114 protein-coding genes and 1 pseudogene (1 of these 115 running past the window's edge) are annotated in these 108,986 nt (G+C 64.7%); 43 read left to right on the top strand and 72 right to left on the bottom strand.

Going from position 1 to position 108,986, the window contains the following annotated elements; translation table 11 throughout:
- The 3 genes in view from CAG44_RS21445 to CAG44_RS21435 are tightly spaced (at most 11 nt apart) and all read left to right on the top strand, a layout consistent with a single transcriptional unit that may run on beyond the window.
- Positions 1 to 803: the 3' portion of a nitrogen regulation protein NR(II) gene (locus CAG44_RS21445; protein ID WP_025339677.1), read on the top strand. The gene continues 355 nt to the left of window position 1, outside the view; only the last 803 of its 1,158 coding nucleotides appear in the window; its start codon lies off the left edge, out of view; the stop codon is at positions 801 to 803.
- A 6-nt stretch (positions 804 to 809) separates the two neighbouring features.
- On the top strand, positions 810 to 2,255 hold the full coding sequence (locus tag CAG44_RS21440) for an ATPase domain-containing protein (protein ID WP_025339676.1): 1,446 nt from the start codon (positions 810 to 812) through the stop codon (positions 2,253 to 2,255).
- Between the two features lie 11 nt (positions 2,256 to 2,266).
- Positions 2,267 to 2,620, top strand: a complete 354-nt coding sequence (locus tag CAG44_RS21435) for a response regulator (RefSeq protein WP_013973192.1) — start codon at positions 2,267 to 2,269, stop codon at positions 2,618 to 2,620.
- 45 nt (positions 2,621 to 2,665) lie between these two features.
- Here CAG44_RS21435 and csrA read toward each other — a convergent pair whose 3' ends face one another.
- The 8 genes from csrA to CAG44_RS21400 form a co-directional block, all read right to left on the bottom strand.
- On the bottom strand, positions 2,666 to 2,863 hold the full coding sequence (gene csrA, locus CAG44_RS21430; protein WP_004375914.1) for a carbon storage regulator CsrA: 198 nt from the start codon (positions 2,861 to 2,863) through the stop codon (positions 2,666 to 2,668).
- A gap of 253 nt (positions 2,864 to 3,116) precedes the next feature.
- A complete protein-coding gene (locus CAG44_RS21425) occupies positions 3,117 to 4,139 on the bottom strand; it encodes a DNA topoisomerase IB (RefSeq protein WP_085692945.1) in 1,023 nt (340 codons plus the stop codon).
- 57 nt (positions 4,140 to 4,196) lie between these two features.
- Positions 4,197 to 5,288 carry a molybdenum ABC transporter ATP-binding protein gene (gene modC / locus CAG44_RS21420; RefSeq protein WP_085692944.1) on the bottom strand — a complete coding sequence of 364 codons (1,092 nt, stop codon included), beginning with the start codon at positions 5,286 to 5,288 and terminating at the stop codon, positions 4,197 to 4,199.
- Position 5,289: 1 nt separating this feature from the next.
- On the bottom strand, positions 5,290 to 5,970 hold the full coding sequence (gene modB / locus CAG44_RS21415) for a molybdate ABC transporter permease subunit (RefSeq protein ID WP_085692943.1): 681 nt from the start codon (positions 5,968 to 5,970) through the stop codon (positions 5,290 to 5,292).
- Positions 5,970 to 6,728, bottom strand: coding sequence for a molybdate ABC transporter substrate-binding protein (gene modA / locus CAG44_RS21410; protein WP_085590927.1), 759 nt, complete (start codon positions 6,726 to 6,728; stop codon positions 5,970 to 5,972). Before modA ends, modB begins: the two co-directional genes overlap by 1 nt.
- A gap of 194 nt (positions 6,729 to 6,922) precedes the next feature.
- Positions 6,923 to 8,011, bottom strand: coding sequence for a nitronate monooxygenase family protein (locus CAG44_RS21405; protein WP_085692942.1), 1,089 nt, complete (start codon positions 8,009 to 8,011; stop codon positions 6,923 to 6,925).
- 38 nt (positions 8,012 to 8,049) lie between these two features.
- The gene (locus CAG44_RS28985) at positions 8,050 to 8,220 is read right to left on the bottom strand and encodes a hypothetical protein (RefSeq protein ID WP_013973186.1); all 171 of its coding nucleotides are present in this window, start codon (positions 8,218 to 8,220) and stop codon (positions 8,050 to 8,052) included.
- A 7-nt stretch (positions 8,221 to 8,227) separates the two neighbouring features.
- Positions 8,228 to 8,530 (bottom strand): DUF1883 domain-containing protein, encoded by a 303-nt coding sequence (locus CAG44_RS21400; RefSeq protein ID WP_004375922.1) that lies wholly within the window; start codon positions 8,528 to 8,530, stop codon positions 8,228 to 8,230.
- Positions 8,531 to 8,690: 160 nt separating this feature from the next.
- On the opposite strand from CAG44_RS21400, the gene CAG44_RS21395 reads away from it, so the two are divergent.
- From CAG44_RS21395 to CAG44_RS21360, 8 genes are all read left to right on the top strand, one after another.
- Positions 8,691 to 9,050, top strand: a complete 360-nt coding sequence (locus CAG44_RS21395) for a hypothetical protein (protein WP_085590931.1) — start codon at positions 8,691 to 8,693, stop codon at positions 9,048 to 9,050.
- Positions 9,051 to 9,127: 77 nt separating this feature from the next.
- On the top strand, positions 9,128 to 9,778 hold the full coding sequence (locus CAG44_RS21390) for a cytochrome c (RefSeq protein WP_085692941.1): 651 nt from the start codon (positions 9,128 to 9,130) through the stop codon (positions 9,776 to 9,778).
- Complete coding sequence (locus CAG44_RS21385) at positions 9,775 to 10,689, top strand: c-type cytochrome (RefSeq protein WP_085692940.1); 915 nt, start codon at positions 9,775 to 9,777, stop codon at positions 10,687 to 10,689. Before CAG44_RS21390 ends, CAG44_RS21385 begins: the two co-directional genes overlap by 4 nt.
- Positions 10,690 to 10,987: 298 nt before the next feature.
- On the top strand, positions 10,988 to 11,827 hold the full coding sequence (gene galU, locus CAG44_RS21380; RefSeq protein WP_085590936.1) for a UTP--glucose-1-phosphate uridylyltransferase GalU: 840 nt from the start codon (positions 10,988 to 10,990) through the stop codon (positions 11,825 to 11,827).
- A gap of 188 nt (positions 11,828 to 12,015) precedes the next feature.
- The gene (gene gorA / locus CAG44_RS21375) at positions 12,016 to 13,371 is read left to right on the top strand and encodes a glutathione-disulfide reductase (RefSeq protein WP_085692939.1); all 1,356 of its coding nucleotides are present in this window, start codon (positions 12,016 to 12,018) and stop codon (positions 13,369 to 13,371) included.
- Between the two features lie 268 nt (positions 13,372 to 13,639).
- Positions 13,640 to 14,203 carry an alkyl hydroperoxide reductase subunit C gene (ahpC, locus tag CAG44_RS21370; protein ID WP_004375926.1) on the top strand — a complete coding sequence of 188 codons (564 nt, stop codon included), beginning with the start codon at positions 13,640 to 13,642 and terminating at the stop codon, positions 14,201 to 14,203.
- 125 nt (positions 14,204 to 14,328) lie between these two features.
- The gene (ahpF, locus tag CAG44_RS21365; protein WP_085692938.1) at positions 14,329 to 15,891 is read left to right on the top strand and encodes an alkyl hydroperoxide reductase subunit F; all 1,563 of its coding nucleotides are present in this window, start codon (positions 14,329 to 14,331) and stop codon (positions 15,889 to 15,891) included.
- Between the two features lie 169 nt (positions 15,892 to 16,060).
- Positions 16,061 to 16,249, top strand: a complete 189-nt coding sequence (locus CAG44_RS21360) for a hypothetical protein (RefSeq protein ID WP_013973178.1) — start codon at positions 16,061 to 16,063, stop codon at positions 16,247 to 16,249.
- Between the two features lie 4 nt (positions 16,250 to 16,253).
- Here the strand turns inward: CAG44_RS21360 and CAG44_RS21355 are convergent, their stop codons facing one another.
- The 6 genes from CAG44_RS21355 to CAG44_RS21330 form a co-directional block, all read right to left on the bottom strand.
- The gene (locus CAG44_RS21355; RefSeq protein ID WP_085590938.1) at positions 16,254 to 16,901 is read right to left on the bottom strand and encodes a YceH family protein; all 648 of its coding nucleotides are present in this window, start codon (positions 16,899 to 16,901) and stop codon (positions 16,254 to 16,256) included.
- A gap of 179 nt (positions 16,902 to 17,080) precedes the next feature.
- A complete protein-coding gene (sstT, locus tag CAG44_RS21350; protein ID WP_085692937.1) occupies positions 17,081 to 18,292 on the bottom strand; it encodes a serine/threonine transporter SstT in 1,212 nt (403 codons plus the stop codon).
- Between the two features lie 78 nt (positions 18,293 to 18,370).
- Positions 18,371 to 18,940: a GNAT family N-acetyltransferase gene (locus CAG44_RS21345; RefSeq protein WP_085692936.1), complete on the bottom strand. Its 570-nt coding sequence runs from the start codon at positions 18,938 to 18,940 to the stop codon at positions 18,371 to 18,373.
- Positions 18,941 to 19,018: 78 nt separating this feature from the next.
- Positions 19,019 to 19,363, bottom strand: coding sequence for a carboxymuconolactone decarboxylase family protein (locus CAG44_RS21340; protein WP_013973174.1), 345 nt, complete (start codon positions 19,361 to 19,363; stop codon positions 19,019 to 19,021).
- Positions 19,364 to 19,482: 119 nt separating this feature from the next.
- Complete coding sequence (gene lpxO, locus CAG44_RS21335; protein WP_013973173.1) at positions 19,483 to 20,382, bottom strand: lipid A hydroxylase LpxO; 900 nt, start codon at positions 20,380 to 20,382, stop codon at positions 19,483 to 19,485.
- A 148-nt stretch (positions 20,383 to 20,530) separates the two neighbouring features.
- Entirely contained in the window at positions 20,531 to 21,331 is an 801-nt protein-coding gene (locus CAG44_RS21330) for a hypothetical protein (protein ID WP_085692953.1), read from the bottom strand.
- A gap of 124 nt (positions 21,332 to 21,455) precedes the next feature.
- Here CAG44_RS21330 and thpR point away from each other — a divergent pair, with 124 nt between their 5' ends.
- Positions 21,456 to 22,001: an RNA 2',3'-cyclic phosphodiesterase gene (gene thpR / locus CAG44_RS21325; RefSeq protein ID WP_085590945.1), complete on the top strand. Its 546-nt coding sequence runs from the start codon at positions 21,456 to 21,458 to the stop codon at positions 21,999 to 22,001.
- Between the two features lie 796 nt (positions 22,002 to 22,797).
- On the opposite strand, the pseudogene CAG44_RS21315 reads toward thpR, so the two are convergent.
- Positions 22,798 to 23,670, bottom strand: a pseudogene (locus CAG44_RS21315) (AraC family transcriptional regulator N-terminal domain-containing protein); the annotation flags it as partial.
- Between the two features lie 180 nt (positions 23,671 to 23,850).
- Here CAG44_RS21315 and calA point away from each other — a divergent pair.
- Entirely contained in the window at positions 23,851 to 24,903 is a 1,053-nt protein-coding gene (gene calA, locus CAG44_RS21310) for a vanillin reductase (protein WP_085615128.1), read from the top strand.
- 136 nt (positions 24,904 to 25,039) lie between these two features.
- On the opposite strand, the gene CAG44_RS21305 is transcribed toward calA, so the two are convergent.
- On the bottom strand, positions 25,040 to 26,359 hold the full coding sequence (locus CAG44_RS21305; RefSeq protein ID WP_085591075.1) for a hypothetical protein: 1,320 nt from the start codon (positions 26,357 to 26,359) through the stop codon (positions 25,040 to 25,042).
- Between the two features lie 204 nt (positions 26,360 to 26,563).
- On the opposite strand from CAG44_RS21305, the gene CAG44_RS21300 reads away from it, so the two are divergent.
- A complete protein-coding gene (locus CAG44_RS21300; RefSeq protein ID WP_085590947.1) occupies positions 26,564 to 27,778 on the top strand; it encodes a sugar transporter in 1,215 nt (404 codons plus the stop codon).
- Positions 27,779 to 27,902: 124 nt separating this feature from the next.
- Here CAG44_RS21300 and CAG44_RS21295 read toward each other — a convergent pair whose 3' ends face one another.
- Genes CAG44_RS21295 through CAG44_RS21285 form a run of 3 tightly spaced genes read right to left on the bottom strand, consistent with a single transcriptional unit; the run spans position 27,903 to position 30,338 of the window.
- Positions 27,903 to 28,487: a LysE family translocator gene (locus CAG44_RS21295; protein WP_025339653.1), complete on the bottom strand. Its 585-nt coding sequence runs from the start codon at positions 28,485 to 28,487 to the stop codon at positions 27,903 to 27,905.
- Positions 28,488 to 28,537: 50 nt separating this feature from the next.
- Complete coding sequence (locus CAG44_RS21290; protein WP_085692934.1) at positions 28,538 to 29,368, bottom strand: AraC family transcriptional regulator; 831 nt, start codon at positions 29,366 to 29,368, stop codon at positions 28,538 to 28,540.
- Between the two features lie 46 nt (positions 29,369 to 29,414).
- Positions 29,415 to 30,338, bottom strand: a complete 924-nt coding sequence (locus CAG44_RS21285) for a LysR family transcriptional regulator (RefSeq protein ID WP_085590951.1) — start codon at positions 30,336 to 30,338, stop codon at positions 29,415 to 29,417.
- 104 nt (positions 30,339 to 30,442) lie between these two features.
- On the opposite strand from CAG44_RS21285, the gene nfsB reads away from it, so the two are divergent.
- The 3 genes from nfsB (at position 30,443) to CAG44_RS21270 (ending at position 32,130) form a co-directional block, all read left to right on the top strand.
- Positions 30,443 to 31,096 carry an oxygen-insensitive NAD(P)H nitroreductase gene (nfsB, locus tag CAG44_RS21280; protein ID WP_085692933.1) on the top strand — a complete coding sequence of 218 codons (654 nt, stop codon included), beginning with the start codon at positions 30,443 to 30,445 and terminating at the stop codon, positions 31,094 to 31,096.
- A 150-nt stretch (positions 31,097 to 31,246) separates the two neighbouring features.
- A complete protein-coding gene (locus CAG44_RS21275; protein ID WP_013973163.1) occupies positions 31,247 to 31,696 on the top strand; it encodes an antitoxin Xre/MbcA/ParS toxin-binding domain-containing protein in 450 nt (149 codons plus the stop codon).
- On the top strand, positions 31,693 to 32,130 hold the full coding sequence (locus CAG44_RS21270; RefSeq protein WP_015270851.1) for an RES family NAD+ phosphorylase: 438 nt from the start codon (positions 31,693 to 31,695) through the stop codon (positions 32,128 to 32,130). The genes CAG44_RS21275 and CAG44_RS21270 overlap by 4 nt, the downstream gene beginning before the upstream one ends.
- A 7-nt stretch (positions 32,131 to 32,137) precedes the next feature.
- Here the strand turns inward: CAG44_RS21270 and CAG44_RS21265 are convergent, their stop codons facing one another.
- Positions 32,138 to 33,292 carry a cysteine desulfurase family protein gene (locus CAG44_RS21265; RefSeq protein ID WP_085692932.1) on the bottom strand — a complete coding sequence of 385 codons (1,155 nt, stop codon included), beginning with the start codon at positions 33,290 to 33,292 and terminating at the stop codon, positions 32,138 to 32,140.
- 194 nt (positions 33,293 to 33,486) lie between these two features.
- Complete coding sequence (locus CAG44_RS21260) at positions 33,487 to 34,413, bottom strand: LysR family transcriptional regulator (RefSeq protein WP_025339647.1); 927 nt, start codon at positions 34,411 to 34,413, stop codon at positions 33,487 to 33,489.
- Positions 34,414 to 34,553: 140 nt separating this feature from the next.
- Here CAG44_RS21260 and CAG44_RS21255 point away from each other — a divergent pair, with 140 nt between their 5' ends.
- Positions 34,554 to 35,783 carry an acyl-CoA dehydrogenase gene (locus tag CAG44_RS21255; protein WP_013973159.1) on the top strand — a complete coding sequence of 410 codons (1,230 nt, stop codon included), beginning with the start codon at positions 34,554 to 34,556 and terminating at the stop codon, positions 35,781 to 35,783.
- Between the two features lie 141 nt (positions 35,784 to 35,924).
- Here CAG44_RS21255 and CAG44_RS21245 read toward each other — a convergent pair whose 3' ends face one another.
- The 7 genes from CAG44_RS21245 to ribBA all read right to left on the bottom strand — a co-directional run bounded on the left by CAG44_RS21245 (position 35,925) and on the right by ribBA (position 44,140).
- Positions 35,925 to 36,989 carry a TerC family protein gene (locus CAG44_RS21245; protein ID WP_085590957.1) on the bottom strand — a complete coding sequence of 355 codons (1,065 nt, stop codon included), beginning with the start codon at positions 36,987 to 36,989 and terminating at the stop codon, positions 35,925 to 35,927.
- Between the two features lie 189 nt (positions 36,990 to 37,178).
- Positions 37,179 to 38,486 carry a substrate-binding domain-containing protein gene (locus CAG44_RS21240; RefSeq protein ID WP_085692931.1) on the bottom strand — a complete coding sequence of 436 codons (1,308 nt, stop codon included), beginning with the start codon at positions 38,484 to 38,486 and terminating at the stop codon, positions 37,179 to 37,181.
- A gap of 239 nt (positions 38,487 to 38,725) precedes the next feature.
- Complete coding sequence (locus CAG44_RS21235; protein ID WP_085590961.1) at positions 38,726 to 39,874, bottom strand: ABC transporter ATP-binding protein; 1,149 nt, start codon at positions 39,872 to 39,874, stop codon at positions 38,726 to 38,728.
- A 19-nt stretch (positions 39,875 to 39,893) separates the two neighbouring features.
- Positions 39,894 to 40,703 (bottom strand): ABC transporter permease, encoded by an 810-nt coding sequence (locus tag CAG44_RS21230; RefSeq protein WP_015270845.1) that lies wholly within the window; start codon positions 40,701 to 40,703, stop codon positions 39,894 to 39,896.
- 6 nt (positions 40,704 to 40,709) lie between these two features.
- Complete coding sequence (locus CAG44_RS21225; RefSeq protein WP_015270844.1) at positions 40,710 to 41,627, bottom strand: ABC transporter permease; 918 nt, start codon at positions 41,625 to 41,627, stop codon at positions 40,710 to 40,712.
- A complete protein-coding gene (locus CAG44_RS21220; protein WP_025339643.1) occupies positions 41,624 to 42,649 on the bottom strand; it encodes an ABC transporter substrate-binding protein in 1,026 nt (341 codons plus the stop codon). The genes CAG44_RS21225 and CAG44_RS21220 overlap by 4 nt, the downstream gene beginning before the upstream one ends.
- Before the next feature lie 369 nt (positions 42,650 to 43,018).
- The gene (gene ribBA / locus CAG44_RS21215) at positions 43,019 to 44,140 is read right to left on the bottom strand and encodes a bifunctional 3,4-dihydroxy-2-butanone-4-phosphate synthase/GTP cyclohydrolase II (RefSeq protein ID WP_085692930.1); all 1,122 of its coding nucleotides are present in this window, start codon (positions 44,138 to 44,140) and stop codon (positions 43,019 to 43,021) included.
- A 78-nt stretch (positions 44,141 to 44,218) separates the two neighbouring features.
- On the opposite strand from ribBA, the gene CAG44_RS21210 reads away from it, so the two are divergent.
- A complete protein-coding gene (locus CAG44_RS21210; RefSeq protein ID WP_025339641.1) occupies positions 44,219 to 44,512 on the top strand; it encodes a DUF1330 domain-containing protein in 294 nt (97 codons plus the stop codon).
- A gap of 222 nt (positions 44,513 to 44,734) precedes the next feature.
- Here the strand turns inward: CAG44_RS21210 and CAG44_RS21205 are convergent, their stop codons facing one another.
- Positions 44,735 to 45,457 (bottom strand): pirin family protein, encoded by a 723-nt coding sequence (locus tag CAG44_RS21205; RefSeq protein WP_085692929.1) that lies wholly within the window; start codon positions 45,455 to 45,457, stop codon positions 44,735 to 44,737.
- Positions 45,458 to 45,511: 54 nt separating this feature from the next.
- On the bottom strand, positions 45,512 to 46,531 hold the full coding sequence (locus CAG44_RS21200; RefSeq protein ID WP_024087356.1) for an alpha/beta hydrolase: 1,020 nt from the start codon (positions 46,529 to 46,531) through the stop codon (positions 45,512 to 45,514).
- A gap of 145 nt (positions 46,532 to 46,676) precedes the next feature.
- Between CAG44_RS21200 and CAG44_RS21195 the strand changes: the two genes are divergently transcribed.
- Positions 46,677 to 47,561, top strand: coding sequence for a LysR family transcriptional regulator (locus tag CAG44_RS21195; RefSeq protein ID WP_085615154.1), 885 nt, complete (start codon positions 46,677 to 46,679; stop codon positions 47,559 to 47,561).
- A 355-nt stretch (positions 47,562 to 47,916) separates the two neighbouring features.
- Here the strand turns inward: CAG44_RS21195 and CAG44_RS21185 are convergent, their stop codons facing one another.
- From CAG44_RS21185 to purU, 6 genes are read right to left on the bottom strand one after another with little or no spacing between them, the layout of a single operon-like run.
- Positions 47,917 to 48,522: a sarcosine oxidase gene (locus tag CAG44_RS21185; RefSeq protein ID WP_085590969.1), complete on the bottom strand. Its 606-nt coding sequence runs from the start codon at positions 48,520 to 48,522 to the stop codon at positions 47,917 to 47,919.
- 3 nt (positions 48,523 to 48,525) lie between these two features.
- Positions 48,526 to 51,429: a 2Fe-2S iron-sulfur cluster-binding protein gene (locus CAG44_RS21180; protein WP_085692928.1), complete on the bottom strand. Its 2,904-nt coding sequence runs from the start codon at positions 51,427 to 51,429 to the stop codon at positions 48,526 to 48,528.
- Positions 51,426 to 51,731 (bottom strand): sarcosine oxidase subunit delta, encoded by a 306-nt coding sequence (locus tag CAG44_RS21175; RefSeq protein ID WP_075044863.1) that lies wholly within the window; start codon positions 51,729 to 51,731, stop codon positions 51,426 to 51,428. The genes CAG44_RS21180 and CAG44_RS21175 overlap by 4 nt, the downstream gene beginning before the upstream one ends.
- Positions 51,732 to 51,743: 12 nt before the next feature.
- A complete protein-coding gene (locus CAG44_RS21170; RefSeq protein WP_085590973.1) occupies positions 51,744 to 52,985 on the bottom strand; it encodes an FAD-dependent oxidoreductase in 1,242 nt (413 codons plus the stop codon).
- Positions 52,967 to 53,878, bottom strand: a complete 912-nt coding sequence (gene folD, locus CAG44_RS21165) for a bifunctional methylenetetrahydrofolate dehydrogenase/methenyltetrahydrofolate cyclohydrolase FolD (protein ID WP_085692927.1) — start codon at positions 53,876 to 53,878, stop codon at positions 52,967 to 52,969. The genes CAG44_RS21170 and folD overlap by 19 nt, the downstream gene beginning before the upstream one ends.
- Positions 53,875 to 54,741 (bottom strand): formyltetrahydrofolate deformylase, encoded by an 867-nt coding sequence (gene purU / locus CAG44_RS21160; RefSeq protein ID WP_013973142.1) that lies wholly within the window; start codon positions 54,739 to 54,741, stop codon positions 53,875 to 53,877. The genes folD and purU overlap by 4 nt, the downstream gene beginning before the upstream one ends.
- A 263-nt stretch (positions 54,742 to 55,004) precedes the next feature.
- Between purU and CAG44_RS21155 the strand changes: the two genes are divergently transcribed.
- The 5 genes from CAG44_RS21155 (at position 55,005) to CAG44_RS21135 (ending at position 58,290) form a co-directional block, all read left to right on the top strand.
- Positions 55,005 to 55,406 (top strand): hypothetical protein, encoded by a 402-nt coding sequence (locus CAG44_RS21155; protein ID WP_025338667.1) that lies wholly within the window; start codon positions 55,005 to 55,007, stop codon positions 55,404 to 55,406.
- A gap of 258 nt (positions 55,407 to 55,664) precedes the next feature.
- Positions 55,665 to 55,886: an MbtH family protein gene (locus tag CAG44_RS21150; RefSeq protein WP_016711157.1), complete on the top strand. Its 222-nt coding sequence runs from the start codon at positions 55,665 to 55,667 to the stop codon at positions 55,884 to 55,886.
- A complete protein-coding gene (locus CAG44_RS21145; protein ID WP_085590977.1) occupies positions 55,883 to 56,602 on the top strand; it encodes a thioesterase II family protein in 720 nt (239 codons plus the stop codon). Before CAG44_RS21150 ends, CAG44_RS21145 begins: the two co-directional genes overlap by 4 nt.
- Positions 56,603 to 56,659: 57 nt before the next feature.
- Positions 56,660 to 57,211, top strand: a complete 552-nt coding sequence (locus CAG44_RS21140; RefSeq protein ID WP_025338669.1) for a hydrolase — start codon at positions 56,660 to 56,662, stop codon at positions 57,209 to 57,211.
- A gap of 26 nt (positions 57,212 to 57,237) precedes the next feature.
- On the top strand, positions 57,238 to 58,290 hold the full coding sequence (locus CAG44_RS21135; RefSeq protein ID WP_085692926.1) for a DUF1615 domain-containing protein: 1,053 nt from the start codon (positions 57,238 to 57,240) through the stop codon (positions 58,288 to 58,290).
- A gap of 125 nt (positions 58,291 to 58,415) precedes the next feature.
- Here the strand turns inward: CAG44_RS21135 and CAG44_RS21130 are convergent, their stop codons facing one another.
- The 9 genes from CAG44_RS21130 to CAG44_RS21090 all read right to left on the bottom strand — a co-directional run bounded on the left by CAG44_RS21130 (position 58,416) and on the right by CAG44_RS21090 (position 66,101).
- Positions 58,416 to 59,279, bottom strand: a complete 864-nt coding sequence (locus tag CAG44_RS21130) for a metal ABC transporter solute-binding protein, Zn/Mn family (RefSeq protein WP_085692925.1) — start codon at positions 59,277 to 59,279, stop codon at positions 58,416 to 58,418.
- On the bottom strand, positions 59,276 to 60,175 hold the full coding sequence (locus CAG44_RS21125) for a metal ABC transporter permease (protein ID WP_013973136.1): 900 nt from the start codon (positions 60,173 to 60,175) through the stop codon (positions 59,276 to 59,278). The genes CAG44_RS21130 and CAG44_RS21125 overlap by 4 nt, the downstream gene beginning before the upstream one ends.
- Positions 60,175 to 60,921 (bottom strand): metal ABC transporter ATP-binding protein, encoded by a 747-nt coding sequence (locus tag CAG44_RS21120; RefSeq protein WP_085590986.1) that lies wholly within the window; start codon positions 60,919 to 60,921, stop codon positions 60,175 to 60,177. Before CAG44_RS21120 ends, CAG44_RS21125 begins: the two co-directional genes overlap by 1 nt.
- The gene (locus CAG44_RS21115) at positions 60,918 to 61,820 is read right to left on the bottom strand and encodes a metal ABC transporter substrate-binding protein (protein WP_025338673.1); all 903 of its coding nucleotides are present in this window, start codon (positions 61,818 to 61,820) and stop codon (positions 60,918 to 60,920) included. The genes CAG44_RS21120 and CAG44_RS21115 overlap by 4 nt, the downstream gene beginning before the upstream one ends.
- A gap of 17 nt (positions 61,821 to 61,837) precedes the next feature.
- Positions 61,838 to 62,407, bottom strand: a complete 570-nt coding sequence (locus CAG44_RS21110) for a DUF6162 family protein (RefSeq protein WP_085590988.1) — start codon at positions 62,405 to 62,407, stop codon at positions 61,838 to 61,840.
- Positions 62,404 to 62,724 carry a hypothetical protein gene (locus CAG44_RS21105; protein WP_085692924.1) on the bottom strand — a complete coding sequence of 107 codons (321 nt, stop codon included), beginning with the start codon at positions 62,722 to 62,724 and terminating at the stop codon, positions 62,404 to 62,406. Before CAG44_RS21105 ends, CAG44_RS21110 begins: the two co-directional genes overlap by 4 nt.
- Positions 62,721 to 63,260, bottom strand: coding sequence for a thiamine pyrophosphate-binding protein (locus tag CAG44_RS21100; protein ID WP_085692923.1), 540 nt, complete (start codon positions 63,258 to 63,260; stop codon positions 62,721 to 62,723). Before CAG44_RS21100 ends, CAG44_RS21105 begins: the two co-directional genes overlap by 4 nt.
- Complete coding sequence (locus tag CAG44_RS21095; protein ID WP_085692922.1) at positions 63,257 to 64,450, bottom strand: PepSY domain-containing protein; 1,194 nt, start codon at positions 64,448 to 64,450, stop codon at positions 63,257 to 63,259. The genes CAG44_RS21100 and CAG44_RS21095 overlap by 4 nt, the downstream gene beginning before the upstream one ends.
- A gap of 316 nt (positions 64,451 to 64,766) precedes the next feature.
- Positions 64,767 to 66,101, bottom strand: a complete 1,335-nt coding sequence (locus CAG44_RS21090) for a lysine N(6)-hydroxylase/L-ornithine N(5)-oxygenase family protein (RefSeq protein ID WP_085692921.1) — start codon at positions 66,099 to 66,101, stop codon at positions 64,767 to 64,769.
- A 202-nt stretch (positions 66,102 to 66,303) separates the two neighbouring features.
- Here CAG44_RS21090 and CAG44_RS21085 point away from each other — a divergent pair, with 202 nt between their 5' ends.
- A complete protein-coding gene (locus CAG44_RS21085; RefSeq protein ID WP_085692920.1) occupies positions 66,304 to 66,738 on the top strand; it encodes a hypothetical protein in 435 nt (144 codons plus the stop codon).
- Positions 66,739 to 66,889: 151 nt separating this feature from the next.
- Here CAG44_RS21085 and pbpG read toward each other — a convergent pair whose 3' ends face one another.
- The 3 genes from pbpG to CAG44_RS21070 form a co-directional block, all read right to left on the bottom strand.
- Positions 66,890 to 67,816 carry a D-alanyl-D-alanine endopeptidase gene (gene pbpG, locus CAG44_RS21080; protein WP_025338679.1) on the bottom strand — a complete coding sequence of 309 codons (927 nt, stop codon included), beginning with the start codon at positions 67,814 to 67,816 and terminating at the stop codon, positions 66,890 to 66,892.
- Positions 67,817 to 67,975: 159 nt separating this feature from the next.
- The gene (locus CAG44_RS21075; RefSeq protein WP_085692919.1) at positions 67,976 to 69,106 is read right to left on the bottom strand and encodes a sensor histidine kinase KdpD; all 1,131 of its coding nucleotides are present in this window, start codon (positions 69,104 to 69,106) and stop codon (positions 67,976 to 67,978) included.
- A gap of 172 nt (positions 69,107 to 69,278) precedes the next feature.
- Positions 69,279 to 69,953 (bottom strand): polysaccharide lyase family 7 protein, encoded by a 675-nt coding sequence (locus CAG44_RS21070; protein WP_085692918.1) that lies wholly within the window; start codon positions 69,951 to 69,953, stop codon positions 69,279 to 69,281.
- A gap of 237 nt (positions 69,954 to 70,190) precedes the next feature.
- Between CAG44_RS21070 and CAG44_RS21065 the strand changes: the two genes are divergently transcribed.
- On the top strand, positions 70,191 to 70,514 hold the full coding sequence (locus CAG44_RS21065; RefSeq protein ID WP_085692917.1) for a DUF1654 domain-containing protein: 324 nt from the start codon (positions 70,191 to 70,193) through the stop codon (positions 70,512 to 70,514).
- A gap of 225 nt (positions 70,515 to 70,739) precedes the next feature.
- On the opposite strand, the gene CAG44_RS21060 is transcribed toward CAG44_RS21065, so the two are convergent.
- On the bottom strand, positions 70,740 to 71,564 hold the full coding sequence (locus CAG44_RS21060; protein WP_085692916.1) for a S24 family peptidase: 825 nt from the start codon (positions 71,562 to 71,564) through the stop codon (positions 70,740 to 70,742).
- Positions 71,565 to 71,726: 162 nt separating this feature from the next.
- Between CAG44_RS21060 and CAG44_RS21055 the strand changes: the two genes are divergently transcribed.
- Positions 71,727 to 72,092, top strand: coding sequence for a chemotaxis protein (locus CAG44_RS21055; RefSeq protein ID WP_075044881.1), 366 nt, complete (start codon positions 71,727 to 71,729; stop codon positions 72,090 to 72,092).
- Between the two features lie 65 nt (positions 72,093 to 72,157).
- Positions 72,158 to 72,643, top strand: coding sequence for a glycoside hydrolase family protein (locus CAG44_RS21050; RefSeq protein WP_085591005.1), 486 nt, complete (start codon positions 72,158 to 72,160; stop codon positions 72,641 to 72,643).
- 73 nt (positions 72,644 to 72,716) lie between these two features.
- Here CAG44_RS21050 and CAG44_RS21045 read toward each other — a convergent pair whose 3' ends face one another.
- A complete protein-coding gene (locus tag CAG44_RS21045) occupies positions 72,717 to 72,899 on the bottom strand; it encodes a hypothetical protein (protein WP_025338686.1) in 183 nt (60 codons plus the stop codon).
- Positions 72,900 to 72,993: 94 nt separating this feature from the next.
- Positions 72,994 to 73,338: a hypothetical protein gene (locus tag CAG44_RS21040; protein ID WP_025338687.1), complete on the bottom strand. Its 345-nt coding sequence runs from the start codon at positions 73,336 to 73,338 to the stop codon at positions 72,994 to 72,996.
- A 162-nt stretch (positions 73,339 to 73,500) separates the two neighbouring features.
- Here CAG44_RS21040 and CAG44_RS21035 point away from each other — a divergent pair, with 162 nt between their 5' ends.
- The gene (locus CAG44_RS21035; protein ID WP_085692915.1) at positions 73,501 to 74,322 is read left to right on the top strand and encodes a shikimate 5-dehydrogenase; all 822 of its coding nucleotides are present in this window, start codon (positions 73,501 to 73,503) and stop codon (positions 74,320 to 74,322) included.
- 126 nt (positions 74,323 to 74,448) lie between these two features.
- Here CAG44_RS21035 and CAG44_RS21030 read toward each other — a convergent pair whose 3' ends face one another.
- The 3 genes from CAG44_RS21030 to CAG44_RS21020 form a co-directional block, all read right to left on the bottom strand.
- Complete coding sequence (locus CAG44_RS21030; RefSeq protein WP_013973119.1) at positions 74,449 to 74,691, bottom strand: hypothetical protein; 243 nt, start codon at positions 74,689 to 74,691, stop codon at positions 74,449 to 74,451.
- A 97-nt stretch (positions 74,692 to 74,788) separates the two neighbouring features.
- A complete protein-coding gene (gene gloA / locus CAG44_RS21025; RefSeq protein ID WP_025338689.1) occupies positions 74,789 to 75,316 on the bottom strand; it encodes a lactoylglutathione lyase in 528 nt (175 codons plus the stop codon).
- A 225-nt stretch (positions 75,317 to 75,541) separates the two neighbouring features.
- Positions 75,542 to 75,901, bottom strand: coding sequence for a histone-like nucleoid-structuring protein, MvaT/MvaU family (locus CAG44_RS21020; RefSeq protein WP_015270810.1), 360 nt, complete (start codon positions 75,899 to 75,901; stop codon positions 75,542 to 75,544).
- A 361-nt stretch (positions 75,902 to 76,262) separates the two neighbouring features.
- On the opposite strand from CAG44_RS21020, the gene CAG44_RS21015 reads away from it, so the two are divergent.
- Positions 76,263 to 77,552, top strand: coding sequence for an OprD family porin (locus CAG44_RS21015; protein ID WP_085692914.1), 1,290 nt, complete (start codon positions 76,263 to 76,265; stop codon positions 77,550 to 77,552).
- 67 nt (positions 77,553 to 77,619) lie between these two features.
- On the top strand, positions 77,620 to 78,369 hold the full coding sequence (cobF, locus tag CAG44_RS21010) for a precorrin-6A synthase (deacetylating) (protein WP_085591014.1): 750 nt from the start codon (positions 77,620 to 77,622) through the stop codon (positions 78,367 to 78,369).
- A 121-nt stretch (positions 78,370 to 78,490) separates the two neighbouring features.
- On the opposite strand, the gene CAG44_RS21005 is transcribed toward cobF, so the two are convergent.
- The gene (locus tag CAG44_RS21005; RefSeq protein ID WP_085692913.1) at positions 78,491 to 78,841 is read right to left on the bottom strand and encodes a response regulator; all 351 of its coding nucleotides are present in this window, start codon (positions 78,839 to 78,841) and stop codon (positions 78,491 to 78,493) included.
- Between the two features lie 249 nt (positions 78,842 to 79,090).
- On the opposite strand from CAG44_RS21005, the gene CAG44_RS20995 reads away from it, so the two are divergent.
- Genes CAG44_RS20995 through CAG44_RS20975 form a run of 5 tightly spaced genes read left to right on the top strand, consistent with a single transcriptional unit; the run spans position 79,091 to position 85,590 of the window.
- Positions 79,091 to 82,558, top strand: coding sequence for a response regulator (locus tag CAG44_RS20995; protein ID WP_085591019.1), 3,468 nt, complete (start codon positions 79,091 to 79,093; stop codon positions 82,556 to 82,558).
- Positions 82,555 to 83,376, top strand: a complete 822-nt coding sequence (locus CAG44_RS20990) for a protein-glutamate O-methyltransferase CheR (protein ID WP_003259474.1) — start codon at positions 82,555 to 82,557, stop codon at positions 83,374 to 83,376. The genes CAG44_RS20995 and CAG44_RS20990 overlap by 4 nt, the downstream gene beginning before the upstream one ends.
- Complete coding sequence (locus tag CAG44_RS20985; protein WP_085591023.1) at positions 83,373 to 83,948, top strand: chemotaxis protein CheB; 576 nt, start codon at positions 83,373 to 83,375, stop codon at positions 83,946 to 83,948. The genes CAG44_RS20990 and CAG44_RS20985 overlap by 4 nt, the downstream gene beginning before the upstream one ends.
- Positions 83,942 to 85,168: a hybrid sensor histidine kinase/response regulator gene (locus CAG44_RS20980; RefSeq protein WP_025338695.1), complete on the top strand. Its 1,227-nt coding sequence runs from the start codon at positions 83,942 to 83,944 to the stop codon at positions 85,166 to 85,168. Before CAG44_RS20985 ends, CAG44_RS20980 begins: the two co-directional genes overlap by 7 nt.
- A 44-nt stretch (positions 85,169 to 85,212) precedes the next feature.
- Entirely contained in the window at positions 85,213 to 85,590 is a 378-nt protein-coding gene (locus tag CAG44_RS20975) for a response regulator (RefSeq protein WP_085591025.1), read from the top strand.
- Between the two features lie 109 nt (positions 85,591 to 85,699).
- On the opposite strand, the gene CAG44_RS20970 is transcribed toward CAG44_RS20975, so the two are convergent.
- Genes CAG44_RS20970 through CAG44_RS20960 form a run of 3 tightly spaced genes read right to left on the bottom strand, consistent with a single transcriptional unit; the run spans position 85,700 to position 88,340 of the window.
- Positions 85,700 to 86,281, bottom strand: a complete 582-nt coding sequence (locus tag CAG44_RS20970) for a TetR/AcrR family transcriptional regulator (RefSeq protein ID WP_085591027.1) — start codon at positions 86,279 to 86,281, stop codon at positions 85,700 to 85,702.
- A 12-nt stretch (positions 86,282 to 86,293) separates the two neighbouring features.
- Positions 86,294 to 87,142, bottom strand: coding sequence for a 3-hydroxybutyryl-CoA dehydrogenase (locus CAG44_RS20965; protein WP_025338697.1), 849 nt, complete (start codon positions 87,140 to 87,142; stop codon positions 86,294 to 86,296).
- 13 nt (positions 87,143 to 87,155) lie between these two features.
- Positions 87,156 to 88,340 carry an acetyl-CoA C-acyltransferase family protein gene (locus CAG44_RS20960; protein WP_085692912.1) on the bottom strand — a complete coding sequence of 395 codons (1,185 nt, stop codon included), beginning with the start codon at positions 88,338 to 88,340 and terminating at the stop codon, positions 87,156 to 87,158.
- Positions 88,341 to 88,508: 168 nt separating this feature from the next.
- On the opposite strand from CAG44_RS20960, the gene CAG44_RS20955 reads away from it, so the two are divergent.
- Positions 88,509 to 89,519 carry an AraC family transcriptional regulator gene (locus CAG44_RS20955; RefSeq protein ID WP_085692911.1) on the top strand — a complete coding sequence of 337 codons (1,011 nt, stop codon included), beginning with the start codon at positions 88,509 to 88,511 and terminating at the stop codon, positions 89,517 to 89,519.
- Between the two features lie 131 nt (positions 89,520 to 89,650).
- Here the strand turns inward: CAG44_RS20955 and CAG44_RS20950 are convergent, their stop codons facing one another.
- Positions 89,651 to 90,088 (bottom strand): carboxymuconolactone decarboxylase family protein, encoded by a 438-nt coding sequence (locus CAG44_RS20950; RefSeq protein ID WP_025338700.1) that lies wholly within the window; start codon positions 90,086 to 90,088, stop codon positions 89,651 to 89,653.
- Between the two features lie 198 nt (positions 90,089 to 90,286).
- Between CAG44_RS20950 and CAG44_RS20945 the strand changes: the two genes are divergently transcribed.
- Entirely contained in the window at positions 90,287 to 90,745 is a 459-nt protein-coding gene (locus CAG44_RS20945; protein ID WP_025338701.1) for a nucleoside deaminase, read from the top strand.
- Entirely contained in the window at positions 90,742 to 91,938 is a 1,197-nt protein-coding gene (locus CAG44_RS20940) for a CynX/NimT family MFS transporter (RefSeq protein WP_085692910.1), read from the top strand. The genes CAG44_RS20945 and CAG44_RS20940 overlap by 4 nt, the downstream gene beginning before the upstream one ends.
- Here the strand turns inward: CAG44_RS20940 and CAG44_RS20935 are convergent.
- Positions 91,931 to 93,364, bottom strand: coding sequence for a PLP-dependent aminotransferase family protein (locus tag CAG44_RS20935; protein WP_085692909.1), 1,434 nt, complete (start codon positions 93,362 to 93,364; stop codon positions 91,931 to 91,933). The two genes, CAG44_RS20940 and CAG44_RS20935, sit on opposite strands and share 8 nt — an antisense overlap.
- Before the next feature lie 264 nt (positions 93,365 to 93,628).
- Entirely contained in the window at positions 93,629 to 93,967 is a 339-nt protein-coding gene (locus tag CAG44_RS20930; RefSeq protein ID WP_085591035.1) for a hypothetical protein, read from the bottom strand.
- Positions 93,968 to 94,164: 197 nt separating this feature from the next.
- Between CAG44_RS20930 and CAG44_RS20925 the strand changes: the two genes are divergently transcribed.
- The gene (locus CAG44_RS20925) at positions 94,165 to 94,746 is read left to right on the top strand and encodes a flavin reductase family protein (protein WP_085591037.1); all 582 of its coding nucleotides are present in this window, start codon (positions 94,165 to 94,167) and stop codon (positions 94,744 to 94,746) included.
- A gap of 128 nt (positions 94,747 to 94,874) precedes the next feature.
- Here CAG44_RS20925 and CAG44_RS20920 read toward each other — a convergent pair whose 3' ends face one another.
- The 5 genes from CAG44_RS20920 to glcD form a co-directional block, all read right to left on the bottom strand.
- The gene (locus tag CAG44_RS20920) at positions 94,875 to 97,046 is read right to left on the bottom strand and encodes a malate synthase G (protein ID WP_085692908.1); all 2,172 of its coding nucleotides are present in this window, start codon (positions 97,044 to 97,046) and stop codon (positions 94,875 to 94,877) included.
- 152 nt (positions 97,047 to 97,198) lie between these two features.
- Positions 97,199 to 97,597, bottom strand: a complete 399-nt coding sequence (locus tag CAG44_RS20910; RefSeq protein ID WP_085591042.1) for a heme-binding protein — start codon at positions 97,595 to 97,597, stop codon at positions 97,199 to 97,201.
- Positions 97,590 to 98,825, bottom strand: coding sequence for a glycolate oxidase subunit GlcF (glcF, locus tag CAG44_RS20905; protein WP_085692907.1), 1,236 nt, complete (start codon positions 98,823 to 98,825; stop codon positions 97,590 to 97,592). Before glcF ends, CAG44_RS20910 begins: the two co-directional genes overlap by 8 nt.
- Before the next feature lie 9 nt (positions 98,826 to 98,834).
- Complete coding sequence (glcE, locus tag CAG44_RS20900) at positions 98,835 to 99,887, bottom strand: glycolate oxidase subunit GlcE (protein ID WP_085692906.1); 1,053 nt, start codon at positions 99,885 to 99,887, stop codon at positions 98,835 to 98,837.
- Positions 99,887 to 101,386 carry a glycolate oxidase subunit GlcD gene (gene glcD, locus CAG44_RS20895; RefSeq protein WP_085692905.1) on the bottom strand — a complete coding sequence of 500 codons (1,500 nt, stop codon included), beginning with the start codon at positions 101,384 to 101,386 and terminating at the stop codon, positions 99,887 to 99,889. Before glcD ends, glcE begins: the two co-directional genes overlap by 1 nt.
- Positions 101,387 to 101,581: 195 nt before the next feature.
- Here glcD and glcC point away from each other — a divergent pair, with 195 nt between their 5' ends.
- Positions 101,582 to 102,346, top strand: a complete 765-nt coding sequence (gene glcC, locus CAG44_RS20890) for a transcriptional regulator GlcC (RefSeq protein WP_084785154.1) — start codon at positions 101,582 to 101,584, stop codon at positions 102,344 to 102,346.
- A 127-nt stretch (positions 102,347 to 102,473) separates the two neighbouring features.
- On the opposite strand, the gene CAG44_RS20885 is transcribed toward glcC, so the two are convergent.
- From CAG44_RS20885 to CAG44_RS20870, 4 genes are all read right to left on the bottom strand, one after another.
- Positions 102,474 to 102,791, bottom strand: a complete 318-nt coding sequence (locus CAG44_RS20885) for a DUF2388 domain-containing protein (protein WP_003260922.1) — start codon at positions 102,789 to 102,791, stop codon at positions 102,474 to 102,476.
- 210 nt (positions 102,792 to 103,001) lie between these two features.
- A complete protein-coding gene (locus tag CAG44_RS20880) occupies positions 103,002 to 104,453 on the bottom strand; it encodes an aldehyde dehydrogenase family protein (protein ID WP_085692904.1) in 1,452 nt (483 codons plus the stop codon).
- Positions 104,450 to 105,418, bottom strand: a complete 969-nt coding sequence (locus CAG44_RS20875) for an NAD(P)-dependent oxidoreductase (protein ID WP_025338713.1) — start codon at positions 105,416 to 105,418, stop codon at positions 104,450 to 104,452. The genes CAG44_RS20880 and CAG44_RS20875 overlap by 4 nt, the downstream gene beginning before the upstream one ends.
- A 10-nt stretch (positions 105,419 to 105,428) precedes the next feature.
- The gene (locus CAG44_RS20870) at positions 105,429 to 106,820 is read right to left on the bottom strand and encodes an FAD-binding oxidoreductase (RefSeq protein WP_085591055.1); all 1,392 of its coding nucleotides are present in this window, start codon (positions 106,818 to 106,820) and stop codon (positions 105,429 to 105,431) included.
- Positions 106,821 to 107,020: 200 nt separating this feature from the next.
- Between CAG44_RS20870 and CAG44_RS20865 the strand changes: the two genes are divergently transcribed.
- Complete coding sequence (locus tag CAG44_RS20865) at positions 107,021 to 108,094, top strand: GlxA family transcriptional regulator (protein ID WP_025338715.1); 1,074 nt, start codon at positions 107,021 to 107,023, stop codon at positions 108,092 to 108,094.
- A gap of 223 nt (positions 108,095 to 108,317) precedes the next feature.
- Here the strand turns inward: CAG44_RS20865 and CAG44_RS20860 are convergent, their stop codons facing one another.
- The gene (locus CAG44_RS20860) at positions 108,318 to 108,656 is read right to left on the bottom strand and encodes a RidA family protein (protein WP_085692903.1); all 339 of its coding nucleotides are present in this window, start codon (positions 108,654 to 108,656) and stop codon (positions 108,318 to 108,320) included.
- A gap of 11 nt (positions 108,657 to 108,667) precedes the next feature.
- On the bottom strand, positions 108,668 to 108,986 hold a 319-nt coding region (locus tag CAG44_RS20855; protein ID WP_371919243.1), incomplete at its 5' end, for a cupin domain-containing protein.

Genomic DNA, 108,986 nt, shown 5'->3' with positions numbered 1-108,986 from the left:
TCGGCCTGGCCAAGGTGACCCGGGACATCACCGACCGTCGCGAGTCGGCGCTGCAACTGGACGCGGTGCGCGCCCAGCTGTTCCAGGCACAGAAGCTGGAGGCCCTCGGCCAGTTGACCGGTGGCCTGGCGCATGACTTCAACAACATGCTTACCATCATCATCAGCTCGGCGCGCCTGGCACTGGCCACACAGGACCCGGCACGCGCCCAGCGCATGCTGCAGCATATTCTGGATGCCGGGCAGCGGGGCACCGAACTGACCCAGCAACTGCTCAGCTTTGCCCGCCACCGCAAGCTTGATGTGGCTTGTGTCGCCCCGGCGAACCTTATTGCCGCCACCCGTGGTCTACTGGAGCATGCGCTGCCCGGTTCGATTGACCTGGAGGTGGTGTTGCAACCGGACCTGCCCCTGATCGAGGTGGATGCCGGGCAATTGCAGATGGTGCTGCTCAATCTGTTGTTCAATGCCCGCGATGCCATCACGGGGCAGGGCCGGATCGGCTTGACCGTCGATGTGGTCGAACTGGCCGGCGAGGTGGAAGGCCTGCACGGCGGGTTTGTGCGTTTCGAGGTGGAAGACAGCGGCGAGGGCATAGCGCCAGCGGTACTGCCGCGGATTTTCGAACCGTTTTTCACTACCAAGCCCTTTGGCAAGGGGACTGGCCTGGGCCTTAGCCAGGTGTATGGTTTTGCCAGGCAAAGCGGTGGTGCCATTTGCGTGGACAGCGAGCCCGGCCGGGGAACTTGCATGCAGCTCTACTTGCCAATCTATCAGCAGGCGGACAGCCAACTCGACAGGTAGAACACCATGGCACAGGCACTCAGGCGGCTGGTGACGGGGATCGATGGGCTCGATGCGTTGCTCCAGGGTGGCCTGGTGGCTGGCGCGTCCTACATCATTCAGGGCCCGCCGGGCGCGGGCAAGACCATCCTCGCCAACCAGCTGGCCTGCGGGCATGTGCGCGGCGGTGGCAGGGTGCTGGTGGCTACCTTGCTGAGCGAGTCGCACGAGCGGCTGTTCCAGTACCTGGCGACCTTGGAGTTCTTTGACCCGGCGCTGGTCGGCGACCCGATCCAGTTCGTCAGTGCTTTCGACACCCTGGAGCAGGAAGGCCTGGACGCCGTGGTACGGCTGCTGCGCCAGGAAATCGCCCGCCAGCAGGCCAGCCTGCTGATCGTCGATGGTGTGCTCAATGCCCGGGTGCGTGCGGAAACAGCGCTGGACACCAAGAAATTCGTCTCCGAACTACAGGGCCATGCGGCCTTTGCCGGTTGCACCGTGCTGCTGCTGACCAGCGCCCGGCTGGAAGAAGGCAGCCCGGAGCACACCATGGTCGACGGCGTGATCGAACTGGGCGAGCAACTGTTCGGCAGCCGCGCCGTGCGCCATATCCAGCTGCGCAAGACACGGGGCAGTGCGGCGTTGTCGGGGCGCCATGAATGCCTCATCGATGGAGCCGGCATGCATGTATACCCGCGCCTGGAGTCGCTGTTCAGCCACCCCAGCCAGGCGGGCAGCGCCACCTTGGAGCGCGTCAGCAGCGGGGTGGCGACCTTGGATGAAATGCTCGGTGGCGGCCTGGCCACCGGCTCGGTCAGCCTGCTGATCGGGCCCTCGGGTATTGGCAAGACGTCATTGGGCCTGGCTTTTCTCGGTGCCAGCAGCCCGCAGGCGCCGGGGCTGCATTTCGGCTTCTACGAAACGCCGGAGCGCCTGCGAATCAAGGCCGCGTCGCTGGGTTACGATTTTGCAGCCATGGAGCAGGGCGGCAGCCTGCAGCTGTGCTGGCAGCCGACCACCGAGGGCCTGCTGGACCAGGTCGGTGCGCGCCTGCTCGAGCGAGTCGAAGCGCAAGGCAGCAAGCGCGTGCTGATCGACAGCCTGGGGGCGTTCAGCCGCCTGGCCATCGACCCGGCGCGGCTCAATGCGTTTTTCCGCGCCCTGGCCGGCGAGCTGCGCGCGCGCGATGTCAGCGTGATGCTCACCTGGGAAATGCGCGACATTTTCGGCGCGGAAATCAGCGCCCCGGCCCCGGACCTGTCGAGTATCGTCGACAACCTGATGCTGATGCGCTTCGTCGAGCTGGATTCGCAGTTGCGGCGCATGCTGTCGATCCTCAAGGTGCGTGACAGCCACCATGACCCTGCCTTGCACGAGCTGCTGATCGGGCCGCAAGGCATTACCCTGCGCAAGGCGTTCGAAGGCGCCTGCGGTGTGCTCTCGGGAACGCCGGTGCCGCAGGGGAGCGGGTGACGGGGCGGGCGATGAATACCATCCTGATCGTCGATGACGAGTACCTGATTGCCGACATCCTCGGTTTTGCCCTGGAGGACGAAGGTTTTCTGGTGGAAAAGGCGAGCAACGGCTGCAAGGCGCTGGAGGCACTGAAGGAAAAGCGCGTTCAGCTCGTTATCACCGACTACATGATGCCACTGCTCAACGGTGAGGAGCTGGTGCGCTCGATGCGTGAAGACCCGGCCTTGAGCGAGTTGCCGGTCATCCTCATGAGTGGCGCGCAGGCCAACCAGGGATGCCCGGAACTGTTCGCCGCGGTGTTCGACAAACCGTTCGACATGGACTGTATGATCGCCAAGGTGCACGAACTGCTGGGCACCTGAGGCGCGGGGCGATCAAGCGCGTCCGTGCGGCTTGAGGCAGGTCGCTCAGTGCGAGTCGTCGTGCTTTTCCGGGGCTGGGCTGCCAGCCTGGATACGCTTGAAGATCTCTTCGCGATGGACCTGGACGTCTTTCGGTGCATCGATACCGATCCTCACCTGCATCCCTTTGACGCCCAGAATGGTGACTTTGATGTCATCGTTGATGACGATGCTTTCGCCAACCTTGCGGGTGAGTATCAGCATGTAGTTCTCCTTGGTGATGTAAAAGTCCGTCGGGCTAGTTGCCACGGCGGCGGGAGCTTGTCCCTCTTCCTTCTCATTAAAGACGCTTTCGGCGGATAGTAATTCCCCGACAGACAAATTCTGTTGCGTGTCTTCAGTTGCAGGTGCCGAAGCAAACCGCCAGCGGTTTGTCGGCCAAGGTGCTCGGTGGCAAGAATAGGGTGCTTGGCGGCCAATGGGAAATTTCTTCGTATCATGGTCTGAATAGACCGGGTTAATGGTCATCCTGTTCCTCGAGTGCCTGAAGAAATAACAGCAAGGCTACTTCTTCACGGTCCAGGCCTTTGCGCACACGGTTCTTCGGCAAGTTGGCCAGGCGCCCCAAGGCATAGTGTTCAAGTACAGCCGGGTGAATGTAGCAGCGCCTGCACACTGCCGGTGTATTACCCAGGCGTGATGCTACCTGGCGGACGATGGCGGCGACCTGGCGCTTGGCTTCGCTCTCGGGTTCCCAGGCCAAGGGCCTGAGCAGGTCCAGGGCCAGGCTGCTGCCGGCCCATGTGCGGTAGTCCTTGGCGGTGAAGTCGGCGCCGGTCAGCTGCTGCAGAAACTGGTTGACCTCGCTGGAGCCGACACTGTGGCGCTGGCCGTCGTCGTCCAGGTACTGGAACAGCGCTTGCCCGGGCAGCTCCATGCAGCGCTTGAGCAGGTTGGCCAGGCGCCGATCGTTGAGGCTGACGTTATGCTCGACGCCACGCTTGCCGCGGAACTGGAAGCGGATGCTGCTGCCCTTCACCTCGACATGGCGGTTGCGCAGGGTGGTCAGTCCATAGGACTGGTTTTCACGCAGGTAGCGCTGGTTGCCGATGCGGATCAGGGTGTGGTCCAGCAGGCTGACCACCAGCGCCATTACCTTTTCCCGGTCCAGGCCTGGCCGGGCAAGGTGGGCGTGCAGTTGTGCACGCAGTTTCGGCAGGGCCTGGGCAAACGCCAGCATGCGCCCGTACTTGTGCTGGTCGCGTACTTCGCGCCACTGCGCATGGTAGCGGTATTGCTTGCGGCCACGGGCATCGCGACCTGTCGCCTGCAGGTGGCCTTGCGGGTCGGCGCAGATCCACACCTCGGTATAGGCCGGGGGGATTACCAGTGCAGCGATGCGGGCGAGGGTATCGCTGTCGCGCACCCGCTGGCCGTCGGCATCCAGGTAGATGAAGCGCCCCCGCCAGCGCCGCCGGGTCAGGCCCGGCTGGCTGTCGTCGACGTAGTGCAGGGTGCGCGGCAGGGGGCAGTCAAGCATGGCTGGCAGGCCTCGATCAGGTCACTGATCAATGGACACCAGCCATGGGGCCGATGCTCAGCCCAGCAACGCCACCGACTTGATTTGGGCGAACAGCACCTGGCCCGGGTGCAGGCCGAGCTGGTCTGCCGAGAAGCGGGTGATGCGTGCGAGCAAGGCGTTGCCGCCGGCATCCAGGCTGACCAGCACATGGGCCGGGTTGGAGGCCGGGCGGCTTTCGCGCACGCGCACCGGCAGGCGGTTGAGGATGCTGGAAGTACTGTCGGCTGCCAGGGCCAGGCTGACGTCACGGGCCTGCACCTTGACCCGCAAGGTGCTGCCCATCGCCTGGGCCGGGTGGGCGATACGCAACAGTGGCCCATTGTTGCCGGGCAGGCGCAGTTCGAGCAGGTCGTAGTGCGGATCGTGCCCCACCACCAGGCCCTCGAACACCACGCCGGCATCCTCGCCCTCGGCCAGCGACAGGTCGAGACGGGCCAAGGTTTCGCCGATCGGGCCGCTGGCCACTACCTGGCCTTGCTCCAGCAACACCAGGTGGTCGGCCAGCCGCGCCACTTCCTCCTGGGCATGGCTGACATACACCAGCGGGATGTCCAGTTCGTCGTGCAGGCGTTCCAGGTAGGGCAGGATTTCGCGCTTGCGCGGCCCGTCGAGGGCAGCCAGCGGCTCGTCCATCAACAGCAGGCGCGGGCTGCTGAGCAGGGCGCGGGCAATGCCCACCCGCTGCGCCTCGCCACCGGACAAGGTTGCCGGCCGGCGTGCCAGCAAGTGGCCGATACCCAGCAGCTGGCAGGCCTGGTCGAGGCTGACCTTGCGCTCGGCAGCGGCCACCCGGCGCCAGCCGAACTCCAGGTTGCCGCGTACCGACAGGTGCGGGAACAGGCTGGCCTCCTGGAACACGTAGCCCACCGGGCGCAGGTGTGGTGCCTGGAAGTAGCCACGGGCGCTGTCTTCCCAGACTTCGCCGTTGACCTCGATGTAGGCGCTGGCGGCCCGTTCCAGCCCGGTCAGGCAACGCAGGCAGCTGGTCTTGCCAGAGCCGGAGTGGCCGAACAGCGCGCTGATGCCGCGCCCGGGCAGGTGCAGGTCGACGTCCAGAGTGAAGTCGTCGCGCGCCAGTTTCAGGCGCGCCACAATCGATGCGCTCATATCAGCTCCAGCCAGCCTTGCCGCGGCGCCCAGCGTACAGCAGGAGCAGCACCAGGAACGAAAACACCAGCATGGCACCTGCCAGCCAGTGTGCTTGCGAATAGGCCATGGCCTCGACATGGTCGAAAATCTGCACCGAGACCACGCGTGTCTTGTCGGGGATGTTGCCGCCAATCATCAACACCACGCCGAACTCGCCCACGGTGTGGGCGAAACCGAGGATGCTGGCGGTGATGAAGCCCGGGCGGGCCAACGGCAGCACCACGTGGACGAAGGTGTCCCAGGGGCTGGCGCGCAGTGTGGCGGCCACTTCCAACGGGCGCTGGCCAATGGAGCCGAAGGCATTCTGCAGCGGCTGGACCACGAACGGCATGGAGTAGATCACCGAGCCGATCACCAGGCCGGTGAAGCTGAACACCACGCTGCCCAGGCCCAGCGCCTGGGTCGCCTGGCCCAACCAGCCATGCGGGCCGAGGGCAATCAGCAGGTAGAAGCCGATCACCGTGGGTGGCAGCACCAGCGGCAAGGCCACTACCGCGCCCACCGGCCCGCGCAGCCACGAGCGCGTGCGCGCCAGCCACCAGGCGATGGGCGTGCCGACGATCAGCAGGATCAGGGTGGTCAGGCTGGCCAGTTTCACGGTCAGCCAGATGGCACCCAGGTCACTGGCGTCCAGTGGCATCAGATTTCATAACCGTAGGATTTGATCACAGCCGCGGCTTTCGGGCCTTTCAGGTAATCGACCAGGGCCTTGGCGGCGGGGTTGTCCTTGCCTTTTTCGAGGATTACCGCGTCCTGGCGGATGGGCTCGTGCAGGGAAGAGGGAACGATCCAGGCCGAACCGCTTTCGACCTTGCCGTCCTTGTAGATTTGCGACAGGGCAACAAAGCCCAGCTCGGCGTTGCCGGTGGAGACGAACTGGAACGCCTGGGTGATGTTCTGCCCTTCGACCAGCTTGGGCTTGGTGGCTTCGGTCAGCTTCAGCTTGCCCAGCACCTGGGTGGCGGCCAGGCCGTAGGGAGCGGTTTTCGGGTTGGCGATGGACAGGTGCTTGAACTGGTTCTTCTTCAGCACTTCGCCGTTGGCGTCGACATAGCCGGGCGTGGCCGACCACAGGGCCAGGGTGCCGATGGCGTAGGTGAAGCGCGAGCCCGGGACAATGGCCTTTTCCTGCTCGAGCTTGGCCGGGGTGCTGTCGTCGGCCGCCAGGAATACCTCGAACGGCGCCCCGTTCTTGATTTGCGTGTAGAACTGGCCGGTGGCGCCATAGGCGGCGACCAGCTTGTGGCCGGTGTCTTTTTCGAAGTCTTTGGCAATGGCCTGGATGGGGGCTGTGAAGTTCGCTGCGACCGCGACCTGGACTTCATCGGCCCAGGCAGTGTTGAAGGCGAGCAGGCTGGCCAGGGCGGTGGCAGCCAGGTGGAACGGGCGGATACGCATGAAGACAGTTCCTTGGGGGTTATCGTTATAGCCTGAACTATATAGCGATAGGCCATGGGCCGGGAAGGGGCAGGATGATGCATGGGCAGGTCCGGCCCCTTCGCGGGCTTGCCCGCTCCCACAGTACTGCGCGGCATTCAAAACCAGTGGTGAACCTGTGGGAGCGGGCAAGCCCGCGAAGAGGCCGAGCCTGCTTATGCAGAAGCCTTGCAGCCGACCAAGGCCAGCGCCTTTTCGGCAATCTCCCGGGTCAGCTCGCCCGCCGGCATATGCCTGCACAGCCGCAGCGCCTGCCCCGACCACAGGTTGCTGAAATCGCTATTGCCCTGCGGATCCGTAATCGCCCGCAAAGGCATCAGCGCTCCGCCGGCCAGTGGGAAGCGCGGCGCAAGGTCGCTCATCGGCCCCAGCTCGCGCATGATGCGGTTGTTGATGCCGCGCGCCGGTCGGCCGGTGAACAGGTTGGTCAGCGCCGTGTCGCTGGCGGGCGCGCTGTCCAGGGCCTGGCGATGCGCCGGCGAGACCTTGGCTTCGGGGCAGAACAGGTACGCTGTTCCGATCTGCACTGCCGAAGCACCCAAGGCCAGTGCCGCCAACAGGCCGCGGTGGTCAGCAATGCCGCCGGCGGCAATCACCGGCACGCTGACCGCATCGGCCACCTGTGGCACCAGGGCGAAGGTGCCGATCTGGCTGGTGATATCGTCGCTGAGGAACATGCCGCGATGGCCGCCTGCTTCATAGCCCATGGCAATGATCGCATCACAGCCGTGGTGCTCCAGCCACACGGCTTCCTCTACGGTGGTGGCGCTGGACAGCACCTTGGCACCGCTGGCCTTTACCCGTTGCAGCAGGTCGGGCTGGGTCAGGCCGAAGTGGAAACTCACCACCTCCGGGCGCAGTTGCTCGACCAGCTGGCAGCTCTGTTCGTCGAAAGGCGCGCGGTTGGACACCGGCGTGGGCGCCGCGAAGTCTGCGCCCACTTCGCTGTAATAGGGCTCGAGCGCCTGCTTCCAGCGTGCATCGCGCTCGGCATCGGGCGCTGGCGGCTGGTGGCAGAAGAAGTTCAGGTTCAACGGGCGGCCCGGGCAGCCGGCGCGGAAGGCGGCGATCTCGGCGCGCACCTGGTCGCCCGTAAGCATGGCGCAGGGCAGGGCGCCCAAACCGCCCGCCAGGCCCACGGCAATGGCCATGCCCGAGCCCGTCGCACCGGCCATGGGGGCCTGCAGAATGGGCAACTCGATGCCCAGCAGGTCGAGGATGCGGCGGTCGGGCCAGTGGCTCATGCGGTTCTCCTTGCGCGGGCGAGCGGTGCGGCGGGGGCTTACAAGGCTTTGCTGACCTGGATGTCGCTGATCTTCTCGGCGTCTTCGCCGTGAATCTTGCGCAGGGCTTCCAGGGCTTGTTCGAGGGAGGCGTCGGGCATCAGTGCGAAGTCCCAGCGGCGCTGGCCGTCGAGCTTGTACTTGATGACGTACTTGGTGGTCTGGGTCATGGTGGCCTTATCTGAGTTTCGACGATGAACGACGGACGATCTTGATCTTGTGGGTCAAGGTTGGCTTGCGGGTGACCGAGATCGGGCGGGTTGTCACGGTATCGATGGTGATGTTCCAGAAACCGGTGCTGGGCACGGTGATCTTCGCCGGGAACTTGTCGAAATGGCCACCGTGGTAGGTGTGACGGCCGCCGTTCTTGAAGCTGCGGAAGTTGGCGTCGTTCATCAGGCGGATGTTGCAGCGCTGGGAGCACTCGATGACGACGATGTCGTCCTCGTTCAGGTGCTCGCGCTGGTGTACGAATTTCATGTGATGCTCCGCAAGGATTGGTTCTGCAAAGGCGAAAGATACCACGATGTCGGGTTACACTGCCGCGCTGTTCCGCCAGGCGTAGATAAATCTGCCAAAGCAGGGAGCAAAACGGCCTGGCTGTGGTCGAAGCGGATTCTTGAAGGCAGAGGTGCTGCAAATGAAGTGGATGGTGGCGGCGGTGGCGGTGACGCTGGGTGGCTGTGTGAGTGTTACGGAACTGGAACAGTCGCGCGAAACGCTTGATGTAATCTCGGGCAAGTCCCCACGCGCGTATGCCGATTGCGTCAAGCAGAAGCTGGCCGATACCCGCGACCCGCTGGTGGAAGAGCAGCGCGGCGATGGCCTGCGGCTGATCGTGCCGCAGAAGATCAGCTCGGGCGTGGGCCCGGCGGCGCTGGTGGATATCGACAAGCGTGGCAGCGGCAGCAGCATCAAGCTGCACGAACGGCTGAACAACTTCCCGCTGCGCCTGGGCGACGTGCGCACCGCAGCCACCCAATGCATCTCCGGTAGTTGATCCAGGGCAACTGATCACGCTCCTTTTGCTTATATGTTTTAGGCCTAAGCATATAACAATAGAAAAGGAGATTCGTGATGACACCGCTGAGTCGCGTCGTGATCGGCAGCCTGCTGATCCTGGCCTGGCCCGCGGCGCATGCCGCCGATGGCCAGAAAGTCTTCACCCAGGGCGGGGCCAACCCCGCCGCCATGGCTTGCCTGGGTTGCCATGGCCCGGACGGCAAGGGCATTGCCGCTGCCGGCTTCCCACGCCTGGCCGGGCTGCCGGCCGCTTACCTCAGCAAGCAATTGCATGATTGGCGCAACGGCAGCCGCAAGCAGCCGGTGATGGAGCCGCTTGCCAATGCCCTGAGCGAGGATGAGATCAAGGCTGTCAGCACCTATCTGGCCAGCCTGCCGGCAGACCCTGCAGGCGACCTGCGTCGCCAGCAGATTGCCGATGACCCCACCACCCGCATGGCCCTGTACGGTGACTGGAGCCGGCAGATTCCTGGTTGCGTGCAATGCCATGGCCCGGGCGGTGGCGGGGTTGGCGAACACTTCCCGCCCTTGGCCGGCCAGCCCGCCAGTTACCTGGTGGCGCAGCTCAATGCCTGGCGGGACGGCACCCGCAGCAGTGACCCCAACCAGCTGATGGTCGGTGTGGCCAAGGCCATGACCGATGACGAGATCAAGGCCGTTGCCGAGTTCTTCGCCCGCCCCGCCAGCCAGGAGGTCAAGCCATGAAACCGATGATTCCAGCCCTGCTGCTGCTGGCCATGGGCAGCGCCCAGGCCGCCCAGATCGCCATGGAAGACCAGTCGCAGTTGAAAGTGCCGGGTGTGCAGGCCGCGCCGCAGTTCGTGCCGCCAGCGGAAAGCGAGTTGCCTGACAATGCCTTTGGCAAGATGGTGCGCGAGGGGCATGCCTTGTTCGTCGACACCCGCAGGTTGATGCCTGAGGCCGTGGGCAATGGCATGAACTGCAGCAACTGCCACCTTGACCAGGGGCGGCTGGCGCATTCCGCGCCGATGTGGGGGGCGTACCCGATGTACCCCGCGTACCGCAAGAAAAACGACAAGGTCAACACCTACGCCGAGCGTATCCAGGGCTGCTTCCAGTTCAGCATGAACGGCAAGCCGCCTGCGGCCGACAGCCCGCAGATGACGGCGCTGGCGGTGTATTCGTACTGGCTGTCGACCAAGGCGCCGACTGGCGTGGAGATCGCCGGGCGAGGTTACCCGGAGGTACCGCAACCCAAGGGCGGTTACGACTTCAAGCGCGGCCAGCAGGTTTATCGCGAGCAGTGTGCGATCTGCCACGGCGACAACGGCGAGGGGCAGAAGGTGGCGGGCGAGTATGTGATGCCGCCGCTGTGGGGCAAGGACTCCTACAACTGGGGCGCCGGCATGCACCGCATCAACACCGCGGCGTCGTTCATCAAGTACAACATGCCGCTGGGCAAGCCGGGCAGCCTGAGTGACCAGCAGGCCTGGGATGTGGCGGCCTGGGTCAACCGCCATGAACGGCCGCAGGACCCGCGGCTGGTGGAAGGCTCCATCGAGAAGACGCGGGTGACGTTCCATGCCAATGACGGGGTGAACCTGTATGGGCAGAAGGTCGATGGGGTGTTGATCGGGCAGGGCACGGGTAGCTGATTGCCTGCCAGGGCCCTATCGCCGGCAAACCAGCTCCCACAGGTCTCTGCGTAGCTTTTGAAAACTGTGCAGTCCTTGTGGGAGCTGGTTTGCCGGCGATAGGGCCAGTACAGGCAACCCCGATTTCCTGTCATCCAACGGTCATGGATGACAGCAATATTTACGATCCCTCGGAACTATCTACACTGGGTTATCTCTATCTTCCCATCGATCGGCCACAGGTAGGGCATTGTAAGGTGACTGCCGCCTGATTAGACTGCGCCGAATTCCACAGGCCTAGCCTTTTGTAAGGACGTATATGATCAAAAAATGCTTGTTCCCGGCAGCCGGTTACGGCACCCGCTTCCTGCCCGCTACCAAAGCCATGCCCAAGGAAATGCTGCCGGTGGTCAACAAGCCACTGATCCAGTATGGCGTTGAAGAGGCACTGGATGCCGGTCTGAGCGAGATATCCATCGTCACCGGGCGCGGCAAGCGTGCTCTGGAAGACCACTTCGACATCAGCTACGAGCTGGAAAACCAGATCAAGGGCACCGACAAGGAAAAATACCTGGTTGGTATCCGTCGTCTGCTCGACGAGTGCTCGTTCTCCTACACCCGCCAGACCGAAATGAAAGGCCTGGGCCACGCCATCCTGACTGGCCGCCCGCTGATCGGCGACGAGCCGTTCGCCGTGGTGCTGGCGGACGACCTGTGCGTGAACCCGGAAGGTGACGGCGTACTGACCCAGATGGTCAAGCTGTACAACCAGTTCCGTTGCTCGATCGTCGCCATCCAGGAAGTCGATCCGCAGGAAACCAACAAGTACGGCGTGATCGCCGGCGACATGATCCGTGACGACATTTTCCGCGTCACCAACATGGTCGAGAAGCCAAAGCCGGAAGATGCCCCGTCGAACCTGGCGATCATCGGTCGCTACATCCTGACCCCGGACATCTTCGACATCATCGCCAACACCGAGCCGGGCAAAGGTGGCGAGATCCAGATCACCGACGCCCTGATGCAACAGGCGCAGAACGGCTGCGTGATCGCCTACAAGTTCAAAGGCAAGCGTTTCGACTGCGGTGGCGCCGAGGGCTACATCGACGCGACCAACTTCTGCTTCGAGAACTACTACAAGACTGGCAAGGCTTACTGATAAGCCGCTACTTGTATCAAAGCTGATAACTGGGGCTGCTTTGCAGCCCTTCGCGGGCACGCCCGCTCCTACAGGTACTGTGCAGGCCTTCAAGGTTGTGCCGGTACTGTGGGAGCGGGCGGGCCCGCGAAGGGGCGCAAAGCGGCCCCAGTGCGTTATGCTGGGCGCCTGCCTAGGAGAGTGAATACATGGCCTACGATTTTGATCTGTTCGTGATTGGTGCCGGGTCCGGCGGTGTGCGCGCGGCGCGGTTTGCCGCCGGCTTCGGCGCAAAGGTGGCAGTGGCCGAGAGCCGCTACCTGGGCGGTACCTGCGTCAACGTGGGTTGCGTGCCGAAAAAACTGCTGGTGTACGGCGCACACGTCGCCGACGAACTGGAGCAGGCCGCAGGCTTCGGCTGGACCCTGGAAGAAGGGCATTTCGACTGGGGCACCCTGATTGCCAACAAGAACCGGGAAATCGAGCGCCTCAACGGCATCTACCGCAACCTGTTGGTCAACAGCGGGGTCACCCTGCTGCAGGGGCATGCGCGCCTGACCGGTGCCAACGAAGTGGAAGTGGATGGCCAGCGCTACACCGCCGAGCACATCCTCATCGCCACCGGTGGCTGGCCACAGGTGCCGGACATTCCGGGCAAGGAACTTGCCATCACCTCCAACGAAGCCTTCTACCTCAAGGACCTGCCACGCCGGGTGCTGGTGGTGGGCGGTGGCTACATCGCCGTCGAGTTCGCCGGCATCTTCCAGGGCCTGGGGGCGGCTACCACGCTGCTGTACCGTGGCGACCTGTTCCTGCGTGGCTTCGACGGTTCGGTGCGCACGCACCTGAAGGAAGAACTGGAAAAGCGCGGCCTCGACCTGCAGTTCAACGCCGACATCCAGCGCATCGACAAGCTCGAGGACGGCAGCCTGAAGGCCACCCTCAAGGATGGTCGCGAATTGGTCATCGATTGCGTGTTCTATGCCACCGGCCGGCGCCCGATGCTGGACAACCTGGGCCTGGAAAACACCGGCGTCGAGCTGGATGCACGCGGTTACATTCGGGTTGACCAGCAGTACCAGACCACCGCGCCGTCGATCCTGGCCATTGGCGACGTGATTGGCCGCGTGCAATTGACTCCGGTGGCTCTGGCAGAGGGCATGGCCGTGGCCCGGCGCCTGTTCAAGCCCGAGCAATACCGCCCTGTGGACTACCAGAACATCCCCACCGCGGTATTCAGCCAGCCGCCCATCGGCACCGTGGGCCTGACCGAGGAGCAGGCGCTGGAGGCCGGGCACAAGGTGCAGGTATACGAGAGCCGCTTCCGTGCGATGAAACTGACCCTGACCGACATCCAGGAAAAGACCCTGATGAAGCTGGTGGTCGATGCCGAGACCGACAAGGTGCTGGGCTGCCACATGGTTGGCCCCGACGCCGGCGAGATCATCCAGGGCCTGGGCGTTGCCCTGAAGGCCGGTGCGACCAAGCAGCAGTTCGACGAAACCATTGGCGTGCACCCGACCGCTGCCGAAGAGTTCGTGACCATGCGCACGGTCACTCGCTGATGCCACTGGCCTCATCGCCGGCAAGCCAGCTCCCACAGGGATTGCACAAGTGCAGAGACCTGCGCAGTACCTGTGGGAGCTGGCTTGCCGGCGATGGGGCCCTTGAATGCCCCGCAATCCTTTGCTCAGCCCATTCCCTTCTATTAATTATCCTCGGTTATAGCCAAAACCAATCACAAGCATGAGCTTTGCCAATGAGCCTTTATCGGGACCAGCGGTTAGGATTCTCTCCATCAACTGATTCCAACCCCATGAAGGAGCGTCTCTCATGCCAATCATCAACAGCCAGGTCAAACCGTTCAACGCCACCGCCTACCACAAGGGCGAGTTCGTCCAGGTCAGCGAAGCCGACCTGAAAGGCAAGTGGTCTGTCGTGTTCTTCTACCCGGCCGACTTCACCTTCGTCTGCCCGACCGAGCTGGGTGACCTTGCTGACAACTACGCCGAGTTCCAGAAGCTGGGCGTGGAAATCTACGGCGTGTCCACCGACACCCACTTCACCCACAAAGCCTGGCACGACACTTCGGACACCATCGGCAAGATCCAGTACCCGCTGATCGGTGACCCGACCCACGTCATCTCGCGCAACTTCGACGTGCTGATCGAAGAAGCCGGCCTGGCCGATCGCGGTACCTTCGTGATCAACCCGGAAGGCCAGATCAAGATCGTCGAACTGAACGACGGTGGTGTAGGCCGCGATGCTGCCGAACTGCTGCGCAAGGTGAAGGCTGCCCAGTACGTTGCCGCTCACCCAGGCGAAGTTTGCCCGGCCAAGTGGAAAGAAGGCGAAGCCACCCTGGCGCCGTCGCTGGACCTGGTCGGCAAGATCTAAGCCGATGCGCATGTCGCGGGCGGTAGCCAGCCGCCAAAGCTGAAGTACATACCGCCCCGTAAAAGCGCCCGGGCGACCTCGCCTGGGCGTTTTTGTATCCGAGTTTTGAAAAAGGAATCGCCCGTATGTTGGACGCCACGCTTAAATCGCAACTGAAAACCTACCTGGAGCGGGTCACCCAGCCGATCGAGATCGTTGCCTCCCTCGACGACGGCGCGAAATCCCGCGAATTGCACGACCTGCTGGTGGAAATTGCCAGCCTGTCGAACCTTATTACCTTCAGCGCGGACGGCAGCGATGCCCGTCGTCCATCGTTCTCGCTGAACCGCCCGGGGGCCGACATAAGCCTGCGCTTCGCCGGCATCCCCATGGGCCACGAATTCACCTCGCTGGTGCTGGCACTGCTGCAAGTCGGTGGGCACCCGTCCAAGGCCAGTGCCGAAGTGATCGAACAGATCCAGGCGCTGGAAGGCGAATTCACCTTCGAAACCTACTTCTCGCTGTCGTGCCAGAACTGCCCGGATGTGGTCCAGGCGTTGAACCTGATGGCGGTGCTCAACCCCAACGTGCGCCACGTGGCCATCGACGGCGCGCTGTTCCAGGCGGAAGTGGAATCGCGCAAGATCATGGCGGTGCCGAGCATCTACCTGAACGGCGAAGTGTTCGGCCAGGGCCGCATGGGCCTGGAAGAAATCCTCGGCAAGATCGACACCAACGCAGCCGGTCGCCAAGCCGAGAAGATCAACGCCAAGGACGCCTTCGACGTGCTGGTGGTCGGTGGTGGCCCAGCCGGCGCTTCGGCAGCCATCTATGCCGCGCGTAAAGGCATCCGCACCGGTATTGCGGCCGAGCGTTTCGGCGGCCAGGTGCTCGATACCCTGGCCATCGAGAACTTCATCTCGGTACAGGAAACCGAAGGGCCGAAGCTGGCCACGGCGCTGGAAGAGCACGTCAAGCAGTACGACGTGGACATCATGAACCTGCAGCGCGGAGAAGCGCTGATCCCGGCCACCGATGGCGGCCTGCACGAAGTACGCCTGGCTGGCGGCGCCTCGCTCAAGGCCAATACCGTGATCCTGGCAACCGGTGCCCGCTGGCGTGAAATGAACGTGCCGGGCGAGCAGGAATACCGCGCCCGTGGCGTGGCTTACTGCCCGCACTGCGACGGCCCGCTGTTCAAGGGCAAGCGCGTGGCGGTGATCGGTGGTGGCAACTCGGGCGTGGAAGCGGCCATCGACCTGGCGGGTATCGTCGCCCAGGTAACGTTGATCGAGTTCGACAGCCAGCTGCGTGCCGATGCGGTACTGCAGCGCAAGTTGCACAGCCTGCCGAACGTGAAGGTGATCACCAGTGCGCTGACCACCGAAGTGCTGGGCAATGGCGAAAAGGTGACCGGCCTGCGTTACAAGGACCGCACCACCGACCAGCAGCATGAAGTGGCGCTGGAAGGCATCTTCGTGCAGATCGGCCTGCTGCCGAACACCGACTGGCTGAAAGGCACCGTCGAGCTGTCGCCGCGTGGCGAGATCATCGTCGATGCCAAGGGTCAGACCAGCATCCCGGGTGTGTTTGCGGCGGGTGACGTGACGACTGTGCCGTACAAGCAGATCGTGATTGCGGTGGGTGAGGGGGCCAAGGCATCGCTGGCGGCCTTTGACCACCTGATCCGCACTTCGGCACCGGCGTAAGCCCGTACCGGCCCTTTCGCGGGCATGCCCGCTCCCACAGGTACTGCACAGGTCTTGAGATTTGTGATGAGTCCTGTAGGAGCGGGCATGCCCGCGAATGCGTCAGAACTGACAAAGCTGAATCTGAGGATGTCTATGATTACTGCAGACACCCTCAGGAACCACACCCATGACCCTGATCAGCCGCGAACCCTGGTGGCTAGTCCCCCCAAAACCCGGGCAGCAAGAGCAGGACCTGCACTGGGGCTACCTGGAAATCTACGCCGACGGCCGCACCGTGTTCGTCGACCAGCGCCCCAGTGACCGGGAGCTGGCCGAGCGCAAGAGCTGCCGCAACTTCCCCGACCCCGAGCCGTGACGGCTCAGCCTTCCAGTTCGGCCAGGCGTGCCTCCAGCGCCGCGATGCGCGCTTCGAGGGCTTCGATGCGCTCTTCCGACACATTGCCACCGCTGCTGCGTGCCCCGCCTTCCTGCTGCCGTGCAGCAAGGATCGCCTCGATTTCCGCCGGGTCGCCCAAGGCATGGGTGTAACGGTCTTCGCGCTGGCCGGCCTGGCGTGGCAGGTGCAAGGCCAGGCCGCGCGAGATCAGGCGCTCCAGCTGGTGCTGGATCTGCTCGGTGTCGTCGAAGTCGTGCAGGCGGTTGCTGCGGGTCAGCAGTTCGTTGAGGGTTTGCGGCCCGCGCAGGAACATCAGGCCCATCAGCACCAGTTGCGCCGGCACCAGCTCCAGCGCCTTGTCCACCCGTTGTTCCCAGCGGTCGGCGCGGCTGCCCATCTGCAGGCGGGTCATGTCTTGCCCTTCGAGGGCGCGCAGGGCCTGGCCGACCTGGCCTTGGGTGAGGTTCATCACCGGCTCGCGACTGGTCTTCTGGTTGCAGGCCAGGACCAGGGCGTTGAGGGTCAGCGGGTAGCTTTCCGGGCTGGTGGCCTGCTTCTCGATCAGCGAGCCGAGAATACGGATCTCGATGCTGTTGAAGCGGCCTTCGCCGACGGTTTCGTGTTCTGACATGGCCCTGTCTCATTGCTGGGGAAAGGCCACTAGCCTAGGTAAAGCGCCAGGCTTAAGCAATCACTGGGATCATCGCCGGCAAGCCAGCTCCCACAGGTACAGCACAAGCCGTAAGGCCGGCACTATCCCTGTGGGAGCTGGCTTGCCTGCGAAAGGGCCGCAAAGCGGCCCCGGCAAACTCAAGCGTTGCGCCGCTCTTCAGCCTGGCACGCCGCCGCGGTAAACAGCACATCGGTCGAAGAGTTCAGCGCCGTCTCGGCCGAATCCTGCAGCACGCCGATGATGAAGCCCACCGCCACCACCTGCATGGCAATTTCGCTAGGGATGCCAAACAGGCCGCACGCCAGCGGAATCAGCAGCAGCGAGCCACCGGCCACACCCGAGGCGCCGCAGGCACAGACCGCCGCCACCACGCTAAGCAGCACGGCGGTCGGCAGGTCCACCGGAATACCCAGAGTATGCACCGCCGCCAGGGTCAGCACGGTAATGGTGATGGCGGCACCGGCCATGTTGATGGTCGCACCCAGCGGGATCGATACCGAGTAGGTGTCTTCATGCAGGCCAAGGCGCTCCGACAGGGCCAGGTTGACCGGGATGTTGGCCGCCGAGCTACGGGTGAAGAACGCGGTGATACCGCTTTCGCGCAGGCACAGCAGGGTCAGCGGGTAGGGGTTGCGGCGGATTTTCCAATACACGATCAGCGGGTTCATCACCAGCGCCACGAACAGCATGCAGCCGATCAGCACCGCCAGCAGGTGCAGGTAGCCGAGCAGGGCGTCCAGGCCCGACTGGGCCAGCGTGGCGCTGACCAGGCCGAAGATGCCCAGCGGGGCGAAGCGGATGACCACGCGCACGATCAGGGTCACGCCATTGGACAGGTCCTCGACCACGGTGCGGGTGGTTTCGCCGGCATGGCGCAGGGCCACGCCCAGGCCGATGGCCCAGGTCAGCACACCGATGAAGTTGGCGTTGAGCAGGGCGTTGATCGGGTTGTCGACCGCACTCAGCAGCAGGTTCTGCAGCACCTCGGTGATGCCGCCCGGCGCGCTCAGCGTAGCGTCGCCGGTGCTCAGCACCAGGTTCGACGGGAACAGCATGCTGGCGACCACCGCGACTACCGCGGCGCCGAAGGTACCCAGCAGGTACAGCCAGAGGATCGGGCGGATATGGGTTTCCTGGCCGTGGCGGTGGTTGGCGATCGAGGCCATGACCAGGATGAACACCAGCACGGGTGCCACCGCCTTGAGGGCGCTGACGAACACCTTCCCGAGGAACGCCATGTCGCGGGCGATGGCGGGCGCGAGCAGGGCCAGGGCGATGCCGGCGATCAGGCCGATGACGATCTGCGTCACCAGGCTGGTGCGGTTGAGGAAGCGGAAGACGGGGGTCATGTGCAGCGATATCCCAGCATGTTCAAAAAGGGCGCGACTTTACCATAGACCTTCGTCGAGCAGGGCGGCCTGAAAAAGTCAGCGCCCGCGCCGCCGCGACACCCGCGCCTCGATGTTCTTGCGCCCGATCAGCAGTGGCGGCTTTTCCACTACCGGCTCGTCCGCCAGCCACTTGTACATCACCAGGCAGTCCACCAGCCCCAGGCGGGCATGGCGGTAGGCCTTGGGCAGGTGTCCAACGGTTTCGAAGCCCAGCTTGTGCCACAGCGCCACCGCTACCTCGTTGGTGGCCACCACCGAGTTGAACTGCAGGGCCAGAAAGCCCTCCTGGCGTGCCTGTTTCTGTGAGTGCTCGCACATCAACCGCGCAACGCCGCGGCCGCGTGCTGTTTCACAGACCATGTAGCCGCAATTGCCCACGTGCCCACCAGGCCCGGCGGCATTGGCCTTGAGGTAATACGAACCCAGCAGCTCGCCGTCTTCCTCGGCCACGAATGTGCGCACGGGCAGTTCCAGCCACAGCTGGCGGGCCTGATCGAAGCTAAGGGCCGGGTCGAATGCGTAGGTTTCACGGGCCTGTACGACGGCCTGGAAGGTGGGCCAGAAGCGTTCGAAGTCTTCCGGTGTCATGGGGCGGATGTGGATCATGCGGGTTCCTGCAAGGGCTGGGCCGCCCAGTCTGGGTGGCGCGGCGCCGTCGCGCAAGGGCGGCGACGCCAATTGCGCTCAGCCGTTGGCCTTGCCCACCGCATCCATGGCACGTGCCGAGTAGACCAGCGCGGCACCGGCGTTCATCGCCACGGCCACGCCAAGGGCCTCGGCGATTTCCTCGCGGCTGGCGCCGTGCTTGACGGCCTGCTGCGAATGCACCGCGATGCAGCCATCGCAGCGTGTGGTCACGGCCACGGCGAGGGAGATCAGCTCGCGGGTCTTGGCGTCCAGGTGGTTGGTCTTGGCCCCTGCGCCGCTGGCGGTCATGTAGCCGGCCACGGTGTCAGGGGAAAGCTGCTTGAGATCGCCGATGCCGGCCATCAACTGCTTACGGTAGGCGTCCCAGTCCATCATGCTCATCGTCTTCACCTTGGGGAGGTTGCGAGTGGAGCTTTCAGGCTAGTCGAAGAGTGGAAAGTGTGAGGCTTGTACTTTGGTTGGTTGCGCGCAGGCCTTTTGGCTGCGCGCAACCACACCGATCAGATGTAGATGAACACCAGCACCAACGCCGCGACGAACGCCCACTTCTCCAGGTAGTAACGCGTGCGGTTGCGCTTCTTCATCGCCTTGCCACGTTCGCGGATCTTGTAGATGCGGGTGAACAGACGGTTGATGCCACCGGTCTTGTCGCCGGCATCATTGGGTGCGGCGGCAGCGGCCATGACGTTGCGGCTGAACCAGCGGTTGAACGCGGTCGCCCAGCGGTACTTGAGCGGGCGTTCAACGTCGCAGAACAGGATGATGCGGTTGTGCTCGGTGGTATTGGCCGCGTAGTGGATGTAGGTCTCGTCGAAGACCACGCCTTCGCCATCGCGCCAGGAATACTTCTCACCGTCCACGTCGATGTAGCAACCGTCGTCGTTCGGCGTGTCCAGGCCCAGGTGGTAGCGGTACGAACCGGCATACGGGTCACGGTGGCGCACCAGCTTGGCGCCCGGCGGCAGGGTGGCGAACATGGCGGCCTTGACCGTGCCGATGCCTTTGAGCAACTCGGTGGTGCGTGGGCACAGGGTCATCGCCGACGGGTGGCTTTCGCCGTACCACTTCAGGTAGAAGCGCTTCCAGCCGGTCTTGAAGAATGAGTTGAAACCGACATCATCGTAATTGTCGGACTTCTTGATTTCGCCTACATGCAGCAGCTGTTGGGCTTCTTCGCGGATCTCCTGCCAGTGGTCCTGCAGCGTCTGCAGTTCAGGGAAGGCCTCTACCGGCAGGTAAGGCTTGGCCGGGTGCCTGGAAAACAGGTACAGGAAGCTGTTGACCGGGGCCAGGAAGCTGGAGTGGTCGCCCAACTGACGGGTCAGCTTGTGGCGAACGCGACCGCGCAGGTGAACATAGGCGATCGAGAGGACGAAGATGAGGACTAAGGCGATTTTCATGGGCGGATACGTCAAGTAATGGCCATGCGTGATGGCTAAGCCCGCCAGCATAAACAATCGAGCCGATGCTTTGTAGGAGAATGTTACGCAGCGATGGCAGACCTTGGTACAAGCGTCACCGCTGTACCAAGGTCTGCATGGCGATGCATCAGGCCAGAGTGACCTCGATGCGGCCATCCGTGATGCGATGGTCCTTGCCTTGGTAGCCGATTACATAGTCAGTAAAATCGGCGGTCAGGGTCTTTTTATCCCCGTTCCACTCATGCTTCAGGCGGCCCCCGCTCAGGGGATAGTGCATACCGCCAATCGAGAAGAACAGGCGTGCATATTGTTCACTGAACAGCATCATGATGCCTTGGATAGCGTTGTCCACTTGCTGTCTGGCAATGAGTTGGATGCGCCCGTCCTGAAGTACCTTGGTTTCGATGGTTCGAGCGTCAAGGTTACCCATCGAAGGGAAAATAGCGGGGTCGAGGTTGGCGGTGACCCGGCCGGTGCCGTTGGTCCTTGCATCGTCGGCCAGTGACAAGGACAACGAGCCATCCACGATCTCGACCATGCCCATGGTGTGTTCAATGGTGTAGTGGAACGTTGCGGCAAATGCCTTGGAAGTCTCATCCATCTCGGTAATATCGATTGAGCCCCCGGTCGCCCAACCTGAGCGACCAATCGAAGTCGAACCGAAATAGGCGTTGATCTCGGCTTTCTCGCCTTCACCGATCTTGAGGGATGCGCCCGCCACCAGGTAACGTTCCGGGATATTCAGGAATATATAGCTATAAGCGGTATCTGATCCCTCCGTGTACTGAATGGCGAAAAATGAGCGGTTGCCATTACTGACATCTGTATCTATGACATCAGTCGTGAACTCGCGCTCACGCTGGTTGCCCCACTTCAGTTGCGCTTGCATGGCAGGCTGGGTATTCCGTGTTTGCTGGTGCTGTTTCATGACCGTATCTATGTGATTGAATTGAGGCCTCAGCGTATGGTTTGGGGCCTTGCCCGCGAAACTGACAGACCTGCGGGTTTCCCAACGCATCAGTACGTGCTTTGCCATCTCGAGGAGCGGCACGATGACACCGGTCAGCGGACGAATCGAAAAACCATTCAAGCGCCTGTTCTTCGCCTTGCCGGTGAGCGATGCCCAGCGCCGTGTGCTGGCCCAGTGGCGACGTGGCCTGGGCCTGCGCAGCGGCAAGCCAGTGCCGGCCGCCAACTTCCATGTGACACTGCTGTTTCTCGGCGATGTGGATACCGCCCATGTGCCTGCGATTTGCGCGGCGGTCGACCAGCTGGCACTACCGGCCACGGCACCACGACTGATACTGGACCGCTTGCAGGTGTGGCAGCGGGCCAGCGCCCTGGTGCTGGAGGCGCAACAGACCCCACCGGCCCTGTTGCAACTGGTGTACAGCTTGCAGCAGGCGCTGCTGCCGTTGGGGGTGGAAGCGGCCGACCGCGAGTATCGCCCGCACCTGACGCTGGCCAGGGATTACCGCGGCCAGCCGCCAGAAGCCAGCAGCGCGCCGGATTTCTACCTCGCCGCCCGCCATTTCACACTGTACGAGTCGCGCAAGGGCGCTTACTGGCCATTGGCGCAATGGCCGCTTTCAAGCTGATTCAGGCCATGGCCTCGCAGTCTGCGAACATCTGCTCGCCCAGCGTGCGTGCAGTGTGCAGATGCGCTGCCGGGGCTGCTCTGCAGCCCATCGCCGGCAAGCCGGCTCCCACATCGACCGCATCGGTTTCAAGCCATGTGCAGTCCCTGTGGGAGCCGGCTTGCCGGCGATGAGGCCAGGGCAGGCCATGCAAGACAGTTGCAGCTATCTCGACCGCATTGACCTCAAGAGCTTTGCAGTCCCTGTGGGAGCCGGCTTGCCGGCAATGGGGCCCTGACAGGCCATGCAGGACAGTTGCAGCTATCTCGACCGCGTTGACCTCAAGGGCTTTGCTATCCCTGTGGGAGCCGGCTTGCCGGCGATGAGGCCAGGGCAGGCCATGCAAGACAGTTGCAGCTATCTCGACCGCGTTGACCTCAAGGGCTTTGCTATCCCTGTGGGAGCCGGCTTGCCGGCGATGAGGCCAGGGCAGGCCATGCAAGACAGTTGCAGCTATCTCGACCGCGTTGACCTCAAGGGCTTTGCTATCCCTGTGGGAGCCGGCTTGCCGGCGATGAGGCCAGGGCAGGCCATGCAAGACAGTTGCAGCTATCTCGACCGCGTTGACCTCAAGGGCTTTGCTATCCCTGTGGGAGCCGGCTTGCCGGCGATGAGGCCAGGGCAGGCCATGCAAGACAGTTGCAGCTATCTCGACCGCATTGACCTCAAGAGCTTTGCTGTCCCTGTGGGAGCCGGCTTGCCGGCGATGGGGCCAGGGCAGGCGATTACACTGGCAGGCTCTGGTACGGCAATTCATCCCCGGGCTGCGGTCGAACTGGCGCTTGTACTCGCGGCTGAACTGCGAGGTGCTCTGGTACCCCACCCGGTGCGCGGTCTGCGCCACTCCCAGGCCTTCGCCGATCAGCATCTGCTGCGCCTTTAGTAGCCGCAGGCGCTTGAGGTACTGCATCGGTGCCATGTCGGTGCAGCGCTTGAAGTGCTCGTGGAAGGTCGAAACGCTCATGTTGGCGCGCGCGGCCAGTGCTTCGACGCTCAGCGGCTCGGTGTAGTGTTCGCGCAGGTGGGCAAGGGCGGCGCCGATGCGGGCGAAGTGCCCTTGTTGCTCCACCAGCGCCCGCAACACCCCCGCCTGTGGGCCGCGCAAGGCGGTGTACAGCACCTCGCGCACCCGCGCCGGCCCCAGCACCTTGGCGTCCACTGGGTCCTGCAGGCAGCGCAGCAGCCGTTCCACGCATTCGCGCATCGGCGCATCGAGTGCCGCTGAGGTCATCGACTGCGGGGTTTGCGCCTGCACCGCGGCATCCGGCGCCAGGGCCATGCTTTGCACCAGTTCACCCAGCACGCCGCGGTCGATGTCCACCGCCACGCCCAGCAACGGTGCTTCGGGGGTGGCGAAGGTTTCGCACATGAACGGCACCGACAGTGCCTGCACCAGGTAATGCCCGGCGCCGTACTCCAGGGTACGCGGCCCCAGGCGTGCCAGCTTGCTGCCCTGGGCCAGGATCATCAGGCTGGGTTCGTAGATCTGCGGGCTGCTGGCCACATAGTGGTCCCAGCTCAGCACCTGCACCTGGGGCAGGTGCGTGGGCACGAAGCCCGGGCGCGTGGCGAGGCTGCGGATCAGTGTGCAAAGCGGCGCATTGGCGTCGACGTGGCGGGTCAGTTGCATGATGGACCTGGGCAGAGGATCAGACAGTCTGATCATCGCAGAATGAACGCTCGGCGCCAGGTGCTGCATGGCATCTTCGGAGAATCAGGCATCGATGCCGGAGAATCAGCCGTGGGCGAGGCGGCGCATGGCGCGCAGAATGCGCCGCCTGAATCGTTTCACTTCATAGCGAGGCCCTGCATGTACACCGCCATCGGTTACGCCGCCCAGACCCCCACCAGCCCTCTGGCTCCCATGACCTTCGAGCGTCGCAGCCCGCGCCCTGACGACGTCGCCATCGATATCCTGTACTGCGGCGTGTGCCACTCCGACATTCACCAGGCGCGCAACGAATGGGGCATTGCCGTGTACCCGCTGATGCCTGGCCACGAGATCATCGGCCGCGTCACCGCGGTGGGCGACAAAGTGACCGCGCACAAGGTCGGCGACCTGGTCGGCGTTGGCTGCATGGTCGACTCGTGCCGCCACTGCGAAGCCTGTGCCAAGGACCTGGAGCAGTACTGCCTGGAAGGCCCGACCATGACCTACGCCACCCCGGACCGGGTCGACGGTAGCAACACCATGGGCGGTTATTCCAGCAGCATCGTGGTCAGCGAGCACTTCGTGGTGCGCATCCCGGCCGGCATGGACCTGCCAAGTGCCGCGCCAATCCTCTGCGCTGGCATCACCACCTATTCGCCGCTCAAGCACCACGGTGTCGGCCCCGGTCACAAGATCGGCATCCTCGGCATGGGCGGCCTGGGCCACATGGCCATCAAGCTGGCCAAGGCCCTGGGCGCCGAAGTGACCCTGTTCACCCGTTCCCAGGCCAAGGCCGAGGAAGCCCGTCGCCAGGGTGCCGACCATGTGATCGTGTCCACCGATGCCGAGCAGATGCACGCCGCGGCGGGCCGTTTCGACTTCCTGCTCGACACCATTCCGGTGCAGCACGACCTCAACCCGTACCTGGAAACCCTGAAATTCGATGGCGTGCACATCCTGGTCGGCCTGATCGAGCCGATCGACCCGGCGGTACATGCGGCCAATCTGGTGATGAAACGCCGGGTGCTGGCGGGGTCGTTGATCGGTGGTATTGCCGAGACCCAGGAAGTGCTGGATTTCTGTGCCGAGCACGCGATTCGTTGTGATATCGAGTTGCTGGATATCCGCAACATCAACCAGGCGTATGAGCGGATGATTGCCGGGGACGTGAAATACCGGTTCGTGATCGATATGGCTACTTTGCAGGGCTGATGGTTGCCTGCCCCGGCCTCTTCGCGGGCTCGCCCGCTCCCACAGGTACTGCACAGACTTCGTAAGCTGTGATTTACCTGTGGGAGCGGGCGAGCCCGCGAATAGGCCAGTACAGGCAATGAAGATGCTGGATCTGTTACCAGGCCAATGCCCTGTCCCAGCCTTTCCAGAACAACCACCGCCGTACCTCGCCATGCGCCCCGGTACCGATCTGCCAGGCCGGCCGCCCGTTGTCCAGGGCAATCACCGAAACGAACCCGGCATGGCTCGCCGCTACCAGCGTACGCCCGTCCGCACTGATATCCAGCGCACTGATGGTCGACCCCAGGTAATGCTGCCAATGCTCCATGCCATCTTCGCCAAATGCCCGCAGATAACCATAGGCATCCCCCACGATGTACTCGCCGTCGCGCGCCACGCCGGCATACACCCGTGCGCCATCCTGTACCAGCGGGGTACGCGGGTCCTGGCTGTAGTAGTCGGTATCCAGCCCCGGCAAGTCGGCCACCCTGACAGCCAGCGTGGCACCGCTATAGAAATGGCAGGCATTGACTATCAACTGGTCACCCGCGCGATTGAACAGCGCAAAGTGCGGATACTCGCTGGCCGGGCCGATTGCCGCCACGGGCCTGAGCTGGTCGTCCAGTACCAGGTGACGGCTGCCTTGCTCGCCGACCACGATCAACCGGCCATCCGCCGACACCGCACCGTGCTCCATGCTCAGCCCGAGGCTGATGTCGTCGGGGTCGGTGCCTTCGTCCAGCTCGTCGAGCACCCGCGCCTGGTGCGGCAGCAGGCGGGTCGCGCCGTGGCGCGTCAGCAGGAAGATACCTTCGGCACTCACCAGCAGCACCCGCTGGCCATCCGGGAAGGGGATCAGCGCGGTCGGCGTGGGCGGCAGGTCGAATGGCTCGAACGGGTAACCCGGCGGCAACCCCTCCAGCCCCGTGGGCCAGGCCAGGCGCAGCACCTGCGGGCCGCCCCAGCCATCGGTCACGCGTATGCCCTCGGCATTGGCCAGGGCGAAATAGCGGCGGGCCGGGCAGCGGCCGAAGTGATCGACGCCGATCACCGGGGTCACCCCGAGAGGGTCGATGCGCACCACCTGGCCTTTGTCATGCGGCATGCCGATACGTGCCAGCAGGCTGCCATCCTCCAGCAGCAGGACGTTGCCGATGCCTTGCCCGTGCTCCTTGATCAGCGGCAGCAATGGGTGGTGGGCGGGCGGCCAGGCTTCGCGGAAGGCTTGCTGCTCGAAGGTTTCGACGCCAGGCCGGTTGGCTGCTTGCAGGGCTTGCAGCCAGGCGTCGAGCAAATGCTCGGTGGCTTGCGGCAGGGGCTCTTCGAGGTCATCCCAGCCTTGCGCGCGGCCCTGCGCGACATAGTCGTTGACGGCCTGGGCATAGGCAGTGACCGCCTGCTGCCACTGTTGCTGCTGGGAGTGCTGCTGGTCCATGAGCGGATCGGGCTCCTTGTTGCATACGCGTTCGCACAAAGCGCGCATGTTACTCCTTCTGCCCGCCTCGCGGTTGTGAGCCCCCGGCTTGACGCGTACCATGCCGGGCATTCCTTCCAATAACAAAGCGTGCGTCCACACCCCTGCAAGCGGGTGGCTGGCGTGCGTCCTGTTGCCTTGCCTGCGGAGAAGCGGTTTGCACCCATGAACGGACCCACACCCACCAACATGCCACCCACGGCGGGTAGCGGCAGCTGGCTGAGCGTCATTGCCCTGGCCCTGGCGGCCTTCATCTTCAACACCACCGAGTTCGTCCCGGTGGCGCTGCTCAGCGACATTGGCCGCAGCTTCGACATGAGCACCGCGCAGGTCGGCCTGATGCTGACCATCTACGCCTGGGTAGTGGCGCTGGCCTCGCTGCCGATGATGCTGCTGACCCGCAACATCGAGCGGCGGCGCCTGTTGCTGTTCGTGTTCCTGGTGTTCATCGTCAGCCACTTGCTGTCGTGGCTGTCACAGAGCTTTGCCATGTTGCTGGTCAGCCGCATCGGTATTGCCCTGGCGCATGCGGTGTTCTGGGCCATCACCGCCTCCCTGGCGGTGCGCGTGGCGCCGCCAGGGCAGCAGGCCAAGGCGCTGGGCCTTTTGGCCACTGGCACCACCCTGGCCATGGTCCTGGGCATCCCGCTGGGCCGCGTGGTGGGCGAAGCGCTGGGCTGGCGCATCACCTTCCTGAGCATTGCCGGGGTGGCGCTGGCGACCATGCTGTGCCTGATGAAGTCGCTGCCGCTGCTGCCCAGCCAGAACTCGGGCTCGCTGCGCAGCCTGCCGATCCTGTTCAAGCGCCCGGCGCTGGTGATCACCTATGTGCTGGTGACGTTGGTGATTACCGCGCAGTTCACTGCCTACAGCTACATCGAACCGTTCGCCCTGCACGTGGCGCAGATAGGCGGTGAGCGCACCACGTTGTTGCTGCTGCTGTTCGGCGGTGCCGGGGTGTTCGGCTCGTTGCTGTTCAGCCGTTACAGCGACCGCTTCCCGCATGGCTTCCTGGTAGGGTCGATCGGCCTGCTGGCGGCGTGCCTGTTGCTGCTGTTGCCGCTGTCGGGCAACTTCTACGTGTTCGCTGCGTTGAGCATGTTCTGGGGTGTAGCGATCCTCAGCTTCAGCCTGTCGCTGCAGTCCAAGACCCTGAAACTGGCGTCCGATGCCACCGATGTGGCCATGGCGCTGTTCTCGGGTATCTACAACATCGGTATTGGCGGTGGCGCGTTGCTGGGCAGTATCGTCAGCAGCCAGCTGGACGTGGCGGATATCGGCCTGGTGGGCGGTAGCGTGGCGGTGGTCGGGTTGCTGCTGGCTGTGGCCAGCACCCGGCGGTTCCGCGAGGCGCTGGGCGGGGGGGCAGGGCATTCCTGAATGACCGCGCTGTTTTTTTCGCGGGCACGCCCGCTCCCACAGGTACTGCATCAACTTCAGGCGCGATGCAGTACCTGTGGGAGCGGGCGTGCCCGCGAAGAGGCCGGTACTGGCAATAGCGGGCTCAAGCCAGTACGGCAGCCCACGCAGAAATCAACAACACCCCCGCCAACACCTGGTTGAACACCCGCAACCGCCGCGGTGCCTGCAACCATCGCGCGCTGCCCACCCCCAGCAGCGCCCACGCCGCCATGCATGGCAGGGCAATCAGCAAGAACACCAGCGCCAGTTGCCATACCGGCAACGACGGCGCGGCAAACACCCCGACCACCGCCACGGCCATCAACCACACCTTGGGGTTCACCACCTGCAACGAGGCCGCACTGAGTGCACTGAAGCCTTGCGCCGTGGCCGCCTGCAGCGGGGCGGCAGCACTGCGCAGCATCTTCCACGCCAGCCAGCTCAACCACAAAACCCCGGCCCAGCTCATCAACTGCTGGGCCAGCGGGTGGCGCAGCAGCAGTTCACCCAGCCCCAGGCCCACCATCAGCACGATCGCTGCTGCTGCACCGCAGGCCGCCACGATCGGCGCCAGGCTCGCGCGCAGGCCAACGCGGGCGCCATGGGCGAGTATCAACAGGTTGGTCGGCCCCGGGCTGATGCTGGACACCAGGGCAAACAGGATGAAGGGCAACAACGACTGCGACATGATCAAGGGCTCCGGATAAACGAAGCACCATGCTCGCTGCCTGCCGCCTTTCAGTCTGGAAGGTTTGAGCAGCGCCTGCGGTAGTCGGCCGGGGTCAGCTGGTAGGCACGGCGGAACCAGCGCCCCAGGTGGCTCTGGTCGGCAAAGCCCAGGGCCATGGCCACTTCGGTGGGTGTCTGGCCCCGGGCGAGCAGGCGCCGCGCCCGGGCCAGGCGCAGCTGGATCAGATAGGCATGTGGCGCCAGGCCGAATGCGCCCTTGAACGCGCGGGTCAGGCGGAAGCGGTCGATGCCACAGGCCTGGGCCAGGTCTTCCAGGCCGATGTCGCGCTCCAGGTTGGCGTGCAGGTAATCCCGTGCGCGCTGTGCGGTCAGCGGCAGTCGCGGGTCCGGGTTCAGGCGTCGGCGCCAGTGCAGGTGGCGGGTCAGGCAGGCCAGCAGGTCGTCCATGGCCGTCTGCCGGACAATGCGCAAGTCCTGGGTATGCACGGCCTGGAAGGCGAGGGCAGTGGCACGCGCCAGGCGCTCATCGTGGCACAAGGTATCGGCGAAGCTGGGCAGGCTGTCGCTTGGCGCGTGTTCGAACAGTGCCCGCAGTTGGCTGTCCACCCAGGTGGGTTCCAGGTACAGGGTCGAATAGGTGAAGCCGTCCTCGGTGGGCGCATGGCCGTCATGGATTTCACCGGGCTCCAGCAGGAACACGTGCCCCGGCGTGCTGCGATGGCGTACTCGCCGGCAATCGAATTGCTGCACGCCCTGCTCGGTAACGCCAACCAGGAAGCTGTCGTGCCAGTGCGGGTCGTAGGCATGCCCGATGAAATGCGCGCGGACCGACTCGATGCCGGTGTCGGCGTCTTGCTTGAGGTCGATCCAGTTGCTCATGGGGCGTGCCGTGGCAGAAATCGCTACCTTAGCGCAACGGCCAGGCTCAGTCTGGAACGATTGTGCAGCCGTTGGTCAGCGCCCGGTTACGCAAGGCCTCGAAGCGTTCGCGCAGCCACAGGTGCAGTTGCGCCACCGCGGGCGTGAGCTGCTTGCGGTGCGGGCACACCAGGGTGACCGGGGCGGGCTCACCGAGGTGCTCGGGGAGGATGATTTCCAGCTCGCCGGCCGCGATGTTGGCGCTTACGTCCAGCCACGACTTGTAGACGATGCCTTCGCCCTGCAAGGCCAGGCGGCGGATCACATCGGCATCGTCGCTGACCAGTGGCCCGCGCACCTGCACGGTGCGGTTGCCCACTCGCCACTTGTCGTAGACCCGGTTGTGCTGCATGTACAGCAGGCAGGCATGCTGCTGCAGGGCGTCGGGGGTGAGCGGGCGGCCGTGACGAGCCAGGTATTCGGGCGCGGCCACCAGCACCCGGCGGTTCCAGTCGGCCAGCGGCAGGGCAATGTAGTTGGCGTCCTGGTTGAGGCCATAGCGGATCGCCACATCTACCGGGTCGCGGTTGAGGTCGGCGATCTGGTCGGACAGCAGGAAGCGCAGGTGCAGGGCCGGGTGCTCGCGGCGGAAGGCGCTCAGCCACGGCAGCAGCATGTTGCGGCCCAGGTCGGACGGTGCCGACACCTGCAGGGTACCGCGCAGGGTGTTGGCGTTGCCATGCAGGTCTTCACGCCCCTGGCGCAGGCTCTCCAGCACATTCAGGGCCGTCGGCAGGTACAGCTCGCCTTCGGCGGTCAGGCGCAGGCTGCGGGTGGTGCGGGCGAACAGGCGCACGTCCAGATCGCGCTCCAGGCGCTTGATCGCGGCGGCCACCTGCCCCGGCAGCAGTTCGGCCTCGTGGGCGGCGGCGGTGAAGCTGCCCAGCACGCTGCTGCGGACGAACAGTTCGAGGTCGGCGATGCGCAGCATTTTCACTCCTGGGATGAAAGTGTTGCTGCATTGTGCCGGTTTTTCTTTTCTGCAGGAAAGATAAGATGCCCGGCAAATCCCCTGTTCATTCCCGGAGTTGTTGCATGGATACCGTCTCGCTGGCCAAGCGCCGCTACACCACCAAAGCCTACGATGCCTCGCGCCGTATTCCCCAGGCCACTGTCGATGCCTTGCTCGAACAACTGCGCCACAGCCCGTCTTCGGTCAACTCGCAGCCGTGGCATTTCATCGTTGCCGACAGCGCCGAAGGCAAGGCCCGCCTGGCCAAGAGCACCACAGAGCGCTATGCCTACAATTCGCCGAAGATCCTCGATGCCTCGCATGTGATCGTGTTCTGCACCCGCACCGAAATAACCGAAGCGCACCTGAATGCCGTGCTCGACCAGGAAACTGCCGATGGCCGCTTCCGCCATGATCAGGCGCGTGCCGGGCAGAACCAGAGCCGCCGGCATTACGTCGACCTGCACCGCTTTGACCAGAAGGACGTGCAGCACTGGATGGAAAAGCAGACCTACCTGGCGTTGGGTACTGCCTTGCTGGGGGCTGCGGCACATGGGCTGGATGCCACGCCGATCGAGGGCTTCGACAGCAAGATTCTCGATGCCGAGCTGGGCTTGCGCGAGCATGGGTTCACCAGTGTGGTCATTCTCAGCCTGGGCTATCGCAGCGAGACGGACTTCAACGCTGGCTTGAACAAGTCGCGGTTGCCGGCTTCGCAGGTGTTCACCTTCCTGTGAGACTGCCCGGGGCCGCCCTGCGGCCCTTTCGCGACGCAAGGCCGCCCCCACAGGATGGCATCGCCTTCAAGGCTTTCACAGGCCTCATGAACTGGCATATGTCCGGCATATGCCGCATACTTGTCGGCAAACGCCGGAAAGGAGAGCGCCATGCTTGCCGAAGTGCTTCGCGACAACGGTTACCACGAGTACCGGGCGCGCCTGCATGCACTGCTGGAAATCCCCGAACTCGCCAGTGACTTCGAAATCCACACCCGCATCACCCATGGCTTCGCTGCCACCTGGCTGGTGAAACTGACCGAACTCGGCGTATTCACCCCTGTGGAGCGTGACCAGATCATTCCCCTGCGCACGCTGAAAACCCGCATCGAACGTGACCAGCCACTGACCGTGGAAGAAAGCGACCGGCTGTTCCGCTCGGCCCATATCACCGCCATGGCCGAAGCCGTGTTCGGTGAGGCTGGCAAGGCCAAGCGCTGGCTGTCCAAGCCCAAGGAGCGCTTCTCGGGGCTGACGCCGATGCAGATGCTCACCACCCAGCAGGGCACCACCCAGGTCGAAGAGATGTTGCTGCAGATCGCCGAGGGCTTCGGCCTGTGATTCTGTGGCGTATCAGCGCCTATGCAGACTTGAGCGGAACGGGCGGCTTGCGTGTCAGCGGCCGCTGGCACCAGGCGGGCCGGCCAGTGGTGTATGCCGCCACCAGCCCAGCCGGGGCAATGCTGGAGGTGCTTGTGCACCTGGAGATCGACCCTGAGGATTTCCCCACCACCATGCGGCTGCTGCGTATCGAGTTGCCCGACACCGTTTCGCAAGCGCAGTTGCCCGCCTTGCAGCCGGGCTGGTCGAGCCAGACCGAACTGACCCGGGGCCTGGGCAACCGCTTTCTGGATGAGTGCTCGGCATTGCTGTTGCCGGTGCCGAGCGCGATCATGCCCAGCACCACCAATTACCTGTTCAACCCGCGCCATCCGCAGGCAAACAGCGCCAGGCTCGAGGTCGAGGACTTCACCCCGGACAGCCGGCTGTTCTAGGGCCGGTTCACCAAAGTGCCGCTGATGCCGCTGTCAGCACCCGGCCAAACACTTCGAGCGCCTTGTCCACTTCAGCGTCGTTGCTGAAACGCCCGATGCTCAGCCGCACGCTGTTGCGTGCCTGGCGTTCATCCAGCCCCAGCGCGAGCAGCACATGCGAGGCCGCATTGCTCGCCGAGTTGCAGGCCGAGGTGGTCGACAACGCCAGCTCGCTGGCCAGCGCCGCGCTGTTGAAGCCCTTGCTGTCGATACACAGGTTCAGCGTATGGGGAATGCGCTGGTTGGCGCAGCCGTTGAGGGTGACGCCGGGCAGGGCCAGCAGGCCTTCGCGCAAGCGCCTGGCCAGTTGCTCGAGGCGCTGGTGTTCGCTGTCGCCGGGCTGGCCGGCCAGGGCAAAGGCGCTGCCCATGCCGGCAATCTGGTGGGTCGCCAGGGTGCCGGAGCGCAGGCCTTGCTCATGGCCGCCACCGTGCATCTGCGCACGCATCAGCGTGCGGGCGCGTGGCCCCACGTAGAGCGCACCGATGCCCTTGGGCCCATACACCTTGTGCGCCGAGAACGACATCAGGTCCACGGCCATGGCGCTCAGGTCGATGGCCAGTTTGCCCACCGCCTGCGCCGCATCCACGTGCAGCAGGGCACCGTGGGCACGTACCTGTTCGCCAATCGCGGCAAAGTCGGTGATCGTGCCCAGTTCATTGTTCACCGCCATCAGCGATACCAGGCGGGTGTCGGCGCGCAACGCTGCCTGCACCGCCGCAGGCTGAATCAGGCCGGCGGCATCCGGTGCCAGGCGGGTAACGGCCCAGCCCTGGCGCTCCAGTTCGGCCACCGTGTCGAGCACGGCCTTGTGTTCCAGTTGGCTGGTGATGAGGTGCCCGGGTTTGCCGAGGCCCTGGGCAATGCCCTTGAGCGCCAGGTTGTTGGATTCGGTCGCACCTGAGGTCCAGACCAGTGCATCGGCCTGTGCGCCGACGCGTTCGGCCACTTGCTGGCGGGCCTGCTCCACGGCGTGGCGGGCGGCCTGGCCGAAGGCATGGCCACTGGACGCCGGGTTGCCGAAGTTGGCCTGGCTGCCAAGGCAGGCGAGCATGGTTTCGATGACCCGGTCGTCGACCGGAGTGGTGGCGGCGTAATCGAAGTAGAGCGGGGCGCTGGGCATTGGGGCGAGTCCGTTTCTGTCGCCGTGAAATCGGCGATCGTTGGAGCAAGCGTACCCTCTGCTCGAGAGATATTTTTCGCTTCCGCCGGCTCTATTCTCAGGATGCGCAATAAAAATTTCTCTCTATTGATCTTTTCCTGGAAAATTTTTCTCCGCATCGCGAGGGACTCAGCAAAGGCCCCTCGTCAGCCTCTTCAGGCTGGTGCCAAGGCCCTCTCTTCCTCGGCCACCACACGTTCGCACAACTCGGTGATCTGCTCGCGCATCCAGCGGTTGGCCGGGTCCTGATCGGTGCTTTCATGCCAGTACAGGTGTGTTTCCAGCGCAGGCACCTCCACCGGCAGTGGCTGGTAACGCAACTGATGACGGCGGGCGAAGCGCTCGGGGACGGTCATCGCCATGTCGGTCTGCTGCAACACCTGCGAGGCCATCAGGTAATGCTGCGAGCGCAAGGCAACCTTGCGCTGCACGCCCATCTTGCCCAGGGCCAGGTCGACATAGCCCAGGCCGTTGCGGCGGCTGGAGATATGGATGTGGGTCATGCCCAGGTAGTTGTCGAGGGTCAGCTTGCTGTCGGCCAGCGGGTGGCCCTGGCGCAGGGCGCAGACATAGCGGTCTTGCATCAGCTTGACGTGGCGTACCTGCGGGTCGGTGTTCAACGGTGCGTCGATGGCGAAGTCCAGGCGGCCGGCGGCGAGTTCCTTGGTGGTCTCGCGGCGCTTGCACAAAAAGCTTTCGATCAGCACCGCCGGCGCCAGGCGGCGCAAGCGCTGGAACAGCGGCGGCAGGATCACCGCTTCGGTCAGGTCGGTCATGCTGATGCGGAAGGTCTTGTTGGCCTGTTGCGGGTTGAAGATGCGGCTTTCCTGCACCGAGGTGCGCAGCAGTGCCAGGGCGTTGCGCACCGGGCCGATGATGTTCTGCGCCATGGGCGTGGGCACCATGCCTTGCGCGGTACGCACGAACAGCGGGTCGTTGAAGGTTTCGCGCAGCCGCGAAAGGGCGTTGGACACTGCCGGCTGGGTGATGCCAACGATCTGCCCGGCGCGGGTCAGGTTGGCTTCGGTGTAGATCGCATCGAACACGATGAACAGGTTGAGGTCGACCTTGCTGAGGTTCATGGGCGCCGCTCTTTGTTGGAATTATTGGCCGATCATATATCGGTTATGAATGTTTATACACGCGGAAAATAGACTAGGTGGATGGGGTCATGCTGCTCTAGGCTCTGGCCCATGTACTCCGAACCGTGAAGGTAGCCCAGATGGATTTCGCCTATTCGCCCAAGGTCCAGGCACTGCGTGAGCGCGTCAGCGCGTTCATGGACGCCTATGTCTACCCCGCCGAGGCGGTGTTCGAGCGCCAGGTCGCCGAGGGCGACCGCTGGCAGCCCACCGCAATCATGGAAGAACTCAAGGCCAAGGCCCGCGCTGAAGGGCTGTGGAACCTGTTTCTGCCCGAATCGGAATACGGTGCCGGCCTGAGCAACCTGGAATACGCCCCGCTGGCAGAAATCATGGGCCGTTCGTTGCTCGGTCCGGAGCCGTTCAACTGTTCGGCGCCAGACACCGGCAACATGGAAGTGCTGGTGCGCTATGGCAGCGAAGCGCAGAAGCGCCAGTGGCTGGAGCCGCTGCTGCGTGGCGAGATCCGATCGGCGTTCGCCATGACCGAACCGGACGTGGCCTCCTCGGATGCCACCAACATGGCCGCCACCGCAGTGCGTGACGGTGACCAATGGGTAATCAACGGCCGCAAGTGGTGGACCTCCGGCGCTTGCGACCCGCGCTGCAAGGTAATGATCTTCATGGGCCTGTCCGACCCTGAAGGGCCACGCCACCAGCAGCACTCGATGGTGCTGGTGCCCACCGATGCACCTGGGGTGAAGATTGTCCGCCCGCTGCCGGTGTTCGGCTATGACGATGCTCCCCATGGCCACGCCGAGGTGCTCTTCGAGAACGTGCGGGTGCCGTATGAGAACGTGATCCTGGGTGAGGGCCGTGGCTTCGAGATTGCCCAGGGGCGCCTTGGCCCCGGCCGTATCCACCACTGCATGCGCTCGATCGGCATGGCCGAGCGCGCGCTGGAGCTGATGTGCAAGCGCTCGGTGGAGCGTACCGCCTTCGGCCGGCCACTGGCGCGTCTGGGCGGTAACGTCGACAAGATCGCCGACTCGCGCATGGAGATCGACATGGCCCGGCTGCTGACGTTGAAAGCGGCGTACATGATGGACACGGTCGGCAACAAGGTCGCCCGCAGCGAGATTGCGCAGATCAAGGTAGTGGCGCCGAACGTGGCACTAAAGGTGATCGACCGGGCGATCCAGATTCATGGCGGGGCAGGGGTAAGTGGCGATTTCCCGCTGGCTTACATGTACGCCATGCAGCGCACCTTGCGCCTGGCCGACGGGCCGGATGAAGTGCACCGGGCGGCGATTGGCAAGTATGAGATTGGCAAGTATGTGCCGGCGGAGATGATGCGCAGCGGGCGGTGATTTTTGCCCGCCTGTTCCGGCCTCTTCGCGGGCTTGCCCGCTCCCACAGGTACTGTGCCGCCTCCAAGCTGTGCGCAATACCTGTGGGAGCGGGCAAGCCCGCGAAGAGGCCCTTGAAGGCTCACTGGTTTCTCTGGATGGTCAGACCCGCATCTGCGGGTCTTCCTCCTTCTCGCTGACTGTGCGATCGGCATTTGAAGGCTGTCTGGATTGAGCACCCTTGATTTCCGGCTTCTCCCCTCGCGTCTTGACCAGCGAAACCACCACCCCACCCAGCAACAACCCGAACGTCACCCCCAACGACAGCAACGCCGGCACCTTGCCCACCATGCCGTGGTAGAAGATCTTGCAGCCAATGAAGATCAGCACCAGCGCGAGCGCGTACTTGAGGTAAACGAACCGGTGCATCAGCGCCGCCAGCGCAAAATACAGCGAGCGCAAGCCGAGGATGGCGAAGATGTTCGAGGTATAGACGATGAACGGGTCCTGGGTGATGGCGAAGATTGCCGGGACGCTGTCGACGGCAAATACCAGGTCGGCCAGTTCGATCAGCACCAGCGCCATGAACAGCGGGGTGGCATGGCGTAGCGCCTTGTGCTGCCCGGGCGGGGTGTGCTGCACGAAGAAGTGCGAGCCGTGGATCTGCTCGGTGACCCGCATGTGCCGGCGCACGAACTTCAGGATCGGGTTGTTGGCCAGGTCGGGGCGGCTGTCCTCCTTCGACAGCGCCATCTTCACCCCGGTAAACAGCAGGAAGGCACCGAAGATATACAGTACCCAGGCGAAGTTCTGCACCAGCGCCGCGCCCACGCCGATCATGATCGCCCGCAGGAACACCACCCCGAGGATGCCCCAGAACAGCACGCGGTGCTGGTAGCGGCGGGGGATGGCGAAATAGCTGAAGATCATCGCCATGACGAACACGTTGTCCATCGACAGCGACTGCTCGACCAGGAACCCGGTGTAGAACTCCAGCGCCGATTGCGCGCCCAACTGGTACCAGACCCCGGCGCCGAAAAGCACGCCGACGCTGAAATAGCCCGAATACAGCAGCAGGCTCTCGCGCATTTCGATTTCCCGGTCGTGGCGGTGCAGCACGCCCAGGTCGAGTACCAGCAAACCGATGACGATGGCCATGAACACCAGCCACAACCAGGTGCTGGTACCGAGGAATGGAGTGGTGAGGAATGTCTGTAGAGCTGTCATGAGCCCCTCCTTCAATGTCGACGTTGCATGGCAACAGTGATCCGACATGGCGGCCTGGCAGCCGTCAGAGGGGCCCGGTATCACATGGGCTTGAGCCTAGACCCGTTTGCCGGTGATGCCGAATGGGGAGCTGTTACATTTCTTTGCCAGGGCGCTCCTGCACCGGTCAGGCCAGAGCAGGCCTATCGTTCAATAAACCCACACTTCCACCCGGCGATTACGCAGTCGCCCTTGCTCCAGTTCGTTCCCTGCCACTGGCAGTTCATCCCCCATCCCCGTCACCTCCAGCACCTCCACGCCATCGCGCGCCAGCTCGCGGCGCACCGCCTGGGCCCGCAGGCGGGAGAGCAGGGCGGCGCGACCGGGTGTCGCCTTGGGGTCGCCAAAGCCCACCAGCACCGCCTTGCGCCGCAACTTGCCCGCTTGGCGCAGGTAGTCGGCCACCCGCTGCACATCGCGCAGGGCCTTGTTGTCGAGGCTGGCGCTGCCTTCCTGGAAGCGGAAGTTAACGCTCAACCGCTGGGCCTGCTGGGCCAGGGTGCGATAGCGCGGCGGCATATCGGCCTGGGGGGCTACAGGTTGGGCCTCGATCTGCTGCGCAACGAAACCCTGCTGGGCGACGATCGACTGGCCCGCCGGGCTCTGAGCGAAATCGGCCAGGGCCTTGGCCTGGGGCTTGGGGGTGGCCGGCAGGTAGAAGTACAGGCGCCGCGATAGCGGGTAATCCTCGCTGGCCACCAGTGCACGCTCCGGCAGCATGGCCGGCGCGTCACCTTCGGCCACCGCCAGCACCTTGGCCCCATGCACCGCCGCCAGGCTGCTGAAACCGATGGCCTGGCGGTCGGTGCTCACTCGCGCGGCCAGCTCGTCGCTGGACTCGAAGCGTTGGGCCTTGGGCGAAAGCTCGCCGTGCTGAGGTTCCAGCACCAGTGCCTTGAAGGTCTCAAAGGTACCGGAGCGGTCGTCACGGGCGTACAGGTGGATGGCCCCGCCGGCAACACCCAATTGCTCCCAGTGCTGGATCTGCCCGGCAAAGATCTGTGCCAGTTGCCCCGTGGTGAGCTGTGGCAGCGGGTTGTCGGGGTGAACGATGACTGCGACGCCATCCAGGCCAATGACCTGTTCGGCGGCAGCGGCGCGCAGGTCGCCCAAAGCCTGCAGTTGGCTTGCTTCGTTGTCGTTGATCGGCCGCGACGCGGCGGCCAGGTCGGCCTCGCCATGGCCGAGGGCGACGAAGCCGGTGCTGGAACCGTGAGCGGCGATGTCGATGCGCAAAGGCTGGCCGCGCGTATCGCGAGCAGTGATGACAGTCTCGTTGGCCAGCTTGCCCGGGTATTGTTCGATGGCGGTAGCTTGCTGTGCGCGCAGTTGTCCTTGCACCAGCGCTGGCAGCAAGGCCGCGCCGATGGTGTTGGAACCTTGCACGCGCAGGTGAGCGGGCTCGGCCAGGGTCGCCAGCGGCAGCAGAGTGAGCAGCAAGACAAGCAGGCGGGGCATGCCGGAAGGCCTATGGCATAGAGATGGCCGGCAGATTACGACAGTGGCGTGATGATAATGTGACAGTCCATAGGGCAGTGGGCTTTGCCTGATGCTTGTAAGTTCGCGTCAATGGGGCTGCTGTGCAGCCCATCGCCGGCAAGCCAGCTCCCACAGGGGCCGTGCCAATCCTGAAACCTGCGCTGTACCTGTGGGAGCTGGCTTGCCGGCGAAAGGGCCGCAAAGCGGCCCCAGCGGTATCAATGCGCCCCGGCAGACTTGCTCAGGTCACTTTCTGCCCACTCGGTATAGATGCACGCATCCGCCACCGCCCAGCGCACCTTCACGGTATCCCCCGGCTGCATCGGCATGCCCGCCGCCGACAACGCCTTGACCGTCAGCTCGGTACCGCCCGCGGTCACCACATGACAGGTCTGGCTCTCGCCCAGGAACAGCACTTCGCCAACCTTGGCGCTGACCTCGTTCCAGCCCGCCGGCAGCGGCTCGCGCGCGGCCTGTTCGGCGGTCAGGGCCAGGGCCTTTTCCGGGCGCACCATGATCAGCGCATCCTGCGAGACGGCCAGGCCCGGGGTCAGGCGGATGGCCACCGGCTGGCCCTCGAAGCTACCCGCGCCATTGCTGCTGGCCTTGATCCGCAGGAAGTTGGAGTTGCCCAGGAACGACGCGACGAAGGCATTCGGCGGGTTCTGGTACAGGTCGTAACCGGTGCCCAGGCCGACGATCTTGCCATGGCTGAAGATGGCGATGCGCTGGGACAGGCGCATGGCTTCTTCCTGGTCGTGGGTGACGTAGACGATGGTGATGCCCAGGCGACGGTGCAACTGGCGCAGTTCATCCTGCAGGTCTTCGCGCAGCTTCTTGTCCAGCGCGCCGAGCGGTTCGTCCATCAGCAGGATGCGCGGTTCGTACACCAGCGCCCGGGCGATCGCCACGCGCTGCTGCTGGCCACCGGACATCTGCGACGGCTTGCGGTGGGCGAACTTTTCCAGCTGCACCAGCTTGAGCATGGCGTCGACGCGCTTGCTGGTTTCGCTGGCGCCGAGCTTGCGAATGGCCAGCGGAAAGCCGATGTTGTCGCGCACGTTCAGGTGCGGGAACAGCGAATAGCGCTGGAACACCATGCCGATGTCACGCTTGTGCGGCGGCACGTTGACCAGTGACTGGCCCTCGACCAGGATCTCGCCGCTGCTCGGTGTTTCGAAGCCGGCCAGCATCGACAGGGTGGTGGACTTGCCCGAGCCGCTGGAGCCGAGGAAGGTCAGGAACTCGCCGTCCTGGATTTCCAGGTCGAGGTTGTCCACGGCGGTGAAGTCGCCGTAGTGCTTGTTCAGGCCGCGCAGGCTGACCAGGGTCTTGCCGTGCGCGTTGTCTTTGATCACTGCACTCATTGTTGTTTTCTCCGCGCGTTCAGGCGTTGGCTTCGGTGCGCCGGCGCAAGGCGGCGGCAATGAACATGACAAGCAGCGACAGGCCGATCAGCAGGGTCGAGGCCACGGCGATGACCGGGCTGAGGTCCTGGCGCAGGGTGGTCCACATCTTCACCGGCAGGGTCTGCAGGTCGGGGCTGGCCATCATCACGCTCAGCACCACTTCATCCCACGACACCAGGAAGGCAAACAGGCCGCCGGCGATCATCCCCGGGCGAATCGCCGGGAAGGTCACCTTGAAGATCGCCTGCAGGCGCGAGGCGCCGCAGATCACCGCGGCATCCTCGATCGACTGGTCGAACAGCTTCAGCGAGTTGATGATCGAGATGATGGTGAAGGGCAGGGCGACGATCACGTGGCTGACCACGAAGGCGAACAGCGTGCCGGTGTAGCCGAGCTTGAGGAACAGCGCGTACACCGCCACGGCAATGATCACCAGCGGCACGATCATCGGCATGGTGAACAGCCCGTACAGCAGCTCGCGGCCGGGGAAGCGGCCACGCACCAGGGCAAACGCGGTGGGCAGGCCGAGCAGCACGGCGGCGATGGTGGTCAGCACGGCCACCTTCAGGCTGGCCAGCGCGGCGTCCATCCACTCCGGGTTGGAGAAGAACTGGCCGTACCACTTGAAGGTCCAGCCCGGTGGCGGGAACACCAGCCACTGCGACGAGCCGAACGACAGCAACACGATGAACACCACCGGCAGCAGCAGGAAGGCCGCGATGACCCCGGTGGTCAGGTACAGGCCCGTACGCAGCGGGCGGCCCATGGCATTGGGAGACAGGAGCATGGCGGTTTACCTCGCGTTGCCAACCGGGGATTCCGGCTGCAGCTTCAGGTACAGGTAGAAGAGCACCAGGGTAATCACCACCAGCAGTGCGGCGGCGGCGCTGGCCAGGCCCCAGTTGAGGAACGACTGCACCTGCTGAATGATGAATTCGGGCAGCATCATGTTTTGCGCACCACCCAGCAGGGCCGGGGTGACGTAGTAACCGAGCGACATCACGAACACCATCAGTGCCCCGGAGAACAGCCCCGAGCGGCACAGCGGCAGGAACACCTTCCAGAAATTGGTCCATGGGCTGGCGCCGCAGATCGAGCCGGCCTGCAGCACCATCGGATCGATGGCGTGCATGGTCGCCTGCAGTGGCAGCACGATGAACGGGATCATGATGTAGCTCATGCCGATCACCACGCCGGTCAGGTTGTGCACCATTTCCAGCGGGGCATCGATGATACCCATGGCCATCAACGCCTTGTTGATCACGCCCGAGCTCTGCAGCAGCACCAGCCACGAGTAGGTGCGCGCCAGCAGGCTGGTCCACATCGACAGCAGCACGATGTTCAGCAACCAGCGGCCCCAGCCCTTGGGCACCAGGGTAATTGCCCAGGCCAGCGGGAAGCCCAGCAGCACGCTGATCAGGGTGACCACGCCGGCCACCGAGAAGGTGTTGAACAGCACCCGCGCATAAGCCGAGTTGGCAAACAGCTGCTCGTAGTTGCCCAGGCCCGGCGTTGGCTCCAGCACCCCGCGCAGCAACAGGCCGGCCAGCGGGGCAAAGAAGAACAGGCCAAGGAACAGCAGCGCCGGCAGCAGATTGCGGCTGCCTTTCCAGCGCTGGCTCAGGCTGACGCGGCGGGGGGCCGTTCCCGGGGCGCCGGTGCCCGTGGGGGCACCTTGCGCGTTATGCAGGGCGTTGATGGCGACTTTCATTTGACCAACCACTCATTCCAGCGGGCTGCGATGGCCTGGCCGTTCTTGGCCCAGTAGGCGAAGTCGAGGGTGACCTGGTCCTGGGCGTAGGCGGTCGGCAGGTTCTGCGCGAGGTCTTTGTCCAGCTTGGCCACGCTGTCGACGTTCACCGGCGCGTAGGCAGTCTTGTTGGCGAACTCGGCCTGGCCTTCGGCGCTGCTGGCGTTGGCCAGGAACTTCATGGCGGCGTCCTTGTTCTTGGCACCTTTGGGGATGACCAGGAAGTCGGCCATGACCAGGTTCTGCTTCCAGCTCACGCCCACCGGTGCACCGTCTTGCTGCAGGGCATAGACGCGGCCGTTCCAGAACTGGCCGAGCGAGGCTTCACCCGAGGCCAGCAGTTGCTGCGACTGGGCGCCACCGCCCCACCAGACGATGTCTTTCTTGATGGTGTCGAGCTTCTTGAAGGCGCGGTCCAGGTCCAGCGGGTACAGCTTGTCGGGGGCTACGCCGTCGGCCAGCAGGGCCAGTTCCAGTACGCCCGGGCTGGGCCATTTGTACAGGGCGCGCTTGCCGGGGTAGGTCTTGGTGTCGAACAGTGCGGTCCAGTCCACCGGTTTGTTGGCACCGAGCTTGCCTTCGTTGTAGCCGAGCACGAAGGAGAAGAAGAACGAGCCGACGCCATGGTCGGAGACGAAGCGCGGGTCGATCTTGTCGCGCTTGATCTGGGTGAAATCGAGGGGTTCGAGCAGGCCTTCGCTGGCGGCACGCAGGGCGAAGTCGGCTTCGACGTCGACCACGTCCCACTGCACGTTGCCGCTCTCGACCATGGCCTTGAGCTTGCCGTAGTCGGTAGGGCCGTCCTGGACGACCTTGATATCGGTGGCTTTGGTGAAGGGTGCGGCCCACGCTTCTTTCTGGGCGTCCTGGGTGGTACCGCCCCAGCTGACGAAGTTCAGGCTGTCGGCGGCCTGGGCGGCCTGACATGCCAGGGTCAGCAGGCTGGCGGACAGCACTGCGGTTACACGTTTGCTCAACAGCATGGTTACGCCCTCGTTGCTTTTGTTATTCGAGGCGGGGCTTGTGGTGCGCCCGCCAACAGTGTTCGGGGAGCAGCTAAAACAAAGTGTCTTGTGGCCGTTTTTGATTGTAGGTGCCGGCCTGCAGATTCAAGGTCTACGGGATATCATATTATGGTATTCCAAACTTTTGGCAAGAGGTATGAGGCTACCGGCCATCACTCCATCCTCAGGTCTGGGCACATTGCTTATCGGGGCGATCGATTCGAACAGGGGTCTAAAAGCTTGCGCGGTCTGTGTGGGAGCGGGCGAGCCCGCGAACACGGGCGAAGCCCGTGCAATGCACCGCGGTGTCTGCTTCGCGGGCTCGCCCGCTCCCACAGGGTCCGTATATCAACCTGCAATCCCGGGCTCGAAGGGGATGCTTTGCACGACCTCCAGCTCATACCCCGCCAGCCCCGCGTATTTCAGCGGCGGGCCCAGGTGGCGCAGCTTGCCCACGCCCAGGTCCTGCAGGATCTGCGCGCCTGTACCCACCTCCGAGTACACCTTCGATTGCCCACGCTGGTAAGGCCGCACCGGCTGGGTCAGCTGCGGCACGCGCTCCAGCAGCGCCTGCGAGGACTCATGGTTGGCCAGGATCACCACCACGCCGGCGCCTTCCTCGGCCACTTTCTGCAGCGCCGCCCACAGCGTCCAGTTGGCGGGGCCGGCGTATTCGGCGCCGACCAGGTCGCGCAGCGGGTCGATCACGTGCACCCGCACCAGGGTCGGCTGCTCGCGGCGGATATCGCCCATGACCATGGCCATGTGTACGCCACCTTCGATGCGGTCTTCGTAGGTGACCAGGCGGAAGGTGCCGTGCACGGTCGGCAGTTCGCGTTCGCCGATGCGCTTGATGGTCTGCTCGGTGCTCAGGCGGTAGTGGATGAGGTCGGCGATGGTGCCGATCTTGATGCCATGCCGGGCAGCGAACACCTCCAGGTCCGGGCGACGGGCCATGGTGCCGTCGTCGTTGAGCACTTCGACGATCACCGACGCCGGGGTGAAGCCGGCCAAGCGCGCGATGTCGCAGCCGGCTTCGGTGTGGCCGGCGCGTGTCAGCACCCCGCCTTCGCGGGCGCGCAGGGGGAAGATGTGGCCGGGTTGCACCAGGTCTTCGGGGCGGGCGTCGGGGGCCATGGTCGCCGCTACGGTACGCGCCCGGTCGGCAGCGGAAATACCGGTGGTAACGCCCGTGGCCGCCTCGATCGACACGGTGAAGGCAGTGCTGAACACGCTGCCGTTGGCCGGCACCATCTGCTCCAGGCCCAGGCGTTGGCAGTGATCGTCGGTCAGGGTCAGGCAGATCAGCCCGCGCGCTTCACGGGCCATGAAGTTGATGGCCTGGGCGTCGCAACGCTCGGCGGCGATCAGCAGGTCGCCTTCGTTTTCCCGGTCCTCGTCATCCACCAGCAGGACCATCTTGCCTTGCCGGTAGTCCTCGAGAAGTTCTTCGATGGTGTTGAAAGCCATGTTGCACGCTCACTGTGGTGGGGTGATTATTATGGTATACCATCATACACAAATATCGCCGTAACAGGAGAGCAGCGCATGAAGGCCTATTGGATCGCCCATGTGGACGTGACCGACCCCGAGCAATACCAGCAATACACCCAGCGCGCCCCGGCTGCCTTCAAGGCATTCGGCGGCCGTTTCCTCGCCCGTGGCGGGCGTAGCGAGGCAATGGAAGGGCGGCCTACCCCTCAGCGTAGCGTGGTGATCGAGTTCGATTCGTACGAGCAGGCGCTGGCGTGTTACCGGTCCGAGCTGTACCAGGAGGCTTGCAGCCATCGCCAGGGGGTGGCGAAGGCTGAGGTGATCATCGTCGAAGGGTTCGAGCCCTGAGTGATGGCTGTTGGCCCTATCGCCGGCAAGCCAGCTCCCACAGGTACTGCACAGGTTACAGCTACTGTGCAGCACCTGTGGGAGCAACTGTTTTGTGTTGTCTGTCAGTACCTCTTCGCTGGCAAGCCAGGCTCCTACAGGGACTGCGCATGGCTTCGGTCGATGTGGTCGAGGTGGGAGCTGGCTTGCCGGCGATAGGGCCATTGCTGTCGAAGCAGAAACTCAAGGCATGCCCGGCAATTCATGCGGCCGCAGGTCGAACACCAGCACCTCGGCATCCACCCCGTTGCCCAGCTCCAGCACCTGTTCCTGCCTCACCCGCACCCCATCCCCTTCATTCAGCACTTGCCCATTGAGCTCGATGCTGCCCCGGGCCACATGCACATAGGCATGGCGGTTTTCCGGCAAGGTCAGGGTGGCACGCTCGTCACCGTCGAACAGACCGGCATACACCCGCGCATTCTGCCGTACCTGCAACGACCCCTCGGCGCCATCCGGCGAGATGATCAGGCGCAGCTTGCCGCGCTTTTCCTCGGCACTGAAATGCTGTTGCTGGTAACGCGGCGTTGCGCCTTGCACGTTCGGTACGATCCAGATCTGCAGGAAGTGCACCGGCTGCACCTGGCTGTGGTTGAACTCGCTGTGAGCCACGCCGTGGCCAGCGCTCATCAGTTGCACATCGCCCGGGCGGATCACCGAACCGGTGCCCAGCGTGTCTTTGTGCTCCAGCGCGCCTTCCAGCACGTAGGAGAAAATCTCCATGTCGCGGTGCGGGTGCTGGCCAAAGCCCTTGCCGGGGATGACGCGGTCGTCGTTGATCACCAGCAGGTCCGAGAACCCTTGCTCGTCCGGGTTGCGGTAGTGGCCGAAGGAGAAGGTGTGGAACGATTTCAGCCAGCCATGAAAGGCCAGGCCGCGGTCTTTGGCGTTACGTACGGTCAGCATGACGGGTCTCCTGAACCGGCAGGGCACCAGGCCCTGCCGCATGGGTGGATGAGGTTACTGCAGGTGCACTTTCAGCTCGCCGGCGGCCTGGCGCATGGCCGCTTGCACGGCAGGCACCTGATGCAGCGGGTTCAGCAGCCCGTAGTCATGGATCATGCCGTTGTACCGCACCGAGGTAACGGTCACCCCGGCAGCATTCAGCTTGCGGGCATAAGCCTCACCTTCGTCACGCAGCACATCGAACTCGGCTGTCTGCACCAGCGCAGGTGGCAAGCCTTTCAGCTGTTCACTGCTGGCCCGCAGCGGCGAGGCGTAGATCTGTTCCCGCGCCTTGGCGTCGGTGGTGTAGTTGTCCCAGAACCATTTCATCATCCCGGTGGTCAGGAAATGCCCCTCGGCAAACTGCTTGTACGACGCAGTTTCGAAGCTGGCATCGGTCACCGGCCACAGCAGCAGCTGGAAGCGCAGGGCCGGGGTGCCGGCCTCTTTGGCTTTCAAGGCCACTACTGCCGCCATGTTGCCGCCGACGCTGTTGCCGGCCACGGCCAGGCGCTTGCCGTCCACGCCAATTTCCTTGCCATGCTCGGCCACCCAGCGGGTGGCGGCGTAGGCCTGGTTGATCGCGGTCGGGTAGTGCGCTTCCGGCGATGGGGTGTAGTCGACGTAGACCGCCACTGCGCCAGAGCCAACCACCAGGTCGCGGATCAGCCGCTGGTGGGTCGGGAAATCGCCGAGCACCCAGCCGCCACCGTGGAAGAACATGAACACCGGCAGGTCACCCTTCACGTTGGCCGGGCGCACCACTTGCAGTTTGATCGACTCGCCGTTGGCCTGGATGGTGCGTTCCTTCACCTCGATACCCGAGAGATCGACCTTGACCGAGGCCTGGGCACCGGTCAGCACCGCGCGGGCGTCTTTCGGGCTGAGCTGCTCCAGTGGCTTGCCGCCGCCTTGTTCCAGGGCTTCGAGGAAGGCCTGGGTGTGCTGTTCGATACCCGGGCTGCCAGCGGCGAAGGCGCTGGAAACGGACAGGGCCAGAAGGGAAGCGGTAAGGGTTTTGTGGACAATGTTCATGAGCGAATCCTTTTCTGTTGAATGTTGGTAGTGGGCGTCTTGCCTGGCCTTCAGGGCCATCGCTGCGACTTGTGCGTAGATTAGGGAGATGCGCTGATGGGAAAAAGCCGCTATAAAGCGTTTGACTGTCACCAAGAGCGAGACAATGAACCCTTACGAAGACATGCGCATCTTTGCCCAGGTCATGGAGGCCGGCAGTTTCACCGCTGCGGCCGACCGCCTGGGGATGTCCAAGCAATCGGTCAGCCGGCGCCTGATGCAGCTTGAGGAGCGCCTGGGCGTGCGCCTGCTCAATCGCTCCACCCGGCGCCTGGACGCCACGCCGCTGGGCCAGCACTACTACCAGTCGGCGCTGCGCCTGCTCGGCGAAGTGCAGCAGGTGGAGCACGACATCAGCGGCCAGGCCCAGGCCTTGCGTGGCACCTTGCGCCTGAGTGCGCCGCTGTCGTTCGCCATGGCGCACCTGGGCTGCCTGCTGACCGAGTTCCTGCAGCTGCACCCGCAGGTGGATGTGGAAGTGGACTTGAGCGACCGCGCCGTTGACCTGATCGGCGAGGGCTATGACCTGGCGCTACGGATTGGTGCGCTGGAGGACTCCAGCCTGATTGCGCGGCGCATTGCCAGTGTCGAGCGGGTGTATTGCGCGAGCCCGGCGTACCTGGAAGCGCGGGGCGTGCCGGCCAGGCCGGAGCAGTTGGCTGGGCATGATTGTCTGCCATATGGGCATTCGCGGCAGGTGCAGTGGCAGTTCAGCCAGGGCGGCAAGGCACAGGCGATCCAGGTGGCCGGGCGGATGCGGGCGAACAATGGCGAGCTGCTAAGGGATGCGGCGATTGCCGGGATGGGGGTGACTTATCTGCCAACCTTCATCGTGGGCCAGGCACTGGCGGATGGGCGGCTGGTGACGGTGCTGGATGAGTGGCGGCCGCCGGCGCTGCAGCTGTCGGCGGTGTACCCGCAGCACCGGCAGGTGGCGCGGCCGGTGCAGGGTTTTGTGAACTTCCTGCGCGATCGGTTGGTGCAGCTCTGACCTTCGGTACCGAGTGAGCTTCCTCGCGGGCACGCCCGCTCCCACAGGTACTCCACAGCCCCCAAGCCTTGTGATGACCCTGTGGGAGCGGGCATGCCCGCGAACACCGGCGCAGCCGGTGCCAGCCACCGCGCTGGCTTCTTCGCGGGTGAACCCGCTCCCACAGGTACCCCGCAGCCCCCAGCCCAGTGATGGCCCTGTGGGAGCGGGCGTGCCCGCGAACACCGGCGCAGCCGGTGCCAGCCACCGCGTTGGCTTCTTCGCGGGCCTGCCCGCTGCCACAGGTATGCCACAGCACCCAAGCCCTGTGATGACCCTGTGGGAGCGGGTTTACCCGCGAAGAGGCCGGTGCAGGTCAATGCATCAGTTCATCCACCCCGACCCACCCACCATCGAACTCATCCATGGCATCCAGCACCGCTTCACGGAAATACGCCAGCGACGCCCGATCAAACAGCAACTGCAATGCCGGCCTTTCATCGCTCCCCACATTCAGCACGATCACGTTGATCCGCGCCGCCGAGGTCTGCGCCACCGCCCCAACGGGAAACGCCTGGGCGCGCAAGTCCACCCCGCACAACTTGGCCATCACCGCGCTGCAATACTCCCCCGACAGCTGCAGCCAGGCATGGCTATCCTGGCGCGGCAGCAGGTAGTTGCGCCGGGCATCCTGCACCCACCCGGCCTCTTCGGCAGCCACCCGTGCACCGCCGTCCGCCAGGCTGCCCAACAGCAGGTACTCGGTCTGCGACAAGCGCGCTACCCAGCCACCGTCTTGCTGGCGCACGGCCTGGTTGGGTAGCGACGGCAAGCGGTAGCCACGCGCCTGCAGGCAAGCGGCACTGTCGCCCCCACGAAACCCGACCCGTGCCAGATCGGTCAGGTCAGTCAACGCGCAGTTGTGCAACAGCTCGGCCCGCGGGCTGTGTGGAATAAAAGCTTCAGCTTGCAAACTGGTCATGGCTCAGAGCTCCTGGCGCAGGTTGTCGGGATCGTGGAACGGTAGGGGCACCACCTTGGCATTGACCATCACGCCGCCCTCAACGCGGATCGGGATGTGCATGCCAGGCGTGGCCTGATGGGCACCGGCGTAAGCCAGGCCGATGATCTGCCCCAGGGTTTGCGAGTATTCGCAGGATGTGACGTTGCCGCTGATATCCGCCCCGTCCAGCACCAGATGCCCCTCCAGCGGCTGCGGGCTGCCCTTGGGCAGGGTGAAGCCGACCAGTTTGCGCTTGAGCGGCTGCGCTTCGAGGATCTCGATCGAGCGCTTGCCGACGAAGAATGCCTTCTTGCGGCCGATGGCCCACTGCATGTCGATCTCCGCCGGGTGGGTCATGCCGTCGGTGTCCTGGCTGATGATCACGTGGCCTTTTTCCAGGCGCAGCAGGCGCTGGGTCTCGACGCCGAACGGGCGAATGCCCAACCCCGCGCCGGCCTGCATCAAGGCATCCCACAGGCGCTCGGCGTGGCGCGCCGGCACGTGCACTTCGTAGCCCAGTTCACCCACAAAGCCCACCCGCAGGATGCGCGCGGCAATACCGGCCACTGTGCCCTGGCGTACGCCGAGGTAAGGGAAGGCCTCGGCCGACAGGTCCACATCGTCACATACCTTGGCCAGCACCTGGCGTGACAGCGGCCCGGCCAGGTTGACCGCGGCCAGGGCGGCGGTGACGTTGGTGACGTCCACATCCAGGCGCCATTGCGCGTTCCACTTCAGCATCTGCTGGTAGATGCGGTCGACGCCGCTGGTGGTGGCGGTGACGTAGAAGTGCTGCTCGCCCAGCCGGGCGCACACGCCATCATCGATCACCACGCCGTGCTCGTTGGTCATCAGCGCGTAGCGGGTGCGGCCGATGGCCAGCTTGGCGAAGCCGAAGGTGTAGAGGCGCTCCAGCAGTTCGGCGGCGTCGGGGCCGCGCACATCCAGGCCACCGAGGGTGGAAACGTCGATCAGGCCGACCTTCTCGCGCACATGGCGGGCTTCCTCCTGCATGCAGCGTTCGCGTTCCTCGGGCTTGCCATAATAGGCCGGGCGCTGCCAGATGCCGGCCGGCATCATCTTCGCCCCGGCTTCCAGGTGGCGGCGATGCATTGCTGTTTGCCGGTACGGGTCGAAGGCGCGGCCGGCGACGTGGGCCAGCTTTTCCGCCTGGAACGGAGGGCGGGCGGTGGTCACCCCGGTTTCGCTGATGCTGCGCCCGGTGGCGTGGGCCACCAGGCGGGCGGTCGGCAGCGCCGAGTGGCGGCCTTGGGACGGGCCCATGCCGACCGTGGAAAAGCGCTTGACCAGCTGCACGTCGCGGTAGCCGCTGCGGGTGGCGTTGACGATGTCGCGCACTTGCAGGTCTTCGTCGAAGTCGACGAAATCCTTGCCCTTGGGGTGGGGGAAGATCGGCCAGGGGAAGTTGACCTTGGCTTCGGCACTGAACACGGGCTGCACCGGCGCTTCCAGGCCAAGCGCTGCCAGCGCATCGGCAGCCCCGCGAGTGGCGTCGGCCAGCACATTGCCCAGTGCGTGACGGCCGTTCACCGAGCCGGCGATATCCAGCCCGGCCGGCAGGTTGGTGATGGCGAATTCGTCGCGGTTCACATCGTAGGCCAGCTTGCCGCCAGCCTGGCACAGCAACTGGTACACCGGCATGTAGCCTGCCGACATGCACAGCAGGTCGCAGGCCAGGCGCAGGCCGTGCGGGCCGACCTTGCCCTGGCCGGTGATCGGGCGAATATCCACGCCACTCACGTGGCGCATGCCCGCTTCGTGCAGGGCTTCGTACACGGTGCTGCCCAGGTGCACGGGTATATCGCGGCGCTTCAGTTCGGCGGCCAATGCGGCATCGGCTGGCGCGGCGCGCATGTCGACCACCGCGGCCACCGCCACGCCTTGCTCCTGCAGGTCGAGGGCGGCGAGGTAGCCGTCATCGTGGCCGGTGAGGATTACCGCGCGCTGGCCCGGCTTGACCGCGTACAGCTTCATCAGCCGCTGCGCGGCGCTGGTCAGCATGACCCCCGGCAGGTCGTTGTTGCGGAACACCACCGGCTGGTCGAACGCACCGGCTGCCACCAGGCAGCGGCTGGCGCGCACCTTGTACAGGCGTTTGTGCTGGATCACCGGCAGGTAGTTGTCGGTGAACCAGCCGTTGCAGGTGGCTTCCAGCAGTACCTGGATGTTCGGGTGGCCGTCGACGGCAGCCAGCAGTTCCTGGCGCAGGCCGGTGGCGCGGGTGCCGGCAATGTCGAAGCGGGCGTAGGTGAGCGAGCCGCCAAGCACCGGCTGTTGCTCGATCAGCAACACCTTGGCCCCGGCATTGGCCGCGTCCAGTGCCGCACGCAGGCCCGCCGGGCCAGCGCCGATGACGGCCAGATCGACGAACAGATAGGCCTTGTCGTAGTACTGCGGCTTGAATCCGAGGTCGAGCACGCCGAGGCCAGCCTTCTTGCGGATCAGCGGCTCCCACACCTTCCACATGCCCTTGGGCTTGTAGAACGAGCGGTAATAGAAGCCGACCGGCATGAAGCGCGAAAACTTGCCCAGGTAGGCATCGCGATCGTGCGCCAGGCTACCGTTGAAGTTCTGCCCTTCGACCACCTGGCCATCGCGGGCGGCTTCCAGGTCGGCCAGCACATTGGGCTCGTCCGGCAGCTGCACCAGGGTGTTGGCATCCTGCCCGGCCATGCTCAGCGGGCCGCGCGGGCGGTGGTACTTGAACGAGCGCGACAGCAGCCAGCGGCCGCTGCCGAGCAGGGCGCTGGCGATGCTGTCACCGGCAAAGCCCTGGCAGGCCTGGCCGTCGAACTGGAAGTGCAGGGGCCGCTCGCGGTCGATCAGCAGGCCCATGGGCGCGGGGAGGCGAGTGTGGCTGTTCATCCGGCAATCTCCGGGGTGGCGGCGGGGGTGAAGTCGACGCGGCGGTCGAACAGTTCTTTCGGGTCGAAGGTGCGCAGCACCTGGTCGCTCACCGTGTGGCGTTCGGCCAGGAACCAGTAGCTGGAGGCGTTGTGCAGCCACCACTCGGTCACCACCCCGGCCAGGTTGTCGCTGTTGAACACATAGTCGGCCCATTCGGCGTCGCTGCAGCTGGCCGGGTCGGGCATGTGCCTGAATTCGCCGCCGTAGGTGAACTCGCTGATATTGCGCGGGCCGTTCAAGGGGCAGGTCAGGATCTTCATCGTCGTCGCTCCTTAGTGGCTGGCTGCGGTGGCGCCCATTTCGTTGACTTGCTGGAAGCGGCTGAAGCGCTCCAGGGCAAAGGGTGCAATCAGTTCCGGCACCTTGCCGCCACTGGCGACCAGCTCGGCCATGGTCTTGCCGCAGATCGGCGTGGCCTTGAAACCCCAGGTGCCCCAGCCGGCGTCCAGGTAATAGTTGTGCACCGGCGACAGGCCCATGATCGGGCTGTAGTCCGGTGTCATGTCGGTGATCCCGGCCCATTGGCGCATCAGCTTGGCGTTGGCCATGAACGGGAACATCTCGATGGCGTGGGCCAGCAGGCTTTCCTTGAGGTCGAGGGTGGAGCGGGTGTTGTACAGCGGGTAGGGGTCGGAGCCGCCGCCAAAGACGATCTCGCCACGGCTGGTCTGCTGCACGTAGCAGTGCAGCGCCGACGAGCTGACCAGCGGATCGAGGAACGGCTTGAACGGCTGGGTGACCATGGCCTGCAGCGGGTAGGTATGGATCGGCGCACGGATGCCGGCCTTGGCCATCAGCAGCGAACTGGCCCCGGCCACGGCCTGCACCACGCAACCGCACTGCACGGTGCCACGGTTGGTCTTCACCGCCTCGATGCGCCCGTTGCGGATCAGCAGGTCCTGCACTTCGGTCAGCTGGTGGATCTCGACGCCGCGCTTGGCCGCCTGCCTGGCGTAGCCCCAGGCCACTGCGTCGTGGCGCGCGGTGGCGCCGTCGATGTGCCACAGGCCGGCCAGCACCGGCAGGTGGCCCGGGTCCAGGTTCAGGCTGGGCACCAGTTCGCGGATCTGCTGGCGGTCGATCATTTCCGTGCGGCCACCGAAATGCTTGTTGACCTCGGCGCGCTGGCGGAACGCGCGCACGGTGGCGTCGGTATGCGCCAGGGTGAGCTGACCGCGCTCGGAATACATGATGTTGAAGTCGAACTCGTTCGACAGGTTCTGGAACATGCGCACCGATTCTGCGTAAAAGCGCACACCCTCACTGGTGAGGTAGTTGGAGCGGATCACCGCGGTATTGCGCGCGGTGTTGCCGCCACCGAGATAGGCCTTTTCCAGCACGGCGACATTGGTAATGCCGTGGTACTTGGCCAGGTAGTAGGCGATGGCCACGCCGTGGCCGCCGCCGCCGATGATCACCACGTCATAGCGTGGCTTGAGTTCGCACGGTGGTGGCAGGTCGACCTCCACCGGGTAGTCGGCGCTCAGGCCGTATTTCAGCAGGGCGAAAGGCATAGGGTGCGCTCCTGGTGGGCGGCCTGTTGCTGCAGGTCGAGGGCGAGCAGGGTGTTTTTCATCAGGTAGGCGATGGTCATCAGGCCGACCCCGCCGGGCACCGGGGTGATGCCGGCCACCTGGGGCAGGGCGGCGGCGAAGTCGACATCGCCGACCAGGCGGCTGTGGCCGCCTTCGTCGATGCGGTTGATACCGACATCGATCACCACCGCGCCGGGCTTGAGCCAGTCGGCACCGATCAGCCGCGGCTTGCCCACTGCGGCCACCAGGATGTCGGCCTGGCGGCACAACGCCGGCAGGTCGCGGCTGCGCGAGTGCACCACGGTCACCGTGCAGTCGGCCTGCAGCAGCAGGGCGGCCATGGGCTTGCCGACGATGTTCGAGCGGCCGACCACCACCGCATGCTTGCCGCGCAGCTCGCCACAGGCATCGCGCAGCAGGCGCATGCAGCCGCTGGGCGTGCACGGGGTGAGCACATCGCGGCCCTGGGCCAGGCCGCCGACGTTCTCGCTGTGGAAACCGTCCACATCCTTCAGTGGGCTGATCGCCTGGAGAATGCGGTGTTCGTCGATATGGGCCGGCAACGGCAGTTGCACGAGGATGCCGTTGACCTCGGCGTCGCGGTTGAGGCGCTCGATCAGGGCCAGCAGCTCGGCCTGGCTGGTGTCGGCAGGCAGGCGATGCTCCAGCGAGCGGATGCCCACCTCTTCGGCACGCAGCACCTTGTTGCGCACATACACCTGGCTGGCAGCGTCGGCGCCGACCAGCACCACCGCCAGGCCCGGCTGCACGCCGCCCTGGCGCAGTTCCTGCACCTGCTCGCGTACCTCGGCCAGCACCCGCGCCGCGGTGGCCTTGCCGTCGATCAGCTTGATACCGGGAATGGCGTTCATTTGAAGATCACCGTGCGGTCGTGGTTCAGGAACACCCGGTGCTCAAGGTGGTATTTCACGGCGCGGGACAGGGCGATGGTCTCGGTGTCGCGGCCGATGGCCACCAGGTCGTCCGGTGCGTAGGCATGGTCCACGCGCTGCACTTCCTGCTCGATGATCGGGCCTTCGTCGAGGTCGCTGGTGACGTAGTGGGCGGTGGCGCCGATCAGCTTCACCCCGCGCTGGTAGGCCTGGTGGTAGGGCTTGGCGCCTTTGAAACCGGGCAGGAACGAATGGTGGATGTTGATCGCCCGGCCCGACAGCTGGCGGCACAGGTCGTCGGAGAGGATCTGCATGTAGCGCGCCAGCACCACCAGTTCGGTGCCGGTGTCCTCGACGATGCGCAGCAGCGCGGCTTCCTGTTCGGCCTTGGTGTCCTTGCTGACCGGCAGGTAGACGAAACGGATGCCTTGGCGCTCGGCCATCGGGCGCAGGTCCAAGTGGTTGGAGACCACGGCGGTGATCTGCATGTCCAGCTCGCCCTTGGCATGCCGGTAAAGCAAGTCGGACAGACAGTGGTCGAACTTGCTCACCATCAGCAGCACGCGCATTGGCCGGGCACTGCTGTGCAGGCTCCACTGCATGTCGAAGCGCTGGGCGACATCGGCAAAGCCGGCTTCCAGCTGCGGTGTGTCACCCGTGACACCGGTGTTGTAGCGGAACACCGCGCGCATGAAGAAGCGCCCGTTGTCCTCGTCGTCGAACTGCGCCATCTCGCTGATGTAGCAACCGTGCTCGGCCAGGTAGGTGGTCACCGCGGCGACGATGCCGGACACGGCCGGGCAGCTGACGCGCAGGATGAAGTGATCGGGAGCGGGATGCATGTCGGATAGGCCTCGTGATGGAGTGGGGCAGGTCGGGCACAAGGGCAAAAGAGGCTTCGCGAGAGGCGAAGTGATGTTTCTTGGTAGGAATATAAATTTCCTTTTGGCGATTTATAGGCGAAGTGAGGGGTGGCGGTCTAGAGATTTGTGAAATTTTTTATCCTGACAGGAAAGTTTTTTAACGCCATCGTGGCTCCTGTGGGAGCCGGCTTGCCGGCGATAGGGCCCGCACAGGCGACACAAAAACTGGCTATGCTTGCCCCATGACCAGTTCTCCATCCCTGCGCCAACCCTGCCCACCTGGCGCCTGCATTTGTGGCCGCGAACACCTGGCCGACCACCCGCAGACAGCCCAGCGCATCCTCCTGCTGACCCGCCAGGAAGAAAAGCGCCTGCTCGACCGCCTGGAAAACCTCAAGGACCTGGAAGACCTGCAACGCCTGCAGCAGCGGATGTACGAAAACCTCGGCATCCGCGTGCATATCGCCCCTGGCTTCAATGAAGTACGGACCATGCGCGGGATTGTCATCGAACTGGACGACCAGCCCGGGCTGTGCCGCAAGACCCGGCAGTCGATCCCGGCGGCGATCCGCCGTGGGCTGGAGCGCAACCCGCAGGTGGCCTTCCGCTTGCTCGATACCCACGACCTGTTGCGTGATACCTGAAGACCTGCCCGGCGCGGTCTTTGTAGGAGCGGCCTTGTGTCGCGATCGGGCGCGCAGCGGCCGTAATCCAGGCGACCCAGACCTGCCAGGAAGACCGGGGTTGCAGGCTTTACGGCCGCTGCGCGCCCGATCGCGACACAAGGCCGCTCCTACAAGGATCGCGTCAGCCCCACTAATTTTTTCGCCGCACGCTACGTCTACTTGAAAGCCCCCCTGCGCCAGGCGCGCAGCGGCATTCATCACTCAAGGAGACAGGCAATGACTTCCGTTTTCGACCGCGACGATATCCAGTTCCAGGTAGTGGTCAACCACGAAGAGCAATACTCGATCTGGCCCGACTACAAAGCCATCCCCAACGGCTGGCGTGCCGTAGGCAAGAGCGGCCTGAAGAAGGAATGCCTGGCCTATATCGATGAAGTCTGGACCGACATGCGCCCGCTGAGCCTGCGCCAGAAAATGGCCGAAGCCGCCGCCCAGTGACTGCATTGAACCTGCTGTGCCTGCCGTATTCCGGGGCCAGCGCCATGGTCTACAGCCGCTGGCGGCGCAAGCTGCCGACGTGGTTGCAGGTGCGCCCGGTGGAACTGCCCGGGCGTGGTGCGCGCATGGCCGAGCCACTGCACACCGACATGCAGGCCCTGGCCCGGCAACTGGCTGCCGAACAGCGCCTGGCGGCCAGCACCCCCTACGCGCTGCTCGGCCATAGCCTGGGCGCCTTGCTGGCCTTCGAGCTGGCCCATGAGCTGCAAGCGCTGGGCTGCCCGGCGCCACTGACCCTGTTTGCCTGTGGTACCGCAGCGCCGACCCGCCGCGAGGACTACGACGGCAAGAACTGGCGCGAGCCCAAGAGCGACGCCGAGTTGATCGGCGAGTTGCGCGAGCTTCAGGGCACGCCCGAGGAAGTGCTGGCCAACGCCGAGCTGATGAGCCTGACCTTGCCCACCCTGCGCGCGGACTTCCTGCTGTGTGGTACCTACGCCTACCGCCAGCGACCGGCCTTGCAGTGCCCGCTGCACGTGTTGGGCGGCATGCAGGACCGCGCCAGTGACGAGCAGTTGCAGGCCTGGCGCAAGGAAACGCACGGGGCGTTCTCGCTGCAGATGTTCCCTGGCGGCCACTTCTTCATCCATGAGCATGAGGACCGGGTGCTCGCTGCGCTGACCGCGTCGCTGCAACCGCTTCGGCTGTCCGCCTGATTGACGTCACCGCTTGCCTGGGGGAGGCTAGGCCTTTTCCCAGGCAAGAGGCAGACAATGCTGATCGATCCCCACAAGGCCACGCTGCTGGTCGTCGACATCCAGGAAAAACTCATCGGCGCCATGAGCGACCCTGAAGGCACCCGCGCGCGGGCCCGCTGGTTGTTGGCGGCGACGAACGAGCTGGAACTGCCGACGGTGATTTCCGAGCAGTACCCCAAGGGCCTGGGCCATACCCTGGCCGAACTGCTGGCCGCAGCGCCGGCCGCCGAGGTGGTGGAGAAAAGCCATTTTTCCTGCGTGGCCGCCGAGTGCCTGCCAGCGAGTTTGATGGCGCGCGAGCAAGTGATTGTCTGTGGCATGGAAACCCACGTCTGTGTGCTGCAGACCGTGCTCGGCCTGCTGGCGCTGGGCAAGCAGGTGTTCGTGGTCGAGGATGCCTGCGACAGCCGTACCCCGGCGAGCAAGGCCGCAGGGCTGGCGCGCATGCGGGCTGCGGGGGCGCAGGTGGTGACCCGCGAAATGGTTTTGTTCGAGCTCATGGGCAGTGCCGGCCACCCGCTGTTCCGGCACATCAGCAAGACCTACCTGGTCGGTGAACAGCCCTGAACGGCCGGTTACTGGCTGCCGGGTTGATGGCCCTGGCGCTGCTGCAAGGCTGCGCCGGGCGCCGTGAGGAAGCGCCCGAGGCGGACCCGGCCAAGGTTCGCGCCCAACTGCTGCGGCTGTTGCCCGCCCAGGCCAAGGACCGTGAGGGCTGGGCCCGGGACATTCAGGTGGCGTTCGAGGCCCAGCGAATTGCCCCCAGCAAGAGCAACCTGTGTGCGGTGCTGGCGGTGACCGAACAGGAATCGACCTTCAATGCCGACCCGCAGGTGCCCAACCTGGGGCGTATCGCCCGGGAGGAAATCGACCGCCGCGCCGCGCGCCTGCACATCCCCAAGCTGCTGGTCGATGGTGCACTGAAGACGCCGTCGGGTAATGGCAAGAGCTACCAGCAACGTTTGCAGGCCGTGCGCAGCGAGAAGCAGTTGAGCGAACTGTATGACGAAGTCATCGCTCGCGTGCCGCTGGGCAAGACCTTGCTGGGCGGGCTGAACCCGGTGCATACCGGTGGGCCGATGCAGGTCAGCATCGACTTTGCCGAAAAGCATGCGCGGGATTACCCCTACAGCCACGACGGCAGCATTCGCCAGGAAGTGTTCACCCGGCGCGGCGGCATGTATTTCGGTATCGCCCACTTGCTGGGCTATTCGACCAACTACGATCGCCAGCTGTACCGCTTTGCCGATTTCAACGCAGGCTGGTACGCCAGCCGCAATGCGGCATTTCAGGCGGCACTGAGCAAGGCGACGGGGGTGACGCTGGCGCTGGATGGCGACCTAGTGGCGCCGGGCTCGATCATGCCCGGGACCACTGAAAAGGCGGCGCGCAAACTGGGAGGGAAGCTGGGCCTGCGCAACCCGCAGATCCGCAGCCAGCTGGAGGAGGGCGATAGTTTGGCCTTCGAGGACAGCGAGCTGTACAGCGGGGTGTTTGCCCTTGCTGATGCCGCGGCCGGCAAGCCGGTGCCACGGGCGGTGCTGCCGGGGATCCAGCTGACAAGCCCGAAGATCACCCGCAAGCTGACCACGGCGTGGTTTGCCGGGCGGGTGGATGAGCGTTATCAGCGGTGCATGAAGCGCTAGCTGTCCATTGCTTGCACCGGCCTCTTCGCGGGCTTGCCCGCTCCCACAGGTACCTCACTGTTCTCTGGCCCTGTGCTATCCCTGTGGGAGCGGGCAAGCCCGCGAAGAGGCCGGCACAGCCAACATCAGCTTTCGCCCAGTGCTCCAACCACCTGATCCACACTGGCCTTCAATCCCGCAAACGCATCCTCAGGGTCACTTTCCACCACCACCAGCTTCGCCCCGGACGCCTTGATCACCTCGGCTACAGCCGCCTCCGGCTGCCGATGGTCCAGCACCAGCGCCACATCCTGCGCCTTCAGGTTGTCCCCCAGCGCCTTCAGCGCAGCCGCATCCCACTCGGCTGGCAGCGGCTGCTCGACCACGTCCAGGTTCAACCCGCTGGCCAGATAACCCAGCCGCTCCGACAGGCTCACCACCGTCAGGTTGTCGACCTTGGCCAAGCGTGTCTGGCTGTTGGCCGAGAGCTCCAGCAACTGGCGTTTGAGCCCGGCCAGGTTGCCCTGGATCTTCGCCTTGTCGCCCGGCGCCAACCGCTCCAGGTCATTGGCTACCACGTCGGCCATGCGCCCGAAGTTGGTCGGGTTGAGCCAGGGGTAGGCGCCATAGGCCTCGTCACCGCTCACCGCTATACCCGGCAGCGCGCCGTCCACCGGCCGTGCGGCGTCGATCTCGACGATCCGGATATTGCTGCGCCGGGCCATCGGGTACAGCGGGTCGTCACGCCAGATCGAGCGCACGCCGATCACCGCGTCGGCCTGCTGTGCGGCCTTGTGCAGGCTGGCGCCACCGCGCCCGCTGAAATAGGAAGGTTGGCGGCTGGCAGGCAGGTTGGCGGGGGCTGCACGCGTGAGCTGCACCGTGGTGCCGTCGAGCAGGGCGCTGGCCAGGCTGTGGGTGACGGGCAGGGTGGTCAGCACTTGCGTGGCGAAAGACAGCGACGGCAGGCCGGCCAGGGCCAGCGCCAGGGTCAGGCGTTTCAGGTTCATGCCGGGTTTCCTTGCAGGCGGGGGACGAGGGCGCGGGCCAGCGCCGCCAGGGCGAAGCAGATGCCGGCGACCAGAATGATCGCGGCGCCGGACGGCACCGGCAGGTCGAAAACGATCGGCAGCAGGATGCCGAGCAACGTGCTCAGCGTGGCGATCAGCACCGACAGGAAGAAAAAGCCCTTCAGCGACTGGCTGACCAGGCGTGCGGCGGCAGCGGGAATCACCAGCAGCGCCCCGACCAGGATCGCCCCGATCACCTTCACCGAGGCCACGGTGACCAGGGTCACCAGCACCACGAACAGGTAGTCCAGGGTTTTCACCGCCACCCCGCGCACGGCTGCCAGCTGTGGGTTGAAACTGGCCAGCATGATGCGGTTGTACAGCGGCACGGCCAATGCCAGCACCAGCACCGCGACGATGCCCAGCACCACCAGGTCCTGGCCGCTGACGGTCAGCACCGAGCCGAACAGCACGTTCTCGAGGATGTGCACGTTGATCTTGCCCGCCAGCATCAGCAGCAGGCTGGCGCCCAGCGCCAACGACACCGACAGGAACACGCCGATCAGCGTGTCCGGCGACAGCCCGGTGCGGTTGCGCAGGAAGTTGAGCAAGATACCGAACAGCAGGCAGTAGCCGAACAGGCTGCCGTAGGGGCCGGTGTAGGGCTCGCCCAGCAGGATGCCGATGGCCACGCCGGTCAGCGCGGCATGGCCGACCGCCTCGGAGAAGAAGGCAAAACGCTTGACCACCACCAGGGTGCCCAGGCCGCCCAGCACCGGGCCGATCATCAAACCGGCCAGCAAAGCGTTGACCACGAAACCGTAGGCCAGCGCCTCGGGCAGGTAGCCGGCAGTGGCCCAGTCCTGGACCGTTTGCCGAAAGATTTCGAAACTCATCAGGCAAGGCTCTCGCTACGCGGGTGAACGGAGAACAGGCCGAGCAGGCGCTCTGGGGTAAGGGCCTGGGCGGGTGGGGCGTCGAACAGTACCTGGCGGCTCAGGCCGGTAACCCGGTCGGCCAGGCGCAGCACAGCTTCCAGGTCGTGTTCGATCCACAGCACGGTGGTGCCGGCCTGGCGCCAGCCCTGCAGCAGTTGTTCGAACACCTGGATGCCGGCTTCATCCAGGGCCGACATCGGCTCGTCCAGCACCAGCAGTTGCGGCTCGGGGATCAGGCCCTGGGCCAGCAGCACGCGTTGGCGTTCGCCACCGGAAAGCGCGCCCATGCGCCGTTTGCGCTTGTCGAGCATGCCGACCCGCGCCAGGGCCGCGTCGATGGCTGGCTGCACACGGCGCGACAGGCCGAGGAAGGCGGGGCGGCGCTGGCACATGGCAGCCATGAAATCGTCCACGGTCATCGGCAGGCCACGGTCGAACTCCAGCGCCTGCGGCACATAGCCGATCACTTCGCGTTCGCCGGGCCAGTGCAGGGTCAGCTGGCCCTGGTGCGGCATCTGCCCGAGCAGGGTCTTGATCAGCGAACTCTTGCCGCCGCCGTTGGGGCCGACGATGGCATGCACGCTGCCGGCGGCGACGTTGAAGCTGACCTGTTCGAGGATGCGGGTGCGGCCCAGGGTCAGGTCGATGCTGGCAAACTCGATGCGCGGCCCGCAGGCTGTCACCAGGTTGGCGGCGGCGGTCATGCGCGGTTCTCCTGGATGGCGCGGACCACGGTGTCGAGGTTGCGCTTCATCTCCACTTCGTACTTGTCCTTGGTGTATTCGCCGTAGGAGATGTGCGTCAGCGGGTACAGGCGCACGCCGGATTCACGCTGGATGGTTTCGACATAGGCCGACGGGAAGTCCATTTCCGAGAAGATCACCCGCACGTCCAGCGCCTTGAGCTGGTCGATGGTCTTTTTCAGCTGGGCCGGGCTGGGTTCGATGCCATGGGCTGGCTCGACCACCGCGGTCACCTCCAGGCCGAAGTCGCGCACCAGGTAGTCGTAGGCGGCATGGATGGTGGCGACCCGGAAGGTGGCGCTGGGCGCCTCGGTGACCTTGGCCAGTGCGTCGGCACGCAGTGTGCGCAGGCGCTTGGCATAGGCGCGGGCGTTTTGCGTGTACAGCTTGGCGTTGTCCGGGTCGAGCTTGCCCAGTTCGCGGGCGATGTTGTTGACCTGGGCGATGGTGGTGCTGATCGACAGGAAGGTGTGCGGGTTGACCACCTTGCCGGCGCCACGGGCGGCAATGCCGGTGGCCGCCAGCAACGGTACGTTCTGGTTGGCCTCGATGGTGTTGATGCCGGGCTTTTCGCTGGCGGCGATCATGCGGTCGGCGAAATCGTCATGGCCAACGCCGTTGAGCACCACCACGTCCAGGGTGCCGATGCGCTTGATGTCCTCGGCCCGTGGCTCGTAGGCATGGGGGTTGAACCCCGCCGGAATCAGCGGCACCACTTCGGCCTTGTCGCCGACGATGTTGCTCACATAGCTGTAGTAGGGGTGCAGGGTAATGCCGATACGCAGGGGCTTGCCGTTATCGGCCAGGGCCTGTGCCGGCAGGGCAAGGGCCAGGAGCAGGGCGAGGGCGGAGCGGAGCATGGGGGGAGTCCTTGGGTTCAGTGACGGTGTTCGCGGGTGACCCCGGCGTCGTAATGGCTGACCACCTGCTGCCAGCCGGCGGCGATCAGGGCGGCCTGGCCAAGGTCGTCCGGGGGCACGGCGGTGCTGTCGCGGCGCAGCCAGACATCGGCCTGGCCGGTGCTGTCGGCCGGCAGGATCAGCAGCAGGCTGCCGGCCACTTCCGGGGCCTGGCTGCGGCCGAGGTAGGCCCCGGTCTCCAGCCACGACCATTGGTGGCTGCCGCGGCTCTGGCTGCCGGCATCGACCACGAACGGCGGCAGGCCTTCCTCGGCCAGGGCCTGCACGCTGGGCGCGGCGGCGTTTTCTTCACGCAGCAGCTGGATTTCGTCGAAGGCCACCCGCAGGTCGGTGTACAGGCCTTGCTCGGCGGCGGTGAGGTCGCGACGGGCGTCGATCTGGTGGCTGGCGATGGCCTGTTCATCCTCGCGTTCGCCGCGCAGCAGCACCACGCTGGTGGCGAGTACCACGATCAGCAGGCTGACCAGCAGCACGTACAGGGTTTCGTGCCCGGCACCGGCCGGGCGAATCACTTGGGCGCGGCTCATGGCTGGGCGATATCGGCGTGGTCGACTTCCACCACGTGCCCGGGGCCGGCATCGAACAGCACGTAGAACTCGCCGTCCGGGCGCTTGAAGGTCAAGGTCGAGTCATCACCGAGCTTGCCGCCGACCAGCACCTGTTCGTCGTAGCCGATCACGTCCAGGGTAACTCCGGGGGCGCCGCTGCCGTCCGAGAAGCCGCCGGTGCACTTGACCTGGCCGCCGGCCAGCTCTTCACACTCGCACATCGGGTTGTGCGCCAGGGCCGGGCAGGCGGCCAGCACCAGCAAGGGCAGGGCGAGGGTGCGCATCAGGTGTTTCATTTATTGCCTCCTTGTTTCTCGAGCCAGGCCACGGTGGCTGGCGATGCCTTGGCCAGAGGGACGGACGCCTGGTGCATGCTGCCGTCCCAGCCTTCCAGGGTGATCCAGATCTGCGCGTCGGGCTTGGTGCGTGGCGGGATCGGCAACGAGGTGCCCATGTTGTACGGCGCACCGAAGAAAATCGTGCCGGCGGCGCGCAGGCTGCGCGGTTTGCCGATGCGCAGGTAGGCCGCCTTGACGCCGTTGACGCAGGCCTTGCACAGCGATGCATTGAAGACCTTGAAGTGGCCGGCAGGGCCGTCGGCGCGGGGGGCCTCGTCACGCATCTCGGCCAGGTCCAGGGTATAGGGGCCGACCTGGATGTCGTTGATCACATTGGCGCCGAGCCCTGCTTCGCCGCGGAACAGCTTGGCGTCGGCGAAGTACTTGGGCATGAAGCCCAGCGGGATGAGGATCAGCAGGATGTTCAGGTGAAAACGCCACTTCAGCCACAGTTGCTTCAGCGGGCTGACGGTCACGGCTTGGGCCTGGCTCATGGGCGGATCTCCACGGTGGGTTCAGGGCGCGCCATGCGCGGTGCGCGCTCGCTGCGCTTGAGGGCGGCGGCGGTGGCCTGGGCGGTGCGTTTGGTCCAGATCAGCAAACCGCTGAACACCATCAGGGTGAGGACCAGGCCGAAGAAGAACCACACCAGCTTGATCGGCAGGCCGCCGAAATCGCCGGTGTGCAGCGGGCGCATCGACTCGGTGACGAACTCCAGGGCGGAGCGGTCGCTGATCAGGAACTGGCTGTCGACATTACGCGTGTACGGGTTTACCGAGGCGCTCTGGAACATCAGCGGGTACCAGCCTGGCCCTGCCAGGGTGATGTGGCTGTAGGCGGTGGCCGGCAGCGAGATGAAGCTGATGTCCAGTCCCGGGACCGCCAGGCCGGCGATGCGTGCCGCTTCATCCAGGTCGATGCGCGCTGCCGGGCTGCCATTCGGGGTTTGCGGCACGTCCTCACGGGCGATGACCGGCACGATGGGCCGGCTGGAAATGGTGATGTGGTTGTCGGCCAGGATCGCCTGGATCAGGAACCAGGTGCCGGTGATGGAAATGACCGCAATGAACCAGATCGACCAGACCCCGGCCAGGCGGTGCAGGTCGCCCCAGAAAATCCGCGAACCATGGCCGGTGCGCACCGGCTTGAAGAAGCCCTTCCAGAACTTCTTGTACACCACCAGGCCGGTGACCAGCGAAGCCAGCATGGGCAGCCCGAGCAGCGACACCAGGTACCAGCCCCAGCTGAAGCCGTTGGTGAACGGCACCAGCCACCAGCCGTGCAGGGCGCGGGTGAAGGCTTCGAAGTTGAAGTCCGGGGTCTTGCCCTGGATGGCCCCGTTGTAGGGGTTTACATACAGCGTCGGGCTGGTGCCGTCAGGCAGGGTGACATTGGCTTTGACCGCAAAGTGCGAACCGTCGGGCTGGATCAACCGCTCCACTACCATGTCCGGCTCGGCCTTGTGCAGGGCGTCCAGTACCTGCTGGAAGCTCAGGCGTTCGGCGTCGGCGTCGGGCTTGTTGGCGCGCACGGCCGGGTCGGCCAGCCAGACGATTTCCTGGCTGACCACCGCGAGCATGCCGGTGAAGCAGACGATCAGGACAAAGAACCAGATCGGCAAGGCGAGCCAGCTGTGGACCAGGAACCACAGCCTGGATTTGGATTTTTTCGGTGATTTGGCCATCTGACGGTCTTCTGCAATGGGGAGTCGAGCGTGTGCCCAGCCAAAGAGGGGCTGTATTGATAAGGACGAATGAGAATCGAAAACCTGCCGTTTTAAATGCAAGCAAATGTTTCAAGGCCGAGGGCCAATGCCTGTGCGTCGGTGTCATTGGGGGCTGCTGCGCAGCCCATCGCCGGCAAGCCGGGCTCCCACAGGGAGCGCGCAACCTTGAGGTCAGTGTTGTACCTGTGGGAGCCCGGCTTGCCGGCGATGGGCCGCACAGCGGCCCCAATCGATTCAGGCCAAGGTCGGCCTGGAAGGCATGAAGCAGGAGGGATCAGGCGCGGGTCAGGGCCACTGCCGGTTGCGGCTTGCCGTGCAGCTGAGCCAGGTCCTGGTACAGCGCGCGGCCAATTTCCGCCGCGCGCGCCGGCAGCACCGAGAGCAGGGTGTCACTCAGGCCGTGGCTGTTTTCGCAGAAGCCCTGCAGGTACACCGAGGCCTGCAGGTCGGGGCTGGCCAGCACGCGGTAGTTGCGGTCGACGCTGAAATCTTCCAGGTAGCCGGCCAGGGGCGCCAGCAGGTCACGGTGCGAGCGGCGCTCGTAGCCGGTGGCAAGTATCACAGCGTCGTAGCGGTGGGTCTGCTGCTGGCCGGTGGCGAGGTCGCGCAGGGTCAGTTCCAGGCCTTCGCGGGTGGCCACCACGGCTTCGACCTGGCGCCGGCACAGCACGTTGTGGCGGTACTGGTGGGCGACCTTCTGCCGGTAGAGGATGCCGTAGATGCGTTCGATCAGGTTGAGGTCGACCACCGAATAGTTGGTGTTGTGGTATTCGCCCAGCAGCTTGCTGCGCTGGTCGGCCGGTTCGTTGTAGACCAGGTCGGTGTAGTCCGGCGAGAAGATCTCGTTGACGAACGGGCTGTCATCGGCAGGCTTGAGCGCCGAACCGCGCAGGATCATGTCGACCTTGACCGACGGGTAGCTGTCGTTGAGGTCGATGAACGCCTCGGCGGCGCTCTGGCCCGAACCGATCACGGCAATGCGCATCGGCTTGCCGGCGGTGCACGGCAGCTTGTTCAGGCTGCTCAGGTACTGGGAGTGATGGAATACCCGCGGGTCGTCCTTGAAGGCGCCGAACTTTTCCGGGATTTTCGGCGTGCCGCCGCTGCCGACCACCACCGAACGGGTGCGGCGGCTGTATTCGCGGCCTTGGGCGTCGCGCGAGACCAGGCGCAGGTGCTCGACCCGGCCCGCCTGCACGTCCGGCTCGATGCGCAGCACTTCCTCGCCATATACCGCCTGGGTGGCGAAGTGCTCGGCGGCCCAGCGCAGGTAGTCGTTGTACTCGAGGCGGCAGGGGTAGAAGGTGCCGAGGTTGATGAAGTCGGCCAGGCGCTGCTTCTGGTGCAGGTAGTTGACGAAGCTGTAGGGGCTGGTGGGGTTGCGCAGCGACACCAGGTCCTTGAGGAACGAGATCTGCAGCTCGCTCTGGGTGGCCAGGGTTTCGCCGTGCCAGCGATAGTCCTGCTGTTTGTCGATGAACAGCGCGTCGAGGGCATGGCCCTGGGACTCGGCGAGTTCTTCCAGGGCGATGGCCAGGGCCAGGTTGGAAGGGCCGAAGCCCACGCCGATCAGGTCCTTGATGGTTTCCGGTTTTGCAGACTGGCTCATGGCTGCGGTTCCATAATGGTCGAATGTTGACGCTCGCCGGGAGAGGCCGGCGCCTGCGTTTGTACATTGGGTGGAACGAGCCAAACGACGGGGAATTTACTGGCGGGCGACCGGCCACTTGCAACAGGGGGCTAAAGGCTTGCGCCTGTCGGCCGATAGGCAGAACAACCCAAGGACCCATTTGCAACGCAGGGAGTAAGACATGACAGGTATTGCAGCAGTCAGCATCAGCACCACGGCCCAGGCGCTGAGCACCACCCAGGTCGCCGACAGCCAGGATGCGCAAAAGACTGAAGAGAGTGGGGCCGGCACTCAGGCCGACACGTCGAAATTGAAAGGTGGCGGCCAGGCTCAAGGCGCCCAGGGCAGCAGTGAAAGTTCGGAGCCTGCGCACATCAGGCAATTGCGCGAGATGATCAAGAAGCTGCAGAAGCAATTGGCCGAGGAGCAGAAGCAACTGGCCCAGCTGATGGCGCAGAAGATGGACGAAACCACCAAGCTGGCAGTTGTGTCCGCCAAGCAGGCGAGCATCGCCACCATCAATGGTGAAATCCTGCAGGCCACCGCGCAGTTGCTCGAAGCACTACAGAAAACGGGTGGCAGCAGCGCGGGCGGGATGGTCAGCACCACGGCCTGACGAACTTGGGGCTGCTGTGCAGCCCATCGCCGGCAAGCCGGCTCCCACATGGACCGCGCAGGGCAGTTGCTTTCGCAGGCCTGGTGCTGTCACTGTGGGAGCTGGCTTGCCGGCGATAGGGCCGGTGCAGGCCCCATCATTCCGGCGGCGGTCATTCGGCCGCCAGGCGCCCCTTGTTCTGCCGCTCCGCCTTGTACTGCATGGCCACCGCCGGCGCCGGCTTGGCAGCACCGGTTTCCAGCCACTGACGCATGCGGCTGGCATCGGCGAAGTGGGTGTACTTGCCAAAGGCGTCGAGGATCACCATGGCCACCGGGCGGTTGTCCATGCGGGTCAGCAGCACCAGGCAGTGCCCGGCTTCATTGGTGAAGCCGGTCTTGGTCAGCTTGATGTCCCAGTTGCTCTTGTTCACCAGGTGGTCGGTGTTGCGAAAGCCCAGGGTGTAGTTGGGCTTGCGGAAGGCCACGGTCTTCTCGCGGGTGGTCGACAGCTCGCTCAGCATCGGGTACTTGCGCGACGCCATCAGCAGCTTGGCCAGGTCACGGGCCGTGGACACGTTCTGCGTCGACAGGCCGGTCGGCTCGACGTAGCGGGTGTGCGCCATGCCCAGGCTGCGGGCCTTGGCGTTCATCGCCTTGATGAACGCCGGGTAGCCGCCGGGGTAATGGTTGGCCAGGGTGTTGGCCGCACGGTTTTCCGATGACATCAGGGTAATCAGCAAGGTTTCGCGGCGGTCGAGCTGGCTGCCCAGCCGCACACGCGAATACACGCCTTTCATTTCCGGGTTGTTGGCAATGGTCATGGTGAGCATCTCATCCATGGGCTGCTTGGCATCCAGCACTACCATCGCCGTCATCAGTTTGGTCACCGACGCAATCGGTACCACGCGGTCGGGGTGGCTCGAATACAGCTCCTGGTTGGTGTTCAGGTCTATCAGCAGGGCGCTGCCCGAGGCGAGATGCAGCTTGGATGGGTCACGTTGAACCTGGGCCGGGGGTTGTGCAGCAGCGGTCGACGGAAGGGTCGCAGTACCTGTGAGCAACAGCAGCAGGCTGAGGATGGACAGGGATGTTTTCACGTTGAGGCTCACTAAAAGTTGGTATGTCGTTGGCTGTGCAAGGGTTTTCCCCCAAAAACCGCTGCATTCTGGAGTATGGCTGATTTGCTGTCGAATGCCTTATGACTAAAGGGCGCAACGTGAACGAAATTTAATCCGGTACCTGTCCTGTACCCATCATCACTCTGCCGAAGACAGCAGAACAACCTCGAAGGTCGTCCCTTCCTCTTCGGTCGACTCAACCTCAATTCTGCCACCGTGGTTCGCCACGATCTCCGATGCGATGAACAGGCCAAGGCCGAGCCCCGCTGCGGAGCCCCGCTCTCCGGATGAGTAGCTCGAGTATCGCCCTTCCGGCTTGAAGATGTAGGGCATCACCTCGGGTGCAATAGGCTCTCCGGAATTCTGGACGCTGACCCGTGGAACACCATCCACCCTGGCCACCGTGACCTTGATCGGGGCCGTCGCATCGCCATGGCGCAGGGCATTGCCTATCAGGTTGGAGAAAACCTGAGAGATGCGGTCAGGGTCGAATTGCCCGGTGATGTGCGCCTGCTCATCCAGGATGATCCGCGCGTGCGGGAATGCCGTGCGCAGTTCGTCAATGACAGCCTGGCAGATAGAGTTCAGATCCATTTTCCGCAAATCCACTGGAATGCCAGTCCCCAGGTTGCAGCGGGCCAGATCCAGCAAATCGTTGATCATGACATTTGCCCGATGTGCACTGGTACAAACCTGGGTCGCAAGTACCTTTCCCTTTTCATCCAGTCCGGCCTGCCGCTGGATCAGCCCGCCAGCCATGAGTATCGCGCCCAAGGGCGAACGCAAATCATGACCGAGCACGGCGAGCACCATTTTCCGGGTCGCCTCGACTGCCGTTCCGTAGGCCGCGATCGACTCTACGAGCGCTTGGTCAATCGCTTCATTGAACCGGATCATGTCCTGAACATGATGCGCGTCTGCGAACGACTCCTGGGTAAGCCAGAGGGACAGAACGCTTGCGCGCAATGCCCGGTATTCGGACACCATCTGGTCCATCGAGAACCCAGCTATCAAGCGAGCAACCGCGTGGGTCTGCGCTGCGGTTTCGCTGGAACTACTGGGGCCTCTCCCTTGTGCTTTCTCGGACTGTTGTTGCCTGCTCTGGGGCGTTCTCATGTCTGCGGCCACGGTGCGGAGCATCTTCTCGGCATGATTGCGCAAGCCGATGGAGTCCTGCTTCGGCAGCTCTGTTTCAACCGAGCGGGCGTAATTTTCCCAAGCCTGGAGAATGGGTTCCATACTGCTATCAATGAAATCGAACAGTCTCATGGGGGCCTAACCCTGATCTGGAAAAAAGACATCCGAATAGCTTAGTTCATCCGGGAAGCAGGAAGTTTGAGCGGCAGCCATGAGCGGCCCACCTGGAGTTCAGCCAAAGGCGATCCCGATGCAACCTGCGTCGGGGGCAGGGGCATCGGGAAGTCTTGCCGGCGGCCTGGGTTCAGGCATGGATCAGCGAGAGGTCGCTGATGATGCAGATCGAGCCGTCATCGGCTGGCGTGGTATCGGTGTAGTCCACCTGGTTGTAGACCCCGCCGTGGAACTCGAATAGCTGTGTAGCCCAGGTGCTGTCGAACTGTAGATCGCCGGACGTACCGCTCACGCCATTGCACTTGGCCGTAACGTTGACCACGCCTGCTGCGGTGGCATGGATGCTCACCTCGAACTTTGCCCCCAGCGGTACCCCCTTGAGCACCGTCGAGTTGATCGGGTCAGTCTGGTTGTAGGTCCGCCGAAAACCCAGGGTGATGTCGCCCTTTTTCCAGAACACCTTCACGGGCGGGCTGTCGTCCCCGTAGACATGCATCTGCGCGATGACCACCTTCTGCGCCCAGTTGACCTTGGTCAGCGTCATTTCCTGGCGATTCCAGTGATTCGGGGCACCGCCCAAGGTCCAGTATTTCGGCTCCGACCACTCGCAGCGGGTCCTGCGGGTGCTTTTGCTCGAAGCGCCTTTGGTGGGGGCAGACAACTGGACCGAACCATCGCTGAGCACTGTCACGTAGTTCGGGTACAGGGCAATCGCTTCGCTGCCGGTGAGTTCGACCGCTACGGTGCTGATCGACGATTCAGCTACCGGAACGGCGAGGATAAGGTTGCGGATATCTACGCTCATGGGGAGAACTCCTGAATGAAAATGACGGTGGGTGCCGCAGCAGCACGGTGGCGGCTGCTGGAATGAAATTTAGCCTTGCGCTAAATCATCGTCAATAGCTAACGGCTAAAATTATTTCGCCGGGCGACAAATTACCTGTTGGCGAAAATTTTCCGCAGCGGGGCTTTACGCTTGATTTGGCGGTGAGATAAGCTTTCCTTGAATACTGTACGAATATACAGCTGTCAGGATAACAATATGTCTAAGCACATGAAGTCGACGCCCCATCAGCGCCAGGAAATGACCGGAATGGAGCGGCTGAGCTTGCGGGTATCAGCGATGATCAACCACCCGCTCGCGCAGACGCAGCGCTGGGTGACGGTGCATCGCCTGGATACCGACGGTGATGCCGAGTGGGAGGAGGTGATGGGCCTGCTGGCCGAGACGCCCGAGCTGGAACTGACCTTCAACGAAGACGAGAGCGTGACGGTACGCTGGGAGCGCGGCAGCGTGGAGGAGCGCGACGACTTTATCGTCGAGCAGGACAGCGAGCAGCAGGTCGAGGAGGCGGCACCTTTCTGAAGGTCAGAAAGAGCCTGCGGGGTAGCGTAATACTGTTCACTCGAGTCTGATGTGACATCGATGGGGCTGCCTTGCAGCCCTTCGCGGGCAAGCCCGCTCCCACAGGAATGTGCATTCCTTGAGGCTTGCATCGTACTTGTGGGAGCGGGGCTTGCCCGCGAAGGGCCGCAAGGCGGCCCCAGTTGCGCGAATGGACAGCATTACGCCGGGGTGGTGGGCTTCGCTTTACACAAGGTGTGCATTCCACACCAGCAGCACCCTGGCCTGGATGTAGGTCTCTTCCCGGCGAATCATGCGGTCCTTGTGCCGCGAGTTGTCGGAAATCATCTCGAAATGGTCTTCGTCGGCAATCTGCAGCCGCTTGATGTAGATGTGGTCGCCCCAGGAGAAGAAGTAGATTCCATCGCCGACGAACTCGCGGATGCTGACGTCCACGATCAGCGGGTCGCGGTGCTTGATGGTCGGTTCCATCGACTGCCCCCAGCCGGTCACCATCTTCAGGTGGTGGTGCTCGCTGAACTCCACGCCCAGCTCGCGCAGGTGGCTTGGGCTGACGCGAACATCCTTGAACATCTCGGGGTAGTCGTGGGGGATCTGCCCGCCGCCCATGGCCGCACGGACGTCGTAGTGGGCAATCCACACTTCGTCGCCCACCAGGCCTGGCCGAACAAGTTCAGCCGCCACCAGCGTCGAGTCTGCCGGCTCCTCGGCGGCGGCCAGCAGCCTTTGCCGGGTTTCTTCGGGGATGCCTCTGCCGCTTCTGGCAAGCATCTGCTTGACCAGGTCGGCCGCGGAAAGCTTGCTGTCGCCAGCCTCGGCCGGCGACTGCGCCAGGTCGCCCGCTGCCACCGCGTCGAACCACCCCCGCGGCAAACCTTCGATGCCCTCGATCCTGCGGGCCACGTCATCGCCCAGGTTCTTCGCTGTCTTGTCCGAAAGGATCTGGCTCAGGTGCGCAGGCGCCATCCCCCAGCGCTCTGCGCAGGATCCCTTCCTCTGGCTGCCGATCAGCTTGACCAGGTTGTGCTTGCGAATTTCGTAGATGTCCATGGGGCGAAGCATGCCAGTGTTTAGCTTGCTGCTAAATATGCTCAAGGCTAAATTTCTCTTGTCACGATATTAGCTGTAGGCTAAATTAAATATGCAAGCAAGGAAAGCCACCGAGAAGCTGTTCTCCAGGCTTACGACATCACCATCCGTTATGAGGTTTTCATGGACCCGACTGACCTCGGCCCAGGCACCATCACCTGGCTGGGCGGAACAGGCACCGTGTTGCTGGGTGCATTCCTCTGGCTGCGCAAGTGGCTGTCCAGGGATGCGGCTGACCGTGCCATGGACAACGCTGATATTGGCGTGGTCCGGCGCCTGAATGAGCTGCTCGATATCGAGCGTGACGCCCGAAGAGAAGCGCAGGCCAGGGCCGATCAGTTTGCCAAGGAGCGCAATGAACTGGTGATCACTGTAGGGCGCCTGGAAGGCAAGATCGAAGCGCTGACCAGTCGGGGCGGCCATCCTCCCCGGCAGGTCACCGTCCAGGGCGAGGGGATCGCCCGCCTGCGCGGGAAGCAGGGTGAGTGAGGCGGCCCGCAAGACAAATTCTGTTCATGCCCATGCGTATGGGCCCTTTTCTGTATGGAGACAACATGGCTCGATTGGATTCTGCCGCTGCCGGCGGCGCGAACGTGCTCGCATTCCTGGACATGCTGGCCTGGTCCGAGGGTACCTCGACCATCGCTGCCAGTGACGATGGCTACAACGTCCTGGTCGGCGGCCAACTGTTCAATGACTACAGCGGGCACCCGAGGCAGAAGGTGTGGTTGCCCAGCTACGGCATCCACAGCTCTGCGGCAGGGCGGTACCAGATTCTGGCCGGTACCTGGGATGCCATCGTGAGCACTTATGGCTTCAATGGCCGCTTTACCCCTGAGGCCCAGGACCTGGCGGCAATCAAGTTGCTGAGCGAGTGCGGCGCACTGGCACTGATCAAGGTCGGCCGCATTGCCCAGGCGATCGCCAAGGCCGCGCCGATCTGGGCCAGCCTGCCTGGCGCGGGCTATGGTCAGCGCGAGCACCAGTTGGCCGCGTTGTTGGCAATGTTCATAGCCTGCAGCGGGGAGGTTCAGGCGTAACGCCCAGGCAAAAAAAGACCCGCCAGGTAGGCGGGCCAGAAGGGCGTAGGGAGCAACGCACAACAAATACGGGTCAGGCGACCAGGGTGCCTGGTTGCAACTGTTCGACCAGGGCCTGGGCCGAGGCGAGGGTCGGCATCGGGCCGCTTACGGCTTCGCCGTTGCGTACCAGGTACCAGCATGCCAGCAGGCCCTGCTGACGCAGCGAAGCGGGGACGGCACTGCCGACGACGGACATGATCTGGATAGTGGCCATGTGGACCTCCTGTAAAACATGGCCCTACCTTACGCAGCAGCCGGGGCGGTTTGAAATTAACTTCCTCGATAGTGGTCATTGGTTCTATCAACATTTACCACCGCGGCGGGCCGTAATACACCGGTGGCGGGCCGTAGTAGGTGCGGTAGCCCGGCGGCGGTGGTGCTGGCACGTAGTACGGCTGGTAGTACACCGGCGGTGGCGGTGGTTGCACGTACACCGGTGGCGGCCCGTAGTAGACCGGTTGGCGCTCGACGTACACGGTACGGTCACGCCCGCCATAAACCGTCGCCCCGACCACGGCGCCAACCACGGCCGCACCCAGCAGCGGGCCGGGGCCATACCAACCGCCATGGCCATGGCCGCCGTGGGCGACAGCGGGCGCGCTGATGGCCAGAGCGCCGACCAGCAGGGCGATTCCGGGAATGTGACGGTTCATGAAGAAACCCTCGCAAGGACACCCCAGGTGTGGGGTCCTATTACTATGACTCCACTTTTCGTCAGCTGAGCACGGGGGAACGGTAAAGGTTGTGTAAGCGACGACCAGCGGTTACGTCTGTTACGCTGAACAAACGTTTCAGTTATGACAAAGGAGCAGGTTATGTCGACAACTCCCAGCAGAGACACCGTGCTGTGCATCTCCCTGGCGGGCCGCCCCGGCACCTTCGGGGTACGGTTCCACAACCACCTGTACCAGCAGCTGGGCCTGGACTTCTACTACAAGGCCATGCGCACCGATGACCTGCCGGCGGCGGTGGCGGGCATCCGTGCCTTGGGTATCCGCGGTTGCGGGGTATCGATGCCGTACAAGGAGGCCTGCATGGCCCTGGTCGACGAGATCGACCCATCGGCGGCGGCCATCGAATCGGTCAATACCCTGGTCAATACCAATGGTCACCTGAAGGCCTACAACACCGATTACCTGGCCGTGCGCCAGTTGCTGGAGCAACACCAGGTCGACCCGGCCACGGCGTTTGCCTTGCGCGGCAGTGGCGGCATGGCCAAGGCGGTAGCCAGTGCCTTGCGCGATGCCGGGTTCGCCGAAGGTATCATCGTTGCGCGCAACGAGCAGGCCGGGCGGCAGCTGGCAGACGTGTGCGGTTATCGCTGGGTGGCGGAGCTGGGCGACCTGTGCCCACCCATGCTGGTGAACGTGACGCCGATCGGCATGGCGGGCGGGCCCGAGGCCGAGGAGCTGGCGTTTTCCGAGAACGCCATCGCCGCGGCGGCGCGGGTGTTCGATGTGGTGGCGATGCCGGAGAGCACACCGTTGATCCGACGGGCGCGGGCGTTGGGCAAGCCGGTGATCACCGGGGTGGAGGTGATTGCGCTGCAGGCGCTGGAGCAGTTCGTGCTGTACACCGGGGTGCGACCCACCCTGGCGCAGGTGGAGGCGGCGGTGGCGTACGCCCGGGATATCTGATTATTCCTGTACCGGCCCTTTCGCGGGCTTGCCCGCTCCCACAGGTACTGCACAGATTTCAGATTCCGTGAGGTCCCTGTGGGAGCGGGCAAGCCCGCGAAGAGGCCGGCACAGGCATTGACAAGGTCAGAACACCTTGTGCCCCTCATCCAGCTGCTGGTCGACCAGCGCCCGGCCATGGGCCAGCGACACATGCTGTGCGTTCTCGAGGTCGGAGAAGAACTTCATCGGCATCGACATGCGCCTGCTGGTGTGTCCGTCGGGGTCGGTGATCAGGCACCCGGCGGCATAGGGCAGGGGGGAATCGGGGTGGGGCATCACGCTGGCGGTGATGGTGTGCTTGCGATATTCACAGTGAAGAGATTGCATCGTCCTTACCTCGCTGTGGCATGTGAAGCAGTTACCTTCATATACCACAGCAAGGGGCCGGGAGTTCCCGGCCCGACGAGCGAGCCGCGATGAACGCTCAGCCTTTGAGTTCGGTCGGCTGGATGACTTCGACCCAGTAACCATCCGGGTCCTTGACGAAGGCCAGGTGGTTCATGCGCCCGTCCTGCAGGCGCTTCTGGAACGGTACGTCCAGTGCCTCGAAGCGTGCGCAGGCGGCGCGTACGTCCGGTACCGAGATGCAGATGTGGCCAAAGCCGCGTGGGTCGGTGTTGCCGTTGTGGTAGGCAAACTCGGCATCGTTTTCGGTGCCGTGGTTGTGGGTCAGCTCCAGCACGCCCGGGATCGACTTCATCCACTGGTGGCGTTCGCTGTCATCGGCCGGGATCTGCGCCGGGTCGACCAGGGCCAGGAAGTACAGGCTGAAGGCGGCTTCGGGGAAGTCGCGCTTGTCCACCAGGCGGAAGCCCAGCACGCGGGTATAGAAGTCCAGGGACTTCTCGATGTCCTTGACCCGCAGCATGGTGTGGTTGAAGACGAACTGGGCGGTGGCGGCGTCCGGTTGGGCGGTGACGCCAGGCAGGGTTTGCAGATCATGCAGGCTCATGGGAACTCCTGAGACGGGGCCGGGCGCAGGGCGCCGGCAAAACAGACAGGCCGGCCATGATACGGCAGTGTGCCGATTGCGCAAATGAAAGCGCCCTGCACGAGGCAGGGCGCTGGAATTAGAGGCCCGCATGTGCGGGCGCGTGATGGGGTCGCTAGTCCTTTAGCTGTCTCGATACTGAGCCAGCCCTTGTGAAAAAAGTGTGAAGCACGTGTGGACGTTTCATCAGCGTACCCAGCTTTCTACCGTGGCGGCTCCGTATTGTTCTTTCCAGGCCTTGAGCCCACGGTGGTTGCCGCCTTTGGTCTCGATCCGCTCGCCGGTGTGCGGATTGGTGTAAACCTTCACCACACGCGCGCGGCGCTGTTGCTTTGGCGCTGCACTGGAAACCCGGGCCACTGCCTTCGGGTCGAGGATGGCGATGATATCGCGCAGGCTCTTGTCGTAGCTTTTCATCAGGCCGACTAGTTTCTGCTCGAATTCGATTTCGCGTTTGAGGCCGGCATCCTTTTTCAACGCTTCCAGTTGCGCCATCTGTTCCTGGAGCGCTTTTTCGGCAGCACGAAACTCTGCAAGTCTGGACACTGTAATCACTCCTGTACGTCGGTCGTGGCAGGGCGTGACGAACATTGAAGAAGAATAAAAACGCCGGCCACGCGGGTGGGTTCCGCTGTTCGCTGATATCGAGTGTAGTCATTCATGGGTACTGGGTAAACTGCAAACTTTTTGTAAGTAAGCCGGGAACTTTCCTAGTTTTGCGCGCGGTATTGTCCAGTTTTTCCGCGGTTGCCTTGCGGTGCGCTTAGACCATGGTCCAATGGCCCGTGCCAGAGCCTTCGCGCGATAATTTCAGATGATGGCCGGCTATTGTTCGGCCCCCTCGCAGTACCGTGGCCAGCACGTGCCACAGGTTGTTTACTCGCCTTGATTCTGGATGTTTTCTCCCATGTTTGCCCCTTTTCCCCTCGCCCCCGGGCGTCGTGTTGCCGGCTTGTTCCTGTTGTGTGCCGGCGTCAATGCCCAGGCCGCCGGTTTTCTTGAAGACAGCAGTGCAAAGGTCGAAGCACGCAATGTCTATTTCAACCGGGATTTCCGTGACGGCCACAGCAGTTCCAGCCAGGGTGCGTCCAAACGCGAAGAATGGGCACAAGGTTTCATCCTCAATGTGCAGTCGGGTTACACGCAGGGGCCGGTAGGTTTTGGCGTGGATGCGCTGGGCATGTTGGGCTTCAAACTTGACTCCAGCCCGGCAGACAGCAACAGCGGCCTGTTGCCGTCTTCCGGCCATGACCCACGGCACTCGGCGGACCAGTACGCGAAGATGGGCCTGGCGGCCAAGGTCAAGGTTTCCAATACCGTGCTCAAGTACGGTTCGATGATGCCGGATGTGCCGCTGCTCAAGTACAACGATGGCCGCCTGCTGCCGACCATGTTCCATGGCTCCATGCTCACCTCCGAAGAAGTGCGCGACCTGAAGTTCACCCTGGCCCGCCTGGACAAGTACACCGCACGGGATTCCACCGACCGCCAGGACATTCGCGTGCATTGCAAGAACAAGCGCTATGCCTGCGATATCGAGGCTGACCACTTTGACCTGGCCGGTGTCGATTACCGTTTCAACGAGCGCTTCAGCGCCCAGTACCAGGTGGCCAAGCTGGAGAACATCTACCGCCAGCACTTCCTTGGCCTGGTGGCCAGCCAGCCATTGGCGGTGGGCAGCCTGTCGGCAGACCTGCGCTTGATCAAGAGTGACGACATCGGCAATGCCCGCGCCGGCGAAATCGACCATCGCGCGTTCAGCGGCATGCTCGGCTACAGCCTGGGTGGCCACAAGCTCAGTGCCGGCTGGCAACGCATGTATGGCGACAGTGCCATGCCATACCTGGATGGCACCAACCCGTACCTGGTCAACTATGCCCAGGTCAACGACTTCGCCGCCGCCCAGGAACGTTCCTGGCAGGTGCGTTATGACTATGACTTCAAGGCCCTGGGCGTGCCCGGCCTGACTTTCTTCACCCGTTACATCAACGGTGACAATATCAAGGTGCCGGGCAGCACGGCCGAAGGCAAAGAATGGGAACGCGACACCGAGTTCAAGTACCAGGTGCAAAGTGGCACGTTCAAGGACGTCAGTGTGCGCCTGCGTAATTCCACTTACCGCAGCAACTATGAAAAGTGGGCGCGTGACATGGACGAGACACGGGTCATTGTCAGCTACAACTTCTCCATCTTCTGACGGGGCGCTTTGCCAAATACCGGCAGCCACCTGACAATGACTGCTGGTTCCCGCAAAGGGCAGGGCAATGAAAGACCTGTTGTTGATCGGCATCGGCCCGGGTGACCCGCGCCAGGTCACCTACGAGGCGGTCGATGCGCTTCGCCAGGCCAGCGTGTTCTTCGTGCTCGACAAGGGCGGCGACAAGGACGAACTGGTGCACCTGCGCAAGGCCATCCTGCAACGCTATCGGCCCGAGGGCGGCTACCGCCTGGTGCAGGTCGCCGACCCTGCACGCGATGGCCAGGCCGATGACTACCTGGGCGCGGTGCAGGACTGGCACCGGCAGCGTGCGGCGCTGTATGCCCAACTGATCGAACAGGAGTTAGGCATTGGGGAAACCGGCGCCTTTCTGCTGTGGGGCGAGCCGACGCTGTACGACAGCACCCTGCGCATCCTTGGCCTGGTCCGCGAGCGTGGTGTGGCGCTGCGCCTGCAGGTCATTCCGGGCATCAGCAGCGTGCAGGCGTTGGCGGCGCGCCATCAGGTGCCGCTCAACCGCATCGGTGAGCCGTTGACCGTATTGCCAGGGCGGCGCCTGGCCGGGCAGGGGCAGATCGACAATGTGCTGGTGATGCTGGACGGACAGTGCGCGTTTGCCCGGCTCGATGACCCGGCGTTGATGATCTACTGGGGCGCGTACCTGGGGACCGCGGATGAGGTGCTGATTGCCGGGCCGTTGCAGGCGGTGAAGGCGCAGATAATGGAAGTGCGTGAGCGGGAGCGGGCGCGCAAGGGATGGATCATGGATAGCTACCTGTTGCGCAGGGAGCTGTAGTCAGCTACAGCCTGTGCCGGCCTCTTCGCGGGCTCGCCCGCTCCCACAGGTACAGCGCCAGCTTTGGGGCCGCGCGTTCCCTGTGGGAGCGGGCAAGCCCGCGAAGCAGGCGACACCGATTTCAAGGGTTACCCAGAATGGCCTGCACCTTCTCCCGCAACTGGTCGATGCTGAACGGCTTGCCGATGAGGTGCATGCCCTCCGGTACATCGACGCTTTCGGCATAGCCACTGGCGAACAGCACCGGCAACAGCGGGCGCAGTTCGCGCGCCTTGGCCGCCAACTCTTCGCCACGCATGTCCGGCAGCCCCACATCGGTCATCATCAGCGCCAGTGCCTGGTTCGGGTCCTCGAGAATGCGCAGCGCCGCGTTGGCATGCTCCGCTTCGATGACGGTGTAGCCCAACTCGTCGAGCACTTCGACCATCAGCATGCGTACGATGTCGTCGTCTTCGACTACCAGAAGGTGCATGGTTGCGATCCTGTGCAGAATGAATGTCTTTAATCTGTGCTCCGGATGGCAGCAGAAGTTCCCCGAGGATACCGGTCCGTGCAATCAGATGGAACGATTGGCGCACATCACCTTCAAATACTGGCTAAATGCCCTGCCAGACCCGCCAAAGCTGGTTAGACTCGCTTTACGGGACAGAGCAGTGGCAGACAACTACAACGATCGCTTTGCCACACTTTCAATGGACTTTACTTGCTCGGGCGTTTTCACATGATTCAAGCAGCCTCGATGGACCAGCGGAGCTTCCGCAAGCTGTTGAGCCGCAACGTCGGCCTACCCCTGGGGGTTGGCCTGCTGGGGGCCGTTGCCTTCGTCGCGGTGATCAACTACCTGCTTTCGGCCTTGCAGTGGGTCGAGCACACCGACCGGGTGATCGGCAATGCCAACGAAACGGTCAAACTGTCGATCGACATGGAAACCGGCATGCGTGGCTTCCTGATCACCGGCGACGAGCGTTTCCTCGACCCCTACGAGGTGGCCAAGCCGCGCATCTTCGGTAGCCTGCAGAGCCTGCGCGGCATGGTCGAGGACAACCCGCAACAGGTCGAACGCATCGACCGGCTGATCGCCCTGCAGCAGGCGTGGAACACCTTCGGCAGCGAGATGATCAACATGCGCCGCAGCCAGGGTGATTACCGCGCCTTGATCGGCAACGGCCGCGGCAAGCGCCTGACCGACGAGATCCGCAAGGAGTTCGACAACCTGATCGCCAGCGAACAACAGTTGCGTATGGCGCGCAACGAGCGAGTCAACAGTGTGACCGTCACGGTCATGTCGTCCTTCGTGCTGTTCATCGTCGGCCTCAGTGCCTTGCTGGCCTACCTCGGGCGGCGCGACCTATTGGCGCTGTCGGGTACCTATGACGAAAACTTCAAGGCCCAGCAGCGCGCGGCCGAGCGCCTGGAACACCAGGCCTGGCTGCGCAACGGGCAGACCCAACTGGCCGAACAGGTGCTTGGCCAGCTGACCTTGCCCATGCTCGGTGACAACATCCTGCGTTTCTTCGGCGGTTACCTGGGCAGCGTGGTCGGCGCGCTGTACGTGCGTGACGAGCATGGCCGCCTGGTGCGTGTGGCCAGTTATGGCCTGGATGCCGAGGAGCAGGCCCGCGAGCAGGTGCTGGGCGATCACGAAGGCCTGCTGGCCCAGGCCGTGCGCGAAGCGCGGCTGCTGCGCCTGGACGATTTGCCCGACGACTATTTCCACCTCAGTTCCGGCCTGGGGCGGGGCCTGCCGCGTAGTGCCATGCTGATGCCCTGCAGTGATGACGGGCAGATCAACGGTGTGCTGGAGCTGGGCTTCCTGCGGCCGCTGCAGGAGCGTGACGAAGAGATGCTGCAGCGGGTCCGTGGCAACCTCGGTATCTCCATCGAAAGCGCCCGCTACCGGCAGCGCCTGCAGGAAGTGCTGGCCGAGACCCAGCAACTGAACGAAGAGCTGCAAGTGCAGCAGGAAGAGCTGAAAACCGCCAACGAAGAGCTCGAAGAGCAATCCCGCGTGCTCAAGGAGTCCCAGGCCCATCTGGAAACCCAGCAGGCGGAACTGGAGCAGACCAACGAGCAATTGTCCGAGCGCACCGAGGCGCTGGACCGCAAGAACGACGAACTGCTCCAGGCCCAGGACGAGCTGCAGGCGCGCGCCGAGGAACTGCAGCGTTCGAGCAAGTACAAGTCCGAGTTCCTCGCCAACATGTCCCACGAGCTGCGCACGCCGCTGAACAGTTCGCTGATCCTGGCCAAGCTGCTGGCGGAGAACGGCGAGGGCAACCTCAGCGACGAGCAGGTCAAGTTCGCCGAATCCATCTATTCGGCCGGCAACGACCTGCTCAACCTGATCAACGACATTCTCGACATCGCCAAGGTGGAAGCCGGCAAGCTCGAAGTGCGCCCCGAAAGCACCCAGGTGGAACGCCTGGTCGAAGGCCTGCGTGGCATGTTCGAGCCGTTGGCCGGGCACAAGGGCCTGGCCTTCGAGGTGACCACCGAGGCGCAGGTGCCGGCCACGCTGTTCACCGACCGCCAGCGCCTGGAGCAGATCCTCAAGAACCTGCTGTCCAACGCCATCAAGTTCACCGAGCGCGGCCAGGTCAGCCTGAACATCGGTTACCAGCCTGGCACCGGCATCGTCTTTGCCGTGCGCGATACCGGCATCGGCATCGCCGCCGACCAGCAGCAGGCGATCTTCGGCGCCTTCCACCAGGTCGATGGCACCAGCAACCGCCGTTATGGCGGCACCGGCCTGGGCCTGTCCATTTCCCGCGACCTGGCGCACCTGCTGGGTGGGCAGATCAGCGTCGACAGCAGCCCCGGCCAGGGCAGCGTGTTCAGCCTGATCCTGCCGGAGCGCTATGAGCGCGTGGCGCAGGATATCGAGCCGCTCAGCCTGCGCCCGGCGGTCGACAGCCTGCCACCCGCGCCGCAGGCACCGGCGGTGGCGGCGCCGAAACGCCAGGCACCGGCATTCGCCGACGACCGCGAGCGCGCGCCGTTCGGCAACCGCTGCATCCTGGTGATCGAGGACGAACCGAACTTCGCCCGCATTCTCTTCGACTTGGCCCACGAGCTGGGTTACAGCTGCCTGGTGGCGCAGGGCGCCGACGAGGGCTTCGAGCTGGCCGCCCAGTACATCCCCGATGCCATCCTGCTGGACATGCGTTTGCCCGACCATTCCGGCCTGACCGTGCTGCAACGCCTGAAGGAGCAGGCGAGCACCCGGCACATTCCGGTGCATATCATTTCCGTGGAGGACCGGGTCGAGGCTGCCATGCACATGGGCGCCGTCGGCTACGCGGTCAAGCCCACCAGCCGCGAACAACTCAAGGAAGTGTTCGCCCGCCTGGAGGCCAAGCTGACCCAGAAGCTCAAGCACATCTTGCTGGTGGAAGACGACGACCTGCAGCGCGAAAGCATTGCCCGCCTGATCGGCGACGACGATGTCGAGATCACCGCCGTGGCCATGGCCCAGGATGCCCTGGCGTTGCTGCGCGAGAACATCTACGACTGCATGATCATCGACCTCAAGCTGCCCGACATGCTCGGCAACGAGCTGCTCAAGCGCATGACCGCCGAGGACATCCGTGCCTTCCCGCCGGTGATCGTGTATACCGGGCGCAACCTGACCCGCGAAGAAGAAGCCGACCTGCTCAAGTATTCGCGCTCGATCATCATCAAGGGCGCCCGCTCGCCGGAGCGCCTGCTCGACGAAGTGACGCTGTTCCTGCACAAGGTCGAGTCGCAGCTGTCCAACGAACGCCAGCGCATGCTCAAGACCGCGCGCAGCCGCGACAAGGTATTCGAAGGCCGCAAGGTGCTGCTGGTGGACGACGACGTGCGCAACATCTTCGCCCTGACCAGCGCGCTGGAACACAAGGGCGCGATCGTCGAAATCGGCCGCAACGGCCGCGAAGCCATCGAGCGCCTGGAGCAGCATGACGACATCGACCTGGTGCTGATGGACGTGATGATGCCGGAGATGGACGGCTTCGAGGCCACCCGGCTGATCCGCCAGCAACCGCGCTGGCGCAAGCTGCCGATCATTGCCGTGACCGCCAAGGCGATGAAGGATGACCAGCAGCGTTGCCTGCAGGCCGGCGCCAACGATTACCTGGCCAAACCGATCGACCTGGACCGCTTGTTCTCGCTGATCCGTGTGTGGCTGCCGCAACTGGAGCGAATTTGACTAGCGAACGTAACACCGATATCGAAATCCGCTTGCTGATCGAGGCCATCTACCTCAAGTACAGCTACGATTTCCGCAACTATTCCGGCGCGTCGATCAAGCGCCGGATCCTGCATGCGCTGCGCCAGTTCGACTGCCTCACGGTGTCGGCGCTGCAGGAGCGCGTGCTGCACGACCCTGGCATGTTCATGCAGTTGCTGCAGTACCTGACGATCCCGGTCAGCGAGATGTTCCGCGACCCGGGGCACTACCTGGCGCTGCGCAACGAAGTGGTGCCGCTGCTGCGCACCTGGCCGTCGATCAAGGTGTGGATTGCCGGTTGCAGCACGGGCGAGGAGGTGTATTCGATGGCCATCCTGCTGCGCGAGGAGGGCCTGCTGGAGCGCACCATCATCTACGCCACCGACATCAACCCACATTCGCTGGACAAGGCCAAGCAGGGCATCTACTCGATGCAGAGCATGCGCGAGTACGCCGAAAACTATCGCATCGCCGGCGGCCGGCGGGACTTTGCCGAGTACTACACGGCGGCCTACGGCAACGCCATCATGGACAGCACCCTGCGTGACAACGTGACCTTCGCCGACCACAGCCTGGCCACCGACAGCGTGTTTTCCGAAACCCAGTTGGTGTCGTGCCGCAACGTGCTCATCTACTTCAACAAGGAACTTCAGGACCGCGCCCTGGGCCTGTTCCACGAGTCCCTGTGCCACCGCGGCTTCCTGGTGCTGGGCAGCAAGGAATCGGTGGATTTTTCCGCCTACAGCGAGCGCTTCGAGCCGCTGGTCAAGCCCGAACGGATCTACCGCAAGTCATGAAAGGCGTACGCGCGATGGTGGTCGGCGCCTCGGCGGGTGGCGTGACGGCGCTGTTCAGCGTGCTGGGCGCGTTGCCGGCCGGCTTCGCCATCCCGGTAATTTGCGTGCTGCACCTGCCCGATGACCGCCACAGCCAGCTGGCCGAGGTGCTGCAGCGCCGCCTGCGGCGGCCAGTGTGCGAGGCCCGCGACAAGCAGCCGCTGCGCGCCGGGCAGATCTACGTGGCCGGGCCGGGTTACCACCTGTCGGTGGAGCGTGACCTGACCCTGTCGTTGAGCCAGGAGCCGCCGGTGCATTTCTCCCGGCCGGCGATCGACTACCTGTTCATGTCGGCGGCCGATGCCTATGGTGCCGGCCTGCTGGGCATGCTGCTCACCGGGGCCAATGAAGATGGCGCCGAAGGCCTGGCCTATATCAAGCACAACGGGGGCCGGACCGTGGTCCAGGACCCTTGCGACGCACAGGTGGCGCTGATGCCGGAGGCCGCACTGGCCCTGCACCAGCCCGACCATATTCTTTCTCTGAGTGGCATCGAGCGATTGCTCGCCGCCCTGGAACCCAGCGCATGCTAAGCCACACCATCGCCAAACTGCTGATCGTCGACGACCTGCCAGAAAACCTGCTGGCCCTCGACGCCCTGATCCAGGGCCAAGACCGCGAGGTGCACCAGGCCCAGTCGGCCGAAGCAGCGTTGTCGCTGTTGCTCGAGCACGAGTTCGCCCTGGCCATCCTCGACGTGCAGATGCCGGGCATGAACGGTTTCGAGCTGGCCGAGCTGATGCGCGGCACGGAAAAGACCCGCAACATCCCCATCGTGTTCGTCACTGCCGCCGGGCGCGAGATGAACTACGCGTTCAAGGGTTATGAAAGCGGCGCGGTGGACTTTCTGTACAAGCCGCTCGACACCTTGGCGGTGAAGAGCAAGGTGTCGGTCTTCGTCGACCTGTACCGCCAGCGCAAGGTGCTCGACCGCCAGTTGCAGGCCCTGGAACGCAGCCGCCAGGAGCAGGAGCTGCTGCTGGCCCAGCTGCAAACGGCGCGGGGTGAACTGGAGCATGCCGTGCGCATGCGCGATGACTTCATGTCGATCGTGTCCCACGAGGTGCGCACCCCGCTCAATGGCCTGATCCTGGAAACCCAACTGCGCAAGCTGCACCTGGCACGCGGCAATCTTGCCGCCTTCAGCGGCGACAAGCTGCAGGCCATGGTCGAGCGCGACGAGCGGCAGATCAACAGCCTGATCCGCCTGGTCGAAGACATGCTCGATGTATCGCGCATCCGCACCGGCAAACTGTCGCTGCGGCCCAAGGCGTTCGACCTGGGCCAGCTGGTGCGCGGCCTGGTGGAGAACTTTGCTGCCCAGGCCAGCGCACTGGATACCCATTTCGAGTTGCAACGCTGCGAGCCGCTGCGGGGCGAGTGGGACGAGTTTCGCATCGAGCAGGTGCTGGCCAACCTGTTGTCCAATGCCTTGCGTTATGGTGAGCGCAAACCGGTGCAGGTGCGGGTGTTCGAGCAGGACGGCCTGGCCTGCGTGCAGGTGCAGGACCATGGCATCGGCATCTGCGTGGCCAACCAGCAGCGCATCTTCCAGCAGTTCGAGCGGGTCGCCACCCAGCAGGCCAGTGGTGGGTTGGGCCTGGGGCTGTACATATCGGAGCAGATCGTCCAGGCACACGGCGGGCGCATACTGGTGGAGAGTGAAGAGGGCAAAGGCGCCACCTTTACCTTGCAGTTGCCACTGGCAACTTACGAACAACAAAACGACCAGGCACGGGCAACCTCTGCCTGAGCCTGGGGTCTGATGGCCAGCTGTAAGTATTTCAAGGCGTTGACATGAGTGAAGATGCACAAGATGTAGTACTGGTGGTCGAGGACGAACCGGCGATTCGCATGATCCTGCGTGATTACCTGGCAGGCGAGGGTTACCACGTGCTGGTGGCCGAGGATGGCGAGCAAGCGTTCGCGATCCTGGCGAGCAAGCCGCACCTCGACCTGATGGTGACGGACTTCCGCTTGCCGGGCGGGATTTCCGGGGTGGACATTGCCGAGCCGGCGGTGAAATTGCGGCCGGACCTGAAGGTGATCTTCATCAGCGGCTACCCGGCAGAGATTCTCGAATCCGGCAGCCCGATCACCCGCAAGGCACCGATCCTGGCCAAGCCGTTCGACCTGGATACCTTGCACGAGCAGATCCAGTTCCTGTTGCGTTAAAGCTGATGGCCCTATCGCCGGCAAGCCAGCTCCCACAGGTACACCACAGGTCTTCAGGCTTGTGGTGTACCTGTGGGAGCTGGCTTGCCGGCGATAGGGCCGGAACAGGCTAGCGCAGTGTCCGCTCCAGCCCACCCACCAGCATGCTTTCCATCAACCCCAGCCCCTGTTCTTCGGGCAAGGCCTTCAACAACCCCGGCAACTGGTTCAGCAGCGTCGCCACCACATGCGCCGTGGCCACCAGGGCCTGCCCCTGCAACTTCGCCTGCGGTGCGATCAACCTCAGCAACCCCGCCTCATAGCGCTTGCGCAGCAAGGCCAGGCGCGCCTGCTGGTCTTCGTTCAGGCAACAGAAGTCGCGCTCCGCCAGGCGAAACTGCATGGGCCGCTCGGCATGCAGCTGCCAGTGCGCGGCAATCAGGCAGCTCAACGCCGACGCCCCGCGCGCCATGGCCCGGCGCCCCTGATCCAGGGTGGCCTGCAACTCCTCGTACAACTCCTCGATCAGGTCGAACAACAAGTCCTGCTTGCTGGGAAAGTGGTGGTACAGCGAGCCGGCGGTAAGCCCCACATGGGCCGCCAGCTCGCGCATGCTGACCTGGCCAAAGCCCTTTTCGGCAAACAGCGCCATGGCCCGGTCACGTCGCTCTTCAAAGTTGGCACAGCGCATCGCGGCATTGACCGGGGGCATGGCGTTCGCTCCTCAGTAGGTGAAGAAACCGCGGCCGCTCTTGCGCCCCAGCCAACCGGCCGCGACCATTTCCTTGAGCAACGGGGCAGGGCGGTACTTGCTGTCGTTGAAGCCTTCATGGAAGGCCTCCATGATCGCCAGCAGGGTGTCCAGGCCGATCAGGTCGGCCAGGGCCAGCGGGCCGATCGGCTGGTTGCAGCCCAGGCGCATGCCGGTGTCGATGTCCTCGGCACTGGCCAGGCCTTCCTGGCGCACGAAGATCGCTTCGTTGATCATCGGCACCAGGATGCGGTTGACCACGAAGCCCGGGCGGTTGCCGGCGGTGATCGGGGTCTTGCCGACTTTTTCGGTCACCACCAGCGCCTGGGCGTAGGTGCTGTCGCTGGTCTGCAGGCCGCGAATGATCTCGACCAGCGCCATCATCGGCACCGGGTTGAAGAAGTGCACGCCAATGAAACGCTCGGGGTGCTCGATGCTGGCCGCCAGCTGGGTGACCGACAGCGACGAGGTGTTGGTGGCGATCAGGCAGTCGGCGGCGACGTTGGCCGCCACCTGCTGCAGGATGCGCTGCTTGAGCTGCAGGTTCTCGGTGGCGGCCTCGATCACCAGCTGCGCGCCACTCAACTGGGTGTAGTCGGTGCTGGTGCGAATGCGCGTGCGGGCGGCTGCCGCCTTGTCGGCGTCGAGGGTGCCTTTGCCGACCTGGCGCTCGAGGTTCTTGCTCAAGGTGGCCACGCCGCGCTCCAGCGCAGCGTCGGAAACATCCACCAGCAGTACCTGGTAGCCGGCCACCGCACACACCTGGGCAATGCCGTTGCCCATGGTGCCAGCGCCGATCACGGCAATCTGTTCAATGCTCATGTGTCAGGCTCCCTCAGGCGCGCTCGAAGACCACGGCGATGCCTTGGCCGCCGCCGATGCACATGGTGGCCAGGGCGTAGCGGCCTTGGATGCGATGCAGCTCATGGATGGCCTTGGTGGCGATGATTGCGCCGGTGGCGCCCACCGGGTGACCCAGGGAAATGCCCGAACCGTTGGGGTTGACCTTTTCCGGGTCGAAGCCCAGTTCGCGAGCCACGGCGCAGGCCTGGGCGGCGAAGGCTTCGTTGGACTCGATCACATCCAGGTCCTGCACCTTCAGGCCGGTCTTCTCCAGCACCTTGCGGGTGGCCGGGATCGGGCCCAGGCCCATCAGTTCAGGCTCGACGCCAGCATGGGCGTAGCCCACCAGGCGTGCCAGCGGCTTCAGGCCCAGGCGGCGCACCGCATCACCACTGGCCAGTACCAGGCCGCCAGCGCCGTCGTTGATGCCACTGGCGTTGCCGGCGGTAACGGTGCCGTCTTTCTTGAACACGGTCTTCATCCCCGCCAGTTGCTCGGCGGTCACTTCGCCACGCACATGCTCGTCGGTGCTGAACTGCACGCTGCCCTTGCGGGTTTTCAGTTCCAGCGGGACGATCTGGCTGGCGAAGCGGCCTTCGGCAATGGCGCGGGCAGCGCGATGCTGGCTGGTCAGGGCCAGTTCGTCCTGCATTTCGCGGGTAATGCCGTGCTTGGCCGCAACGTTCTCGGCAGTGATGCCCATATGGAAGTGTTCGAACGGGTCCTGCAGCACGCCGACGGTGTAGTCGATGCCTTGCAGGTCACCCATGCGAGCGCCCCAGCGTGCCTGCGGCAGCAGGTACGGGCCACGGCTCATGGATTCGGCGCCGGCTGCCACGGCCACATCGGTGTCGCCGAGCAGCAGGCATTGGGCTGCCGAGACGATGGCCTGCAGGCCCGAGCCGCACAGGCGGTTGACGTTGAATGCCGGGGTTTCCTTGGGGATGCCGGCGTTCATTGCCGCTACGCGGGCCAGGTAGGCGTCACGCGGTTCGGTGGGGATCACCGTGCCCATCACCAGGTGGCCGACTTGCTCGGCGGCCACGCCCGAGCGCTCGATGGCGGCGCGGGTGATGGCGCTGGCCAGGTCGGCCAGCGGCAGGTCCTTGAGGGAACCGCCAAAGCCACCAATGGCTGAACGGACGGCACTGACGACGTAGATTTCTGCGCTGCTCATAGGGGCTCCGATTGCGAAGGCATGGCGGGACTGGGCCAGGCTCTGCGAGAATGGCCGACGATCCCGGAGTGGGACCGAGTCTAGGCAAAGGCTCTGTTGCAGCCTATGCCGGAACTGTTCAGACAACCTGGCACTTTTTGCCACTCAGCATAGACAGCGAAAACCGCCATGCGCGATAGCGATTCGGTCGCCGTGTACTTCCTCAATGCCATGCTCCACGCCCTGCGCGACTGCCCCGCCGAACGCGATGCGCAGCTGCGTGCGGTGGGCATCGACCCGCAACTGCTCGAGCAGCCCCAGGCCCGTGTACCGGCCAAGGCCTTCGCCCAGCTGTGGCTGGCGCTGATCCAGCGCCTGGACGACGAGTTCTTCCGCCTCGACAGCCACGGCATGCCGCCGGGCAGTTTCGCCCTGATCTGCCGGGGCCTGATCCTGGAGCCGAACCTGGAAAAGGCCTTGCGCCAGTGCATGGGCGGTTTTGGCCTGTTTCTGCGTGATTTGCGCGGCAGCCTGACGCTGCGTGGCGGGCGGGCGCTGATCAGTGTGCAGTCGAGCATCGCTGACCCGCTGACCCGGGTGTATGCCGAGGAAACCTACCTGGTGCTGATGATCGGCATGCTGTGCTGGCTGGCCGGGCGGCGGATCGCCATCGACCGCACCGAGCTGGCGGTGTCGCGCCCGGCCCAGGAGGACGACCTGCTGCTGTGGGGGCCGGACCTGCGCCTGGGCAGCGGGCGCACCGAGGTGGAGTTCGACAGCGCCTACCTGCGCCTGCCGGTGGTGCAGGATGTGGCGGCCCTGAAAACCTTCCTGCGCAGCGCGCCGCAGGGGCTGGTGATTCGCTTTCGCAACCAGAACGGGCTGGTGGCCGAGGTGTACCGGCACCTGCGGGCGCGGCGCTATGGGCAGTGGCCGACGCTGGCGGCGCTGGCGCAGCAGCAGGGGGTCAGTGCCAGTACTTTCCGTCGGCAGCTGGAGCGGGAAGGGCGTTCGTACCAGCAGATCAAGGATGAGGTGCGCCGGGCAATGGCCTTCGAGCGGTTGCGCGAAGGGGAACTGAGTATTGCCGAGATTGCCGAGCAGACCGGGTTCCAGGAGCCCAGTGCGTTTCACCGGGCGTTCAAGAAATGGACCGGGCAGAGCCCCGGCAGCTACCGGGCGCGGTTGCCCGGGCGTTGAGATGTTGCCTGTGCGGGCCTCTTCGCGGGTAAACCCGCTCCCACAGGGGACTCACAGAATCTGAAAAATGTGCTGTACCTGTGGGAGCGGGTTTACCCGCGAAGAGGCCGGTACAGGCTACCGATCAATGATCAGGCCGGCACCATGGCAAACCCGACCCCGAAGCGGTTCCAGGCATTGATGGTGGCGATTGCCAGGGTCAGGTTGGCCACCTCGGCCGGCTCGAAGTGTTCCTGCAAGGCTTCATATTCGCCCTGCGGCGCGCCGTGTTCGGGCAGCCGGGTCAGGCTCTCCACCCAGGCCAGCGCAGCACGCTCGCGCGGGGTGAAGTAGGCGGTTTCCTGCCAGACGCACAAGGTCTGCAGGCGTGCCTCGGTCTCACCGGCCTTGCGCGCATCGTTGGCGTGCAGGTTGACGCAGTAGGCGCAGCCGTTGATCTGCGAGGCCCGCAGGCGCACCAGTTCCAGCAGGGAATTCTCCAGGCCGCTCTTGGCCAGGGCCTGCTCCAGGCCGACCATGGCTTTGTAGGCCTCGGGGGCGTGCTTGGCCCATTCGATACGGTTGTGCATGGCTGTCTCCAAAGGGTGTGGGGTGGGGATGGCGCTACTGTAGCGCCGCACGTTGGCCTCCCCGATAGCCAATCGCGCGCATCAGCGGGAGGCCAATCGGCCATTCGGGAGGCCACTGACAGGCATCCAATCTCTTCATTTCTGCCAGGCCGCCCAAGCCCGGATAATGACCAGGTCTTGCAACAGGAGAACCGATTCATGTCCGAAGAACGCTACATGCGCGAAGCGCTCGACCTGGCCCGCGCCAACATCAAGGCCGGTGGCCGGCCCTTCGGCGCCGTGCTGGTGTACCAGGGGCAGGTGCTGGCACGTGCGGTCAACGAGATCCACAGCACCCAGGACCCGACCGCCCACGCCGAGATGCAGGCCATCCGCAAGGCCAGCCACGCCCTGGGCCAGGCGCGCCTGGATGGCGCCGAAATCTACGCCAGTGGCCACCCGTGCCCGATGTGCCTGGCGGCCATGCACCTGTGCGGCATCGAGCGGGCCTGGTTTGCCTACGACAACGCCGAGGGCGAACCCTATGGCTTGTCCACCGCGGCGGTGTACGCGCAGATGGCTCGCCCGCCCCAGCAGCAGAGCTTGCCGCTGCGCGCACTGAAGCCCAGCGGCGAAGCCGGTCTGTACCTTGAATGGAAACAGGCCAACGCACAATGAGAGCGGCATTGAACCTGCTGCTGGTCATGCTGCTGGCACTGAACCTGCGGCCGATCCTGACCAGTATCGGCCCGTTGCTGGAACCCATGCGCGCCAGTACCGGCCTGGGTTACCAGCAGGCGGCCTTGCTGACGGCGTTGCCGGTGCTGTGCATGGGCCTGGTGCCCCTGCTGCAGCCCTGGTTGCGGCGCTGGATCAGTGAACATGGCGGCATGCTCGCTGGCCTGTCTGCCATCGCCCTGGCCTGCCTGTGGCGCCTGCAACTGGGCAGCGCGTGGGCGCTGATTGCCAGTGCGGTGGTCGCCGGCCTGGGGGTGGCGGTAGTGCAAGGCATGATGCCGGGACTGGTCAACCGCTGGTTCCCCGGCCGCCTGGCGGGGGCGATGGGCCTGTATTCGGCAGCGCTGATGAGCGGCGGCGGCCTGGCTGCCGTGCTCGGGCCGCACATCAGTGGCTACTTCGGCCACTGGCAGGTCGGCCTGGGCGTGTGGGCGATCCCGGCTGTGCTGGCGGTGCTGGCCTGGGCCGTGCTGCGGCCACGCCAGCAGGCGCCGAAGCTGGCCGGTGCCACCGGCGGTCACTGGTTCGGTACGCGCCGGACCTGGTTGCTGGCGCTGTACTTCGGCTTGATCAACGGCGGCTACACCAGCATGGTGGCCTGGTTGCCGGCCTATCACATCGAGCATGGCGGCAGCGCCCAAGGCGGTGCCGACCTGGTGGGCCTGATGACCATCTTCCAGGTGGCCGGTGCACTGGGCCTGCCGCTGTTGCTGCGGCGCTGGGCAGACCGGCGCCCAGGCCTGTGGCTGGCCTTGGCGATCCAGCTGGTGGGTTTTCTCGGCCTGCTGCTGGCACCCACGCTGGCCTCGGGGCTGTGGGTGGCGATGATCGGTTTCGGCCTGGGCGCCTGCTTCAGCCAGAGCCTGACGCTGACCCTGGAGCACCTGAAGACGCCTGCCGAGGCTGGCAGCCTGGCGGCGTTCGTGCAGGGCATCGGCTTCATCATTACCGGCATCGTGCCGTACGTCACCGGCTGGTTGCGCGACATCAGCGGTGATTTCCAGGCCTCGTGGACGCTGCTGACCGTGACCGTGGTGGCAATGCTGCTGGTTACCGCCTGCTTCAACCCACGCGGTTATGCCGCGGCCATTGCCCGCCCGGTAGTGGCGGGCAAGGCCGCACCGGTCAACTGAGGCGCTGCAAGGTGTCGCGCACCCGGTCCAGCGCTGGGTCGATGTCCAGCAGCTCGATGGCGCCGAAGCCCAGCAACAGCCCCGGGCGCACTGGCGCTTCGCTGAAGAACGGCGCCAGCGAGTACAGGCCGACCTCCACCTTGCGTGCGAGGTTGGCCAGCAGCTCGACATCGACCCCAGGTTTGGCCAGGGCGCTGAGGTGGAACCCGGCGCTGGCGGGGATGGCGCTGAACCACGGTGACAGGTCGCCGCCCAGCCGCGCGAGGATGCGTTCGCGACGGGCGCTGTAGACCTCGTGGCAACGGCGGATGTGCTTGTTCAGGTGGCCTTCGCCGAGAAACCGCGCCAGTGCCCACTGCAACAGGGTCGGGCTGTGCCAGTCGCTGAGGTGCTTGGCTACGCAAGCGGCCTTCAACACGGCGGGCGGCAGTACGGCGTAGCCCAGGCGCAACTCGGGCAGCAAGGTCTTGGAAAAGGTCCCCACATAGGCCACCAGGCCATGGCGGTCGAGGCGTTGCAACGCCTCCGCGGCTGGGCCGTGGTAGCGGAACTCGCAGTCGTAGTCGTCTTCGATGATCAACGCACCCAGCTCGGCGGCCCGTGCCAGCAGGGCGTGCCGGCGTGGCTCGCTCATCGGCATGCCCAGCGGGAACTGGTGCGAGGGCGTCACGTAGATCAGCCGCGTGCCGTCGGCGATCTGTTCCACGCACAGGCCTTCATCGTCCACCGGTACCGATTGCAGGCGCGCGCCCAGGGCCAGGAACAGTTGCCGCGCTGGCGGGTAGCCCGGGTCTTCCATGGCCACCTGGCAACCCGGCTCGACCAATACCCGGGCGATCAGGTCCAGAGCCTGCTGGGCGCCGTTGCACACCAGCAGGTCGGCGGCGCTGCAGTGCACGCCGCGGGCGTAGGCGACGTGATGGGCAATGGCCTCGCGCAGCTCTGGCAGGCCCTGGGCCGGGAACTGCCGCTCGGGGTGGCGCTGGCTGCGGCGCAGGGCATAGTTCAGGCAACTGCGCCACTGGTCGAACGGGAACTGCGCCTTGCTCGAGGCCCCGCCGATGAAGTCGTAACGCGAGGGAGCGTCCAGCTGACGTTGGCTCAGCACGGTGGCGCGCTGCTGCCAGCGCTCGAGGGACGCGGCAGCGGCCAGGGGAATGGCGGTCGATTCGCTGCTGCGCAGCGGCTGGCGCGGGGTGATGAAGGTGCCCCGGCCGACCACGCCGCTCAGCAGGTTGTCGTAGGTCAGCCGGGAATAGGCCTCGGCCACGGTCTTGCGCGACACGCCCAGCTGCTCTGCCAGCAGGCGGCTTGGCGGCAGTTGGGTGCCGGCGGCCAGGTGGCCGCTGTCGATGCCGGCGCGCAGTTGCTGGTAAAGCTGGTCGGCCAGGCCTTTGCGGCCTTCCAGGCGAATGTGCAGTTCCATGGAGCGGTCCGGAGCGGGGAAGTGCTCAGGATAGCGGATTGGTCGGGGAAGGGCATGGGGCCGCTTTGCGGCCCATCGCCGGCAAGCCAGCTCCCACAGGGATAGCACATGGCTTGAGGTCTTCGCGGTCTGCCTGTTCTGGCCCCATCGCTGGCAAGCCAGCTCCCACAGGTACTGCACAATGCTTGAGGTCGGTGCAGTCGAGGTGGGAGCTGGCTTGCCGGCGATGGGCTGCAGAGCAGCCCCCAGGCAAGCGGTAGGTAATCAGAAGCGTGCCGTACTCACCGTGATGTAGCCCTTGTCCGCCAGCGCGATACGTATCACTGTCTCGTCCGCCGGCGCCTTGCGGTTGCGCTTGATGCGCACGCCTTCCACCGCCGCCGCTTTCATGTGCTCGGTAATGGCCCGCCCGTTCGGGTCGAAGAACAACTCGCTGGCCAGCAACTCGATACGCTCGATCAGCTGGCGGGAGCGTTCATCGGTGGCGCAGAAGAACATCACCCCCGACAGGTGGGGGTCTTCGTCCGGGTTGTTCATGTCATGGGCCAGCAGTTCGCGCAGGGTGCTGCGCAATTCGGCAGTGGGGCGGGCGTACAGGTGCATGCGGAACCTCCTCTGGATCGCGACCTCGCGTCATCCAGTGCCGATCATGTTTTCAGTGGGCAGGGGGCAACAAGTAGGACGCATCCGAGCAACGCGTAGGAGTTTTCTGAAGATGCAGGAGTGACACCCCAAGCTGGCGGGAGGACAGCGCCTGCGGCACAATTTGCCGCCCGCTACCCGCCTTGCCGAGGATTGCCATGAACAGCCATTTCCAAGCCGTCGACCTGAAAAAGGCCTATCGCCTGCTGAACCACGGCCCGACGGTGCTGGTGTCGGCCAGCCACGAAGGGGTGGACAATGTGATGGCGGCCGCCTGGGCCTGTGCGCTGGATTTCGACCCACCCAAGGTGACCGTGGTACTCGACAAGACCGCCCGCACCCGGCAGTTGGTGGAGGGCAGTGGCTGGTTCGTGATCCAGGTGCCCACCGCGGCGCAGGCGCAGCTGACCCACCAGGTGGGTACCCGCAGCCTGTTCGACCAGCCCGACAAGCTCGCCAGCATTGGTGTGCAGCTGGCGCGGGTCGAGGGGCATGCGGCGCCGTTGGTGGAGGGCTGTTCGGCCTGGTTGATGTGCCGGGTGATCGACGAGCCGCACAACCAGAGCACCTACGACCTGTTCATTGGCGAGGTGGTGGCGGCCTGGGCCGATGACCGGGTGTTCCGCGATGGCCACTGGGCCTACGAGAATGCCGACCCGCAGTGGCGCAGTTTGCACTACGTGGCGGGTGGGCATTTTTATGCGATAGGCGAGCCGGTGGTGGTCGATTCGCAAAGTTGATTACACCTGGCCCGGCCTCATCGCCGGCAAGCCAGCTCCCACAGGTATCACACCAGGCCTGAAGCCTGTGCAGTACCTGTGGGAGCTGGCTTGCCGGCGATAGGGCCGCATAGCGGCCCCTGTCAGCATCAGCGCCCGACCTCCTGCTTGAAGCGCAAGCGCCAGCCATGCAGCAACGGTTCGGTATAGCCACTGGGCTGCTGCCGGCCCTTGAACACCAGCTCCCGCGCAGCGCGGAATGCATGCGATGTCTCGAAACCGGCGGCCATTGGCCGGTACGCCGGGTCCCCGGCATTCTGCTGGTCGACCACGCGGGCCATGCGTTGCATGGTCGCCTCGACCTGATCGGCATCGACCACCCCGTGGTGCAGCCAGTTGGCAATGTGCTGCGCCGAAATCCGCAGGGTCGCGCGGTCTTCCATCAGGCCCACATCATGGATATCCGGCACCTTGGAACAGCCGACCCCTTGCTCGACCCAGCGCACCACGTAACCGAGGATACCCTGGCAGTTGTTGTCCAGTTCGGCCTGGATGTCGGCTGCGCTCCAGGGCCGCTCGGGGCTGACCGGGACACTGAGCAGGTCATGCAGCAACTCGGCGCGCTGGGCATTCAGGTCAACCTGTTCCAGCGTTTGCTGCACGGCCGCCACATCCACCTGGTGGTAGTGCAGCGCATGCAGCGTCGCGGCTGTGGGCGAGGGCACCCAGGCGGTGTTGGCGCCGGCCCTGGGCTGGGCGACTTTCTGTTCGAGCATGGCCGCCATCAGGTCGGGCATGGCCCACATGCCCTTGCCGATCTGCGCCTTGCCGCGCAGGCCACAGGCCAGCCCCACCAGTACGTTGCTGCGCTCGTAGGCCTGGATCCAGGCACTGCCTTTCATGTCACCCTTGCGCAGCATGGCGCCGGCTTCCATGGCCGTGTGCATCTCGTCACCGGTGCGGTCGAGGAAGCCGGTGTTGATGAATACCACCCGTGACGCGGCGCTGGCGATGCAGGCCTTGAGGTTGACGCTGGTACGCCGCTCCTCGTCCATGATGCCCATCTTCAGCGTATGTGCGGGCAGGCCCAACAGGGCTTCGACGCGGCCGAACAGCTGGTCGGCAAAGGCCACCTCGGCCGGCCCGTGCATCTTCGGCTTGACGATGTACAGGCTGCCCTCGCGGGAATTGCCGCGGCGCTTGAGGTCATGCAGGCCGATCAGGCTGGTGACCACGGCATCGAGGATGCCTTCCGGGATTTCCCGGCCATCACGGTCGTGGATGGCCGGGTTGGTCATCAGGTGGCCGACGTTGCGGATGAACAGCAGCGAGCGGCCCGGCAGGGTCAGTGGCTGGCCGTCTGCGCCGTGGTAGTGGCGGTCTTCGGCCAGGGTGCGTTCAAAGGTTTTGCCGCCCTTGCTGACCTGCTCGCTGAGGTCGCCCTTCATCAGGCCCAGCCAGTTGCGGTAGACGTTGACCTTGTCGTCGGCATCCACGGCGGCTACCGAGTCTTCGCAGTCGATGATGGTGGTGAGCGCGGCCTCCAGCAGGATGTCCTTGACCCCGGCCGGGTCCTGCTGGCCAATGGCGTTGGCCGGGTCGACCTGGATTTCGAAATGCAGCTGGTGATGCTGCAACAGGATCGCTGTTGGCGTGTTCGGCTCACCTTGGTAGCCACGCAGTTGCGCGGGGTGCATGAGCCCCACCTGGCGGCCATCGGCCAGGGTTGCCTGCAGCATGCCCTGGCTGATCGCGTAGGCCTTGGCGTCGTTGTGCGACGCACCGTCGAGCGGGGCAGCGGTGTCGAGGAACTGCCGGCCATAGGCGATCACCTTGGCGCCGCGTCGCGGGTTGTAGCCTTGGCCACGTTCGGCGCCATCGGTTTCGGCGATGGCATCGGTGCCGTACAGGGCATCGTACAGCGAGCCCCAGCGGGCGTTGGCGGCGTTGAGGGCGTAGCGGGCGTTGCTCAGTGGCACCACCAGTTGCGGGCCGGCCTGCACGGCGATCTCGCGGTCGACGTTGCGGGTGCTGACCTGCACGCTTGCCGGGGGCTCCACAAGGTAGCCGATGCCTTGCAGGAAGTGCTGGTAGGCGGCCATGTCACGGATCGGGCCGGGGTGCTGGCGGTGCCAGTTGTCCAGTTCTGCTTGCAGGCGCTCGCGTTCGGCGAGCAGGGCGCGGTTTTGTGGTGCGAGGTCGTGGACCAGGGTGCTGAAGCCTTGCCAGAAGGTGCGGGCTTCGATGCCGGTGCCGGGGAGGGCTTCGTCTTCGATGAAGCGCTGCAGGGTGGGGGCGATCTGGAGTGGATGGTTTGGCATTGTCTGTTCGCTCGATGTTCAGGCTTCTGGAAAGTTTTTGCTTGTGCCGGCCTCTTCGCGGGCTTGCCCGCTCCCACAGGTACTGCACAGGACTCAGGTCTTGTGAAAGCCCTGTGGGAGCGGGCAAGCCCGCGAAGAGGCCGGCACAGGATTCAGAGAGCAGCCGCCCCGGCCTTGGCCACCTGGGCATCCTGCTCGGACTTGACCCCGGACACGCCGATCGCCCCCACCACCTGCCCATTCACCCGCAGCGGCACGCCACCTTCCAGGCTGGTCAGCAGCGGCGCGGTGACGAAAGCGGTACGGCCACCATTGACCATCTCCTCGTAATCCCGCGTCTCCTTGCGCCCCAGCGCGGCTGTGCGGGCCTTTTCCATCGCGATGTAGGCGCTGGCCGGCGCGCAGCCGTCCAGGCGCTCCAGGGCCAGCGGGTGGCCACCGTCGTCGACCACGGCGATGGTCACGTTCCATTGTTGCGCCTGGGCTTGCTGGCGGGCGGCGGTCAGCACGAGGGCGACTTCGGCCTGGCCGATCACGGACTTGCTATGCATGGTGGTTCTCCGGGTTCAAGGCTGCTTCGACGATTTCGATCCAGTGCCGCACCGGTGTGCGCCCAGCCCCGTCGAGGTGGGCCTGGCAGCCGATGTTGGCGGTGGCGATGACTTGCGGTTTGCCGCTTTCCAAGGCGTTGAGGCGGTTGTCGCGCAGTTGTAGCGACAGCTCGGGCTGGGTCAGCGAATAGGTGCCGGCCGAGCCGCAGCACAGGTGGCCGTCCGGTACCGGGGTCAGGGTAAAGCCCAGGCGTGTCAGCAACGCCTCCACCGCACCCCCTAGCTTCAGCGCGTGCTGCAGGGTGCATGGGCAATGGAAGGCCAGGCGCTGTTCGGCGCACAGGCTCAGTTGCTCGACCGGCTCGTCGCGCAGCACCTCCACCAGGTCGCGGGACAGGGCGCTGACCCGTGCGGCCTTGGCGGCGTAGCGCGGGTCCTTTTCCAGCAGGTGGCCGTAGTCACGCACGAACGCGCCGCAGCCGCTGGCCGTTTGCACGATGGCCTCGGCGCCGGCTTCGATGGCTGGCCACCAGGCATCGATATTGCGCCGCGCCCGTTGCAGGCCTTGTTCCTGGGCATTGAGGTGATAGTCCACCGCGCCACAGCAGCCGGCCTGCTGGATCGGCACCACGCTGATGCCCAGGCGGTCCAGCAGGCGTGCGGCGGCGGCATTGGTGTTGGGCGACAGGGCCGGTTGCACGCAGCCTTCCAGCATCAGCACCCGCCGCGCATGGCGCGGTGCGGGGCGTTGGCCGGGGGCGGTGACCCGCGCCGGCAGCTTGCGCTTGAGCGTGGCCGGCAACAGCGGGCGCAGGGCCTGGCCGCTGCGGGTCAGGGCCTTGAACAGCGCCGGGCGTGGCACCACTGCGCGCAGGCCCTGGCGCAGCAGGCGCTGGCCGAGCGGGCGCGGCACCTGCTGTTCGACCACGGCGCGGCCGATGTCCAGCAGGTCGTGGTACTTCACCCCGGAAGGGCAGGTGGTTTCACAGTTGCGGCAGGTCAGGCAGCGATCCAGGTGCAACTGGGTGCTGGCGGTGATCGGCGCGCCTTCGAGCATCTGCTTGATCAGGTAGATGCGCCCGCGTGGGCCGTCCAGTTCATCGCCCAGCAGCTGGTAGGTGGGGCACGTGGCGGTGCAGAAACCACAGTGCACGCAGGAGCGCAGGATGCTTTCGGCCTCGTCGGCGCGGGCCAGTTGCCGGGCGGTTTCGCTCAGGTTGGTTTGCATGGTCTGGCCTCACAGGTCCGGGTACAGGCGGCCAGGGTTGAACACCCCCTGGGGGTCGAGTTGCTGCTTGAGCGCACGGTGGTAGCGCATCAGCGCGGCGGGCAGCGGAGGGCTGCTGGCAGCGCCAGGGGCATGGCAGGTGGCGTGGCCGCCAACCTTGGCGACCTGCTCGCGGATCTCTTGCGCCGGTGCCGTGGACTTGAGCCAGCGCTGCGCGCCACCCCAGTCGATCAGCTGCTGGCCGGGCAGCTCCAGCTCGCCGGTGGCGTTGGGCACGGACAGGCGCCACAGCGGCGCGGGGCTGGCAAAGAACGCCAGGCGCTGCTCGCGCAGGTCGCTCCAGAAGCAGCTGTCCAATGCCTCGCCGCCCAGGCGCTGGCGTGCCGACTGCACCGAGCCTTCGCCGCCTTCCAGGCGCAGGTACAGCGCGTCGCCGTCATGGCAGGCCGCGCTGATCGGCAGCGGCTGCTGGCCCCATTCAGCCAGCTCCGCCAGCGCCTGGTGGCGGCCCATCGGCAGACGCAGGCTGAGGCACTGGCGCGGGCGTGGCAGCACTTTCAGCGACACCTCGGTCAGCAACCCGAGGCAGCCGAAGCTGCCCGCCATCAGCCGCGACACGTCGTAGCCGGCAACGTTCTTCATCACTTCGCCACCAAAGCGCAACAGCTTGCCGTGGCCGGTGATCACCCGCGTGCCCAGCACATAGTCACGCACCGACCCGGCCCACGGCCGCCTTGGGCCTGACAGCCCGGCCGCGACCATGCCACCCAGGGTGGCGTCGGGGCCCAGGTGCGGTGGTTCGCAGGGCAGCATCTGGCCAGCTTCGTGCAATGCCGCCTCGATCTCGCGCAGCGGCGTGCCGGCGCGGGCAGTCAGCACCAGTTCGGTCGGGTCGTAGCTGACGATGCCCCGGTGGCTGCGGGTGTCGAGCACCTCGCCGGCCACCGGGCAGCCGAGCATGGCCTTGCTGTTGCCGCCCTGGATACGCAGCGGCGTGGCCTGGTTCAGCGCCTGGTTGACCTGCTCCAGCAGGGCCTGGCTGATGTCGCGGTCCATGCTCATCAGAAACGCTCCAGTTCGGGGAAGGGCAATTGCCCATGGTGCACATGCATGGCACCGAATTCGGCGCAGCGGTGCAGGGTGGGGATGTTCTTGCCGGGGTTGAGCAGGCCCTGTGGGTCGAAGGCTGCCTTGACCGCATGGAACAGGGTGATTTCGTCGCTGTTGAACTGTGCGCACATCTGGTTGATCTTCTCGCGCCCCACTCCGTGCTCGCCGGTGATGCTGCCGCCCACGGCCACGCACAGTTCGAGGATCTTGCCGCCGATGGCTTCGGCACGTTCCAGCTCGCCTGGCAGGTTGGCATCGAACAGGATCAGCGGGTGCATGTTGCCGTCGCCGGCGTGGAACACGTTGGCCACGCGCAGGCCGTATTCGGCGGACAGTTCGCTGATGCCCTTGAGCACCCGTGGCAGTTCGCGGCGCGGGATGGTGCCGTCCATGCAGTAGTAGTCCGGGGAGATGCGCCCCACCGCAGGAAAGGCGTTCTTGCGTCCGGCCCAGAAGCGCACGCGCTCGGCCTCGTCGCAGGCCAGCCGTACTTCACGCGCGCCGGCCTGGGCCAGCACGGCGGCGACCCGTTCGCAGTCGTCATGCACATCGGCCTCGACGCCATCCAGCTCGCACAGCAGGATGGCCGCCGCGTCCACCGGGTAACCGGCATGGATGAAGTCCTCGGCGGCGCGGATCGCCAGGTTGTCCATCATCTCCAGGCCGCCGGGGATGATCCCGGCAGCGATGATCTCGGCCACAGCCCGGCCGGCGTCCTCGACGCTGTCGAAGCTGGCCAGCAGCACCCGCGCCACCTGGGGCTTGGGCAGCAGCTTGACGGTGACTTCGGTGACGATGCCGAGCATGCCTTCGGAGCCGGTGAACAGTGCCAGCAGGTCGAAACCGGGGCTGTCCAGGGCATCGCTGCCGAGGGTCAGGCGTTCGCCCTCGACCGTGAGGATTTCCACCTTGAGCAGGTTGTGCACGGTCAGGCCGTACTTGAGGCAGTGCACGCCACCGGCGTTCTCGGCGACATTGCCGCCGATGGAGCAGGCGATTTGCGAGGACGGGTCCGGCGCATAGTACAGGCCGTGGGGCGCGGCCGCCTGGGAGATGGCCAGGTTGCGCACGCCGGGCTGCACACGGGCGAAGCGGCCCTGCGGGTTGACTTCGAGAATGCGGTTGAACCGCGCCATCACCAGCAGGATGCCTTTGGCCAGTGGCAGGGCGCCGCCCGACAGGCCGGTACCGGCGCCGCGTGCCACCACCGGCACGCCACGCTGGTGGCAAAGCCTGAGCAGCGCCTGCACCTGCTCCAGGCGCTCGGGCAGCACCACCAGCAGCGGCACCGTGCGGTAGGCCGAGAGGCCGTCGCATTCATAGGGCTTGAGGTCTTCCTCGCGGTGCAGGATCTCGAGGTCCGGCAGGGCAGCGCGCAGCGCTTGCAGCAGCGCCGCCCGGTCCACGTCGGGCAGCGCGCCATCGACGCGTTCGTCATACAGGATATTCATCGGCTCACTCGGCAACGGTTTTTGTTGTTGTTGGCAAAGCGCTCACCCTTGCAGCCTGCGCGTGGCCGCCGCCCGGGTCGAGCACGGGGTGAACTGGTCCTACCAGTTTTTGCGACGGGTACTGGTTATTGACGGCTTTGCCTGGCTAGATTGAGGCAGGTGGTCGAAGTGGTCCTACCAGCAGGAGGGTACGCAGTGGGTACTGAAGGCAAGGCCAAGGTCGCCGACCAGGTGGCCGAACGGGTCGAGCGGCTGATCGTCGAAGGCGTGCTCAAGGTGGGCCAGGCCCTGCCGTCGGAGCGGCGCCTGGTGGACAAGCTGGGCTGTTCGCGCTCGGCGCTGCGTGAAGGCCTGCGCATCCTGCGCGGGCGCGGCATCATCGACACCGAGCAGGGGCGTGGCTCGTTCGTTGCCGACCTGACGGGCCATGCGGGCGCCACGCCGTTGATGCACCTATTCGGATCGCAGCCGCGCACGCTGTTCGACCTGCTGGAAGTGCGGGCGTTGCTGGAGGCCGAATCGGCGCGCCTGGCGGCGTTGCGGGCCACCGAGGTCGACCGTTTGCTGATCCGCCGGCGCTATGAAGAAATGCTGGCTGCGCACGAAGCCCCCGAAGCGATCGATGCCCGTGAACATGCCCGCCGCGACCATGCCTTTCACCGGGCGATCAGCGAGGCGTCGCACAACCCGGTGCTGGTGCATACCTTGCAATCGCTCAGTGACCTGACCTTGAGCACGGTGTTCGCCTCGGTCAACAACCTGTATTGCCGACCGGCGCAGAAGCGCCAGATCGACCGCCAGCATGCGCGGTTGTATCACGCGGTGATGGAGCAGCTGCCCGAGCAGGCGCAGCGCGCGGCGCGCGAACATATCAACGGGATCCGCGACAGTTTGCGGGAGATCGAGCAGGAGGAGCAGCGGCTGGTAAGGGCTACCATGCGCATGGATGGCTGGGGGTGAATGTATGCCTGTGCCGGCCCTTTCGCGGGCTTGCCCGCTCCCACAGGGACTGCACCGGGTCTGATGCCTGTACAGTACTTGTGGGAGCGGGCAAGCCCGCGAAGAGGCCGATGCAGGATTACCTCAATCAATGATCGGCTATGCGGTCATCCTGCGAGAGGAGGGCCCGGGCCAGCTCTTCATCATTGGCCTGCAAGCCAGGGTTGTCCTTGCGGGCTTGTTCCAGCGCCGACTCCACATAGGCGCCACGGATTGCACCACCGCTGGCGACGTAGGCCGAAAGCTCGTCACGCGCCGGGATGATCCGTTTGTCGTCCTTGAAGGTCGAGTAAAGCGAGGCGGAAACACCGGCCGAGGTTGCGACGTCGCCTGCGTCGACGTCAGCCAGGGCAGCACCGGCAGGCAGCAGGAGCAGCAGCGCAGGGGCGAGGAGTAGGTGGCGCATGGTGTGATCTCCAGTAGCATGAAGCCCAAGTAATTGAACCACTCAGTGTTTAAGAAAGCGCAGGTGGGGTGGTAGTTCCCTTGTTCACGCTGGAGATTGCCGGGGCTGCTGCGCAGCCCATCGCCGGCAAGCCAGCTCCCACGTCGACCGCGCTGCCCTTAAGGCCTGTGCAGTACCTGTGGGAGCTGGCTTGCCGGCGATAGGGCCCTGTCAGGCGAGTTGGTAAGTAGTCTTCACCCGGGTAAAGAACTGCCGCGCATGCGTCCCTTGCTCCCGCGAGCCCAGGCTCGATGCCCCATTCCCACCAAACGGCACGTGGTAATCCACCCCGGCCGTAGGCAGGTTGACCATCACCATCCCCGCCGAACTGTTGCGCTTGAATTGCTCGGCATGGCGCAGCGAGGTGGTGACGATCCCGGCAGACAGGCCAAAGGCGGTGTCCTCGGCGGCGGTGAAGGCTTCCTCGTAATCACGCACCTTGAGCACGCTCAGCACCGGCCCGAAAATCTCCTCGCGGTAGATGCGCATGTCCGCGGTCACTTCGGTGAACAGCGCCGGGGTGAAGAAATACGCCCCCGCCGGGTTGTCGATGCGCTCGCCACCGCACACCAGCTTCGCGCCCTGTTCAAGGCCGGCGGCCACGTACGACAGGTTCTGCTCCAGTTGCCGGCTGTCGACCACCGGGCCGATGTCGGTGCCGGCTTGCAGCGCATCGCCCACCTGCAGCGCGCGGGTACGCTCGGCCAGGCGCGCGACGAAGGCGTCATGAATGCCGGCGGTCACGATTACCCGCGAGCTGGCCGTGCAGCGCTGGCCGGTACTGTAGAACGAGCCGTTCAGCGCCACCTCTACCGCCTGCTCCAGGTCGGCGTCATCCAGCACGATCAGCGGGTTCTTGCCGCCCATCTCCAGTTGCACTTTCTTCATGCCCTCGGCCGCCAGCCGGGCGATCTGCCGGCCGGTGTGCTCGGAGCCGGTGAAGCTGATGCCATCGACCAGTGGCGAGCGGATGATCGTGTCGCCCACGCTGCGCCCCGGGCCGATCAGCATGTTGAACACGCCCGCCGGCAACCCGGCGCGGGAAATGATTTCGGCCAGGGCCCAGGCCGAGGACGGCACCAGTTCGGCCGGCTTGAACACCACGCAGTTGCCAAAACACAGCGCCGGGGCGATCTTCCACGCCGGGATGGCGATGGGGAAGTTCCACGGCGCGATGATGCCGATCACGCCCAGCGGTTGGCTGAACACATCGATGGCCACGTCCTGGCGCACCGACTGGTACTTCTCGCCTTCGGCGCGCAGGGCTTCCTGGGCGTAGAACTTGAACGAGCGCCCGGCCCGGTCCACTTCGCCCAGGGCTTCGCGCACCACCTTGCCTTCTTCGCGAGCCAGCAGCGTGGCCAGCTCCTCGCGGCGGGCGAGGATTTCCGTGCCGATGAAGTCCAGCGCGTCAGCGCGCTGCTGCGGGTTGCTGCGCGCCCAGGCCGGCTGCGCCCGGCGGGCAGCGGCGATGGCCTGTTCGGTCAGCACCTGGTCGGCGCGTTCGAAGCGTTCGACCACTTCACCCGGGTGGGACGGGTTGCGGTTCTCCAGGATGTCGGCGCTGCTGCCCAGAGGGATGAAGGCGCCATCGACGTAGCTGCTTTTGGTCACGAGGGTCATGCGGTGCGAATCCTTTTTTCAGAAACCTGGCGGGCGACAAAGTCGCTGATGTTGTCCACGGCGCTGTCCATCAACTGTTGCATGGCGTCTTCGCTGCTCCAGGCGATGTGCGGGTTGAGCAGGAAGTCATCGCGGTCGATCAGCTGGAACAACGGGTTGCTCGGGTGCAGCGGCTCTACCTCGACCACATCCAGTGCCACGCCGCCCAGGCGACCTTGCTGCAGTGCCTGGATCAGCGCCGCTTCGTTGACCACGCCACCACGGCCAGTGTTGATCACCAAGGCATCGGGCTTCATCAACGCCAGTTGCCCGGCGTCGATCAGGTTGTAGGTTTCGGGCGTGAGCGGGCAGTTGATCGACAGCACATCGCAGCTTTTCAGCAGTTCGGCCAGCGGCCGGCAGTCGGGGCCCTTGCGCTTGCCGCCACGGTCCTCGAACAGCACCTGCATGCCGAACGCCCGCGCCAGGTGCGCCAGGCGCAGGGCGATCGGGCCGCTGCCGATGATCGCCAGCTGCTTGTCGCGCACATCGCGGATGCGGTGGTTGAAGTAGATGTTCTGGTGCGGCTTGTCGCCGGCATGCACCTGGCGCATCAGGCGGGTGAAGGCGGCCGGGCGGCGGAACAGTTCGAGGATCATCGCCAGGCTGTGTTCGGCCACCGTGTTGGCGGCATAGCCCGGCACGCTCGACACCTCGATGCCGTGGGCCTCGCAGTAGGCGACATCGACGATGTCGCGGCCGGTGAGGGCCAGCGAGATCATCTTCAGCCTGGGCAGCTGGCGCAGGTGCTCTTCGCGCAGCGGCACGCTGCAGGTCAGCGCCACGGTGGCGTCCTGCAGGTGCTCCAGCACCTGGTCGGGGTGGGTGTAGGCAAACTGCTGCCAGCTGTGCTCGCAGTCAGGGCGCTTGAGGCGGGTGGAAGGCGCCAGGCCTTCGTCGTCGAGGAAGACGATATGTTCGCTCACGGTATTGTCCTTATTTTTTCTGCGCGGGCACGTAGCCGGCGGGTGCCATGCCGACCAGCTGGCGGGTGATGAAGCCGGCGTCCTGGTCGTGGTCCTCCAGCGATTCCTTGCGCACCAGCGCATCGCGCACCAGGTGTGCGCCAAAGAAGCGGAACGGCTCTGGCGGCAGCAGTTTCATCTTCTGGTTGACCAGGCCACAGTTGGCCCATTCGTCGTTGGCATGGGTGGCCAGCGACTTGATGATGCGGCTGGCGAACACCGTGGTGGCCACACCGTTGCCGGAAAAACCGATGCCGTAGCTGACAGTCTGGTGGTGGTCGAGGTAGCCGAAGTTCGGCAAGCCTTTCATGGCCCGGTCGATCGGCCCGGTCCAGCTGCTGACCACTGGCACGTCCTGCAGTTGCGGGTACAGGCGGCGCAGTTCGGCGGCAACCTTGTCGGCGGCCGGCGACGGCTTTTCATACAGGTTGCCGATGCGCCCGGCATAGGCGAACTGGCCCAGCGGCTTGCCGAACACCACGCGCCCGTCCGGGGTGTTGCGCCAGTAGTTGAGCACGGTGCGCGAGTCGGTCATGCATTCGCCGCCGCTGAAGCCGATGGCGTCGAGCTTGGCCTTGACCGGCGCGGTGGCGACCATGTCGCTGGACATGATCGCGATCATCCGGCGCAGCTCGGGGAACTGCGCGCCCCAGGCGTTGAGTGCCAGTACCACGTGGTTGGCCTTCACATGGCCTTTGGCGGTGTGTACCACCGGGTTCTTGCCGCGTTCCAGGTGGGTGAACGGCGACTTCTCGAAAATCTGCACGCCCAGTTTCAGCGCCACGCGGCGCAGGCCGCGGGCCAGCATGGCCGGCTGCACGGTGGCGGCGTTGGGGTCGTAGATGCCACCCAGCACCAGCGGCGAGCCGACCCGGCCACGGATGGTCTGGCGGTCCAGCTCCTGGAACGGGTTGACGTCGAGCTTCTGCAGGCCGTCGGTGAGCACGCGCCAGGAGTTCATCTGCCGCTGGTTGGTCGCGGTCCACAGCCAGCCGTCCTTGCGGTACTGGGCGTCGATACCGTGTTCCTGGCAGAAGCTGCCGATCTCGTCGATGGCCGACTCGGCGGCCTGGCAGATGCGCCGTGCCTCGACGTCGCCGCAGATGGTGCGCACCGACAGGTACTTGCCCCACCAGTTGGTAGCCACGCCCCCGTTGCGCCCGCTGGCACCGGAGCCGCAGCGGTCGCGCTCGACGATGACGATGGTTTTTTCCGGGTGGGCCGTTTTCAGGCGGATGGCCGACCACAGGCCAAGGAAGCCACCGCCGACGATGCACACGTCGGCTTGAATCGAGTCCTGCAGGGCAGGGGCGAGGTCGCTGTCCAGGTCAAGCGCCTGGGCATACCAGAATCCACGGTACATGAGGGGTGCCTCTGAGCATGTTTGTCTTGTGGGCACATGATGCTCAGCCGGGCCGGCGGGCCGATATTACAGTCATGACAATTGATAGAACGGTGCCGCCTTTTGTCACGGATTTCCTATTTGTGGGGATGCATATGATATGACGGACGCAGGGCGCACTTTAGAATGGCGCTATTGCGAATGTCATGAGGCTTGCGTCCATGGTTGCTCAACAACAAATAGAACAACGGGAAGAACCGGCGCATGCCCCTGTCATCGCTGCGCAGGTAAAGCCGGAACTGCGGGTGGGTTTCGTGCTGATGAACCACTTCACCCTGGTGCCGGTGGCCGGGCTGGTGGACTCGCTGCGCTTTGCCGCCGACAAGTCGTTCCGCAGCCAGCAGGTGTTTTGCCAGTGGGACTGGATGACCCTCGACGACCAGCCGATCACCGCCAGCTGCGGCATGCCCATTTCGCCGACCAAGCCGCTGAACCTGTTCGCCCAGTACGACTACATCGTGCTGGCCGGCGGCCTACTGGACGAAACCCGCAACCCGCCAGCCTGGTTGCTGGATGCGCTGCGCGAGGTGCATGCCGCGAATATCCCGATCATCGCCCTGTGTTCGGGCTCGTTCGTGCTGGGCAAGGCCGGGCTGCTGGATGGCCGGCGCTGCGCCCTGCATTTCACCCTGCGCGATGAGTTCAGGGAGCGCTTCCCGCTGTCCACGGCGGTGATCGACAAGAGCTATGTGGACGACCGCGGCATCATCACCTGCCCGGGTGGCACCGCCATCGACCTGGCAGCCAACCTGATCCGCCGGCATTGCGGTGCGGTACGGGCGCAGAAGGGGTTGGAATACCTGCTGGTGGACGAGCGTGCCGACGAGCAGGAGGGCAAGGCGGCCAGCGAATGCGTGTACCAGAACGACAGGGTGCAGCGGGCGATCAGCTTCATGCGGGCCAACCTGGATGCCTCGATGACGCTCAAGGCCGTGGCCGAAGCGGTGGGCACCCACCCCCGGCAGTTGCACCGCGAGTTCGTCGCCAATACCCAGGAACCGCCGGCCAACTACTGGCGCAAGCTGCGCCTGGACCATGCCCGGCGGTTGCTGGTGAATACCAGCCAGAACATCACCACCATTGCCTTGGCGTGCGGGTTTTCCGATGCGTCGCACTTTATCCTGTGGTTCCGCAAGCAGTATGGCGAGACGCCGTACAGCTTCCGCAAGCGGCGGCATGAGGTGGAGCGGTTTGACTGGCATGGTGACAAGGTGGGGCTGGACCCGGAGCTCTAGCAGGTCTCAAACCATGCAGCGCGGGCCGTTGTAGGAGCAACTGTCTTGCTCAAAATTTAAAAGCACATACGATCACTGTGGGAGCGGGCTTGCCCGCGAACACGGGCGAAGCCCGTGCCATCCACCGCGTCGCCTGCTTCGCGGGCATGCCCGCTCCTACAACGGACCGCGTTAACCAGTCAGGTAGCACAAGGCAGTTGTTTCCCCAAAAGGTCGCGCAGGATCAGAGCTGGCCGAAGGCCTGGATCTCGATGCGGTAATCCGCTGTCGCCAAGGCCGCGCCTACACAAGCCCGCACTGGCGGCTGATCGCCAACCCAGGCGTCATACACCTCGTTCATCGCCGCAAACTCGCCCATGTCGGCCAGCCAGATCTGCACGCGGGTCAGGTTGCCCTTGCCTGCGCCGACCTGCACCAGCCACTGCTCCAGTTGCGCCAGTACGCAGCGGGTCTGCGCGGCGATGTCGCCCGGTTGCAGGGCGACGATGCCCGAGGTTTCGATGCGGCCATCCACCAGCACCATCTGGCTGGCCCGTGGGCCGGGGTTGATACGTTCGATCATCGACAGTTTCCTTAGAACAGCACGTAGGTCTTGCGCAGGGTTTCGCGAATGTCCCACACACCCTCGCAGTTTTCCGGGAACAGCACCGCGTCGCCCGCGCGCAGCTCCACCGGCTCGCCACCGTCGGGGGTGAAGGTGCACCAGCCGCTGACGATGTGGCTGAATTCACGGTTTTTCAGGTGACGGCGGAACACCCCCGGGCTGCTTTCCCATACACCGATGCTGGCGCCGACGGCCTGGTCGGTCTGGTCCTGGGCGGTGGCAGCCTGGGCGATGGGTTCGCCGATCGGCAGGCGGGCAGGGGCCGGGGTGCCCAGGCTGCCACCGCCC

The sequence above is a fragment of the Pseudomonas sp. B13(2017) genome (assembly GCF_002113245.1).
Taxonomy (GTDB): domain Bacteria; phylum Pseudomonadota; class Gammaproteobacteria; order Pseudomonadales; family Pseudomonadaceae; genus Aquipseudomonas; species Aquipseudomonas putida_Z.
This window is presented reverse-complemented; position numbering and strand designations above follow the sequence as displayed.

Excerpts from the sequence above, each read along its gene's own strand:
- CAG44_RS20935 (WP_085692909.1), bottom strand. The coding sequence starts at position 93,364 with ATGGAACTGCACATTCGCCTGGAAGGCCGCAAAGGCCTGGCCGACCAG.
- CAG44_RS28985 (WP_013973186.1), bottom strand. The coding sequence starts at position 8,220 with ATGACCCAGACCACCAAGTACGTCATCAAGTACAAGCTCGACGGCCAG.
- CAG44_RS21255 (WP_013973159.1), top strand. The coding sequence starts at position 34,554 with ATGGATTTCGCCTATTCGCCCAAGGTCCAGGCACTGCGTGAGCGCGTC.
- CAG44_RS20860 (WP_085692903.1), bottom strand. The coding sequence starts at position 108,656 with ATGATCGAACGTATCAACCCCGGCCCACGGGCCAGCCAGATGGTGCTG.
- CAG44_RS21390 (WP_085692941.1), top strand. The coding sequence starts at position 9,128 with ATGACACCGCTGAGTCGCGTCGTGATCGGCAGCCTGCTGATCCTGGCC.
- CAG44_RS21100 (WP_085692923.1), bottom strand. The coding sequence starts at position 63,260 with ATGAGCCAGGCCCAAGCCGTGACCGTCAGCCCGCTGAAGCAACTGTGG.
- folD (WP_085692927.1), bottom strand. The coding sequence starts at position 53,878 with ATGAACGCCATTCCCGGTATCAAGCTGATCGACGGCAAGGCCACCGCG.
- glcE (WP_085692906.1), bottom strand. The coding sequence starts at position 99,887 with ATGAGCATGGACCGCGACATCAGCCAGGCCCTGCTGGAGCAGGTCAAC.
- CAG44_RS21200 (WP_024087356.1), bottom strand. The coding sequence starts at position 46,531 with ATGAACATTGTCCACAAAACCCTTACCGCTTCCCTTCTGGCCCTGTCC.
- ahpF (WP_085692938.1), top strand. The coding sequence starts at position 14,329 with ATGTTGGACGCCACGCTTAAATCGCAACTGAAAACCTACCTGGAGCGG.
- lpxO (WP_013973173.1), bottom strand. The coding sequence starts at position 20,382 with ATGAAAATCGCCTTAGTCCTCATCTTCGTCCTCTCGATCGCCTATGTT.
- modB (WP_085692943.1), bottom strand. The coding sequence starts at position 5,970 with ATGCCACTGGACGCCAGTGACCTGGGTGCCATCTGGCTGACCGTGAAA.
- CAG44_RS21290 (WP_085692934.1), bottom strand. The coding sequence starts at position 29,368 with ATGAGCAACTGGATCGACCTCAAGCAAGACGCCGACACCGGCATCGAG.
- CAG44_RS21300 (WP_085590947.1), top strand. The coding sequence starts at position 26,564 with ATGAACGGACCCACACCCACCAACATGCCACCCACGGCGGGTAGCGGC.
- CAG44_RS20930 (WP_085591035.1), bottom strand. The coding sequence starts at position 93,967 with ATGCACCTGTACGCCCGCCCCACTGCCGAATTGCGCAGCACCCTGCGC.
- cobF (WP_085591014.1), top strand. The coding sequence starts at position 77,620 with ATGAAAGACCTGTTGTTGATCGGCATCGGCCCGGGTGACCCGCGCCAG.
- CAG44_RS21085 (WP_085692920.1), top strand. The coding sequence starts at position 66,304 with ATGACAGGTATTGCAGCAGTCAGCATCAGCACCACGGCCCAGGCGCTG.
- CAG44_RS21065 (WP_085692917.1), top strand. The coding sequence starts at position 70,191 with ATGTCTAAGCACATGAAGTCGACGCCCCATCAGCGCCAGGAAATGACC.
- CAG44_RS20985 (WP_085591023.1), top strand. The coding sequence starts at position 83,373 with ATGAAAGGCGTACGCGCGATGGTGGTCGGCGCCTCGGCGGGTGGCGTG.
- gloA (WP_025338689.1), bottom strand. The coding sequence starts at position 75,316 with ATGAGCCTGCATGATCTGCAAACCCTGCCTGGCGTCACCGCCCAACCG.
- CAG44_RS21345 (WP_085692936.1), bottom strand. The coding sequence starts at position 18,940 with ATGATCCACATCCGCCCCATGACACCGGAAGACTTCGAACGCTTCTGG.
- CAG44_RS21125 (WP_013973136.1), bottom strand. The coding sequence starts at position 60,175 with ATGAGTTTCGAAATCTTTCGGCAAACGGTCCAGGACTGGGCCACTGCC.
- CAG44_RS21115 (WP_025338673.1), bottom strand. The coding sequence starts at position 61,820 with ATGCTCCGCTCCGCCCTCGCCCTGCTCCTGGCCCTTGCCCTGCCGGCA.
- CAG44_RS20980 (WP_025338695.1), top strand. The coding sequence starts at position 83,942 with ATGCTAAGCCACACCATCGCCAAACTGCTGATCGTCGACGACCTGCCA.
- CAG44_RS21355 (WP_085590938.1), bottom strand. The coding sequence starts at position 16,901 with ATGTCAGAACACGAAACCGTCGGCGAAGGCCGCTTCAACAGCATCGAG.
- CAG44_RS20975 (WP_085591025.1), top strand. The coding sequence starts at position 85,213 with ATGAGTGAAGATGCACAAGATGTAGTACTGGTGGTCGAGGACGAACCG.
- CAG44_RS21130 (WP_085692925.1), bottom strand. The coding sequence starts at position 59,279 with ATGAACCTGAAACGCCTGACCCTGGCGCTGGCCCTGGCCGGCCTGCCG.
- CAG44_RS21175 (WP_075044863.1), bottom strand. The coding sequence starts at position 51,731 with ATGAAGATCCTGACCTGCCCCTTGAACGGCCCGCGCAATATCAGCGAG.
- CAG44_RS21185 (WP_085590969.1), bottom strand. The coding sequence starts at position 48,522 with ATGACCAGTTTGCAAGCTGAAGCTTTTATTCCACACAGCCCGCGGGCC.
- CAG44_RS20880 (WP_085692904.1), bottom strand. The coding sequence starts at position 104,453 with ATGACCCTCGTGACCAAAAGCAGCTACGTCGATGGCGCCTTCATCCCT.
- nfsB (WP_085692933.1), top strand. The coding sequence starts at position 30,443 with ATGGATACCGTCTCGCTGGCCAAGCGCCGCTACACCACCAAAGCCTAC.
- CAG44_RS20920 (WP_085692908.1), bottom strand. The coding sequence starts at position 97,046 with ATGCCAAACCATCCACTCCAGATCGCCCCCACCCTGCAGCGCTTCATC.
- CAG44_RS20970 (WP_085591027.1), bottom strand. The coding sequence starts at position 86,281 with ATGCCCCCGGTCAATGCCGCGATGCGCTGTGCCAACTTTGAAGAGCGA.
- CAG44_RS20995 (WP_085591019.1), top strand. The coding sequence starts at position 79,091 with ATGATTCAAGCAGCCTCGATGGACCAGCGGAGCTTCCGCAAGCTGTTG.
- sstT (WP_085692937.1), bottom strand. The coding sequence starts at position 18,292 with ATGACCCCCGTCTTCCGCTTCCTCAACCGCACCAGCCTGGTGACGCAG.
- CAG44_RS21225 (WP_015270844.1), bottom strand. The coding sequence starts at position 41,627 with ATGAAAGTCGCCATCAACGCCCTGCATAACGCGCAAGGTGCCCCCACG.
- CAG44_RS20965 (WP_025338697.1), bottom strand. The coding sequence starts at position 87,142 with ATGAGCATTGAACAGATTGCCGTGATCGGCGCTGGCACCATGGGCAAC.
- CAG44_RS21070 (WP_085692918.1), bottom strand. The coding sequence starts at position 69,953 with ATGAGCGTAGATATCCGCAACCTTATCCTCGCCGTTCCGGTAGCTGAA.
- CAG44_RS21205 (WP_085692929.1), bottom strand. The coding sequence starts at position 45,457 with ATGCTGACCGTACGTAACGCCAAAGACCGCGGCCTGGCCTTTCATGGC.
- CAG44_RS21075 (WP_085692919.1), bottom strand. The coding sequence starts at position 69,106 with ATGAGACTGTTCGATTTCATTGATAGCAGTATGGAACCCATTCTCCAG.
- CAG44_RS20950 (WP_025338700.1), bottom strand. The coding sequence starts at position 90,088 with ATGCACAACCGTATCGAATGGGCCAAGCACGCCCCCGAGGCCTACAAA.
- CAG44_RS21060 (WP_085692916.1), bottom strand. The coding sequence starts at position 71,564 with ATGGACATCTACGAAATTCGCAAGCACAACCTGGTCAAGCTGATCGGC.
- CAG44_RS21275 (WP_013973163.1), top strand. The coding sequence starts at position 31,247 with ATGCTTGCCGAAGTGCTTCGCGACAACGGTTACCACGAGTACCGGGCG.
- CAG44_RS21295 (WP_025339653.1), bottom strand. The coding sequence starts at position 28,487 with ATGTCGCAGTCGTTGTTGCCCTTCATCCTGTTTGCCCTGGTGTCCAGC.
- CAG44_RS21105 (WP_085692924.1), bottom strand. The coding sequence starts at position 62,724 with ATGAAACACCTGATGCGCACCCTCGCCCTGCCCTTGCTGGTGCTGGCC.
- CAG44_RS21235 (WP_085590961.1), bottom strand. The coding sequence starts at position 39,874 with ATGAGTGCAGTGATCAAAGACAACGCGCACGGCAAGACCCTGGTCAGC.
- CAG44_RS21180 (WP_085692928.1), bottom strand. The coding sequence starts at position 51,429 with ATGAACAGCCACACTCGCCTCCCCGCGCCCATGGGCCTGCTGATCGAC.
- ahpC (WP_004375926.1), top strand. The coding sequence starts at position 13,640 with ATGCCAATCATCAACAGCCAGGTCAAACCGTTCAACGCCACCGCCTAC.
- CAG44_RS21435 (WP_013973192.1), top strand. The coding sequence starts at position 2,267 with ATGAATACCATCCTGATCGTCGATGACGAGTACCTGATTGCCGACATC.
- CAG44_RS21155 (WP_025338667.1), top strand. The coding sequence starts at position 55,005 with ATGACCAGTTCTCCATCCCTGCGCCAACCCTGCCCACCTGGCGCCTGC.
- CAG44_RS21360 (WP_013973178.1), top strand. The coding sequence starts at position 16,061 with ATGACCCTGATCAGCCGCGAACCCTGGTGGCTAGTCCCCCCAAAACCC.
- CAG44_RS21140 (WP_025338669.1), top strand. The coding sequence starts at position 56,660 with ATGCTGATCGATCCCCACAAGGCCACGCTGCTGGTCGTCGACATCCAG.
- CAG44_RS21285 (WP_085590951.1), bottom strand. The coding sequence starts at position 30,338 with ATGCTGCGCATCGCCGACCTCGAACTGTTCGTCCGCAGCAGCGTGCTG.
- CAG44_RS20955 (WP_085692911.1), top strand. The coding sequence starts at position 88,509 with ATGCGCGATAGCGATTCGGTCGCCGTGTACTTCCTCAATGCCATGCTC.
- CAG44_RS21195 (WP_085615154.1), top strand. The coding sequence starts at position 46,677 with ATGAACCCTTACGAAGACATGCGCATCTTTGCCCAGGTCATGGAGGCC.
- CAG44_RS21405 (WP_085692942.1), bottom strand. The coding sequence starts at position 8,011 with ATGAGCCACTGGCCCGACCGCCGCATCCTCGACCTGCTGGGCATCGAG.
- CAG44_RS21090 (WP_085692921.1), bottom strand. The coding sequence starts at position 66,101 with ATGAGCCAGTCTGCAAAACCGGAAACCATCAAGGACCTGATCGGCGTG.
- CAG44_RS21240 (WP_085692931.1), bottom strand. The coding sequence starts at position 38,486 with ATGCCCCGCCTGCTTGTCTTGCTGCTCACTCTGCTGCCGCTGGCGACC.
- CAG44_RS21030 (WP_013973119.1), bottom strand. The coding sequence starts at position 74,691 with ATGCAATCTCTTCACTGTGAATATCGCAAGCACACCATCACCGCCAGC.
- CAG44_RS21135 (WP_085692926.1), top strand. The coding sequence starts at position 57,238 with ATGGCCCTGGCGCTGCTGCAAGGCTGCGCCGGGCGCCGTGAGGAAGCG.
- modC (WP_085692944.1), bottom strand. The coding sequence starts at position 5,288 with ATGAGCGCATCGATTGTGGCGCGCCTGAAACTGGCGCGCGACGACTTC.
- CAG44_RS21260 (WP_025339647.1), bottom strand. The coding sequence starts at position 34,413 with ATGAACCTCAGCAAGGTCGACCTCAACCTGTTCATCGTGTTCGATGCG.
- CAG44_RS21220 (WP_025339643.1), bottom strand. The coding sequence starts at position 42,649 with ATGCTGTTGAGCAAACGTGTAACCGCAGTGCTGTCCGCCAGCCTGCTG.
- CAG44_RS21055 (WP_075044881.1), top strand. The coding sequence starts at position 71,727 with ATGGACCCGACTGACCTCGGCCCAGGCACCATCACCTGGCTGGGCGGA.
- CAG44_RS21040 (WP_025338687.1), bottom strand. The coding sequence starts at position 73,338 with ATGAACCGTCACATTCCCGGAATCGCCCTGCTGGTCGGCGCTCTGGCC.
- CAG44_RS21120 (WP_085590986.1), bottom strand. The coding sequence starts at position 60,921 with ATGACCGCCGCCGCCAACCTGGTGACAGCCTGCGGGCCGCGCATCGAG.
- CAG44_RS21425 (WP_085692945.1), bottom strand. The coding sequence starts at position 4,139 with ATGCTTGACTGCCCCCTGCCGCGCACCCTGCACTACGTCGACGACAGC.
- CAG44_RS21330 (WP_085692953.1), bottom strand. The coding sequence starts at position 21,331 with ATGAAACAGCACCAGCAAACACGGAATACCCAGCCTGCCATGCAAGCG.
- calA (WP_085615128.1), top strand. The coding sequence starts at position 23,851 with ATGTACACCGCCATCGGTTACGCCGCCCAGACCCCCACCAGCCCTCTG.
- CAG44_RS20865 (WP_025338715.1), top strand. The coding sequence starts at position 107,021 with ATGGTTGCTCAACAACAAATAGAACAACGGGAAGAACCGGCGCATGCC.
- CAG44_RS21230 (WP_015270845.1), bottom strand. The coding sequence starts at position 40,703 with ATGCTCCTGTCTCCCAATGCCATGGGCCGCCCGCTGCGTACGGGCCTG.
- CAG44_RS21035 (WP_085692915.1), top strand. The coding sequence starts at position 73,501 with ATGTCGACAACTCCCAGCAGAGACACCGTGCTGTGCATCTCCCTGGCG.
- CAG44_RS21440 (WP_025339676.1), top strand. The coding sequence starts at position 810 with ATGGCACAGGCACTCAGGCGGCTGGTGACGGGGATCGATGGGCTCGAT.
- CAG44_RS20885 (WP_003260922.1), bottom strand. The coding sequence starts at position 102,791 with ATGCGCCACCTACTCCTCGCCCCTGCGCTGCTGCTCCTGCTGCCTGCC.
- CAG44_RS21305 (WP_085591075.1), bottom strand. The coding sequence starts at position 26,359 with ATGGACCAGCAGCACTCCCAGCAGCAACAGTGGCAGCAGGCGGTCACT.
- CAG44_RS21210 (WP_025339641.1), top strand. The coding sequence starts at position 44,219 with ATGAAGGCCTATTGGATCGCCCATGTGGACGTGACCGACCCCGAGCAA.
- CAG44_RS21150 (WP_016711157.1), top strand. The coding sequence starts at position 55,665 with ATGACTTCCGTTTTCGACCGCGACGATATCCAGTTCCAGGTAGTGGTC.
- glcD (WP_085692905.1), bottom strand. The coding sequence starts at position 101,386 with ATGAATATCCTGTATGACGAACGCGTCGATGGCGCGCTGCCCGACGTG.
- CAG44_RS21050 (WP_085591005.1), top strand. The coding sequence starts at position 72,158 with ATGGCTCGATTGGATTCTGCCGCTGCCGGCGGCGCGAACGTGCTCGCA.
- CAG44_RS20940 (WP_085692910.1), top strand. The coding sequence starts at position 90,742 with ATGAGAGCGGCATTGAACCTGCTGCTGGTCATGCTGCTGGCACTGAAC.
- CAG44_RS21095 (WP_085692922.1), bottom strand. The coding sequence starts at position 64,450 with ATGGCCAAATCACCGAAAAAATCCAAATCCAGGCTGTGGTTCCTGGTC.
- CAG44_RS20945 (WP_025338701.1), top strand. The coding sequence starts at position 90,287 with ATGTCCGAAGAACGCTACATGCGCGAAGCGCTCGACCTGGCCCGCGCC.
- CAG44_RS21340 (WP_013973174.1), bottom strand. The coding sequence starts at position 19,363 with ATGAGCATGATGGACTGGGACGCCTACCGTAAGCAGTTGATGGCCGGC.
- csrA (WP_004375914.1), bottom strand. The coding sequence starts at position 2,863 with ATGCTGATACTCACCCGCAAGGTTGGCGAAAGCATCGTCATCAACGAT.
- CAG44_RS21265 (WP_085692932.1), bottom strand. The coding sequence starts at position 33,292 with ATGCCCAGCGCCCCGCTCTACTTCGATTACGCCGCCACCACTCCGGTC.
- CAG44_RS21110 (WP_085590988.1), bottom strand. The coding sequence starts at position 62,407 with ATGAGCCGCGCCCAAGTGATTCGCCCGGCCGGTGCCGGGCACGAAACC.
- CAG44_RS21395 (WP_085590931.1), top strand. The coding sequence starts at position 8,691 with ATGAAGTGGATGGTGGCGGCGGTGGCGGTGACGCTGGGTGGCTGTGTG.
- CAG44_RS21245 (WP_085590957.1), bottom strand. The coding sequence starts at position 36,989 with ATGACAGCTCTACAGACATTCCTCACCACTCCATTCCTCGGTACCAGC.
- gorA (WP_085692939.1), top strand. The coding sequence starts at position 12,016 with ATGGCCTACGATTTTGATCTGTTCGTGATTGGTGCCGGGTCCGGCGGT.
- glcF (WP_085692907.1), bottom strand. The coding sequence starts at position 98,825 with ATGCAAACCAACCTGAGCGAAACCGCCCGGCAACTGGCCCGCGCCGAC.
- purU (WP_013973142.1), bottom strand. The coding sequence starts at position 54,741 with ATGCATCCCGCTCCCGATCACTTCATCCTGCGCGTCAGCTGCCCGGCC.
- CAG44_RS20960 (WP_085692912.1), bottom strand. The coding sequence starts at position 88,340 with ATGAGCAGCGCAGAAATCTACGTCGTCAGTGCCGTCCGTTCAGCCATT.
- ribBA (WP_085692930.1), bottom strand. The coding sequence starts at position 44,140 with ATGGCTTTCAACACCATCGAAGAACTTCTCGAGGACTACCGGCAAGGC.
- CAG44_RS21045 (WP_025338686.1), bottom strand. The coding sequence starts at position 72,899 with ATGGCCACTATCCAGATCATGTCCGTCGTCGGCAGTGCCGTCCCCGCT.
- CAG44_RS21005 (WP_085692913.1), bottom strand. The coding sequence starts at position 78,841 with ATGCACCTTCTGGTAGTCGAAGACGACGACATCGTACGCATGCTGATG.
- CAG44_RS20870 (WP_085591055.1), bottom strand. The coding sequence starts at position 106,820 with ATGTACCGTGGATTCTGGTATGCCCAGGCGCTTGACCTGGACAGCGAC.
- modA (WP_085590927.1), bottom strand. The coding sequence starts at position 6,728 with ATGCGTATCCGCCCGTTCCACCTGGCTGCCACCGCCCTGGCCAGCCTG.
- CAG44_RS21170 (WP_085590973.1), bottom strand. The coding sequence starts at position 52,985 with ATGCCTTTCGCCCTGCTGAAATACGGCCTGAGCGCCGACTACCCGGTG.
- CAG44_RS21400 (WP_004375922.1), bottom strand. The coding sequence starts at position 8,530 with ATGAAATTCGTACACCAGCGCGAGCACCTGAACGAGGACGACATCGTC.
- CAG44_RS20925 (WP_085591037.1), top strand. The coding sequence starts at position 94,165 with ATGAACAGCCATTTCCAAGCCGTCGACCTGAAAAAGGCCTATCGCCTG.
- CAG44_RS20910 (WP_085591042.1), bottom strand. The coding sequence starts at position 97,597 with ATGCATAGCAAGTCCGTGATCGGCCAGGCCGAAGTCGCCCTCGTGCTG.
- CAG44_RS21385 (WP_085692940.1), top strand. The coding sequence starts at position 9,775 with ATGAAACCGATGATTCCAGCCCTGCTGCTGCTGGCCATGGGCAGCGCC.
- galU (WP_085590936.1), top strand. The coding sequence starts at position 10,988 with ATGATCAAAAAATGCTTGTTCCCGGCAGCCGGTTACGGCACCCGCTTC.
- CAG44_RS21015 (WP_085692914.1), top strand. The coding sequence starts at position 76,263 with ATGTTTGCCCCTTTTCCCCTCGCCCCCGGGCGTCGTGTTGCCGGCTTG.
- thpR (WP_085590945.1), top strand. The coding sequence starts at position 21,456 with ATGACACCGGTCAGCGGACGAATCGAAAAACCATTCAAGCGCCTGTTC.